The sequence below is a fragment of the Rhodococcus sp. KRD197 genome, assembly GCF_017168235.1.
Classification (GTDB): domain Bacteria; phylum Actinomycetota; class Actinomycetes; order Mycobacteriales; family Mycobacteriaceae; genus Rhodococcoides.
Genome location: NZ_JABFAO010000072.1, coordinates 1 through 108,522, shown reverse-complemented (window position 1 = coordinate 108,522; position 108,522 = coordinate 1). Strand labels below are relative to the sequence as shown.

Here is a 108,522-nt window from a genome sequence, read left to right as displayed (position 1 = left end):
GTCCGGGGGCGCCCTGGGTGGGCGAGGCTACGGGGCGCGTCACGCTACTGCCACCGCATGCTGGGAGTCGACGATTTCGGCGTACGTCGGGCAGGTGGCGATCAGGTCCTCGTGCTTACCCAGTCCGACGGGCTTGCCGTCGTCGAGGACGAGGATCTGGTCGGCGTCGACGATCGTCGAGACACGTTGAGCGACAACGATCATGCAGGCATCTTTCATCACGGGCGCGAGCGCGGCTCGCAGTCTGCGGTCGGTGGTGAGGTCGAGTGCGGAGAACGAATCGTCGAACAGGTAGATGCTGGGCCGTCGCACCAGCGCCCGAGCGATCGCCAGCCGTTGCCGCTGGCCACCGGAGACGGTGGTGCCCCCTTGAGAGACGGCAGTCTCGAGCCCGTCGGGCATCTTCCGTACGAAATCCGCACCCTGGGCTATCTCGAGCGCGTCCCACAGTTCCTCGTCGGTGGCATCGCTCTTGCCGTACCGCAGGTTGGAGGCGATGGTTCCCGAGAACAGGAAGGGCTTCTGTGGGATCAGACCGATCTCGGCGCGCAGGGCGTCGAGATCGAGATCGCGTATGTCAGTTCCGCCGACGATCACCTTGCCCGCGGTGACGTCGATCAGGCGCGGAATCAGGTTCACCAGCGTCGACTTTCCCGATCCGGTGCCGCCGATGACGGCGGTGACCTTGCCCGGTTCGGCGCGAAAATTGACGCCGGAGAGGACTGGGAATTCCGCACCCGGGTAAGAGAATTCGGCGTCGCGCAGCTCCACGATGCCCGGCGAGGTCGCGAACGGCTTCGGCTCTGTCGGCAGGACCACCGAGGATTCGGTGGCGAGTACCTCGCTGATGCGGTCGGCGCACACCGAGGCGCGCGGGACCATCATCGCGATGAACGAGGCCATCATCACCGACATGAGAATGAGCATGATGTAGCTGAGCAGCGCCGAGAGCGCACCGATCTCCATGGTGCCCTCGTTGATGGCATGGCCACCGAACCAGATGACCGCAACACTGGTGACGTTGCTGATCACCATCACGACCGGGAACATCAGGGCCATGAGGCGGCCGACATGCAGAGCAGCTGAGGTCAGCGAATCGTTCGCAACGGCGAAGCGGTCGATCTCGAAGCGCTCGCGCACGAAGGCACGGACGACGCGGATGCCGGTGATCTGTTCGCGTAGAACGCGGTTGACGGCGTCGATGCGTACCTGCATCGCCCGGAATCCCGGCACCATACGTGCCACGATGAGCCCCATCGACAGGGCAAGACCGGGGACGGCGATCAGCAGAATCCAGGACAGCCCCAGATCCTCGCGGAGCGCCATCACGACGCCTCCGATGCACATGATCGGCGCCATCACCACGATGGTGAAGCCCATGACGATCAGCAACTGCACCTGCTGAACGTCGTTGGTGTTTCGGGTGATCAGCGAAGGCGCACCGAACCGGCCGACTTCGCGCGCCGAGAAGGTTCCGACGCGGTGAAGAATCGCCTTGCGAAGATCCCGGCCTGCCCCCATTGCCGATTTGGCGCCCAACAGCACCGCCGAGACCGAGCACACGATCTGCACGAGAGAGACGACGAGCATCCACGCGCCGGTGGAGAGGATGTAACCGGTGTCGCCCCGTACTACCCCGTTGTCGATGATGTCGGCGTTGAGGCTCGGCAGGTACAGGGCGGCGCCGGTGGCCACGAACTGCAGCGCGATGAGGCCTGCGATCGCGCGTTTGTACGGTGCCAGATATGTCTTCAGCAGCGGGATCAGCATGATGGCCGAAGATTACTCGTACACATGACTCACAGTCTCCACGTTTCTCGGTACGAACTCGAGTCCTCGGCCATCACGCCAGGTCACACGGTTGCGGGTTGCGCTGGGTCGGCGTCCGGTTCTCCCTTGGGAGCGGCCTTCTGCAGCTTCGCACCTTCGATGTCGACGTCCGGCAGGATCCTGTCGATCCATTTCGGCAGCCACCAGGCCTTGTCGCCGAGCAGAGCCATCACCGACGGAATGATGACCATTCGGACGATGAAGGCGTCGAAGAACACAGCCGCGGCAAGCGCGAACCCGATCGACTTGATGAACGAGTCCGGTTCGGCCATGAACGCTGCGAAGACGGACATCATGATGACCGCAGCCGAGGTAACCACGCGGGCCCCGTACTTGAAGCCGTTGACCACGGCCTCTTTGGCCGGTGCGCCGTGCACGAACTCCTCGCGCATGCGGGAGACCAGGAACACTTGGTAGTCCATCGCCAGGCCGAACACCACACCGATGAGGAAGATCGGCATGAAGCTGACGATCGGCTGCGGGTTACTGATCAACCCGAGCCCACCTTCCTGGAAGATGAACACCGTTGCGCCGAAGGTGGCGAGCACGCTCAGCAGGAAGCCGAGCGTCGCCGTCAATGGCACGAGGATCGAGCGGAACACCAGCATCAGCAGTAGGAACGCGAGTCCGACGACGACGGCGAGGTACGGCACGAGCGCGTCCTGCAGTCGTTCCGAGACGTCGAGTTCGAGCGCTGTCTGACCGGTGACTCCGTAGGTGACGCCGTCGGTCTCGGCAAAGCCCGGTTCGGCGGCCCGAAGATTGGCGACCAAGTCCTTCGTGGTGTCACTGTTGGGCGTACTCGCTGGGGTGACGAGTATCTGAGCGGTATCGCCCGCTTCGTTCACAGCAATGATCTGCGCGTTGGTGACGTCGTCTTCCTCGTAGATCGAGTCGACGAGGCGACCGAAGCCGGCCTCGCGATCATCGTCGGCGAGGCCGGTGGCATCGGCGATGACCAGCAGCGGTCCGTTCCTACCAGGCCCGAACCCGTCTTCGATGAGGTCGTATGCCTGACGCGCCGGGGTGGACGGGTCGGCGGTGGCAGTGCTCGGCAGCGCCAACGACAGCCCGGTGACGGGACCAGCGATGACTGCCAGCAGCACGACGCCGGCGATGAGACCGACCGCGGGACGCTTGACCAGTGCGCGAGCCCACCGCAGGCCGTTCGTCGGCGGTGCGTTGGGGTCTTCTGGATCGGTGGTGTTGACGAACTTGATCTTCCCGGCGAACGCCTTGCCCTTGAACAGCCCGAGCATGGCCGGCAGGAAGGTCAGTGCGATGAGCACGGCGATCAAGACGGCAAGACCAGCCGCGTAGCCCATCTGGGACAGGAACGGAATTCCGACGACGCGCAGCGCCACCAGGGCGATGATGACGGTGGCACCGGCGAACACGACTGCGGACCCGGCGGTGCCGACCGCACGACCGACTGCTTCTTCTCGGTTGTCGGTCAACGACAGTTCGTGCCGGTAGCGCGCGAGAATGAACAGGGAGTAGTCGATGGCGACAGCGAGACCGATCATGACAGCGAGGATCGGTGTGAATGACGTCAGGCTCGCGAATCCCGATGCGGTGGTGATCGTCAGGCTGGAAATGCCGATGCCGACGATGGCAGTGATCAGCGGCAGACCAGCTGCGACCGCGGAACCGAACATGATCAGAAGTACAACGGCGGCAACAGCGAGACCGACGAGCTCGGACGTGCCGCCCGGCGGAGATCCATCCTGGGCGACGGTGCCACCGATGGCCACTGTCAGTCCTGCATCGCGGGCGGGCGCGGCGGCGTCGTCGAGCTCGGTGCGCAGTTCGTCGGTGACGTCGGCGAGGTCGCCGCTGATCGGAACGTCGATGATGCCGATGTTGCCGTTCGGGGAGAGCGGCGAGAGAGCCGCAGCGTTGGCAGCTGCGACGTCGGGGGCGGTGCCGGCCTCTGTCGCCTTTTCGTTGTACTGCTCGACGATGGACTCGTTGCCGGCCACCGGGTTGGCGAGCGGCTTTTCGCCACCGGGCTTCACCGACGGATTTACCTCGTCGATCTTGTCGATTTCGGCGATCGTTGCGTCGATCGCGGCTGTGTAGGCGGGCGTGTCGAGGCTTTCACCCTCGGGAGCGGCGAAGACGTATTGAGCCGAGACGGCATTGAGTGGATCCTCGGCGCTACCGAAACGTTCGCTCTGCAGGTCGAGGGCCGCCTGCGCTGGCGTGCCGGGGATGGAGAACGAGTTGGCGGTCGGGCCGGAGAGGGTCGCTGCTCCGACGCCTGCCAGGACCAGGATCGTCAGCCACGTGGCGAGGACGATTCCTTTTCGCCGGTAGGCGAGTTTTCCGATTCGATACAGATAGGTGGCCACGGGTCAGCTCCTGAAGTTGTTTCTCGGTGCGCGCGGGTCCGGGAGTCCGGCCTGCAGTTGATCGAATGCGTCCTCGACGAGCTCTTTGGGTGAAAGGTCTCCTTCTGGGTGGTTGGACCAGATGGTCAGAGCAGTTGTGATGGCGTTGCCCACCACTACCTGCAGGAGGTTCGGGTAGAGGTCTCGGTCGATGTCGGTGCCGGTGCGCTCGGCAATCGCCTCGCCGAGAACTCGGGTCAGTGAGTGGTGAACCTCGAGTTTGCGAGCCATGACGCCCGGGTTGGCCTCGACCAACTGGGCGACGGCGAAAGTCTCGGCCAGGTCGCGGTGGGGGTCGGTGACGATGGACAGTGCGACGTGTCGCAGTGACGCCCAGATGGGCTCGTCGGCCGGCCTTTCCCGCAGCATGTCGAACCACTCGAGGGCGGATGCCTCGATGTGGTGCAGGACTGCTTCTTCCTTGTTGGCGAAATAGTTGTGGAAGGTACGGGTGGAGACGCCTGCCGCCGCAGCGATGGCGTCGGCGGTGACCGCATCCAGTCCCCTGTCCTTGGCGAGCGTGACAGCCGCCAGGCCGAGCGCATCACGGGTGGCGGCCTTCTTCTGATCACGAAGGCCGGAGGGGGGAACGGTCACGCATCCCACGGTACTGATCTTGCAGAGTTCTGCAATATTGCGTGAATGCGCATCATTGTAGATTGCGTCACAGTGCTGGCTACGTGGTAATGCGTGTCATAGCTGGCGACGTGCCCACGCCGACGGGTCGGCTGTCAGTTCGAGCACGAACGCGGGCACATCATCGGCGACGATATCGGCCAGCGAGACCTTCTCGAGCACCTCACGCATGTTCACCCGTACTGCCAGCCACACCAGCTGCAACTGTTTCGCCGGCGCCGAGTACTCCACATCCTCCGGACGCTGCCCACGCACCGACGCCAGCGGACCTTCGACGGCTCGAATGACGTCGGCTATGGAAATGTCGGCGGCAGGACGAGCCAGCCAGTAGCCACCGTCGGGCCCGCGCCGACTGCGAACCAGCTCGGTTCTGCGCAGATCCGCCAACACCGACTCGAGGAACTTGCGCGAGACCCCCATCGCGGACGCCAGCGCCTCCGCCTTCCCCGCAGCCCCGTCGGCGGCCGCCAGCTGGAGCAGCGTCCGTACGGCGTAGTCCGCTTTGGCGCTGATGTGCACTTCGGTGTCCTTTCTGCAACGCCACGACCCGAAGCCGCGTTACAATTGCGAAGCAAGTGTCACGCAAAGGAGCGGTCGGATGTTCGATTGGGTCGATTCTGCCTGGAACTCACTTCCGGAACCGCTACGCGATCCCGTTGCCCTCGCGATCCCCGCATTCGTGGTGCTCCTCGCTATCGAGTGGTGTGCTGCGGCACGCCTGGAAGACGGCGAACCTGGGAGCTACAAGGCCTCGGACGCCCGGGCCAGCCTCGGCATGGGAGTGGTGTCGATAGCCACGACAACAGCCTGGAAGACACTGGCCCTGTTCGGTTACGCAGCGCTGTACGCCTACGTCGCGCCGTGGCAACTGCCCGCGGACGCCTGGTACACCTGGGTGATCCTCATCCTCGGCGTCGACTTTCTGTTCTACGCCTATCACCGCATCGCGCACCGAACCCGCATCATCTGGGCAACGCATCAGGCTCACCATTCGAGCGAGTACTTCAACTTCAGCACCGCCCTGCGTCAGAAGTGGAACAACAGCGGCGAGATCGTCATGTGGCTTCCCCTGCCCCTCCTCGGAGTGCCGCCGTGGATGGTGTTCGTCGGGTTCTCCATCAACCTCGTCTATCAGTTCTGGGTCCACACCGAGCGAATCGGCACACTCCCCCGACCGATCGAGTTCGTGTTCAACACTCCCTCGCACCACCGCGTCCACCACGGGCGTGATCCGCAGTACCTGGACAAGAACTACGGCGGGATGCTCATCATCTGGGACCGCATGTTCGGCACGTACGCCGACGAGGTCTCCCGTCCCCACTACGGCCTCACCAAGCCGGTGAACACGTACAACATCTGGACTCTCCAGACACACGAATACCGCTCCATCGCAAGGGATGTAGCGGCATCGCGGTCATGGAAGGATCGGCTCGGGTTCGTCCTCGGACCACCGGGGTGGACGCCGAACGAGTCGAGGACGAAGGAAGCTACTCCGAGTTCAAATTGATCAGGAAGTCGACCGATCCCGAATCCTCGACCGTGACGAATCCCAGCGACGGTGGTTCGATTCCGAAGTCGGCCCAGGTGGTGGGAATGCTGCCCGACGCGATCAGCGTGTCACCGGACTGCAGCACCTCCATCTCGACGGAGACCGGACGAGACTGATCCTTGAGCGTCAACGTCCCCTCGGCCGTCACCGTCGTCGTGGTTCCGTCGTCGGGAATCGATGACAGGTCGACGGGCGAGTCGAACGCGAACGTCGCCGTCGGATAGGTCGCGGTCTCGAAGATATTGCCCCGGAACTGGCCGTCGCGGCGGTCATTGTCGGTGGTGATCGAGTCTGTCGTGACGAGAACCTCGCCCGCGGTGACGGTGTCGTTCTCGATCGTCACCTCGCCGCTCACATCGGTGGTCGATCCGACCACCGTCACATCGGCTCCGTTGAGAACCTCGTCGACGGTGTATCCCGCCGCTGTTGTGTTGGCCTCATCGCCCGGCACGATGGTCCAGGTCCCGTCGATGTCGTCGGTCGTCGCGGCCTGCGCACCGGATGTCGACACGGTCGCCGCGGGGGCGTCGGATTCGGCGATGAACTTTCCGTAGGCCCACGGACCTACCGTTACACCAAGTGCGACAAGAACAACGACGATTGCGCCGACTATCCACCATTTCTTTGTCATGGCCGCCAATGCTAGTTGCACCTTCAACACGAGTGAAGATGCTGCGCCTGGCAACTTCCTGAGAGATTTGTCCGGGTCGGTCGGCGCGCGGGACGACTTGATTGTCGGTACAGATCGCATAGGAAGTGGAATGCTCGTGACAGTCGAACGAGGTGGTGACACGATGCCGGAAGACGCACGCCTGGTGCATCTCGCTATCGGCACGGCGGTGACGGCCGGAGCCGCGGCCCGTGGGGCTCTCCGGCTCATGACCCGACTGCCCGGAATGTCGGGCCCGATCGACACGATCGCCCGGCGAGGCGAACGCACCGTAGTTGCCGCAACCGTCGTCGCCGACGCGCTCCTCCGTGCGACCGTCGTCAAAATTGTTGCAGCCGCATTGGACGAGATCGACTTGACGCGGCTCATCCGCGAAAATGTCGACATCGACGCCATCATCGAAGGCGTCGACCTGGACCGAGCCGTCGCACAGGTGGATCTCGACAAGGCTGTGGCGCGAGTGGACTTGGATGCGGCCGTAGCCCGGGTGGACCTCGACAAAGCGGTGGCACGGGTCGACATCGAAGCGGTGGTCGACGGGGTGGATCTGGACCGACAAGTGTCCAGAGTCGACCTCGATGCGGCGATCGGACGCGTCGACCTGATTGCTCTCGCGAACTTCGTCATCGACGGCGTCGATCTGCCGGAAATCATCAGGGAGTCGACCGGATCGCTCTCCGCCGAGGCAGTGCGAGGCGTTCGCAGCCAAGGCATGCAGGCCGACGATGCAGTGACGCAGTTCGTGGGCCGACTTTTCGGGCGTGACGGCGGGCCGAGCACATGACGCATCCGCATCCTCGGATCGAGGAGTTGCGTCCGGCCGGAATCGTCACTCGAGGCGTAGCCGCGGTGATCGATCTCGCAGTCGTTGGCGCGCTGATGGGTTCGGTGTACATCGGATCGGTGTTTGTGCAGTTGCTCTTCGATCCGCAGTCGTTCAGCTTCCAGACTCCGGCGGTGTTCATGTCGGTGTCGGTGCTCGTCATCATCTCGATCGCATATTTGACGACCTGTTGGGCAACGACCGGTCGCACGGTCGGCGCAATTCTGATGGGGGTCCGCCTTGTCTCCCCGCGCCACGGGGTGCTCCGGTGGCCGCTCGCCTTGCTGCGGGCAGTGCTCTGTGTGTTGTTCGCATTCGGGCTGTTGTGGGTGGCCGTCGACCGCAGGAGAAGATCGTTGCAGGACATCGTGCTCCGGACATCAGTGGTGTATGACTGGCAACCCAACGCCGGGTTGATCGACCCACATACCGCTATTGGACACTAGTGACATGGACCCGGTCGAAGCCCTCCGCGAGATCGCCTACTGGCTCGAGCGCTCGCGTGCCGACACCCACCGCGTCAAGGCGTATCGCAGGGCAGCCGAGGTGGTCGAATCTCTTTCCGCAACAGAACGATCGGAGCGCGCACGCACTGACACATGGTCTGCGCTCCCGGGCATCGGCGCGAAAACCTCGCTCGTCATCCGCCAGGCCGTAGCCGGTGGCGTCCCCGAATACCTCGCCGAGAGGCGCGCCGAGGCGCAACCGATCGGGGACAACGATCTCCGATCGGCTCTCAAAGGCGACCTGCACACACACTCGAACTGGTCCGACGGTGGCAGCCCCATCGAAGAGATGATGCGGACCGCCGCCCGCCTCGGCCACGAGTACTGCGCGCTCACCGACCACTCCCCCCGGTTGACGGTAGCCAACGGTCTCACCGCGGAGCGGCTTCGCCGTCAACTGGACGTCGTTGCCGCACTCAACATCGAACTGGCGCCGTTCCGCATCCTCACCGGCATCGAAGTCGACATCCTCGACGACGGGAGCCTCGATCAGGACGAGGATCTGCTCGCGCAGCTCGACATCGTCGTGGCCAGTGTGCATTCGAACCTCCGAGCCGATTCCGAAACGATGACGCGGAGGATGGTCAATGCTGTGGCCAATCCGCACGTCGATGTACTCGGCCACTGCACCGGCCGACTCGTGCAAGGTGGCCGCGGTACCCGCTCGGAATCGACCTTCGATGCCGACGTCGTGTTCGAGGGCTGCGTGCAGTACGGCACCGCCGTCGAAATAAATGCCCGACCGGAGCGTCAGGACCCGCCGAAACGGCTGATCGACATCGCCCTCGAACGCGGTTGTCTGTTCGCCATCGACACCGACGCGCACGCTCCCGGTCAGCTCGACTGGCAGGGCTACGGATGTGTACGCGCGGAGGACCGCGGCGTGCCTGCCGAGCGCGTCGTCAACACCTGGGCCGTCGACGACCTTCTCGCCTGGGCTGCCGCGTGAAATTTGGCCGTACCGCAGCCCTGTTCATGACCCTGATCACCCTCGTCGGATGCAGCACGGCCGCAGGAGTTTCCACGCTCCCTGTCGAACCGCCGCTGCCACTCACCCTTGTGCCGGTACCGTCCGCCACCCCGATCCGGCTCGTCTACGGCCCCGACGTCGACAACGTCGGCGAGCTGTACCTGCCGGACAACGACGCCGATGCCGTCCCCGTGGTGGTGATGGTGCACGGCGGCGGATGGCTTTCGGAGCCCGACATGACCCACTTCCGGCCCCTCGCGGAGGCCGTCGCCGAACGCGGGATAGCCGTGTGGAACATCGAATATCGACGCGAACGCAACGACTACAAAGACACCCTCACCGACATCGACAACGCCATCGACATCCTCGCGACCACCGCCCAGGAAGCAGCGGGCGGGCGGCTCGATCTCGACCGCGTTCAGGTTGCCGGACACTCGGCCGGCGGACAGCTCGCAGCCTGGGCCGCCAGTAGACATTCGCTGCCCGCCTCGGCTCCGTGGGCGCAACCACGAGTCAAACCCCGCAACGCGACGATCATGGCCGGGGTCTTCGACATGGCCCGCGCAGCACGCAGCGAGGGCGACAGATTCGTTCCCCGCTTCCTCGGGGGCATGCCGGACGACATTCCCGAGCGCTACGCCCTCGCCTCACCCATCCGACATCTGCCTACGGATGTCGCCATCACTGCCATCCACGGCGACACCGACAAGACAGTATCCGCGGGTCAGAGTCTGGACTACGTCGAAGCTGCCCGGTTGGCCGGCGACCGGGCGGAATCGATCATCCTGCCGGGCGTCGGGCACGGTGACTTCCTCGACCCCCGCTCGATCGCTTGGTCGACCACCATCGACACCATCACCGCGCACGCCGAATCCTAGCGCCGCTGCTGACACGACCTCGCACCCTTTTTGCCGAGTGCGCACCCGCGCTCAGGTCCGAGAGCGGGTGCTAGCCCAGCAGAAACGGTGCGAGCTCAGGAGTGCAAGCGGCGACCGAGGATGTACTGCGCCGTGAGCGCAACCGACCGGTCCTCGTCGTGAGCGAGAGCGGTGAGCGCCCGAGTCGCTGCAGCTCCCGGGATGTCCGCGAGGCCCTGCGTCACGCGTAGACGTGATTGGCTTTCGACAGCTCGTTCGACCAGCCGCGAGACGATCCCATCCGCAGTCTCACCGCTCGCCAGCCCACCGAGCGCATCTGCCGCATCGACATCGTTGGTGCCCGCGATGACCATGTCGATCAAAGTCGGGATTGCATCGACGACGCCCCGCGCCCCGAGCGCCAGCGCCGCGCAGCGCCGAACAACATCGTCAGCACTCGCCAGTGCGTCGTGTAGCACCGCGGTGGCGTCCTCGTGCGGGATCTCGGCGATAGTCTCGACGGCACGGCGTCGCACCTGCGGGTCCGGCGAGTCGAGGCCCTGACGCAGCAGCGCCAACCCGTCCCCATCCGACTGAGCCAACGCCCACCGCAGCGCGCCGGCGACGTTGGGTGCGGGCTCCCGCAACACCGCCTCCGCGAGCGCATCCGGCGCCAGGCCAGTCGAGAACAACGCCGCCGACTGACGTTTGCCGGCGCTCACCGACCCCAGGTCCTGCAGCAGAGCGACGACGCTCAGCACGTCCTCCCAGTCGGCGGGGTCGGCGTCGCCCACTCGGCGCAATCTGGTCAGCAACTCAGTCTCCCTGCGCAGACGCTCTTCCGTCTGGCGGATCAACTCGTCGACGAGTCCCGAGGTCGCGAAGCCGGGGTCGTCGAGCGCGCGTCCGATATCACGCAACGACAACCCCAGCGATCGCAATGACTCGACGTGGAAGATTCGACGGATGTCTGCGTCCGAATACTCCCGGTAGCCGGTACCGCTGCGCCCCGACGGCCGAACCAGCCCGAGGGCGTCGTAATGCCGGAGCATGCGGGCACTGACACCCGATCGCCGAGCCACGTCACCGATCAACATCCCTGTATCTAACTATCTTGTCCGAGGGCGCTGACGCGCTTGGCCATCTCGATATCCAATTCGAATCCCGCGTCAGGATCTCGGAGCAACCTCTCGGTGGCGATGGCATGAGCTCGGGCACGCACATTCCGATGAGGCCCTCGCAGCACCGGCTCGATCACATCCCCCAGCGCGAGGAGTGCCCGGCTGAGGCTCAGTTGCATTTCACGCGAGCCGCGCCCCAGCTGCGTCGACAGCATCGTGGCCAATGGCAGTCGCTGAGCTTGCGGAACCAGAACAACCGCGGCCCGCCAGGCGCTCCGCGCGACCTCGTCGTCGGGATCGGACAACAGGTCGGGCGTGATCACTGGCCAGGAGTTCGGACCCTTGATCTTGGACAGCGTGTGCAGCGCCTGACTGCGGGCCTGGTTGTTGCCGGACTGGACCTGCTCGACCAGGCGCGGAACCGTCAGAGATTCGGGGTGTCGCATCAACGCCCACGTGAGCGTTTCGCGGACGTTGAAGTCCGGTTCGACGGCGCAGCGCTCGAGCAGTTCACCGATGTACGACGGATCAGGATCGGTCCCGATCGCGAGGGCAGCGCGCAGTCGGGCCGAGGGGTTGCTGTGCTGGAGTGAGGTCATGCGATCGAGCCAAGCCCTTGCCACAGTGTGAAGGTCAAGGTCGAGTTCGCACTTGTGCAGGCCGGACCGCGCCGAATGCCTGCACAAGTGCGAACTCGACAGCGAAGCAGGCACCAAAAAAAACTCCCCACCCGCATGAAGATCGAAGAGCCCCACTATCGTCGGCGGTCATTTCGCTGACGTCGTGTTCGGAAAAGTGGTCACGGTCGAAGGGAAGTACACATGGGTTCCTATTGAGACTGGCTAGAAGTTGATCTGTGCCCTCAATGCACCTGGAGCGGTACATGCCACAGATACATTGAGGGCGTATAGCCAGAACTATCGGGGTTGCACACCTTCTGATTCAGTTTCTACGGTGTCGAGCGAGCCCGCGGCGTCAGCACCGTTGACGGGCTCCGCTGGCGGTCGTTGCCGAAAATTCAATGTGACGAGAACAGTGACGGCGATCCCGATCGCGATAGCCCAGTACGCAACGGTCGTTTCGTGCATCACCGTGTTGCCGTCCCCACCGGAGTTCACGGACGTGGCGATGGCTATCAGCACTGCCAATCCCACAGCCCCGCCAATTTGCTGACCAGTTGTCGCAATTCCGGACCCGATTCCTTGATCTGCGGCTTCGACTCCTGTGGTGGCAGCGACGAACATCGTCGTGAAGACAACACCTTGTGCGACGGACAACACGACAAGCGCGGGCGCAATTGCCAAATAGCTCGATGTCGGACCGGCCACTAGAGCGAGCACAGCCGTACCAGCCGCTCCAACGGCAAGTGCTCCAACAAGAGTCGACCGCACACCAAACTTCGTGGACAACTTTCCACCCAGCACTGTACCTATCAGGACACTTGCTGACGGCAGTACGAATGCCAGGCCGGTCGTCCACGCGCTGTAGCCAAGTACTCCCTGCCAGTACCGTGTGAGGAAGTATGCCAATGCACCAAACGTGGCCATGAATGAAAAGGTAATCAGGGTGCCCGTCGAGAGGTTTCGGTTACGGAAGAGCCTCAAAGGCAGCATCGGTGCCGATGACCGAGCCTCCACCGCTATGAAGACGCCCAGGAGCAGCACTGCGACGGCAGCAGTTGTGAGTACAAACGACGAGGTCCAACCCCGGGCAGGAGCCTCGACCAACGCAAAGACCAGCAATGTGACACCAGCGGTGCCTGTTACCGCACCTGGAAGGTCGATCTTCCCACGCGCGGAAGGCGGATCGGCGGGGATGAGGACCCAGGCTGCTATCACACCGGCTCCGGCCAACAGAACGTTGACAAAGAAGACCGCAGGCCACCCGAAGGCGTCCGTGAGCACGCCTCCCAAGATCGAGCCCAGAACCATGCCTGACCCGCCCGCGGCGCCCCAGATCGACAGAGCCTGGTTGCGCTCAGCGCCCTCCTTGAACAGCGCCATGACGAGCGACAATGTCGCGGGTGCCAAGAACGCGCCGCCCAAGCCCTGGACAGCTCGTGCAACTACCAGTATCCAAGGTTCGGTAGCCAGACCACCGACGAGAGATGAGATCGCGTAGAGCGCCATTCCGACGATGAACATCCGTTTGCGACCGAACAGGTCTGTGGCACGACCGCCGAGCATGAGGAATCCACCGAATGCCACGGCGTATGCGGAGACCACCCATTGCAGGTTGTATTCGGAGAAGCCGAGACCGGACCCAATTTCTGGGAGCGAAACGAAAACAATGTTGTAGTCGATTGCGATAATCATCTGCGCAAATGCCAGCAGCGCCAGTACCGCACCGAGGCTCTTCAATTGGGTCGATTTAGCGTTGGTACTCATTTAATACTCCCTAGTCTGAAATCTAGCAGAAAAGCGGCATTAGTAGCGAAATGCGTACGATATTTGGCGTATGAGCGACTTCTTTCTCTGCGCTTCATGAAACCGTGCGTCTTCTTTCAGATCATCGAGGTCCGCTTTGACGCGTCGCTCTGCCTCCGCAATCGCATCTGGGATTGGCACCACTACCGGCAAGCCGAAAAGCTCGATGATCTTCTCTATTCGATCTGGGATCGGACCACCGACAACCCTGTACGGTATATCCATCCGATCGAGCGCTTCAATCAGCAAGTCGTCGGAAAGGCGACGAAATTCCTCCGACACAGGCCGATGTCCATCGGCTTCCATGTCAAACTCGACAGGCAGGTGGACATACGCATCATAGATTCGCTTCGCTCGATCCCTGGTTATGTCTCCGAGTGCGTCTGTATACCGCTGGTAAAAACGCTTGACCGGCAGGCCCATTATTTTCTTGACAGTTCTGAACCACCCGAGATCGCAATTTTGAGGTTCGGATTGTCGGACATGGACGGGTATCCGGGTCTTGAAACCTCGTCTAGTAGAAGCTTGTCAGATTTGATCCGAAACTCTTCATCGATCGGCCGATTGTCGTCCCGTAGTGGATATTCAATGGGGAGATGGAACAATATTTCGTAAGAGCCTTCAGCATGGACTTTTACGGCTTCTAGATGCGCGGAATTTATGTCCAGAAGACTCTCGGCATTTCCCGTGAGGGTCGACGGATCGACGAAGTTCTCGTCACTGGGATAAGATCCCCACCGCAGGCGGGTCTCAGTGTATGCCCAATCATGGAAAACTGCCCCGTCAGAAATAAATCCATGCTGATGGGATGACTCGGTCCGTAATCGGTCAGCAAACCGGAGAGTTGACGCTTGAATTAGATACGGCGGCGTCCATTCGTGGACTGACTGAAAGTTATGCGCCCCAGCTGGCCACATCTTTGCCATCGGCAAGACAGTTGAATCAATTGCATCTCCTAGTGCAGCTGCGAGCGATGTCTTGCCCGACCCGTATGCGCCGATCAATCCTATTCGAGTCACCATGTAGAGATAATCGACTGTCGCGGCGGCCTGTTCCAGTGCGCAGGTGTCATGGTGGTGGTACCAACACGAAGCTACATCCCGTCACCTCACGTTGGCATCCGTGCTGCTCGCCGATTGACTGACTCCATCCCGCGTTGAGTATTGCTATTCAGGTGAGGGGCTACCTCAGTGGCAAGCAACTCGTAGCTCCGTTTCGTTGCTTCCCATGGTGCCCAGTTCACGGCATATGCCAGGAACGTACCGAATCCGCCCGATCTGCCCTCAAGATCTTTGATGGCGTTCGATGCATCCTCGGGCGATCCAACAATGGCGCGGCCAGCGTCGACCATCGCCTCGAGCCTGTGCTCATCGTCGACCCCCTGCATACCGATGTCGCTTCCCACGCCATGCTCCCAGTAGTTGTGAAGCCAACGACCAAAGCCGTACCGAGCCTCTGCGAACGCTTGTTTTCGTGTTTCGGCAATATGAACTGGAACAGCAATTCGCCAGTTGGATCTTGACGACGGCTGCGCACTCGCGTTTGCGGAATCCTCGAGGATTTGCCACTGCCGTGCAAGGTCAACGTCTGGCCAGCCGGGTGGAGGCGCGCCAAAGGAGAGAAGCCCCAGTCCATGCCTTCCTGCCGTTTCTGGCCCATTAGGTGAAACGCTCGATATAGCCAGCTCAATCCCCAACGGGCTGTAGCGTGGCATCTGCATTTTCGCATCGTGCAGCTCGAACCATGACGTCTCGAGACTGACATAATCGTCACCATTAATCAGCTCCATGATCGCGGGGAGCGCCTCATTGAGGCGTGGCTTCAAATCAGCCATCGCGATTCCGAGCATCTCTGCATCCATGGGCGTCGCCCCAGGGCCCACACCCAAAATGTAGCGGCCGCGGGTCAAGTGATCTAAGGCGATAGCCCGGGTAGCGATGTGAAACGGGTGGTGGAATGGAACAGTTACAACACCGCTGGCCAGGCGGATCTGGCTCGTGACCGCGGCACAGGCCGCAATTAACGTCTCCGGCGCTCCAGAGAGCGGCCAGCCCAACGAGTGGTGTTCGCCGAACCAGCACTCATCGAAATTGAGTTCGTCAAGATGCTTCACCAGAGCGACATCACGACGGAGTGCGAGATGTGGGTCGGTAGTAGGGTCGTGAAGCGGCGACAGAAATACGCCCAGCCGAGAATGCACTACAAAGCCCCTTACTTGTTGAGGATGGATTAGGCTCGGTATAGAAATGAACCAACTCGGTTGCGAGCAATGGCCACGGTCTCGCGCAATTGTGGACCACCAACGTCTCGCAGCGTGCTTGGTATGAGCCAGAAGACTTGCCCTGCTAATAAATCACGAATGCGCGCGAAGTAACCAGAGTCTGAGTAACGTAGGCCTGACAGCAACAGGGAAGCCCGGCACTTGAATATGGCCATGAACGACGGCGTATTGAGAGAAACGGAGCTAGGGATACGAACAGGAAATATGCCGAATTTGGACGGAGTTCTTTAGCTTCACATGAATTCAGAAAGACGCACTTACCTCACGGCCAGAGCCCATGAGTAGTGCCGTTAGGAATCGAGACGGGCAAGCCGCCGAAGGGCATAGTCAGTATTGCTGCCGACCTGTGGATGAAAGAGCGTGATTCTAATTGCAACACGATCGGGAAAGTTGAGTGTTGCCCAGTGCAACGGCAGTTCGCCGACGGACGGATGAATTAGTAGCTCATCACCACATGCATCTTCGCGAACCTCGTGCTTGACCCACAATGTTGCAAATCGCTCACTGCTAAGGCTGAGTTGACTGATGACGTCCCGTAGCTGCTTATCATCCGGGTAGTACGCGACTTGGTTCCTGAAACGTGCCACAATTTCATGATCTTTTTGTTCCACGTTTGCGTAGAGAGCGCGATGCCGCGTATCCGTGAAATGGTGAACCAAGAAATTATGGGAACCACTGTCGAGGTTGAACAACCGCACCGCCGACACGTTTGCCACAATGACGTTCCATGTCCGATCAGTGATAAAGGCAGGGTTGTGGCCCCAGTTATCTACAAAGGGCTGAAAAACTTGTCGGTCGAAGTCGACCGACGGAGTTGAGTGCTTTGCTTCGAGGCCGGCGAGCCTTCTGACATACAGGCGTTCGTTCTCATCTAGCCGGAGGACACGAGCAATGGAGTCCAGCACTTCGCCGCTTACATTCTCAGCTCGACCTTGCTCGATCCACGTGTACCAAGAGACGCCGACGCCAGCGAGGAGCGCAACCTCTTCACGTCGCAATCCGGTTGCCCGACGCCTTCCGGACATGATGAGACCCACGTCGCGAGGAGTGAGTGAAGCGCGGCTTGCCGTCAAGAACTTACCGAGCTCCATGAGCTCAGCAGGTACTGCGGTCCGCCCTTGTTGCAGCTCTGTCATCACGGCCCCCTTGTGCGACGTGCGTGTCCGTTATGATCCCACAGACTCAGCTGCGACTGGTGGCGGATCATGTGGCTTTGGCAACACTGCCCGCCGTGGCCCGCGCTCGCATCCGCGAAGTCTGGTGCGTTCACAGAGTCGTTGTCAGCCCGTCATCAGGGATCTGGTGCCGGCCGGTACCATCCAGGCGCGGCACATTCGCATGGAACGTCATGCACTCCTACGTTTCGCGATACCCGAGCCGCTCGTAGTACTCGACGTCGCTACTCATCGCGGACATTACGTAGGCGTCCATTGCCGACCATGCCCCTAGGCGACACGGCTCTATGAGTTCGGACGTTTCCCATGCCGTCAAGTCAGGCGTGCTGACATCCACAGCGACGCCGCGCGAGCCCTCGCGAACAACGACCACCAAGTTGTCGAGAGACGGACGCCTATCTTCAGGCAACGTTTGGAGATGTTCATCGACGTAATCGAACTCGGGCACCTCTGGCGATACGAAGTCCGCTGAAATCGCCCGGAGGCGATCTGACAGCAGAATTCCGCCGAATTTGGCGCGAAATCCATCGTGCACGTGGGTGTGAAACCGACGAAAGTCCTCCGAGAGTCGGGGCCAGAACTCCGGAAATTGGCTGGTCCCGGCCGGAAGATACCCAAAGCATGCGTCGAACGGCAAAGGCGACGCGTTCCGACGAATGGCGTACACGAGAACGACACAGGTCGGGTCGTCCTGGTGCGGGAGTACACGGGCGAGAAAGACACCGAGGCCACGGTCACGAAGATTGGCAACTGTTCCGGGGAATCGCCCCGGCAACGCGTCTTCCCACATCTTGAGCGCCCGGTCAATTGCTCGAGTGCCGTCGAGTTCGGCGATCGCCAGCCACGCCGGAGGCAACGAGCGACGCTCGTCATCCGTCAGGTCACCAAGATCCACGAGGTCGAGCCGCTCGAACGGATTTCGCCTGGTGATGTATTCCTCGAAGTCGCCGCGCTGCGTCACCATGCTTCCCTTCGTCACTGGCCATCTTGCGGTACCACCTCCGACAAATCCAAGGTCGCCCACGATACGTACGCGGATCTTGTCGACACGGACCTAGACGTTGTACGCCAGGAATGGCGCGTACTCACCCGAGAATGTGGTCACGAGAGCGCGCAACGAACAAGATCGACGCACAAAAAAGCTCCCCACCCGCATGAAGCAGGTGGGGAGTTTTTGGCGGTGGCGGAGGGATTTGAACCCTCGGACGGGGGTTACCCGTCACACGCTTTCGAGGCGTGCTCCTTAGGCCGCTCGGACACGCCACCGCGAAAAACTGTACCGCAGTGGCGCCCAGACGTTAAATCGCCTGGTAAGCGTCCAAATCAGTTGCCGGTCAGCTTGTCCTTGATGTTGCCGGCGGCATCCTTGACCTTCTCGGCGCCGTCCTTGACTGCAGACGAGACCTGATCACCCTTGCCCTCGGCTTTGAGGTCCTCGTTGCCCGTTGCCGACCCGGCGGCTTCCTTCGCCTTGCCGCCCAAGTCTTCGGTCTTGTTCGAGATCTTGTCATCGAGTCCCATGGAAACCTCCCGAGAGTTCGTGTATCGGACGCAAGTGCGCCCCCGTACTTCCGAGTAGTACCCGCCTCGTTTTCGAGCAAACCTGAGAGTTTCATGAGCGATGCGAGGCGAAGAACTCTCGCAGCACGGCGCTGCACTCGTGTTCGAGGATTCCACCGCGTACCTCGGGCCGGTGCGCCAACCGCCGATCCCGGACGACATCCCACAGCGAGCCGACGGCGCCCGTCTTGGGCTCCCAGGCACCGAAGACCACCCGGGCAATCCGCGCCGAGACCAGCGCGCCCGCGCACATCGTGCACGGCTCGAGTGTCACAGCGAGGACGCACCCTTCCAGACGCCAACCATCACCGTGCACCCGCGCTGCCGCTCGTAGGGCAAGCACCTCGGCATGAGCCGTCGGATCGCCGGTGGCCTCGCGTGCGTTCGCGGCCCGAGCCAGCTCACGGCCGTCGGAATCGAAGACGACAGCGCCGACGGGTACATCGAGTTCGGACGCCTCCTCCGCGGCCGCCAGAGCGGCGCGGACGAGCTCCTCGTCCTGCACGCGTGGCCCTAGCGGGGAAGTTTGTCGAGGACCGCCGACAACTCGTCAGGAAAGCCGAGTCGCTGAGCGATCGACCCGAGTTGCTCGTCGGGGTAGAGATCTGTCTCGGCGACGATGATGCCCATCACGGCCTCGGGCAATCCGAGGTCGGCGAGCAATGCCATATCGCCCTCCGGCCACGGCTCGATGTCGTCGAGTTCATCGGCGTCGAAATCCGGCACCTCGACGTTGAGTCGGTCGAGAACATCCGCGGCGATGTCGTACTCACCTGCAAGGCTGGCGTCGGAAAGCAGGAGACGAGTGCCCGACGGCGCTGGCCGCAGCACCACGAAGAACTCGTCGTCGACATCGAGGAGGCCGAACACCGCACCAGAACTGCGCATCTCACGCAGCTCCGTCTCGGCTGCGGACAACGACGCCAACGCCTTCGTAGGTAGCGGCGTCACCGTCCACTTGCCGTCTTCACGGACAACTGCGACACCGAAGCCCTCGAGATCGTCGAAATCGTCGAGGTCGGGGCCGTCGAAATTCTTCGCCTTGGCGGAGTTGTTGCTCCCGCGCTGTGCTGCCATGCGCGCAACGGTAGTCGCCGTACGGCCCCAAAATGAAGTCCACTGCCTTCACCAACCGAAACACCTGTGCGCGGATGCTCACGGCAGTGTGCAAACCTGATCTCGTGACTACTGCTCCGGTTTGTGTACTCGGGCTCGGGCTGATCGGCGGATCGGTACTCCGAGCAGCTGTACGTGCTGGTAGAACGGCATGGGGGTACAACCGCTCGGCCGATGCCATCGCAGGATCCGCCGAGGCCGGGTTCGACACCGGTACCGATTTGGCCGCTGCACTGATCCGCGCCGCCGATACCGACGCGCTCATCGTCATCGCAGTGCCGATGCCCGCGGTCGATTCGATTCTCGACGCCATCGGTGAGTACGCCCCCGACAATCGGATCACCGACGTCGTCAGCGTCAAGGCAGAAGTGGCCGATGCGGTCGCCCGGCACGGTCTGTCGCCGCGGTACGTCGGGGGCCATCCGATGGCAGGCACGAACTTCTCCGGGTGGTCCGCCGCCGATCCTGACCTGTTCGTCGGCGCCGTCTGGGTGGTGGGCGCCGACGACGACGCCGACCCCGACGTGTGGCGTTCGGTGGCCTCACTCGCGCTCGATTGCGGATCGGTGGTGGTACCCGTCGAGAGCCGCGAACACGACAGAGCCGTGGCGCGCATCTCGCATCTACCGCACCTGCTGGCCGAAACGCTCGCGATCGTGGGCGCGTCGGGCAGCCCGCTCGCGCTGGGTCTCGCCGCCGGCTCGTTCCGGGACGGAACGCGGGTCGCGTCCTCCTCGCCCGATCTGGTGCGCGCAATGTGTGAGGGCAACGCCGAGGCTCTCACCGAGGCGCTCGACGATGCGCTGCTGCTGCTGCGCAGAGCCCGCGAGGAACTGGCCGACGAAACGTCGACGCGGACGCTCGTGACGGAGGGCCACCGGGCGCGCACCCGATACGAGGAGCACGAGCGCTTCGACATCACCGATGTGACGCCGGGTGATCCCGGCTGGCTCGCGGACCTACGTGCCGCCGGAAGAAGAGGCGGGGTAATCCGTCAGATTCGCGTGGCGAGCCCCGGGTAGTCGAGCACGAACCCTTCGGAATCCACCGTCACCGAGGAGCTGGACACCGGGGAGAGCACGTGAATGCCGTCGGGTCCGCTGCTGTAGGTCAGCGAGGATTCTTGGATGCTCAGGTCCAGCAGGTTGACGTACACGACGGGGACCTGGGTGTCGATCGAGTCGGTGTGCAATCCCAAGCGCCGGATGGGCAGGGTGTTGAAGAACGGACTGAGCACCACATCGACATCGAGCGCGCCGTTGTAGGTGGCCCGTTGGTGGTTGGACGAGTTCTCGATCATCCAGTAGCCCTCTTCGTCGCGGCTCACCGAGGCTTGCTTCTCTCCTGCTGCCATCGACGTGCGCATCGAGAGCCGACGTGTGATGCCGTTCTCGTCGGTCACGAGGTCGTAGGACGCACTGAATGCCGGGTGCTCCGCACACGCCGCACCGATGATCCGACCGGCCGCTTTGATGCGGTTGCCGTTGAGCTGGACACGGACCGATTCCATTCGGGGGGCCTCGTGCGCGCGCCAGGTCAGCACCGCTGGCCACGCGCGTACGGCCTGCGTCGACGCTGTTGGGTCAGTCGCGGGTGCGTTTTCTACGCCCGATATTGGAGTGGTCACCTGACTACGGTAAGCGACAGACGGGTACTCAGATCAAGCGGTGGTGACTTTAGTCCCACTACTGTGGGGTCCCGTGACAGCAGGTGGCTTCGACTTCGCGCACTCCGAGCAGGCGGCCAAGAGTCGACAGGACAAGGCGACGGCCCTTGCGCGCTACATCTGGGACCGCGGGATAGACGGCGGCGAACTCCTCGGGCTGTCCGACGCCGCCCGCCGCAAACTGGCGCGCGCCGCTGACATCCACCCGCCCAGCACCATGGAGACCTGGACGATCACCGCCGAACTGCTCGACACCAAGAATGCGTGGGCTGTGGCGAACCCCGATCACCCGTCTGCCACGCCGCAGCACACCGACGAGAAGATCATGTGGGTGAAGCCGCCGATCAAGCCCTGGTGATGCGGCTCCGCCGCCCGTGCGTGCATAGTTACCTTCCGCGGTCACTACGCGCGCACGGGCGCAGGGTGTCCTCGGCAATCACCCCGTCGTCCATCACGAGCACTCGGTCGGCGATCGCGATGGTGGAGAGTCGGTGCGCGATGATCACCGCGGTCCGGCCCTCCAGAATCGTCTCCAAGGCTTGCTGGACCAGTCGTTCGCCGGGGATGTCCAGGCTCGAGGTCGCCTCGTCCAGCACGATCACCGCGGGCGCGGCGAGGAACACCCGCGCGAACGCGACGAGCTGGCGTTGCCCCGAAGACAGCCGTCCACCGCGTTTGCGCACGTCGGTATCTATCCCGTCGGGCAGGGTCGCGATAAACTCCGTCATTCCGACGGCATCGGCTGCGGCCATGATCTCGGCGTCCGTCGCCGACGGCTTGCCGAGCCGAATGTTGTCGGCGATGGACCCGGAGAACAGAAACGCCTCCTGCGTGACCATGACGATGTGCTCGCGCATGTTCTCGTCACCGAGCTCGCGCAAGTCGACGCCGTCGAGCCGGACAGTCCCCTCCGTCGGGTCGTAGAACCGAGCGAGAAGCTTCGCCAGCGTCGACTTGCCCGCACCGGTTGCACCCACCATTGCCACCACCTGCCCCGCCGGGATGTGCAACGAGAATTTCGGGAGTACGACGCGATCCTCGTCGTAGGCGAAACGCACGTTCTCGAAGTCGATGTCACCGCGGGCGCTGCGCAGCACGACCGGCTCGTCGGGCGCTCGGACCGACGGCTCCTCCTCGAGTACCCCGGAGATCTTCTCGAGCGCAGCGGCAGCCGACTGGTAGGCGTTGAACACCTGCGCGAGTTCATCCAGCGGGCCGTAGAACCGTCGCAGGTACAGCACGTACGCCGCGAGGACGCCGATCTCCATGTGGCCGTTGATGACCCGATAGCTACCGAACACCAGGATGATCGCAAGTGTGAGGTTGCCGATCCACCGAACGATGCCGGTGTAGCTCGCCATTCCGCGCAGGGCGGCGGTGGTCGCATCGCGATACTCGGTGTCGTCGACCGCGAGGATGGCGTCGTTTCGCTTCTCACGCCGGAAGACCTGAACAGCGCGGATGCCGCCCATCGATTCGACGAAGTGCACCACCACCTTGGCGATCGCCACGCGGGTTCGGCGGTAGCCGGTACGTTGCCGACGTTGCGACCATCGCGTCACCAGCACCAGGGGCACGAATCCCGCGAGCACAACGAGCGCAAGGGGAGCATCGAGGTACACCAGGATCACGGCGATGGAGACGATCGACAGAATCGCCGTCAACGCGTCGTTCAACGCGCTCTCGAGAAGCGTCTGCAGCGATTCGACATCGCTGGTCAACCTCGAGATCAGGCGACCCGAGGTGTACTTCTCATGGAAGGACAAGCTCAACCGCTGCGCGTGTTCGAAAACTCGCTTGCGCAGGTCGAACAGGATCGCCTGACTGAGGCGGCCCGAGACCATCAGGAACGTGTACGTCGTGATTGCGCCGAGCAGCCCGAAAGCGATGTAGCCGAACACTGCCCACGCCAGCGGCGACCAGTTTCCGTCGATTGCCGCGGTCACACCGTGGTCGACGGCGTAGGCAATGAACAGCGGCCCGGCGACGTACGCGATGTTATCGACGAGGATGATCGCCAACGCGAGCAACGCCTGCTTTCGATGCGGGCGAACCAGTGAGGCAAGAAGTCGACGCGAGCGGCCGGCGAGCACGAGATTGCCGATTCGGTCGACGTTCGACTCCTCGTTCCCGGTTCCGCGCCAGTCGGTTTCGGTACTCTGCTCAGTCATCGATCGACCCCATCACGTAGCGGTACTTCGACGAGGTCGCCAGCAGGCGTTCGTGCGGGCCCTGTTCCACGATCGTTCCGTTCTCGAGATGAAGCACTCTGTCTGCCAGTGCCGCGGTGGACGGCCGATGCGCGACCAGCAGAGTTGTCGAGTGCGTCAGAACTCGCCGCAGATTGTCGTGAACGACGGCCTCGGTGTGCACATCGAGCGCCGAGAGCGGGTCGTCGAGCACCAGGATGCGCGGCTTGCCCAGCACGGCACGCGCGAGAGCGAGTCGCTGACGCTGCCCACCGGACAAGCTCATGCCCTGCTCACCGATCCGTGTGCTCAGTCCCCACGGCAGACGTTCGACGAACTCGCGGGCACAGGCGATATCGAGTGCTTGATCGATATCGGCGTCGGACGCACCCGGACGACCGAGCGCGATGTTCTCGCGGACACTTGCCGAAAACAGCACCGGATCCTCGAACGCCACCGACACCGTCGACCGCAGATCCGACAGAGCCACCGTTGCGATGTCGATTCCGTCGATCGTGATCGAACCGGATGTGACGTCGTAGAGCCTCGGCACCAGATTGGTCACCGCGGTCTTTCCACTACCGGTCACCCCGACCAGCGCGACGATCTCGCCTGGATCGACGCGGAAGTCGACGCCCCTCAGCAGTGGCGAGGCGTCGGGAAACGCGAATCCGACGTCGTGGAACTCGAGCACACCCCGCGGGTTTCGCGGGACCGGCACCGGCCGAACGGGATCGGTGATCGTTTCCGGGGTGTCCATGATCTCCCAGTAGCGATCGGCCGCCGTCCGCGCATTGTTCAGCTCCGCCAGTAGGAAGCCGAAAGATTCGATGGGCCAGAGCAGGAACGCGACGATGGCCATTGCCGCGACGAGCATGCCGACCGTCATGGTGCCCTCGACGATGGCGTACGCGCCGTAGGCCAGCATGGCGCCGATCCCGACGGGCGGTATCCCGACGATGAGCGTCCACAGGATCGCCAGGTAGCGGACCTTCTTCATTTCCGTCCCGCGCAGGGTCGCGGCTTCGCGGATGAATCTGTGGCCCAGATGTGCGCTACGCCCGAACGCCTTCAGCACACGTATGCCCTGGACCGATTCCTCGACGGTGGTGGTGACATCGCCGGCCTGATCCTGCGCGTCACGGGCCACGACGCGGTAGAGCGCTTCGAAGCGGGCGCAGACGATCACCAGCGGCACGGCCGTCACCGCCAGGATCGTGCCGAGCTGCCACGACTGAACGAACAGCACGCCGAGTCCGACCACCAATGTGACGGCGTTGACGAGAAGGAACGGGCCGATGAAGGCGACAAATCTCCGCAACGACGAGAGATCTGCGATGGCGCGGGAGAGCAGCTGACCGGATTCCCAGCCCTCGTGCGCCGAGACCGAAAGCCGTTGCAGCTTGTCGAAGACTGCGGCGCGGGCCGATATCTCGAACTGACTCGACGGCCCTGCCACGAGGTGGCGGCGAGCCCAGATTCCGAGCGCATCGACGGTGCCCAGGAACAACACCAGTGCGGCGGGCCACCACACGCCGGCGAAGTTGCTCGCGGCGATGGGGCCGTCGATCACCTGCTGCATCACCAGCGGGATGGCCAGACCGGTGAGCGTGGCGATCAAGGCGAGAACGATCGACGCGGTGAACTGCCACCGGTAGGGCGCGATGAAGGGGAGGAATCGGGCCAACGAACTCGGCGGGGTGGTCTGCGGGTTCGGCTCCTCGCGAGTGGTCTTGCGAAATTCGAGCACACCCGTCGACACGAGATTCTCCTTCACTGCTGGCGAGTGAATGGTTTCACTCCTCAGCTCTTGCGCCAACCGATTTTCTCGCTGACGAATTCCATGATGGAACCTCGAGCATTGTTCAGGTCAAGCGTGTCGATCGGCTCGGTGAGCGAACCTGTCGGAGTTCTCGAGTAACGTTCTGCCCGAGAGTGAAAAGTTCTTGGAAAGAAGGGTGTCCGTGGGTTCGCGATCGATGGTCGGGCTGTTCGCCGGAATCGGCGGGCTCGAGTTGGGGCTCGCGGAGCAGGGTTGGTCGACGGAACTGCTGTGCGAGATCGACCCGGGTGCCGGTGCGGTGCTCGGTGCCCGCTTCCCTGATGTGCCGTTGCACACCGATGTCACGAAGCTGCGCGCCTTGCCGTCGGGAACCGAGCTCGTCGCCGCCGGTTTTCCGTGCCAAGACCTCTCGCAGGCCGGGCGAACTGCAGGCATCACCGGTACCAGGTCGGGCTTGGTCGACGAGGTGTTCCGGCTGGTCAAACGCCGCAACGGGCCGCGTTGGCTGCTGATCGAAAATGTGCCGTTCATGCTGCAGCTCGGTCGCGGCGCGGCCATGCGGCACATCACCGACGCGCTGTCCGATCTCGGCTACATGTGGGCTTACCGCGTCGTCGATGCTCGGTCTTTCGGGCTGCCGCAGCGCCGTCAACGGGTCATCATGTTGGCCTCCCGGACCGAGGATCCACGGGAGGTGCTGTTCTCTCAGGATGAGGGCCCGGTGCCCGACGGCGACCCGTCCGAGCAGCCGTGTGGCTTCTACTGGACCGAGGGCACGCGCGGGCTCGGCTGGGCCGTCAATGCTGTACCGACACTCAAGGGCGGGTCGTCGATCGGCATTGCCAGTCCCCCGGCTGTGCGGTTGCCCTCCGGTGAGATCGTGACGCCGGGCATCGTCGGTGCGGAGCGGTTGCAGGGTTTCGATCCGGATTGGACAGCGCCCGCGCTGGCGCTGCCCGGTGTCCGGGCGGGACATCGGTGGAAACTCGTCGGCAATGCCGTGAGCGTGCGGATGGCGTCCTGGGTGGCCTCGCAGATCGAGCGCCCACAGCACTACGACGCACACGAGGATGAGGAGATTCTGCCGGGGCAAGCGTGGCCGACCGCCGCGTGGGGCGCGCGCGGCTCGGTGTTTCGGGTCCATCGCTCGACGTGGCCGGTGCACGAGCCGTACGAGAACCTGAGCGATTTCCTCGACGACTCGCGGTTGCTGTCCGCGCGCGCGACCGCCGGCTTCCTCAAGCGGGCCCGGACGGGCAACCTGCGTTTCGTGCCGGGATTCCTCGACGACATCGAGACGCATCTGGACCGCATGGGCGGGCACCCCAGCCCGAGTTCTGGAACAGCCCCGGCCGCATGACCGAGCATCTGTTTCCCGACCCGCCTGCGCTCGCGCGTCCGCTGGCGCTGGCCGGCGACAAACCTGCGCCCGACGCCGATCGCAGCGACAAGAAGAATTATGCGCAGCGACTGTCGAATCATCTGGCGCAAACTGTCGCCGACGCGCTGCGGCCGCACTACCCGAACATCACTCCCGACGCGACGGGCGCCGGGCAGGAAGCGCAGGTCGACGTCGCGAAGGGGCGCAAACGTCTCGATGTCAAAGCGCTCGACCCGACGCTGGGTCTGATTCTGTGCGTGTCGATCAAGACGTACAGTTTCCGGGATTTCAGTCCTCGGTCCGGCAAGTTCGGTCGCTGGACCAAGAACATCGTCCGCAATGATCACGAACTGCGCGGTGAAGCGATGGTGCTGCACCAGCGTCAGCCGTACAGCGTGCTGGTGGCTGTCCTGTTCACCCCGTTCGCCACCTGCGAGGACGGGGATGCCGCAAAGGCGAGCGATATCGGTAAGTCGTCGTTCGCACATCACGTCACGACTCTGTCGAAACGGTCCGGACGCGGTAAGCGGGCGGTGCTCGGCGGGAGCGGCAGGATGTGGGTGGACCTCGGCGCCGAGGACACCCGCTACGACCTGTTCGAGAAAGTGTTCATCGGGTTGTACGACACCGATGGTGCAGTGCGTTTCTTCGACGTCGACGAGTCGCCTCCCCGCAACGGCCGTCCGTCGGTTTCGCAGACGTTGTCGTTCGAGGAGTTCGTTGCCGTTGTCCACGGTGAGGTCACCCGTCGCAACAAGTTCGCTCCCACCTGGTCCGAGCCCGAGGACAGCGAGGACGGGTAGCTTCGCTGTTATGTCCAGGCCGCTTACCGATGCTGCCACCAGCGCGCGGCTGAGCAAGCAGCGCAGGCGCGATACCAAGCCGGAGGTGGCGCTGCGACGTGAGCTGCACCGCCGCGGCCTGCGATATTTCGTCGATCGGGCCCCGCTGAAGGGCATGCGGCGGCGGGCGGACGTGGTGTTCCCGCGACGCAAGGTCGCCGTCTACGTCGACGGGTGTTTCTGGCACAGCTGCCCGATTCACGCTACGCAGCCGCGCAACAACGCACAGTGGTGGGCGGACAAGCTGTCGGCCAACGTGGCACGAGACCGCAACACCGACGAACGCCTCGAAGCCGAGGGCTGGACGGTGGTGCGTGTGTGGGAACACGAGCCCGCCGCCGATGCAGCAGAAAAAGTTGCGCAGGCGCTGGGTTGAAGCGAACGACACATCCGAATCAGTCAGTGCGGTTCGGATCCGAGAACCACTGGTCACCGAGTAGTTTGCTGGGTATGTCGGGAAAAGATCGAACAGTGGGCTTTCTGAAGACGAACTGGGTACCGATCCTGCTGGTGCTCCTCGCGGCGGTGTTCATCGCGCAGAACAGGTACAGCACGACGATCGAGATGTTCTGGTTGACGGTCACATCACCACTGTGGCTGATTCTGCTGGTGCTGTTCGCGGTCGGTTTTGCGGCCGGGCGGCTCAGTGGCCGAAGGAAAGCAGCAAAGAAATAGACTCGGCCACATGTCGTTCTCTGCCGCTGCTCTCGAAGGCATCAAGACCGAGCAGTACACGCAGCTGACCCAGCAGGCGAGCGCGCTCGTCGCCGGTGAGTCGGATCGAATCGCCAACGCCGCGAACATCTCCGCCCTGGTCTACCACGCTCTTGCCGAGGTCAACTGGGTTGGTTTCTACTTTTTCGACGGCACCGAGTTGGTGGTCGGACCGTTCCAGGGTCGGCCGGCGTGTGTGCGTATCGCGTTGGACAAGGGTGTGTGTGGCGCCGCTGCGAAAACAGGTGAAACGCAGCGAGTGCCCGATGTGCACGCTTTTGCCGGGCACATCGCGTGCGACGCGGCCACCCGCTCGGAGCTGGTGGTTCCGCTCTACGACGGGCAAAGATTGATCGGGGTGTTCGACCTCGACAGCCCCGCCGTCGATCGGTTCGACGCGGACGATCAGACCGGGCTCGAAGCTGTAGCCCGCGTCTTCGTGGATTCGGTTCGCGCGTAGCGCGGGGTCAGTGCGCGTCTGAGGCGGCCTCGAAGAACCAGGCGATCACCAGCGCACCCGGATCGACGACGCCTTTCGCCGCGTCGCCGACGTAGGACGCGCGTCCTCTATTGGCGGTGAGATGCTCGGTCGAGCGGACACCCTCGTGCGCGGCGGCCGCGGCGGCCCGCAGACCCTCGCCGAGATCGGCTGCACCTTCGAGTGCCTCAACGGCCGGGGCGATGGCGTCGACCATGGTCTTGTCGCCGGTGCGCGCCCCGCCGAGTTCGGTGATCTTGTCCAGGCCGCCGCGGGCAGCAGCGGTGATGTTCTCGAGGTCGACCGTGGTGAGCGAGTTGTAGAACTGCCGGAACCATATCCCGAACAGAGCTCCCGAGGTGCCGCCTGCGTTCCCCAAGTACGAATCGGACACGGCCTCGAAGATTGTCCGCGCAGAGTAGCTGTCGCGGATCGCGGCCAAGTCGACCTGCCCCAGCGCGGCAACCATATTGGTACCGAAGTCACCGTCACCGGCACGCCGGTCCAGATCGGTCAGCGACGGCTCTTCTGCCAGCACCCGCTCGACCCAGCTCGCCATCCATGCGGAGATGAACTCGTCTCGGACACTGTCGGTTTCGGTCGGGGAGAAACTGGGGCCGAAGCCGCCCCGTTCCGGGAGGATCGAATCATTGCCGGCACTGACATTCGGCCATGCCGGCGCGTCGGTCGGGGCGTCGAAAAGTTCGAGGATCTCGTCGTCCACGCGAACGAGCGTGATCGACGCACCGCCCATGTTCAGCGCTGTGACGAGACTACCCACCAGTGGCCTGGCGATCAGAATTCCTTTGTCGGACAGGAACTCTGCCAGTTCACCGTAGAGAAGCTGCAGCTCCATCGGGTGCGTGGCACCGAGTCCGTTGACGAAAGCAATGACGGATTCGCCCCGTTCGAGTCCGAGCGAATCGATCACCGGCTGAGTCAGCGCTGCGACGAGGTCCTGAGCGGGCATCGCCGGCACCCGCTCGGTTCCGCGCTCCCCGTGAATACCGATGCCGAGTTCGATCTCACCCTCTGGGAGGTCGAACGACGGCTCGCTCGCACCGGGCAGCGTGCACGGACTGACTGCCACAGCCATACTCCGCGAATTCTCCGCCACTCTTCGGCCCACCGAGGCAACCGCACCGAGCGTGTCACCGCGTTCGGCTGCAGCACCACAGATCTTTTCGACGATGACGGTCGCTGCTGTTCCGCGCCGACCGGGTCCGTCGCCATCGGCTCGTTCGGATGCGACATCGTCGTCTACGAGGACATGATCGGATTCGATGTCGTACTCGTGCAACAGCTCTCGCGCGATGGAGAAGTTCATGACATCGCCGGTGTAGTTCTTGACGATGTGCAACACACCGCCGCCGACGCTGACGGCCCTGGAAGCCTCGTGCACCTGTAGCGCGTTCGGCGAAGTGAACACCAGTCCCGGGCAGACACCGGTGAGCATTCCTGCGCCGATGAATCCGGCATGCATCGGCTCGTGACCCGACCCACCGCCCGAGAGCAGAGCCACTCGCCCCGACGTGAGCGGCTCCTTTCGCGTCAGGAAACCGGGATCGGCGTGCCAGGCGATGTCCGTGGTGGATGCGACGAGACCGCGGAGTGCGTCCGCGACGAATGTGGTGGCGGAGTTGACGAACATCTCTCCACCCTAACCAGAGTGCGCTCGATTCAGGCGAGTGGAACTGAAGTTGCGGCCTCTACCTGCTCGCGGGTGACGCCGGGTGCGAGTTCGACCAGCGCCAGAGTTCCGTCGCCCACCACATCGATGACCGCTAGGTTCGTGATGATTCGGTTCACGACGCCTTGGCCGGTCAACGGCAGTGTGCAGGCGTCGAGGATTTTCGGATTGCCCTCGCGGTCGGTGTGTTCCATGACGACGATGACTCGGCGGGCGCCGTGCACGAGATCCATTGCGCCGCCCATGCCCTTGACCATCTTGCCCGGCACCATCCAGTTGGCCAGATCGCCGGTGCGCGAGACCTGCATGCCGCCGAGCACAGCTGTGTCGATGTGTCCGCCGCGGATCATCCCGAACGAGAGCGAGGAATCGAAGTACGACGCCCCGGATTCGACGGTGACGGTTTCCTTGCCCGCGTTGATGAGGTTGGCGTCGATGGTCGCCTCTGTCGGGTACGGCCCGGTGCCGAGAATGCCGTTCTCGGAGTGGAGAACCACTCGCACCTCGGCTGTCAGGTATCCGGGAATCATTGTGGGCAAGCCGATTCCGAGGTTGACGTACTCGCCGTCGATCATCTCGGCGGCGGCCCGCTCGGCCATGTTCTCACGGGTCCACCCTGCTACTGCCGTGCTCATGCTCGTCCTCCTGCATTGACGGTGCGCTTTTCGATTCGCGTGTTCTGCGGTCCGGTGCACACGATCCGCTGCACGAAAACCCCTGGCAAATGCACTGCTCCCGGATCGATCTCACCGGGTTCGACGAGCCGCTCCACCTGCGCGAGAGTCACTTTCCCTGCCATCGCTGCCAACGGATTGAAGTTCATTGCGGTCTTGTCGAACACCAGGTTGCCTTCGGTATCGCCGAGCGCGGCGTGCACCAGCGCGAAGTCCGCATTGATCGCCTCCTCCAACACGTACCGCCGAGCTCCGAAGACCCGGGTTTCTTTCGGCGGCGACGCGATGGCAATGGTTCCGTCTGGGTTGTAGCGCCAAGGCATACCACCGTCAGCGATGGGGCTGCCGACACCCGCGGGAGTGAAGAACGCGGGAATTCCGGTACCGCCGGCGCGCAGACGCTCGGCGAGAGTGCCCTGCGGGGTGAGTTCGACCTCGAGTTCACCGGCCAAGTACTGCCGGGCGAATTCCTTGTTCTCCCCCACGTACGAGGCCGTGACCCGTCGAATGCGACCGATCGAGAGCAGAATCCCGAGTCCGTGGTCGTCGACGCCGCAGTTGTTTGAAAACACCTCCAGATCGGTGGCCTCCGTGTCCGCGATGGCCTCGATCAAGGCGTCGGGAATCCCGCACAGGCCGAAACCGCCGACTGCCACGCTCGCGCCGTCACCGATGTCCGCCACGGCTGAAGCCGCTGACTCGTACACCTTCCCTGCCACTGAAGTCTCCTCCTCTGTCCACGCTGCCTGTCCGCACAGCGAACGCGCTGCACCATTGCACTCAGTAGACGCTGAACTCCCGATTGCAGGAAGGGGATACCGAGAATCGACCCGGAAGTGGTCGCGTGGCGAACCATCGAACTTGATGCGTTCACTGAGTGAACGCTTGCTACAGTCAGGCCGTGCCCCCACACGGACCGCCGAATGTCCCCCCGAACGTCATAGCCCGCACCGCTGCGCTTCTCCGTGCCGTCGGTGCGGCCGAGCCTGAGGGCGGATCCACCACAGAGTTGGCCCGTGCCACCATGCTGGCTCGCCCGACGGCACACCGACTCCTGTCATCTCTGGCGGACGAGGGGTTTCTCGACCGAGATGCCGCGAGCGGCAGGTGGACGCTCGGACCGGAGATGTACCTGCTCGGATCGGCCGCCGCGGGCCGCTACGACATCACCGACCAGGCGCGACGCGTCGTACACACTCTTGCCGCGGTCAGCGGTGAGAGTGCATTCTTGTCCGCACGCCGCGGCGACGAGACAGTCTGTCTGCTTCGCGAAGACGGGAGATTCCCGCTGCGCTCTCATGTCCTGTACGAGGGCATCAGATTTCCGCTCGGTGTGGCGTCGGCGGGCATGGTGATACTTGCGCATCTCCCCGACCGCGAGATCGTCGACTATCTGCAGAGAACCGACCTGCAGCCCGAATGGGGACCGGAGCATTCGCCGGAGGCGTTGACGAGACGAATCGATGCGACCCGCCAAACCGGATATGCCGTCAATCCGGCGCTGCTGGTCGAAGGCAGCTGGGGAATCGGCGCGGCGGTTTTCGATCGCACCGGCAAGCCCGCGTGGGCATTGAGCCTGACGGGCGTCGAGACGCGTTTTCGACCGGAACGCCACCACGAACTCGGCACCCTGTTGCTCGAACAAGCACACATCTTGACCGGCCTACTGCGACCCGAACGCTGAACACGCCCGAAACAGCCCCTACTGCACGGGCTTCGCGGATCGGTGCTGCTTCAGCAATTCTCGGTACACCGCAGCGTTGAGCCCGTTGTGCCCCACCTCGTCCTCGGTGAGTTCGCGACGAATCTTGGCCGGCACACCCGCAACCAGCGATCGCGGCGGAACCTGCATGCCTTCGAGGACGAGAGCGCCTGCTGCGACCAAGCTGCCTTCACCGATGACAGCGCCGTTCATGACGATCGCGCCCATGCCGACGAGGCTGCCGTCGCCGATCGTGCACCCGTGCAGGACCGCATTGTGTCCGACACTGACGTTCTTGCCGACCGTCAACGGGAACCCCGGGTCGACGTGCGCGGCCACACCGTCCTGAAGATTGCTGCCCTCGCCGATCGTGATGTCCTCGAACTCGGCTCGCAGTACAGCGCCGTACCAGATTCCTGATGACGCCTCGACGCTTACACGACCCACTACTGTCGCGGTAGGAGCAACCCATGCCTCCGGGTCGACCGTCGGGGATCCTCCTTCGAGTGCCCAGAGCGGTCCTGCGGTCGTCCGATCATCTGTCATAAGTTGCTTCCCTTCATAGGCAGAGCACTCTGCAATCGCTAGAAACTGCGCAGACGACGACACTACCGACCCGGCTACCGACCGGTCTGAGGTATCGGTTCGCTCAACCCGCCCCGCGCCTCGTCGAAGATCAGCCACGTTCGGGTCGAGCGCACCCCGTCCAGTGCCTGGAGTCCTTCGAGGACCACGTGCCGCAGCGTTTCGTTGTCCGGGGTGCGCACAAGGACGAGCACGTCGAAGTCTCCGCCGAGCAGACTGAAGTGGTCCACGAACGGCATCGACCGCAAGCGGTCCGACACCGAACGCCACGAATCCTGCCTGATGGACATGGCGATGAAGGCCGACGTACCGAGGCCGGCCACCGCGTGATCGACCTGCACCGTGAAACGTTCGATGACTCCCGAATCCTTCAGGCGGTCCACCCTCGTATACGTATGCGCGCGAGAGAGATTGAGCCGTTCGGCCAGCACTCGCATCGAGACCCGTCCATCGCCCGACAACTCGTCGAGAATTCGGCGATCCACGTCGTCGAGTTCGACTCGACTCTTCACGTCGTCCATACGTCCGCTCCCACGTGCTCATTCCGGCATTGCACCAGACGATTGTCATCAGTGCCGACCCAATCTCGACCATACGTCTGCAATGCTACGGCGTATCGACTCATCGATCTCCAACTGCGCCAGAATCGCTGTACAAAGTCGATACCAGGAGAGTGTTCTATGACGACTGTCGAGACGAACGCGGCCGCGTCGTACCAGCGGTTCATGCCTGCCGAGCACCCGGTGCAGTATCTGGCGCCCGACGGCACCGGCGTCGAGAGCGCGGCACGATACGCACGCGCGTCAGATGATCGATTGCTCGAGATGTACCGCGCTATGGTGCACGGCCGTCGATTTGATCAGCAGGCAACCGCGCTGACCAAGCAGGGAAGGCTGGCGGTCTATCCGTCTGCGCGCGGGCAGGAGGCGTGCCAGATCGCGGCTGCGCTGTGCCTGGGCGAGCAGGATTGGATGTTCCCGACGTACCGCGACTCGATGACCCTCGCGGCACGAGGTGTGAACCAGGTCGAACTGCTCGGAATGCTCGCCGGCTACTGGCACTGCGGGTACGACCCGAAGCAGTATCGAATTGCGCCTCAATGCACCCCGCTCGCAACGCAACTGCTGCACGCCACCGGATTCGCATACGCCGAAGCGAAGCAGGGGCGCGACACCATCTCACTGGCTTTCTGCGGCGACGGCGCAACGAGTGAGGGCGACTTCCACGAAGCTCTCAACTTTGCTGCCGTCTTCCGTGCTCCAGTGATATTTCTGGTGCAGAACAACGGGTTTGCGATCAGCGTTCCGCTGGCTCGGCAGAGCGCCGCGCCGTCCCTGGCACACAAGGGCGTCGGTTACGGAATCGGCAGCGAACAGGTGGACGGGAACGATCCGATCGCGATGATGTCCGTCATGGACGAGGCCGTGAACTACGTTCGCGCGGGCCGGGGTCCGGTGGTGGTCGAAGCACACACCTACCGCATGGACGCACATACCAACGCCGACGACGCCACCAGATACCGCAAGGCCGACGAGGTCGAAGGATGGCTTGCCCGCGATCCGCTCTCTCGCCTCGATTCCTACCTCGACGCCAGGGGCGTTCTCACCGACGACCTCCGCGAGCAGATGACCACCTCTGCCGATGCCGACGCGGCGGCGCTTCGTGCCGGAATGAACGTCGAGCAACAAGTCGATCCCGAGGATCTCTTCCGGTTCGTCTACTCCGCCCCCACCCCCAACTTGATCGACCAACGGACTCAGGTTGCCGCCGAAATCGCAGCAGGAGAACTGTCATGACCTCGATGACCATGGCCGGAGCGCTCAACGCCGCACTGCGCGACGCCTTGACCGAGGACGAGAAGGTCGTCGTGTTCGGCGAGGATGTCGGAACACTCGGTGGCGTCTTCCGCGTCACCGACGGGTTGACACGCGACTTCGGCGACGGCCGATGCTTCGACACCCCGCTCGCCGAGTCCGGCATCGTGGGCTTTGCGATCGGAATGGCGATGTCGGGGTACAAGCCGGTCGTCGAGATGCAGTTCGACGCCTTCGCCTACCCTGCTTTCGAGCAGATCGTCTCGCACGTAGCCAAGTTGCGGAACCGCACCCGTGGATCATTGACGGCTCCGATGGTGATCCGAATTCCGTTCGCGGGTGGCATCGGTGGCGTCGAGCATCACTGCGACTCCTCCGAGGCGTACTACGCGCACACCCCCGGACTAAAGGTCGTATCCCCGTCCACCGTCGCCGACGCCTACTCGCTGATGCGTGACGCCATCGCAGATCCCGATCCAGTGATCTTCCTCGAACCGAAGCGGTTGTACTTCTCCAAGGACGATATCGAGCTGACCAAAACCGAGCCGATCGGTACCGCTGTCGTTCGTCGCCCCGGCACCGATGTGACGATCCTCGCCTACGGGCCTACCGTCTCGGTTGCGTTGCAGGCAGCGGAGTTCGCGGCCGAGGACGGACGGGACGCCGAGGTCGTCGACCTTCGATCGCTCAGTCCGTTCGACGACGCCACCGTTGCCGCTTCGGTGCGCAAGACCGGCCGGTGCGTCGTGGTTCAGGAAGCCCAGAGTTTCGCGGGAGTAGGTGCCGAAATCGCAGCACGGGTGCAGGAGCGGTGCTTCCATCACCTGCATGCACCGGTTCTACGGGTAGGCGGGTTGGACATCCCCTATCCCGCACCGAAACTCGAACACTTCCACCTTCCGTCTGCTGATCGAGTCCTCGACGCCATCGAGCGCCTGCAGTGGAACGACACCCCTGACCTCAGCAAGGCGGTATCGGTATGACCGAGCAGGTCTTCATGCTTCCCGACCTCGGCGAGGGCCTTACCGACGCCGTCGTCGTCGAATGGAAGGTCAAGGCGGGCGATACCGTCACGATCGATCAGGTCGTCGTCGAGGTAGAGACAGCCAAGGCGTCGGTCGAGGTTCCCTGCCCGTTCGAGGGTGTCGTCGGTGGACTGCATGCCGCCGAGGGCACGTCTCTCGCTGTGGGTACGCCGCTGATCAGCATCACCGGTGCCGCGATCACCCCGGCAATGCACGAGCAGCACCGCGAAGAGGAACGCGCCGGCTCGGGAAATGTACTGATTGGCTACGGAACCGGCCACGGGCCCGCAGGAAAGCGTCGGCGCCGCGCACACGCATCCGAGGCGGGTCCGCCGCAGGTGAGCGGAAACTCGACCCAGGCTACGACTTTCCGCTCACAAGCACCGAAGGTGCTCTCCCCCATCGTCCGGAGCATGGCGCTGCAGGGCGGGCTCGATCTGGCCAACATCGAGACCGCAGGCACACACGGCATCATCACCCGAGCCGACGTCGAACGCGCCCTCGCTACCCCCGCGCACACTGATGCCGGAATCACCCGCATTCCCATCACCGGCATTCGCAAGGTCATCGCCGAGAAGCTGACTCGGAGCCGAACCGAGATCCCCGAGGCGACCGTTTGGGTCGACGTCGACGCGACGGCTCTGCTGCAGGCCCGACGCGACCTCGACGCCTCCATCGACGGGGTTAAGGTGACGCTGCTGGCGGTTCTCGCCAAACTCACCTTGATCGCGCTGGCCAAGTTCCCCGAGCTCAACAGCACGGTCGATACCGCCGCGAGCGAAATTCTTCGCTATGAGAACGTCGGACTCGGCATCGCCGCACAGACAGACCGTGGTCTGATGGTTCCCGTCATCCCCCAGGCCGACAAGGCCGATCTGCGCGAACTCGCCGAACGGCTGACGGAAGCCACGGATCTCGCAAGGACCGGCTCACTTCCACCGGCGAGACTGACCGGTGGCACCTTTACCCTCAACAACTACGGCGTGTTCGGGGTCGACGGTTCCGCCGCGATCATCAATCACCCCGAGGCCGCGATCCTGGGTATCGGACGCATCATCGACCGCCCCTGGGTCGTCGACGGCCAACTCGTGGTTCGGAAAGTCGCCCAGCTCGCGCTCGCCTTCGATCACCGCGTGTGCGACGGCGGAGTGGCGGGCGGGTTCCTTCGCACCGTCGCCGACTACATCGAAAACCCCGTTCTCGCGCTGGGCGGCGTCCGATGAGCGATGTCGACATCGTCGTTCTCGGAGGCGGCTCGGGCGGCTACTCGTGTGCGCTGCGGGCCGAACAGCTCGGCTTGTCGGTAGCACTGATCGAGGAGGACAAACTCGGCGGAACGTGCCTGCACCGCGGGTGCATACCGACCAAGGCCCTGCTGCACACCGCCGAGGTGGCCGACGCGGTGCGCGGTTCGGCGCATGTCGGCGTCACGGCATCGTTGACGGGTGTGGATATGCCTGCGGCACTGGCCTACCAGCGCAGCGTGGTCGCTGGCCTGTACGCCGGACTACAGGGCCTACTGACGCGTCCGGGCATCGAGATCGTCTCCGGCCGTGGCCAGGTGGTCGGTCCTCGCACCGTCGAAGTGGAGGGTCGACGTATCACCGGGTCCTCGCTGGTTCTCGCCACCGGGTCTTATTCGCGCACCGTGCCGGGAATCGAACTCGGGCCGCGTGTGCTCACCAGTGACAGCGCACTTTCGCTGGATCGGGTGCCGGAGTCGGTCGTCGTGCTCGGCGGCGGTGTGATCGGCATCGAATTCGCCAGCATCTGGGCATCGTTCGGCGCCAAGGTCACCGTCGTCGAGGCACTCGATCGCATCGTTCCCGGTGAAGACGAATGGGCCTCGAAGCAACTCACCAAGGCATTACGCAAGCGCAGCATCGACATTCGTACCGGCAACAAGGTCGAGACCGTCACCGAATCCCCCGACGACGTTTCGGTGGCATTGTCATCCGGAGACACCCTCACTGCCGATCTCGTCCTGGTGTCCGTTGGCCGTGGACCCCGCACCGACGGTCTGGGTCTGGTCGAGCAGGGCATCGCCACCAAACGGGGCTTCGTCACTGTGGACGAGAATCTGCTCACCACCGCGGACGGCGTCTATGCCGTCGGCGACATCGTGGCTGGATATCAGCTGGCGCATCGTGGTTTTCAGCATGGCATATTTGTCGCCGAACACATCGCGGGGCTGAAGCCAGCCAGGATCGACGGCGATGTCGTTCCGCGAGTCACGTATTCGCATCCCGAGGTCGCGTCAGTGGGACTCACAGAGAAGGCAGCGGAGGAGAAGTACGGCACCGTCACGTCCGTGGTCTACGACCTCGGCGGCAATGGCAAGAGCCGAATCCTCTCCACCGCGGGCGGAGTCAAGGTGATTCGCGCACGTGAGGACGGCCCGGTCGTCGGCGTCCATCTTGTCGGCGACCGGGTGGGTGAATTGATCGGCGAGGCGCAACTCGCGGTCGCATGGGAAGCATTGCCGTCGGAGGTCGGCAGCTTCGTGCACGCTCACCCCACGCAGAACGAGGCACTCGGTGAGGCGATGATGGCGCTGTCGGGACGGCCGTTGCATACGCACGGATAACTCGAGCTCGAGCGACTGGTCAGCTGCCTACATGCTCTCGATCTTCTCGAACGGGTACGCATCGACCATTGCGATAGGCAGAACAGAACATAGAATGCCAGGACGACCAGCTCCCGCGTACTTCGCTCTCGTCGGAGGTCCCAAGAAATCCAGACACCAGGGACGGCAGCTATTGGGCTGCAGAATGCTTCAGTGCCCACGTCGAACAGTCGAGATAGTGCTGACGCGCGCTGGGGTTGGCGGCGCCCACCCCAGGCTGCTTTCTATCCCTCTTCACTGTAGCTGCGTGATAGGGGCTTGCGGCAAGACCCCCTACGGCGTGCACACTCGTCCGGCACATCACCACACGAGGGGGCTATCGATGGCAGACATCGCAGACATACCACCGCAGTTCCAGCTACACGAATCGGGCGCGTACTTCCACGGCACCAAAGCCGACCTGCAAGTCGGGGACTTTCTCAGACCGGGGTATCGATCCAATTACCGTTCCGAGCTGATCTCGAACAACATCTACATGACGAAAGTGTTGGACAACGCGGTTCTCGCGGCAGAGATGGCGACCGGACAGGGCCGCACCCGGGTGTACATCGTCGAGCCGGACGGCGATGTCGAAGACGACCCGAACGTCACCGACAAGAAGTTCCCCGGCAACCCGACTCACTCCTTCCGGAGCCCGAACCCGGTGAAGATAGTCGGAGAGATGCTCGACTGGGTCGAACACTCCCCCGAGTATCTCCACCAGTTCCGGGCAGGCCTTGAAGAACTGAGGCGAACGGGGGCCGACATCATCTACGACTAGACACTCAGCCCGCTGCTTGCTAGGTATGGATCGGTACGCGCTGGGTATTTGTTGGCCATATGCTTCGCTGATGGTCTTTCGTCGCTCCAGGCTCGTGTCGCTCGCTTGTGGAGTCGTGGTTGTGGCCGCACTGGGTGCATGCGGAGATGGCCACACTGCAGACGAACAACCCCCAGCAGAAGCCGTTGTCGATCCGTATCTCCGCGGGAACACCTGCGCACCTGATAGTCCCGCGGACAAGAACGTCGACCCGGCTCGTCGGTTGACGGAGCTCTCCAGGACTGCGGGGGAGCTTCTGCTGGTCAACGGCATCGTGCCGGGGCCTGACCTTGCTGTCGATGGGCAGCTTACGTCCAGTCAGGCCGCAGACCGTGCAAGCACTGTCCCCGGTGACGCGTCCATCGCCGAAGCCCTATGGGTAGCGGCTCCCAGTCCGGAAAACGGCTTGGATCCCATTCGCGACACCGCGGAGTACTACGCCGCTGACGCGCGACATATCTCGACGTTCGAGGTCACTGAGCAGAGTCTGAATCAAATGCTGGGACCGAGTTGGTCATCCGTCATCGAGGTGGTCGAAGAGTTCGCCGGCGACGGGTACGAACAATACGTCGAGTCGGTTCGCGATGCACCGCCGATGCGGGTATCGGATGCAGCGGCGATACGTGCCCAACTGCGTGCCGCCGCCGTTGATGCTGGCCTGGAGAGCCAGTGGGAAACTGCACAATCGATAGTCCCCATCTACTTTCAGTCGTGCACGACGTCATCCGACGTCGCCGGTCACGATATCGAGCTGTCCTCGTCGGTCCTCGGTGAAATTCTTGCCGCAGACGCGGTCGGCGCGGCCTTCGCCGAGACCATCGGACCGTCCGAGTTGACCGAACCTTTGACGCGGGGCCTGCAGATCGTCCTTGGTGCCGAGCCGAACTCGGCCGAAACCAGCCAACTGACCAAGGAATACGATCCGAACGAGATTCTGTCGCCCGAGGACGTCGAATTGATGGAGGCGGAAGAACCCAGTCTGGATGGCCCCTGACCAGCCCTACAGCAGTCGGCTGGTCGCCTCTCGTACCTATCCATTTAGAGACGAAGGCCCCGAAACCATGATGGTTCCGGGGCTTTCGACACAAAATGCGTCAGACGTTCAAATCCTCGTCCCTACGGTTCTTGATACGCGAGGTCGCCACGAAGGAGATCGCGGCCAGGATCATCAGGTAGATCGAGATCGACATCGATGTTCCGGTTCCCTTGAACAGGGCTTCGGAGATCGTCGGGACGAACGCTCCACCGAGCACGGTGCCGATGGCGTAGCCGATGGACGCACCACTGAATCGAACTGCTGCGGGGAACATCTCGGCGTACAGAGCCGGCTGAGGTCCGTAGGACAGCCCGAGTCCGACGGCGAACAGTCCGAGGGCCAGGTAGATCCAGTGCAGCTCACCGGTGTCGACGAGCAGGAAGAACGGGATAGCGCACAACACCATTGCCGCGTTGCCGAGATTCATGATGGTGGTCCGGGCGTAGCGATCGGACAGATGCGCGCCGAGCAGAGTGAACACGCCCCAGACGATGGCCGCGAACAAGCTGGCCACCAACACGTCCACGCGAGCCAGCCCGTGTTCACGCGTCGAGTACGCCACGATGAAGCCGCCGACGATGATGTACCCGTTGCCGTTGGTGCCGATGAACGACAATGCAGCCAGCATGACCTGCTTCTTGTTGGTACGCCACAGTGCGCGGACCGGAGTGTGGTTGCGCTCCTTACGTTCTGAGAGCTCCTTGAACACCGGGGTCTCCTCGACGCGGCGCCTGATGTAGAAACCGACGAGGATCAGCACGAAGCTGATGAGGAACGGAATGCGCCAACCCCAGGCCTCGAACTGCTCTTCACTGAGCAGACCGGTGCACAGTGCCAACGTTCCCACCGCGATGAGCATGCCGAGAGGAACACCCATCTGGGTTGCGGCACCGTAGATTCCACGCTTGCCCTTCGGGGCGTGCTCGACGGCCATCAATGCCGCGCCGCCCCATTCACCGCCGGTGGAGAATCCCTGCAGGATGCGCAGCACGATCAGGATGATCGGCGCCCAGATGCCGATGGTCGCGTACGTGGGGAGCAGACCCATACCCACGGTGGCAGCACCCATCAGCGTGAGGGTGGCGATGAGGACCTTCTTGCGTCCGATCTTGTCACCGAAGTAACCGGCGACGATGGCCCCGAGGGGGCGGAAAACGAAGCTGATGCCGATGGTGACGTAGGCGACGAGCTGCCCGGACGACCCCATGGGTGCGAAGAACAACTGGGCGAAGATCAGCGACGCTGCCTGCGCGTAGATGAAGAAGTCGTACCACTCGACAGTGGTTCCGACCATGCTGGCCATCGCGGCGCGGCGATGCTCACGCGACACCCCGGTGGGCGTCTCGACCTGTGTTGACATCGACTTGTCTCGTTTCGTTCGGGTTCCGGCGCTCGGGCATGAGAGCGGCAATTCGGAGTGTCGTGGGGCGGGGCGAGGGTGAAGAACGACGAATTTCGACTACCGAAAGTCCGGCTGAAACTCACCGTCCGTTCGGTCGGTAATCACTGTGACCGGCGACACGATGATTTGTCAAGGTGGTACCGATCATGACCGGGGGTACGTGCCCAATTTCGTCGGAAACTACCGATCGGAGCCGTTCGATTCGTCCGAAACGACGCAGACAGCGGCAGTGACGGAAGGCCATACTCGAACTCATGGCTGTGCCGGCAATCCCCGAACACGAGAATGCGATCATCGACGAACTGATGCGTGCGCTCGGCACCGATGCGGTGGTGACCGACCCGGATATCCTCGAGAGCTACCGACACGACTCGGCAGCTCTCTGTGAATCTGCCCTGCCACTGGCGGCGGTACTGCCGACCACGGAATCCGATGTTCAGGCCATCATGAATATCGCATCGGCGCACCGCATTCCCGTCGTCCCACAGGGAGCGTTGACCGGCCTGGCCGGGGCAGCGAATGCCAGCGTCGGAGCCATTGCCCTCAACACCCGGCGCATGAACAAGATCATCGAACTCGACGTCGTCAATCGCGTCGCAGTCGTGCAACCCGGCGTCACCAACAAGGAGCTCAAGGAGGCTGCCCAACAGCAAGGCTTGACGTATCTGCCCGACCCGTCCAGCTGGGAGGCGTCGACCATCGGTGGCAACATCGCCACCAATGCAGGGGGCCTGTGCTGTGTGAAGTACGGCGTCACTGCGCGATTCGTCCGAGGTCTGCGTGTCGTGCTCGCCGACGGCCGGGCCACCTTCGTCGGTCGACGCACGGTCAAGGGCGTGGCCGGACTCTCCCTGGCAGACCTGTTCGTCGGATCAGAGGGCACGCTCGGCATCATCACCGAGGCCACAGTCGGCCTCGACTTCCCGGCCGCCACCCCGCTCACAATGGCCGCGACCTTTCCGTCCACCGTCGCTGCAGGAGAGGCGGTGACGCGCATCCGTGCCGCGGGTATCACGCCGAGCCTGTTCGAGCTGTTGGACCGCACCACCATCGCCGCGATCGACGCGTACGCGCGTATGGACTTCGGTACCGACGCCGCAGCCGTACTGATCGCCCAATCCGATATCGGCGCAGGCGCGGTGCAGGAACTGGAACTCATCGCCGCGCTGTGCACCGAATCCGGCGCGACGGATGTTGCTGTCGCCGAGGACGAGATCGAGTCGCAGCAACTCGTTCAGGCCCGTCGCTTGGCGTACCCCGCGCTCGAGCGTCTGGGTTCGCCATTGGTCGACGATGTATCCGTACCTATTTCGCAGCTGGCCGCGATGATCGACGAAGTAGGACACATTGCCGAGCGCATCGGAATCGTCATCGGCGTCGTCGGCCACGCGGGTGACGGCAACATCCATCCCACGGTCATCGTGAATCCGGCGGACCCGGCATCGTTGACGGCCGCACAACGGGCATTCGACGAGATCGCAGCATTCGCGCTCTCGCTCGGCGGAACCATCACCGGCGAGCACGGAGTCGGACTGCTCAAACGGGATCTCCTCGAAACCGAGCTCGATTCGGTCGCAGCGGAACTGCAGCGCGGCATCAAGGAATTACTCGACCCACACTACTTACTCAATCCAGGAAAAGTCCTCACCGCCCGGTCGTGAGCCGTAGCGACATCCACACCAACAGTCGAGTGTCCCCGTCGTCGAGATCGAGACCGAACAGCTCCTTTGTCCGCCGCAGTCGGTAGCGAAAGGTGTTGGCGTGCAGATACAACGATGCCGATGCGGCGGCAACATTCGATTCGTGCGTCAACAGCGCCAGCACCGTCGCGGCGTACTCGGTACCTTCGGCGGCGTCGCAAGCAAGCATCTTCTCGACGGCCGGTATCGCCAACGGCAGGTCCGAGAGTGCATCACCCGCTCTACGGAGAGTGACCGGCACTCGATTCTGCTCGAAGGTCGTCGTCACGCCGTCGCCGATCGCATCGAGCACCCAGAGTGCCTGCCTGCGTGCCACTGTGGGCCGGGCTTCGGGCCCGCCGATCGCGAAGGTCACCGATACACCGAACGCCGCCTCCGCCTTTCGTCGAACATCCTCGGCGGCGTCGAGGACACCGCGTTCGTCCTCCGACGCCAGCACCAACAAGACAGTGCGATCCTCGATGACACAGCCCGAATCCAGTGCATTGCCGAACGTAAGCTCCAACAGATCGGCCAGCTGCACCAGGAGGGCCTCCGGTTGCACAGAATCGATTCTCGCGGCCAGCACGGTATAACGACTGCCGGCCGGGGTGACGGTATCGGGATCGGTCAGTAGCGCACGCACCCGTTGATTGTCGGCACCGGCCGGATGACGCCGGGCCAGCAGCAGCGGCACCGCTGCGGCTGCGGCACGGGTCATTGCCGCCACTGCGCCGGAATCAGGTGGACGTAGGGAAACACCGGTAGCGATACTCCAAATGGATCCGAGATACTCGGTATCGGCCGACACGGCCACCGCCAGTCGCGGTAGCACTCCGGGAACGTCGACCACGTGCACTTTCGAGCTACGCCGAAAGTCTGGGTCGAGGTGATGCACCATGTACTCGGCCGGGACCTGCTTGCCGAGAATCCCGTCGCGGCGCACGTCGTCGATCGGCTGGCCCGGAACGGACGAGTACGCGATGACGAAGCCCTGTGGATCCATCACCGACACGGCACCGCCCACCGCGGTGGCGGTTGCGTCCGCCAACGCCGAGAGATCCGCAGTGCTCACCGATTCACAGTACTTCCACGCGTGGTGTCGCTACCGGGCTACGGTGCGACTGTCGCCTCGAAATTCTGCGATCAGCTCGCCTCGGCATGTCACCGACACGTCGTACAGGCCATTGCGGCCAAACCTCGCACGCTCGACGGCGTCGGCGACCAGCACGTCACCGGCCTTCGTCGGACGGAGATAGCGGATGTCGCACCGCGCCGCGACGGCCGAGTCGTCGTGAGAGTTGCACGCCATCGCGAACGTCGTGTCCGCCAACAGGAAAACATATCCGCCGTGCGTGATGGCATAGCCGTTGACCATGTCCTCGGTGACGACCATCGACATTCTCGCGTGACCCGGTGCCAGCTCGATCAATTCGATCCCGAGCTTGCGTGACGCGGCGTCGACCTCGAACATCTCCCGGGCAATCGTCGAATCGCTCATGGCTGCAACACCGATCGCTCGTTCTGAGTGAACATGACGGCGCCACCGGTCGCGAAGTTACGCAGGTCTTTGCCTGCGGCCTTCATCTGAGTCGACGCCAATCCGGCCTTCAGCGATACCTCGTCCGCGAAGAACAGGCTGGCAATCGCGTAGTACGGCGGTGGTGCATCGTCGAGCGAGGCCAGCGTGCCCCAGGTGAAGTCGATCAATCCGGGAACTGCACGAGCCAATGGCACGTGCACATCGGCGTAGTGACGATCGAATGCAACCGGGTCATCGGGCGCTCCGTAACAGACGGCCACTCGAATGCTCATGACACAGCCTCGGGCTTCGCGACGAGGGTCAGCACGTCGTACGTGGCAACCGGATCACCCTCTTGGTTGACGACCACGGCGTCCCAACGCACCTCGCCGTAGTCTGCGCTCTGACGGGGTGTGATCAGCTTGGCCGTCAAGGTCACCGTGAGCGAATCCTCGGCTTTGACCGGCGTCAGGAACCTCAGGTTGTCCACGCCGAAGTTCGCGAGAACCGGGCCCGGCGCTGGATCGACGAACAGACCGGCAGCAAGCGACACCACGAGGTAGCCGTGAGCAACGATGCCGCCGAACAGCGGATTGGCCGCTGCCGCTTCGGGATCGGTGTGTGCATAGAACGTGTCACCGGTGAACTCGGCGAAGTGGTCGATGTCCGCACGGGTTACCTGACGGGGTCCACCGACGATGGTGTCCCCGAGCGCAAGTTCGCCGAGGTCCTTCCGGAAGGGATGTACGTCGCCGGTGACGCGTGCCGATCCGGATACCCATTTGTTGCCCACTGCAGTGAGCACATCAGGCGTGCCTTGAATTGCTGTGCGCTGCATGTGATGCAGCACTCCGCGCATGCCGCCGAGCTCTTCACCGCCACCCGCACGGCCGGGTCCGCCGTGAACGAGCACCGGCAACGGGGACCCGTGACCGGTCGATTCCTTCGCGTCCTCGCTGTTCAGCACCAGAATTCGGCCATGGTAGGGAGCCGAACCCAGAACCACCTCGCGAGCGATCGCCGAATCCTTGGTCACCAGCGACGCGACGAGCGAACCTTTGCCGCGCGCAACGAGGTCGAGCAGATCGGACGTGCTCTCGTAGCCGATCACCGTCGACACCGGGCCGAACGCTTCGATTTCGTGCGGCTCGGGAGCCGACGCGTCTCCTGCTTTCAGCAGAACAGGGGCCATGAACGCACCGGGGCGCGGGTCGACCGTCTCCGGATCGCCGAAGACCACCGAGGCGGACTTGGTCAGTCCGCGAACGGACTTCAGGACCTCGTCGCGCTGATCGATGCTGGCGAGCGCTCCCATCGTTACGCCCTCGGTGCGGGGATCACCGACGACAACCTTCTCGAGACGAGCCGACAATGCCTCGACAACCGGGTCGACCATCGAGTGCGGGACCAGGACGCGGCGGATCGCCGTGCACTTCTGGCCCGCCTTGACGGTCATCTCGGTGAACACGCCCTTGACGAACAGGTCGAATTCCGGATCACTTCGTGCAACATCGGAACCGAGGATCGACGCATTGAGCGAGTCCGCTTCGGCGGTGAAGTGGACGCCCTCACCGACGACGTTCGGGTGAGCACGGAGAACCGCTGCGGTGTCGGCGGATCCGGTGAACGCGACGGAATCCTGGCCACCGAGGTGATCGATGATGCCCCTCGCACTTCCGCACAGCAGCTGGACGGATCCTTCGGGCAGGATTCCACTCTCGATGATGCGTCGGAACACCAGCTCGGTGAGGTAGGCGCTCTGGCTCGCCGGCTTCACGATGGACGGCACACCGGCGATGAACGCGGGCGCCAGCTTCTCCAGAAATCCCCACACTGGGAAGTTGAATGCGTTGATCTGTACCGCAACACCTTGCCGTGAGGTGTAGATGTGCTGGCCGAGGAACGTTCCCTTCTTTCCGAGCTGCTCGATGTCGCCGTCGAGGTACACGGTGTCGTTCGGCAGTTCCCGACGCGCTTTGCTGGCGTAGCTCAGCACGGTGCCGAACCCTCCGTCGATGTCGACGCCCGAGTCGCGCGTCGTCGCGCCGGTCAGCGTGGAGACCTCGTAGAACTCGTCCTTGCCCGCCATCAGCGTCAGACCAAGCTGCTTCAGCAGGGCCGCGCGTTCATGGAAGGTCAGTGCAGCGAGGGCTGGGCCGCCGACACTGCGGGCGTACTCGATCATGCCGGCGACATCGAGCCCGGTGGAGGAGATTCGGGCGACCTCCGTGCCGTCGAGCGCACTGAGCAACGGGGTTCCCTCGTCGCTCGCAGTGAACCATCGTCCTTGTGCGTAGCTTTCCAGCAGTCTGCTCACAGCATCTCCATCTCACCGTACGTTCGGTCGGTAATTACCATCGCCCGGACCGGGGTGCATTGTCAAGAAGGGATTCAGTCGATGTGGCGCGCCTGCACGGCTAGGCGATCTCGGCTCAGGCCTTGCGCAGACCGTCGAACGTCAGGGCAACGACGGCGTCGGCCAGCGCGTCCACCGACCCGCCTGTTCGAGGTTTGTACCACTCGATGAGTGAGTTGACGGTGCCGAACAGCAGCCTCGAGACCAACGCCGGATCGATGTCGGCGCGCAGGTCGCCCTCGTCGGCTGCGGCGACGACGAGGGCGGACACGAAGGCGTCGAACTCCCGCCTTCTGGCCAGTGCACGCCGTTCGACCTCGGTGTTTCCGCGTACGCGTAGCAACAGCGTGACGTAGGGCAGCTCGGCAACCAGGATCTCGACGCTGCGCCTGACCAGGTACTCGAGGCGGTCGATATAGCGCCCGTCGGTAGCCCGTTCCTCGGTGGTGACCGCGAACAGCGCGTTCAATGCACGCGACAATGCAAGTTCGAGAAGCTCTGCCTTCCCCGATACGTGGTGATAGATCGACGACTTCGTGATGCCGAGGCGACCGGCGAGAACCTCCATCGACGTGCCGTCGTACCCCTTGTCGTTGAAGACCTTCACCGCGACGGCGAGCAACGAATCCAGGTCGTACCCCGGACGCCCTGGGAGCCCGGTTCTGCGCGGGGCGCGTGCCGTTGTCATGAACATCATCTTGGCAGGCGTCGGACGATTTCACAGCACCGACACTGCCCACCCTTGCGCAACTACCGAATGTTCGGTTATTAATGGACAGTGACCCGACGAAGGAGCGAACAGTGCGCGGAGTAATCCCGGTGACAGGCGAGGCGCCGTGAACACCCTCGTCGTGGAGGAGCGCCCCGATCGCGTGGTCGTCACCCTCGCGCGAGAAAAACAGCGCAATGCCATCGATGCGGAGATGATCGGCGAGCTACACGAGGTGTGCGGACTCGTCGAGCAGCATCCTCGAGTTCTCGTGATCAGCGGGCAGGGCGAGCATTTCGCAGGCGGCGCGGACATCAACGAGCTTCGGGCACGCACGCGCGACGACGCCCTACGCGGCATCAACCGCAACCTGTTCGACCGAGTCGCCTCTCTTCCCCTGCCGACGATCGCAGCGATTCGCGGATACGCGCTCGGCGGCGGAGCCGAACTGTCCTATGCGTGCGACATCAGAATCGCCTCGTCCACAGCGATGTTCGGAAACCCCGAACCAGGTCTCGGGATCATGGCAGCGGCAGGTGCAAGCTACCGACTCCCGACACTCGTCGGCGTGTCCGTCGCCAAGCAGGTTCTACTCGGCGGCCGCATGCTCGACGCCGATGCCGCACTCCGGTCGGGCCTGGTCATGGACGTCGTCGACGACCCGCTGAGCTCGGCACACGCACTGGCGGACCGCATGGTCAGGCAATCACAGCTGGCGCTGAAACTGACCAAGACCATTCTCGACGCACCGGGTTCACATCCCTGGGCCGACGACATCGCCCAGGCAGTGCTGTTCGAGACCGAGGACAAACAACGCCGCATGACGGCATTCCTGGAGAAACCGTGACATTTCTAGAAGAATCGACAGGCATTCCGTCCAAAGTCGGTGTCGTCGGCGGAGGCCGAATGGGTGCCGGTATCGCCCAGGTGTTCGCAGCCCTCGGCTCGACCGTCGTCATCGCCGAGGCCGCCGATCAGGAAGCTGCCCTCGGCCGGGTGTCGACGGGATTGGACCGCGCGCACGAACGCGGAAAGCTGACCGAGAGCCCGGCAGACATCCTGGCTCGGGTGACAACCGTCGCCGGGCCCGCCGACCTCCCGGCCGATCTCGCCCTCGTCGTAGAGGCGGTTCCGGAGATTCCGTCGCTCAAGGTCGAGGTGCTGGCGCTGATCGACAAGGCCGTGTCCGATTCGACCGTGATCGCCTCGAACACGAGCTCCATCTCCATCGCCGAACTCGGAGCGGCACTGCAGGATCCGTCGCGCTTCATCGGGATGCACTTCTTCAACCCCGTACCGGTGTCGACTCTCGTGGAGATCGTGCGGGCAGCTGCGACCTCACCGGCCGTCGTCGAGCAGGTTCGAAACTGGGTCTCGCTGATGGGCAAGACCGAGGTCCTCGTCAACGACTCCCCCGGCTTCGCGACGAGCCGGCTCGGCGTCTGTCTCGGACTGGAAGCGATACGCATGCTGGAGGAAGGCGTCGCCGACGCCGAATCCATCGACCGGGCAATGGAACTCGGTTACAAGCATCCGATGGGACCACTTCGCTCGACCGACCTGGTCGGGCTCGACGTACGCCTGGCCATCGCCGAACACCTCGCCTCCACGCTCGGCGATCGCTTCGCCCCACCACAACTCCTCCGCGACAAGGTCGCGCGCGGCGAGATCGGACGAAAGTCCGGCATGGGATTCTACGATTGGACGAACGCATGACCGTACGACTGAACATCGCCGACGGACTGGCGACCATCACTCTCGCCCGCGCTACCGCGCACAACGCATTGGACGCAGCGACGAAGGTGGCATTCCAGGAAGCCGTCGACGGAGCCGCCCACGATGACGTACGAGCCGTTCTCATCACCGCCGAGGGCAAGAACTTCTGCGTCGGTCAGGATCTCGGCGAGCACGTCGGTGCGCTCGAGGCGGATCCTGCCACCGCGATGGACACCGTGGCAGTGCACTACAACCCGCTGATCCGGTCGATACAGGAGCTTTCGGTACCGGTCGTCGTTGCGGTGCCGGGAGCGTGCGTCGGCGCGGGCCTCGGAATCGCACTGGCCGGAGACATTCGCGTCGCGGGGACCACGTCGTCGTTCGCGACGGCATTCACCGGCATCGGGCTGGCCAGTGACTCGGGCCTGAGTTATGCGCTGGTCGAGGCGCTGGGCAGCAGCCGAGCCATTGGCCTGATGCTGCTCGGAGACAAGGTGACCGCGGAACAGGCGCTGGAATGGGGCCTGGTCCATCGGGTCGTGCCCGACGACGAGGTTCTCGCCGTCGCCGAGTCGCTCGCCAGGAAGCTGGCCGCTGGGCCTACCGAGGCGTATCGCCAGGTCAAGTCTCTGGTCCGCGCATCGGCGTCGGGGCTGCTCGACGCGCTGGATCGGGAATCGGCGGCGCAGAAGCATTTAGGGCAGACGGCCGATCACAAGGCTGCGGTCGACGCGTTCCTGGCAAAGGAAAAGCCGGTGTTCGCGGGGCGCTAGGCAGCCCTCTATCTTGTGCCCCGAGTCACTTCCGTGCATACTGGTTACCAACCGATCATTCGGTAATGAAAGTAGGACATATGACCATGTCGAACACCCTGGAACCGCTACAGGAAACTTTCGACGCGACCATCGCCTCCGAGCAACGAGTCGAGCCGAGGGACTGGATGCCGGACGGCTATCGCAAGTCCCTCATCCGTCAGATCGCCCAGCACGCGCACTCCGAGATCATCGGTATGCAGCCGGAGGGCAACTGGCTCACTCGCGCGCCGTCGCTGCGCCGCAAGGCGATCCTGATGGCCAAGGTCCAGGACGAAGCAGGTCACGGTCTGTACCTGTACTCGGCCGCCGAGACCCTGGGAGCGGATCGCGCGGACCTGACGGACAAGCTCATCGAGGGCAAGCAGAAGTACTCATCGATCTTCAACTACCCGACCCTGACCTACGCGGACGTCGGCACCATCGGTTGGCTCGTCGACGGCGCCGCGATCTGCAATCAGGTGCCCCTGTGCCGCAGCAGCTTCGGACCGTACGCACGCGCGATGATCCGCGTCTGCAAGGAGGAGTCCTTCCATCAACGCCAGGGCTACGAGCTGCTCGCGACCATGATGCGCGGCACCGACGAGCAGCGCGTGATGGTGCAGGAATCGGTGAACCGCTGGTGGTGGCCGGCATTGATGATGTTCGGCCCGCCCGACGACGAGTCCCCCAACACCGAGCAATCGATGAAGTGGGGCATCAAGCGTCACACCAACGACGAGCTGCGCCAGCGCTTCGTCGACATGTCCATCCCGCAGGCCGAAGCACTCGGTGTCACGTTCCCCGATCCGGACCTGAAGTGGAACGACGAGCGCAAGTCGTACGATTTCGGCGAGCCCGACTGGGCCGAGTTCATGCAGGTGATCAAGGGCAACGGCGCATCCAACGTCGAACGTCTTGCCAACCGGCGGGCAGCGCACGAGGACGGCGCATGGGTCCGCGAGGCCGCGACCGCTTTTGCCGAAAGGAATGCTTCATGAGTCAGTTCACTGCCGAGGGCGGCCACGGCGCGGTTCCGACCGACAACGTCCCCGTCGAGCCGAAAAGGGAGTCCGTCAAAGCAGATTGGCCACTCTACGAGGTCTTTCTTCGCGGCAAGCGCGGACTGAATCACGTGCACGTCGGATCGCTGCACGCAGCCGATGATCACATGGCGCTGCGTCACGCACGCGACGTCTACACCCGTCGCAACGAGGGCGTCAGCATCTGGGTAGTGAAGGCCAACTCGATCGTCGCGTCCTCGCCCTCGGAAAAGGACCCGTTCTTCGCCCCGAGCGGAGACAAGGTGTACCGACACCCGACGTTCTACGAGATCCCCGACAACGTTCCCCACATGTAGGGCCTGACACCCATGACTGATCACGACAACGCCTACGACGGCCTCGTCAACGAAGACACACACGGGCAGTGGGCATTCGGGACGAGCTTCGACGACCCACTTGCCGGCATCGACACCACCGTCCCCGACGACGTCGACCTTCGAGCCCTTGCCGCATACTGCCTCATGCTCGGCGACGATGCGCTGATCAGCTCACAGCGTCTTGCCCAGTGGAGCACTCGCGCACCGGAACTCGAAGAGGAAGTCGCGCTCGCGAACGTCGGACTCGACCTACTCGGGCAGGCCAGGTTGCTGCTGGCGCGCGCTGCGGCCGCAGACTCCACAGTGGTCCCGCGCATCTCCGACACCTCACCCACACCGCCGGAGGACGCCCTCGCGTTCTTCCGCGACGAGGCGAACTTCCGCAACGTACGGCTCACCGAACTCGACAACGGCGACTTCGCCAAATCGCAGGTTCGCCTGTTGGTGTTCTCGACGTGGCGCTTGGCCGTGTTCACCAGGCTCCGCGCCTCACGTGATCCGGTCCTCGCCGCCGTCGCGGACAAGGGTGTCAAAGAGCTCACTTACCACCGCGACTACGCGGCTCGCTGGGTCGTGACGCTGGGCTGCGGAACCGAGGAATCGAAGCGACGGGTTCACGACGCCATCGCACGGATCTGGCCGTACGTGTCGGAGCTGTTCGTCCCCACCGACGAGGAGATCGCGCTCGCGCAGGTGGGCGTTGCCGTCGACCCCCGCGATGTGCGTGAAGAGTTCGATTCCGTTCTCACTCAGGTTCTGCACGCGGCAGAATTGGAAGCGCCGGACGGCACGTCCGTCGGGACGATCGGCGGCCGCGGTGGTCGGCGCGGAATCCACACCGAAGCATTCGGGCCACTGATCGCGGAAATGCAGGCCGTGGCGAGGGCCCATCCGGAGGGAGTCTGGTGACCACACTGGAACGAACGGCGCGCGAGATCGCCGCCACCGTCATGGATCCCGAGATGCCGCTGCTCACGCTCGACGACCTCGGCGTCCTGCGTGACGTCGAGGTCCGCAAGGACGGCAGCGTGCTCGTCACCATCACTCCGACGTACTCGGGATGTCCGGCGATGGCCACCATGCGTGACGACATCGAACACACGCTGCACGACAACGGCTACGCCAGTGTCGAGATCGTTACCAGCCTCAGCCCCGCGTGGAGCACCGACTGGATCTCCGAGGAGGGCCTGCGCAAACTCCGCGAGACCGGATACTCCGTCCCGGGACCTGCCCCCGCCCGGGCGTCGGGCCCGGTTCCCCTGACCCTGACCGTCAAGCCGCGGCAGCTCACCTGCCCGCAGTGCGGTTCGACGAACACACGGTTGACCTCGGAATTCGGCGCCACGCTGTGCAAGGCCCAGTACCGGTGCGACAGCTGCCTCGAGCCCTTCGACCACGTGAAGGAGATCTGATGACTGTCACAGCCGACGCTGTCGTCACCGCGAACCGAAAGAAGCCGTTCCATACGCTGACCGTCGCCGACGTCGAATCGCTGTGCGACGACGCCGTCGCCGTCACGTTCGACGTACCCGGGCACCTGAACGACGAATTCGACTTCCTCCCAGGTCAATCCCTGATGCTCAGCCGCACGGTCGACGGCGTCGAACATCGTCGTTCCTACTCCATCTGCGCACCCGCAGGTACCCGTCCGCGGGTCGGTGTGCGTGAAGTCAGTGACGGACTCTTCTCCTCCTGGCTCGTCCACGAGGTCAAGGCCGGCGACCGCATCGACGTCCAGGGTCCGAGCGGCACCTTCCATGCAGACCCCGCCGCCGGCGGCAGGCACGTATTGATCGCCGCGGGATCCGGAATCACTCCGATGCTGTCCATCGCTGCGTCGGTGCTGGCCAATCCGGACGCCGAAGTCGTGCTGCTGTACGGCAATCGGCGCACGCGCTCGGTGATGTTCGCCGAGGAGATCGCAGACCTCAAAGACCAGTACGGCAGCAGGTTCGACATCATCCACGTTCTCTCTCGTGAGCCTCGCGAGGTCGAATTGTTCAGCGGCAGACTCGATGCAGCGCGCCTGCGCGAGATTCTCGACACCGTAATCCCGACGCCCGACATCGACCACTTCTGGCTGTGCGGACCGTTCGGGATGGTCACCGATGCGCAGCAGGTCCTCGGCGACCTCGGTGTCGCCAAGAGCAGCATCCACCACGAATTGTTCTATGTCGACGACATCCCTCCGCCGCAGGAGAAGCACCGCGAACCGGGCGTCATCGGCCTGAGCAGCGAGGTCACCATCGTTCTCGACGGTCGCAGCGTCACAGGCGCACTCCCGCAGGACGAGTCGATTCTCGACTCTGCCGAGATGCTTCGCTCCGACCTTCCTTTCGCGTGCAAGGGTGGTGTCTGTGGCACCTGTCGCGCGAAGGTGACCAGCGGCGATGTGGACATGCGTCGCAACTACGCGCTCGAGGACAGCGAGGTCGATGCAGGCTTCGTCCTCACCTGTCAGACATTCCCACTCAGCGACACCGTCACCGTCGACTTCGACGCCTGAGACCACAAGAGAGCAACTATGACCAGTGTGCTGTCCACCCCCACCGACACACCCGACATCGAATTCGCGTCGCGCGATCGCATTTCGGCACTCCAGCTCGAACGCCTCCAATGGTCGCTGAAGCACGCGTACGACAACGTGCCGCACTACCGAAAAGCGTTCGACGACGCCGGAGTTCATCCAACCGACCTGAAAGATCTCTCGGATCTGGCCAAGTTCCCGTTCACCGCGAAGAAGGATCTCCGCGAAAACTACCCGTTCGGGATGTTCGCGGTGCCCCAGGACAAGGTCTCCCGTATCCATGCGTCCTCGGGCACCACGGGGAGGCCGACCGTCGTCGGCTACACCGCGAACGACATCAGCAACTGGGCCGATCTGATCGCCCGCAGCCTCCGCGCGGCCGGCGTGAAGCCTTCCGACAAGGTGCATGTCGCCTACGGATACGGGTTGTTCACCGGTGGGCTCGGTGCGCACTACGGTGCAGAGCGATTGGGCTGCACGGTCATCCCGATGTCCGGTGGCATGACCGAACGCCAGATCCAGCTCATCGAGGACTTCGAGCCCGACGCGATCATGGTCACACCGTCGTACATGCTCACGATCGTCGACGCGATGATCAACAAGGGCATCGACCCGTCGAAGACGTCGCTGAGGACCGGGGTGTTCGGTGCCGAGCCGTGGACCGAGGAGATGCGCAAAGAGATCGAGAAGACCCTCGACATGGATGCCGTCGACATCTACGGCCTGTCGGAGGTCATGGGGCCCGGCGTCGCAATGGAATGCGTCGAAACCAAGGACGGACTGCACATCTGGGAGGATCATTTCTACCCGGAGGTCATCGACCCGGTGACCGGCGAAGTTCTTCCCGACGGTGAGGAGGGTGAGTTGGTCTTCACCTCGCTGTCGAAAGAAGCGATGCCCATCATCCGCTACCGAACGCGTGACCTGACGCGACTGCTTCCGGGAACCGCTCGCACGATGCGTCGTATGCAAAAGGTCACTGGCCGCACCGACGACATGATCATCCTGCGTGGGGTGAATCTGTTCCCGACGCAGATCGAAGAGCTGATTCTGACGGTTCCCGCGCTGGCTCCCCAGTTTCAGTGCGTGCTCGCCCGCGCAGGCCGGATGGATTCGTTGACGGTACTCGTCGAGGCTCGTCCCGACGCCTCACCGGAGGTCCATCCCGTTGCTGCAGCAACCTTGAAGAAGCTGGTCAAGGACCGAATCGGGGTCAGCGTGCAGGTCGACGTCGTGGCGCCTGCCGCACTCGAACGTTCCATTGGCAAAGCGCGACGCTTGATCGACAATCGACCGCACACGTGAGGTGACCTGAGGTGGCAGAGGACTTCGAGCATTGGCGCGAATCCGTTTCGACGGCGTTCGTGCCGCTCGACGCCGTCTCCACCGGGTCGTCGTTGTTCGAAGGCGGGCTGCGCTCCTCGACGCTCGGCGCGTTGCAATTGAGCGAGGTGGCCGGGTGCGAAGTAGATGTTCGACGCACGCGCGCGACGATCAAGCGCGCCGACCCTGGTCTCGTCAAGGTCGGCCTTCAGGTCACCGGACACGGAGTCGTCACCCAACGTGACCGCCAGGCAGTTCTCGCGCCGGGTGACTTCGCCGTCTACGACACCAGCGAACCGTACGACCTCCACTTCGGTGAGGCGTTCTCGATGTTCGTCGTCATGCTTCCTCGCGACACGCTGCGTATCGGCTCGCAGGAATTGTCGACTGTGACAGCCCGGCGCTTTCACGGCAGCCAGGGCGTCGGCGCGTCCGTGTCCCCGTTCCTCGCTGGGCTACGAAAGAACCTGGTCGAGAACGACCTACCCGTCACCCCGATGTTCGCCGACGCGGTTCTCGAGCTGCTGTGCGCAGCGCTGGACGAGGAAGCGCCGCGTCGAACAGCGGGGTCGACGTTGCTCATCGAGGCGGAGTCGCTCATCGAGGCTCATCTGGGTGATCCGACGCTGTCCACGGCTTCCCTCGCCGGACGCCTCCATGTCTCCACGAGGTACCTGCAGCGGCTGTTCGAATCGGACGGGCGGACCGTGGCCGGATGGATCAGATCCAGGCGCCTCGACCGATGCCACCGCGACCTCGGGGATTCGCGGTTGCTCTCGGAGAGCATCGGTGCGATCGCAGCCCGTCACGGTCTAGTGGATTCCTCGTCGTTCTCCAAACAGTTCAAGGATACGTACGGTATGTCGCCGCGCGCCTATCGCGCCGACCGACTCACCCAGCTATCGGAATCATCCCGATAGCTCGGGCCCTGGTGTGCCACCACCGCGTGTCGACAGCGGAGCGAGCGAGCTTGCCCGCCGCCGAGTCAAACATCCGAGCCTCCTCCCTCAAGGCACGAGGCGGTTGTGCACCGCTCAGGCGACCGCGGTACGTCGAGTGTGGGGTTCCGATCGAAGAATCCAACCGGCTTCAGCTTGAATCCCGTGTAGTCGACGGGCATGATCGGCCAGTCCTCGGGACGCGGAAAGTGCGTCAGGCCGAAAGTGTGCCATAACACGATGTCTTCGTTTTCGATGCTACGGTCGCCCGCTACGAACGCCGGGAGTCCGCCGCCGCCGTGATGCTGGTTTACGAAATCGCCTGCAGCGTATCGCTCGGCGGCGTCGAACTGGGTGACCCACAGATGTTTGGTCGCGAAGGCTGCACGTGCTGCGATCGACGAATTCTCGTCGGCGAGCAGTAGTGGCTGGCCTTCCGGATGCAGTGAGTAGCCGACAGGCCTGCCGAAACGGTTGAGGGAGCCAGGGTTGCTGATATGCCAGATGCGTCCCACCGAATTGTCCGCCACGCGCTGGGCTTCGGATTCGCGGACCAATGGCGTGCGCTGCAATGCAAAGGCATTGCCGTGCAGATTGTCCGGGCCCATGGGTACGCGAGTTGTCTCGATCTCCTCGATCGAGTTCGCGGCACCGTCGAGCATCATGTCGAGCCGTGCGCTGAAGAGATGCTGATGGCAAGGCGCTCCCAGCCCAGGCGCGATCTCCGTGGCATAAGGGTATTCGCCACCGGGATGACCGGAGGTGAACACGATGCCGGTCGCCTTGACCTCGAATTCGATGGTGCCGTCGAGGTAGAGGTACCAGAAGAACCCGTAGTCATAATTCCCGATGGTGGTGAAGAACGAGATCACCAGCCGCCGCTGACGCCGGGTTTCCTGCGACCCGGTCCAGATGTCGGTGTGCTTCCACAGCACACCGAAGTCTTCCTCATGCATGCAGACGGCATTCGTCAAGGTCTTGGGGTTGCCCAACTCGTCGGCGATGACGGCGTCGAAGTAGGTGATGTCGCCGACGCAGTCGCAGCCCAGTTCCAACGAATTCGCGTACCGGCCGACCAGGTACTCGCCTGTGTCGAAGTAGTTCTGCCAGGATCGCACCGGCGACGGATCACCGTATGGAACAACCATTTCCGCGATCGATGCGCGGTGGACTATCGGCCGGACGGTGCCGTTGTCCGCGAATCCGATCTGATGCAAGACCAGTCCCTCACGGGCGTCGAAGCCAACTCGGAACGACCACTTCTCCCAGTCGACCAGGTTGCCGTCGACGGTGAAGCTGGGCCCCTCCGGCTGCGTGATTTCGATGGGCTTCTGGGTGGTGCGCATCGGCCCGGTGACCGCGGGGTCGTCGAAATTGCCTGACTCCGCCGGAATCGGCACGACGCCGAGGTCGACGACCTTGTCCACGGTTTTGTTCATGACGTCCACGAAGGCCACGAGACCGTCGATGGGATGTGCCCACGCATGATCCTTCGGGTGGTCCTGGCGGAACGCGAGGCCGCGCAGTATGCGACGGCCTTCCTCGCCTGGATAGTCGAAGACACCGGCCGACAGCGGCGCGACGCGGACGTCGACCACATCGAGCCCTCGACGCTCGAGCGCGGCCAACCACTGTGGATCGGTCGACAGCACGTTCTCGACGAGCTCGAATTCCTCGTCGAGGACCGGCATCTGGCCGTCGCGTAGCGCGTCGAGCGACACCGAGGACAGCACGGTACGCGTAGCGACCGAGACTACGACATCGCGTGCATCCGGTGAGGAGACATCGTGGAGCAGCACTCGAAAGCGTCGATCGACAGTTGGTGAGTCGGCGTAGAGGTCTGCCTTCGACGGCTCCTCCAGCCCGGTGTACACGAAGCGGGTGTTCTCGTTGAGCATTCCTTCTGTGTCCAGGATTGCGCGGACTTCGACGATCTCGTCCGCCGTCGGCAGCGCGAGTGGGTGATCGATGGTGTTCGGGGTGAGAGTCGACATGAGGGTCCTCGAATGTTTGATTCTACGTTCGTTGAATAAAGGGAGTTGCGCAGCGATGTCGGCAATTTCCAACTGCGACGGAGTTACTACGGACGGAGGTGCTCGATGAAGCCGTCGACCATGTCGAACTGACGGTTCGACGATGTCTCGGACGGGGTCAACACGCCGAGAATTTGCATGCCCATCATCATGTTGAGCAGTTGCTCGACAGCCAGCGCGACGTCGATGTCGCCGATCTCGCCCATCTCTCGAGCGTCTTCGAAGAACTCGGCCATCCGGTCGCGCCACAGCCCCATTGCACGCGTGTTGGTGGCCTCCATGTGGCCGTCGTACATTGCGCGCTGCCACAGCGATACGGCAATTCGAGCCTCGAGAACCGTCTCCGGCGTGGTGGGCATGACTTCACGGCAGAAGATGCGTAGCGCGGCCAGTCCCTTCGCATCGCCGATGACCGAGGCGACGCGCGTGTTGGTTGCCTCGAACACCAGCTCGAACGACGTCTGCAGGATGGCGTCTTTGCCTGAGAAATAGTGACTGAGTGCGCCGTTCGTGTAGCCGGCCTCGGCAGCGATGTCGCGCATGTTGGCCGCATCGATGCCTTTTGCCGCGATGAGTCGCCACGTTGCGGCCGCTATGGCGCGTCTGCGTTCCTCGTGGTCGACCAGCTTGGGCATGACCCAAACCTAGCGCGCTGCCCACCGAGTCGGACAACCCGGTCAGAGGTCCGCCACGAGAGCCGCCGCCTCGTCGATCGCCTCCTTCTGGTGTGCCTGCAGTTCCTTCCCGCCGAATCCACCGACCACGGGATAGTACGGATCCTCGAGTCGGTCGACGCCGGCCAGCGCCTCTACGCAGGCGAAGGCACAGAACGGGACGTAGTGAGGGCTGTAACCTCCCTCCTGCACGAGCACGACCTTGCCGTCGCACACCTCGTCGGCCACCGACATGACACGCTCGGTCATGGCACGAAAGCCTTTGGAGGTAACCAGCATTCGGGCAAGGGGGTCCATCGCGTTTGGATCCATTCCGGAAGCGACCACGATCAGATCAGGATCGAACGCGCGCAAAGCCGGCACCACGACCTGCTCGATGGCATAGAGATAGCCATCATCACCGGTTCCAGGAGGGAGGGGCGCATTGATGTTGTATCCGAAGCCCTTACCCTCCCCTCGCTCGGTCACGAAGCCCGAGTTCGGCGGGAAGCAACGATCCTGGTGGACCGACACGGTCAGCACCGAGGGGTCATCGCCGAAGATCGCCTGTGCGCCGTTGCCGTGGTGCACATCCCAGTCGATGATGGCGACCTTCTCTACCCCGAGTACTTCACGGGCGTGCGCGACCGCGACCGCACCGTTGTTGAACATGCAGAACCCCATGCCGGTGTAGGAGGGCGCATGATGACCGCACGGGTGTACCAGCGCGTAGCCGTTGTCGACCTTGCCGACGACAACCGCTTCGACCATCTCGATGACACCACCTGCGGCCAACGTCGCGATCTCGTAGCCGCCCTTGCCGAACGGTGAGATGCCGTCCCCTGCATCGCCGCCTTTGGGAAGGGCGCTCTCGTGCCTTATTCGATCGACGTGGTCTCGGGTGTGCACCCTGAGGACCTCCTCCTCGGTGGCGTGCCGAGGCGCCAGGCGCTCCAGGTCGTCGATCAGACCCGTCACGACGATGAGTTCGTGAATTCGCCGCTTGGTATCGGGGTGCGCGACGTGATGCGAAATCGGCTGGAGTCCGACACCGGGATCGGCGGGGAACAATCCGCCGCTTCCGGTGTCGCTCCACCCGTACAACTCGTGCCATATGTATCCGGTGCTCATCGCCGTTCTCCTCGTCGCTCTTTGGTTCTACGGATGTTGAATAAAGAATGCGCACGTCTAGTTTCTGGAGATGGCGCGCCTGGTGAACTTTGTGTTACGGGCCCCAATCCCCGTGCGTGCGCAATGACGCGCCTATGGTCGCTACGCACGCACAGGGGTCTCACAACACGATCGTGACGACCTTTTCCTCGGTGTTGGCCTCGATGCCTGCCCAGCCGAGTTCGCGGCCGGTGCCGCTGGTCTTCATGCCGCCCCACGGGAGTGCGGGATCGATGGCAGCCCATCCGTTGACCCACACGGCCCCGGAGCGGACCTGCGCGGCCAGTAGGTGCGCGCGTGAGACGTCACGTGTCCAGATACTCGCTGCCAGTCCGTAATCGGTCGCGTTGGCGATGGTGATCGCCTCTTCGGGAGTGTCGAACGGGATGACAGTACCGACGGGACCGAAAATCTCCTCCTGGGCGATCTTCATGTCGTTGTGCGCGTCGGCGAAGATCGTCGGCTCGACGAAGAAGCCGTCACGATCGGGACGTCCGCCACCGGCCGCGACGCGTGCGCCACCGTCGCGCCCGGCCTGGATGTATCCGAGAACCGAATCGCGCTGCTTGGCGTTGACCAGAGCACCCATCGTCGTCGCCGGGTCGAACGGATCGCCGAGCACCTGCGCCGACGCTGCAGCCGACAGCCCGTCGACCACCTTCGAGTACAGCGAACGATGGACCAGCACACGAGTTCCCGCCGCGCACACCTGTCCCTGGTTGAAGAACAGGCCCATCGCGGTGCCGTTGATCGCCGCCTCCAGGTCGGCGTCCTCGAGGATGATCTGCGGCGACTTGCCGCCGAGCTCGAGAGTGGTGCGCTTGAACGTATCGGCTGCCTTCTTGGCGATCAATCGACCGACGCGCGGGCTTCCGGTGAAGCTGATCTTGTCCACGTCCGGATGTCCGACGAGGGCGTCGCCGGTGACCTCACCCAGTCCCGGAACGACATTGACGACGCCTGCGGGAACACCTGCCTCCTCGATCAGGCGTGCGAGGTGCAGTATCGACAGCGGCGCGTCCTCCGGCGGCTTCACCACCAGGGTGTTCCCCGCTGCCAACGCGGGAGCCAACTTCCATGCCGCGATCATCAGCGGGGTATTCCACGGGATGATGGCGCCGATGACACCGACCGGCTCGCGAACGGTGTACGAGTGCGTCGGCTGTCCGAAATACCCGGCCGTCGGAATGGTCGCGCCCTGGATCTTGTCGGCCCAACCCGCAAAGTGCCGGAAAGTTGCTGCCGCATTGGGGATATCGAGCATCGCGGGCTGACCCACGGGCTTGCCGACGTCGTGGGCCTCCAGACGGGCAAGCAGGTCACCGTCGCGTTCGATGAGGTCGGCCACGCGATTGAGAAGCTTTCCGCGGGTGACGCCGGGCGTCGATCCCCATTCGCCACCGAGCTGAGCGCGTGCCGCGCGAACCGCAGCATCGACGTCCTGCGCCGTTGCCGAGGCGATGTCGACGAGCGGCTGTCCGGTCGTAGGGTTCAGATCGGTGAACGTACCGCCGTCCGATGCGCCACGCCACTGGCCGGCGACGAAGAGCTGCGTTGCGGTGTTCTGGGGCAGAGACGTCGTAGCCTCGTGTACTGCAGTCATTTCTCGGGCTTCCTAGTACAGGATCAAGCCGCGGACGTTCTCGGCGTTGCGCATCGCCTCGTAGCCGTCGTTCACCTGATCGAGTGTGTATGTGCGTGTGATCATCTCGTCGAGCTTCAGCTGGCCCTCCATGTACAGGCGCAGCAGGTGCGGGATGTCGAAGCGGATGTTGGCGTTGCCGAACCAGGCGCCCTTGAGGGTCTTGCGCATAGCCGTGAGATCGAACAGGGACAGCGACACATCGGTCGCGGTGATGTCGCCGACGGAGACATTGACGCAGGTCCCACCCTTCGCGACCAGGCTCATTGCCGGTGCGATGATGGCGCCGCTCGCCACGTCGATCGTGATGAGCACCTTGTCGGCGAGTGCGCCCCATGTCAGATCGTTGACCAGCGGTAGCGCCTCGTCGATCGAGGCCGCGGTGTGCGTTGCCCCGAAGATCTTGGCCTGCTCGCGTTTGAACGGTGACGGATCCACCACCACGACGTGGCGGGCACCGGCGAGCGCCGCGCCCTGAACAGCGCCACATCCAACGCCGCCCATGCCGAGGATCACGACGGTTTCCCCTGCGGACACTCCCGCGGCGTACACGGCGGAGCCCCATCCGGTGGTGACACCGCAGCCGACCAACGCGGCCTTGTCAAGAGGGATGTCGTCGGTGATCTTGACGCACGAGGCCTCGTTGACGACGGTTTGCGGCGCGAATGTGCCGAGTAGGCATTGGATTCCGGCGTCCTGGCCACGCACGTGATGACGGGCGGTGCCGTCGGAAACCTGGTAGCCCTCGAGCAGGTGCGCGCCGAGATCACAAATACTGGATTGGCCGTTCGCACAGGCCCGGCAGCGTCCGCAAGCAGGAATGAACCCGAGAGCCACATGGTCACCGACTGCGACCGAGTTGACGCCTGGACCGATCTCGGTGACGACACCGGCGCCCTCGTGACCCCCGATGAACGGGAGCAGGCCGACCGGAACGCTGCCGTCGCGCACATGCTCGTCCGAGTGACACAGCCCTGACGCTGCCAACTCGACCTTCACCTCACCGTACTTCGGGGCGTCGAGAACGAGGTCCTCGATTTCCCAGGGCTGGCCGGCTTCCCACAGAACTGCTGCTTGCAATGTCACGTCTGACCTTCTTTCGAGTGTGTCCTAGGTCATAGCTTGACCCGTGACGTCCTCGAAAGACTTGTCGCTGAGCGCACAGTAGTTGTCCGTATGCGCACACGGCGATATCGACCAGAAAGCCGGCCTCCCCGTTGACGGGCAGGCCGGCTCGTGGTGAAAGGACTACTCGACTATCGCCGGCTCGTCGTCCTCGACGACTTCGGGCCGGGTCTTGGCCGACGGCAGCTGCGAGTACGCCAAGCACACCAGGCCGAAGAACAGATACCCGAGCGCGACCTGCGGATTCGCCGCCCACCCGACCTCGTGGGAGTGGATGAGGCCGATCCAGCAGAGCACCGCCCCGACACCTGCGGCCGCCGCTGCGGCAAGGAAGCGTTTGTCCAGTATGAAGGTGACGATCGTTCCGAGGACCAACCCCGCGAGCACCGCTCCGGCGCCCAACGTCTTCAACCCGTCGTAGACGACGCCTGCCTGGCCGAGGGCCTCACTCCCCACTTCCGACGCCGAAGTTCCTGCCGCACTGAGCGCGTTGTCGATCAGTCCGACGGCCCATTCCGCGAGGTTCGGCAGCAATGCGACCACCACGGCGATCGCGTGCAGTCGCGGAACCGCTTGGAATGCCTGCGCACCGATCAGCAATCCGATGTACAGCAGAATCGGCACGATCGCAGGGATCGGCAGGAGGGTGGCGAGTAGACCGAAGAGACCCAGGAAACACATGAGCCCGATCGCGACACCCGCTGCCAGCGAGTACCCCGTACGGCCACCGGCGTCCTTCCATCCTGGATGGCCGATGTACACCGCAGGCGGGAACGGCGATCCGAATGCCGAACCGATGACCGCACCCATTCCGTCGGCGAGCAGCACACTGCGGAGGTTGTAGTTGTCCCCTGCGGCAGAGGCACTTTCAACATTGCTCATCGCCTCGGTGAAGTTGTAGACGCCGAGAGGAATCGCGGTCGCCAGCAGTGGCGCCAGATTGCCGAGCCCGTCGAGCAGGAGATCCAGGCGCAGGTCCGGCAAGCCGAGTGCGATGTTGCTCGCCGCCTCGGTGACGTCGGGCACCGACATGTATCCGCCGATCCATCCGATCGCTGTACCTACCAGAAGTGCCGCGAGACCTACTGGAATGTTGCCGGGCAGCTTCACATCGGTGAAGAAGCCGATGAGAATGATTGCCAGGACCGGCAATCCGATCCACGCCGCCTCCCACATCTGCGCAGCAGGGCGCATCGCGATGAAGGTGATAGAGATTCCGGCGAGGGTGCCGAGCATCGCCGCCCGCGGGGTGATCCTGCGAATGTACGGGCCGACGAACGCACCGATCATCACGATGATGCCGATCATGAACGCCCAAGCCAAGCCTGCAGCCCAGGCCTGCACAGCATCTCCGGTAGCGAGGTACACCGGCAGCATCACCACGAACACGACGATGAACATGTGCGGCACACTCGGGCCGTAGGGCAGCGCAGTGACGTCGGTTCGTCTCTCTCGCTTGGCCAGTCGTCGCGCGAGAATCATGTAGTAGAGGTTGCCCAGAATCAGGGCAACGCCGAGCGCCGGCAACACCGTTCCCAGCACATCGTTGGAGGAAATACCGACCACGGCAATACTGAGCGTCGTCAGGGTCAGAACGTTGACGAGGATATTGAAGCCGAGGCCGAAGAAGGCGTTGGTATCGCCTCTCGTCCACCACGGTAGGACAAAGGAGCTCGGCGCGGTCGAATCTTTGACTTCGGTGCTCATGTCAAATCCTGTTCGTGTGGAGTGCAGGTGATGGAGCGAGCTCACCGATTGCAGCAATGACCTCGTCGGACGGCGATGTCCAGCCGAAGATCCCGCCCTGCGCTGCGATCATGTCGAGGCCGACGCGCTGGAACTCGGGGAAATAGGAACCCACACAATCCGATACGACGAGGCACTCGTATCCCCGGTCGTTGGCTTCGCGGACAGTGGTGTGCACACACACCTCGGTGGTGACGCCGGTGACGAGGAGCGTCGTAATGCCGGCCATCTCGAGAATCTCGGCGAGATCCGTGGCGTAGAAGGCACCCTTTCCTGGCTTGTCGATGACGGTCTCACCGTCGATCGGCGCGAGTTCGTCGACGATGTCGTGTCCGTACTCTCCTCGAACAAGGATGCGCCCGAACGCACCTGGATCTCCGATGCGCTGCGAGGGCATACCTCTGTTGAGCTTGGCGGGTGGACAGTCCGAAAGGTCGGGCAGATGCCCTTCCCTGGTGTGGATCACCGGTACCCCGTGCTCACGCGCTGCAGCAATGAGCGCTGCCAGTGGCTCGATGACGTTGCGGAGCATGTCGACATCGTTTCCGAGGCTTTCCCCGAATCCACCCGGCAGCAGGAAGTCGCGCTGCATGTCGATGACGAGTAGCGCCGTCTTCCCGGCGGGGATGGTGAACGGGGTGGGCGACGCACCCGATACATACGATTCGTTCATGAGACCTCCTGTGCTGTCGGTGTACTGATCGACTGGGAGTACGCGCGCCAGCCGCCGAACTCGCTGATGTCCTCGACGGGAGATGACGACGCCCCGGTCTGCACTGCCGCGTCGCAGACATAACCGAGAGCCGTCGATCCGTCGGCCAGATGCACCCGTCCCAGAGCGAGCACAGCCGGCGTCCTGCCCGCGAGTACTGCCAGAGCGGCGGCGGGCAGGCGCCACCGCTCCACGTCTATTGCGCGTCCACCGTCGGGGACGCGAAGCAGTCCAGGCGTCGGGTCCTGCGCTCCGATGCGCAGCAGTCGATAGCTCGGCGCAGTGGAGGTGGCCTTCACCAGAGATCCGCCCAACTCGGTGAGTTGACCGTTGGCGCGTTCGCCGGCCAGGTGATGGCCGGCGACCACGATATCGACGGTGTCCCCGTCAGATGCGGCACGCGGTTCTCCCAGCAATCGAGCTGCGACCGCCAGGACGGTGTCGTCGGTCAGCGCAGGTCCGATCACCATCAGACTGAAAGGGCGTCCGTCGGCAGTGACGCCGGCGGGGACCGCAACGGCGTTGAGGTCCAACAGATTTCCGAAGTGGGTGTAATGCCCCAGCTTGGTGTTGCACCCGATTGGGTCCTGAAGAACCTCGGGCACCGTGAAAGTGGTTCCGATCGTGGGGACGATCATCACATCCATCGAGTTCCACAACCCTGAAACCTCACTGCGCAATTGCTGCAACCGCTGTAGTGCGCGGAACGCATCGATGGCTGTGTACTTGCGGCCTCCGAGCAGGATCTCGCGAACCACGGGGACGATGGAGTCCGGGTGCTCGGTGAGGAACTCGTCGAACTCGACGAGTCGCTCCGCGACCCACGGGCCCTGGTAGAGCAGAGATCCGGCGTCGAGAAATGGTGTGAGTGTCACTGCCGTGGTGGTGAAGCCCCGATCGGCAAGCGATGTGCGGACGGCGAGATGCGCATCCGCCATGACGTCGTCACCGAAGAAGTCGAGCTCACTCTCGTCGGGCAGCCCGATACGGATGTCGCGGCCGTCGTATTTCGGCCCCCGTCCTCGGGACCAACCGTCACGTGGATCGATGCCGCTGATGATGTCGAAGATCAGATCGAGGTCTGCCACGCAGGTTGCCATCAGGGTGATGCAGTCGAGGGACTTGCACGCGGGCACAAGGCCGACGGCGCTGATGAGCCCGCGCGAGGGCTTCCACCCGATGATCCCGTTGAGTGCAGCAGGCACTCGACCGGATCCGGCGGTATCGGTGGCCACGCAGAACGGGACCTGTCCCAGCGCCACTGCCAAGGCGGATCCGGAACTCGATCCGCCGGAGATCATGTCGTTGCCGTACACGCTGCGCGGAATTGTGTGCGGCGTGCGGGTCCCGTTGAGACCGGTCGCGAACTGGTCGAGGCTCGTCTTGCCGACGAACAGCGCACCGGCGTCGATCAGAGCCTGTACCGCAGGCGCGGTCGAGTCGGCGATGTATCCGTATTCGGGGCAGGCGAGCGTGGTCGGGAAGCCGGCCACGTCGATGCTGTCCTTGACGCCGAACGGGATGCCGTAGAGCGGCAGCTCCGAGGCTCCTTCGCGCGATTCGAGTTCGGCGGCCGCGCGGCGGAGTTCGTCTCGCCCGAGCACGGTTATCCAGGTGCCGTCGTCACCGCGTAGTTCGAGGGCATCGGCGAGCTTGTCGACGGTGCTCGTCGGTGAGCTCGACCCTGTTCGATACGAGGTGAGGAGCTCGGTGACGCTCGGGCCTGCTACTGGACCATTCATACCGTCGATTGTCGACAGTTTAACGTTACTGCAGGTGGACGGCGTGTTTCTAGTCTGTTAGCAAATGCTCTCGAGGTGGAGGTACGTGAGCTCGCCGTGCTCCTTCAGTGCTGCCGACGCTGTGGCCGCGTCGTTGGACTCCACTGCCTCGAGCAGGACGGCATGACGACGGATACCGTCGACCGGCTTCGCGATACGCGCCTCTTCCCGCAGGTTGCGGGCCATCGGCAACTGCAGTTTGAGCAGGATCGGCGCGTATGCGAGGTCCAGTTGGTGGCTGCCTGCCAGCCCGACGATGGCCTCGTGGAATCGCCGATGGGCGTCGTCCTTCTCGAGCGACTCGCCGCGTGCATCGGCCTCGCGCATGTCGTCGAGGGCCGAACGGGCAGCGCTGAACGGATCCCCGTGTGTCGTATCCAGCGGAAGAGCGCGCCTGATCGCATGCTGCTCGAGGACCTGGCGGAGCTCGAACAACTGCAGAATGTCGGCCGAGGACCACACTGTCACCCGGAACCCTCGACGCGGCAGATGCTCGACCAGGCCCTGCTGCGCGAGCAGCCTCAACGCCTCCCGCACCGGCGCCCTGCTGATACCGAGCCGGGCGCACAGCGTTTCCTCCACTACGCGAGACCCCGGCTCGAGCGCACCGCTGAGCACCTCGGAGCGGACCTGGCGAGTGGCCATCTCGACGAGACTCAGCGGCAGCGCAGCCTTGTTCGTCGGTGAGGTCATGTCCGCCAGTCTACGAACTCGACCGGGAGCAGTGCAGGAATGCTCCCTTTCGGCCGCGTCGGATCGGTGACCCGCGCATCTAGTGCGAGTGCAGCGGCTTGCCCGCGAGCGCGAGGTGGGCTTCACCGAATGCCTCGGACTGGGTGGGGTGAGCGTGGATCAGATGCGCGACCTCCTCCGGGTACGCGCCCCAGTTCACCACCAGTTGGGCCTCGCCGATGAGTTCGCCCACACGGGCCCCCACCATGTGGATGCCGACAACAGCGCCGCCCGCACGTACCAGCTTGACGCCACCGGATGTCCCGAGGATCTGGCTCTTGCCGTTGCCCGCCAGGTCGTAGACGGTGGTGTCCACATCGCCGTACTGCTCGACGGCCTGCGCCTCGGTGAGACCGACGGATGCTACTTCCGGATTGCTGTACGTCACGCGGGGGACTGCGGAATCGGGTACCGATTTCGGGGCCAGCCCCGCAATCTGCTCGGCGACGAAAATGCCCTGCTGAAATCCTCTGTGCGCCAGTTGGGGTCCGCGCACAATGTCGCCGACGGCGTACACGCCGGGCTCGCTGGTCTGCAGTACCGAATCGACCTCGACGAAACCTTCATCCAGGACAACGCCTCCGAGGTTCTCGACGTTGGGACCTCGGCCCACCGCCACGAGCAGCACATCCGCGTCGAGCGTCTCACCGGATGCGAGCGTCACGCTCACCCCATCGCGTGCTTCCTTCACACCGGTGAACGGTGACGATGTCTTGGCGGTGATACCGCGCTTGCGGAAACCGCGGGTCAGCTGCCTCGAGGACCATTCGTCCTCGCCGGCCACGAGCCTCGGCAGTGCCTCGACGATCGTCACGTCGACGCCGAACGAGGCCCACACACTGGCGAATTCGACGCCGATCACACCGCCACCGAGCACGATCGCCCGCGTGGGCACAGTGTCGAGCGTCAACGCCCGGTCGCTGGTGAACACGCGCGGGCCCAGCTCGATCCCCGGCAGCACCTTCGCAGACGAACCGGTTGCGAATACCACGGATCTGCCGGTGATGCGGCGTCCATCCACCTCCACGGTCCTGTCGCCGGTGTACGTACCGGTGCCGCTGATCAATTCGATCTTGTGCGCGGCAACGAGCCCTTGCAGACCCTTGTACAACTTGGCGACGACGCCATCCTTGTAGGAGTGCACGCCGGCCATGTCGATACCGTCGAAGCTGCTTCGCACCCCCACCTCCTCGCTGTCGCGCGCGGTGTCGGCGACCTCGGCGCAATACAGCAGTGCCTTCGTCGGGATGCAACCGCGATGCAGGCAGGTGCCGCCGACCTTGTCCTTCTCGATCAGCGTCACCGACATGCCGAGTTGCGACGCACGGAAGGCGCACGCGTAGCCGCCCGATCCGCCGCCCAGGATGACGACGTCGGGTATTGCGCTCATGCCAGTGCGATCAGATTGAGCGGATCCGAGAGGATCGAGGCGATATCTGCGAGGAAGCGCGAGCCCTGTTCACCGTCGACGAGGCGATGATCGAACGACAGGCTCAGCGTCGTCAGCGATCGCAGCGCAATCTCACCCTCGAACTCCCAGGGTTGACGACGGATCGCGCCGAAGCACAGGATCGCCGCCTCCCCCGGGTTGAGAATCGGGGTCCCCGAATCCACCCCGAAGACACCGACATTGGTGATGGTGATGGTTCCGTCGACGAGATCGGCCTGTCCGGTCTTTCCTTCCTTGGCCGTCTCGGTCAGTTCGCCGAGAGCCCGCGCGAGATCCCGCAGACCGAGCGTGTGCGCATCCTTGATATTGGGCACCATCAGGCCCCGCGGCGTCGCGGCAGCGATACCGAGATTGACGTACCCCTTGGTCACGATCTCTTGATTCTCCTCGTCCCATTCCGAGTTCAGGCTCGGATTGGACCGCAGCGCAACAACGAGGGCCTTCGCGACGAGCGCCAACGGCGTCAGCTTGATATCGCGGAAGTGCTTCGTGCCGCGCAGCCTGTCGAGCAGTTCGACGGTCGGCGTCACGTCGACGGTGATGAACTCGGTGACGTGCGGGGCTGTGAACGCACTCGACACCACCGCCGCGGCTGTGTGCTTCCGGACGCCCTTGATCGGTGTGCGGGTTTCGTCTCGAGCGGTTTCGACCAGGACGGGTTCATGGCGATCGGACAGGTACGCCGCGATGTCCTCGCGGGTCACCTCGCCGCGGGGCCCCGTGGCCGGCACATCGGCCAGATCGATACCTTCCTGCCGTGCGATATACCGCACCGGCGGGGAGGCCAGTGGTTTCGAACTCTCGACACGGGTGTGCTCCGGCTCGGACACCTTCCTGTTCCCGCGCCGGCTGCGCCCCTCCCCGGCGACGCCGTAGCCGACGAGGACAGGTACCCGCTCCTCCTCCTGTGCAGGTTCCTCGGCAACCGGACCGCTGCCGTCGCCGTCGGAGATATCGATGATGGGCGTTCCGACCTCGACGGTGGTGCCCGCTTCGGCGCGCAGCGCGGTGACTGTCCCGGCGTAGGGCGAGGGCAGCTCGACGGAGGCCTTGGCTGTTTCGACCTCGGCGATCACCTGGTTGAGTTCGACGGTATCGCCGACCTCGACGAGCCACGTGACCAGTTCGGCCTCGGTGAGTCCCTCACCGAGATCGGGCAGCCGGAAGCTCTGTGTCATGTCAGGCAGGTCCAATCAGGGTGCGGTCGACTGCGTCGAGAATCCGGTCGGCGTCGGGGAGGAAGTACTCCTCGAGTTTGGCGGGCGGATAGGGAACGGTGAACCCACCGACCCGCTGAACCGGTGCCTCCAAGCTGTAGAAGCACTGATCCTGCACACGTGCAGCGATTTCCGCACCGATGCCCATGAAGGTGGCGGCCTCGTGGGTGATGACGAGCCGGCCCGTCTTGCGCACCGACGCTGCGATGGTGTCCATGTCCAGCGGCGAGAGCGAGCGCAGATCGATCACCTCGAGCGAGCGCCCCTCCCCCGCTGCGATATCCGCGGCCTGCAGCGCCGTCGCCACCAAGGGCCCGTAGGCGAGGACGGTCGCGTCGACTCCCTCGCGGAGGACGCGCGCGCGATGCAGCGGGTAGGCGTCCTCGATCGAGGCGGTGACGTCGACATCGCCCTTCTGCCAGTAGCGGCGCTTCGGCTCGAAGAACAGCACCGGGTCGTCCGAGGCGATTGCCTGACGCAACATCATGTTGGCGTCAGCGGCATTGCTGCAGCTGACCACGCGCAAACCGGCCGTCTGAGCGAAGTAGCCCTCGGGTGATTCCGAATGATGTTCGACGGCACCGATTCCGCCGCCGTAGGGCACGCGGATGGTGATGGGCATCTTCACGTTGCCGCCCGTACGGTAGTGCAGCTTGGCTACCTGCGAGACGATCTGGTCGAACGCCGGGTAGATGAAACCGTCGAACTGGATCTCTACCACGGGCCGGTAGCCGCGCATCGCGAGTCCGACTGCCGTACCGACGATTCCGGACTCGGCCAGCGGAGTGTCGATGACTCGGTTCGGGCCGAAGTCCTTCTGCAATCCGTCGGTGATGCGAAAGACTCCGCCGAGCTTGCCGATGTCCTCGCCGAGAAGCACGACCTTCGCGTCGTCCTCCATCGCGCGGCGCAGTCCGGCGTTGAGCGCCTTGCCCATAGGAAGGGCAGCGGGTGCAGCAAGCGTCGCGGTCATGACTGAACTCCTTCGAATCCGGCGCGATACGCGGCGTACGCCTCGCGCTCCTCGTCGATCAGCGGATGCGGGTCCGCGTAGACGTTGTCGAACAGCGACATCGGGGCCGGCTCTACCGTCCCGAGGCAGCCGCGGCGCAGGTCGGCGGCAGTGTCATCGGCGCGCTCGGCCACACGGCGCCGCAGGGTCTCGTCCATAACGCCCTCGCGTTCGAGCAGTCGCTCGATGCGGTCGATGGGGTCTTTCGCTCGCCACTCGTCGTCGAGTCCGGCGGGCCGGTACCGCGTCGGATCGTCCGAGGTGGTGTGTGGGCCCATTCGGTAGGTGACCGCCTCGATCAGCGTCGGTCCGCTGCCCTCCCGCGCTCGCGCCAGGGCGGTCCTGGTCGCCGCCAGCACCGCGAGCACATCATTGCCGTCCACCCGCAGCGCCGGGACGCCGAATCCGCGCCCGCGCTCGGCGATGGACGTATGCGTCTGCAGCGTGACCGGTTCGGAGATGGCCCACTGATTGTTCTGGCAGAAGAACACCACGGGGGCTTCGAAACTCGCTGCGAAGCCGAATGCTTCGGAGATATCGCCCTGGCTGGTCGCGCCATCACCGAAGTAGGTGATGACCGCACCTTCCACGCCGTCGAACTTCATCCCGAGGCCGTACCCGGTGGCGTGCAGGGCCTGGGAGCCGACGATGATCGCCGGTGTCGTCATGTTGTATCGGTACGGGTCCCAGCCGGATTGCGTCGATCCGCGCCAGAACCGAAGCATCTGCGTCGGATCCACGCCGCGGCAGTACGCGACGCCGTGTTCGCGATAGCTGCCGAAGACGAAATCGTCACTGCGCAGCGCTCGCGCGGATCCGACCTGAGCTGCCTCCTGCCCGAGCAGCGGCGCCCACAGTCCCAGTTCACCCTGCCGCTGCAGCGCGGTGGCCTCCGCGTCGATACGCCGCACGACGACGAGGTCCTCGTACAGATCGCACAGCTTGTCGGTGCTGATGTCGGCGACGGACTCGCTGAACTCGGACGGTTCGCTGCGCGCGCCGTCAGGAGCGACGATCTGAATGAGTTCGTCGCCGGTGGTGAAGTAGGCGGTGTTCATGGCGGCCTCCGTGACGGTTGCACTGTTACCTAGAACACAACCAATAATCGTCAGGAGGCGCAATAGAAGGGTTCAGAAGTGAGCAATATGCACGGTTCGCGGTTACGAAATGATGCTCGAGTTGTGCGCATTGAGTGCTCCGCATCAGCTCAGCAGCGCCAACTCGAAGGGAGCGCGTGGCATCAGCTGAGTTGATAGAACCTGGCACGTCGGTCGGATCCCGCAGGCGCGTCCGCCGCCGATACCAACCCGCGTGCCATTAGGTCACCGAGCGCCTTGGATACATGATCGGGCCTGACCTCGAACCCCTCACCTTCGACGAATTCTCTTATGGCCGATGGCGTGTTCGCGCCGCGACGAAGTAGGTGCAAGGTCAGGTCCGACACCGTTGCAAGGATCGTCTTCGACCCACGTTCGCCGGATGCATGGCCGATACCGGTCAAGTACGACGAAATAATCTCGTCCGCGCCCCACATTGCTCCGGCAAGAAAGATCCGCCCGTGTTGTCCGCGCAGTATCTCGGCAGGCTTAAGTTCATCGACGTCTTTGCACGTCTCCAACTGTTCTCGAAGCGATGCAACTTCCGCTTGCAGTGTCCGCAATTCAGCGGACGACGAAGCAGCCAACGACCTACCCACATCGTTGACCACACCGGTCGCCGGACGGAGATCAGGTTTTTCTCCTGCGATCTTCCTACCGAGAGAGCGCAGAACACCCACCGTTGCCTTGGTCGCCATCCGGACAGCCTTCCAGATCCTGAGCTGTGACGCAACTATTGGCAATATTATTCAGAGCGGACTTCCAACCATTCTGTAGTGCGCGAGACTGCGTCGAAGACCCACAGTCCCCGACCCGAAGTCCTGTTGAATCCCTCTGGCGGGAGAGAGACGACGGACGGAGGCACTTCGTACGGCCCACTGAATGCAGCTTCCACTCGTGTCGGGTCCTGCGGCCTGTCCTCAACAGCGTCGTTGGTCCACACAGCCGGTCCGACCGCAACGGCGACAAACGCCTGGCTGCGAATACTCAACGAAGTGGCTTGGCCGATGATAGTCGCCGTTCTTTCCGAAAATGCCGGCACGAGGAGCAGGTTGACACCGCAGCGGCTGAGCAGATCAACCAAGTCCGGGGACATAGCGTCCCTACAGATCAGGACCGCAATCGTCCACTCCTCTGACCGGATGATTCGAACCGAACCGACAGGCTCGATTCCTTCCATGTGTCCGGACATCTCTGCAGCGAACACTTTGCCCTGACTGGACCCGTAACCACCTGCCACCATCAGCCACGCATGGTTCTCGATGCGGTCGCTCCCGTGTCCATCATGGACTTCGCTTGTACCGGCGACGATCAAGCTCGGCGGCGCGACAGCCAAGTCGTCAACTGATCGCTGTAACTCATTGCGGTGTTTGCTGTGCAAGGAGTACTCGGGCAACACCAGCACATCGACTCCCGAGTCGGCCGAGTGGCGAACGATCTCCACCAACCGCCGGTGTTGCCGATCCGGATCAGAAGGGCCGCAGTTCCGAACTTTCCCATTCGGACCTTCCTGGATGTCGTACTCGGACAAGCTCATGTTCGGCTGAGCCGCTGCGATTTTAAGCTGCTCAGTCTCACTCAGGGGAGCGAGATGGTGCCAGTGTTCGTAGTCGATGACTAGCCCGTAGGCCGTTGTCCGCCTGTCCCCCAGCCCAAGATGTTCGGTGCAATCCAGTGCTCGCGATGGCAATTTGGACGGTTTGGTGTTGGCCGAATGCCCGCCGATGAATCGCTTGGGGTTGTACCGCGCAACGGGGTATACGCGGTCACGTGCAACGTCTACATGGATTTCGGCACGAAACCATTCCTCGAACGTGTTCGAAAACTCTGCGTCGACCGTGCACGCGATCGCGTGAGCGGCGATTGCCTCGACTGCATTCTCGTACGAGCTATTCGACCAAACATCGAGGTGTCGCGGTAGCCCAGCACTCAGCCGAACAATAGTTGCAGCATCGATAAAAGTACTGTTCCGGTCACAGTCAGGACCGGACAACAACGCATAGACATCGGCCTGTACGGCCAGTCGAAAGTCCTCGAACTGCGGCTCCGCCGCCAATAGTTTCCATACTTCTGCGCTGGGACTGTGTCCGACAGCCCAGCGGAGAAGACTCTGAACCAACGCCAACCACGTGCGCTCATCGACGTCGGTGTCTCGGAAGTATTCGAGGAGATCGACGAGACTACGGAAACCAACTGGATCGTCAGGCGCATTCACGAACCCACCGTAGTCATCGGCACCGTCAAAAACCGTCGTTTCAGATGCACGTCGAGCTTTGCCTCGGCGTCCCCGCGGCGCCGACAGCGTCTCCCCAGTTTGACCCCGTCAGCAGTGTTCGCCGTTAGGTACGTCCCGCAAGCCGCATGAATGGGCCACCACAACGGCTAGACGGCTTGAATGCGCCATTCATGCCAACGCGACCGGGCCAACGCGACCGGGCCAACGCGACCGGGCCAACGGGACCGGGCCTACGCTCCCAGCCCGGCTCCCGCCCGATTCACCACGATGCGCGGGACCACAGCACGCGAGGACAGCGCAAGGATGCTCGACGCGAGCTCGACGATGTCGGCGACCCGGATCATCGTTTCGGCCGGGATCGTGTCCTTCGTCCAGTCGCTCATATCGGTGTCCACGTAGCCGGGAGCGATGGACGTGCCGCAGATACCGTTGCCGCTCTCCTCTGCATTGAGGGTGTCGATCAGCGACAGCATCGCAGCCTTCGTTGCTCCATAGACGGCGAGTCCGGCCTCGGAATAGACCCCGGCCATCGACGCGAGCGCGATAACCTTGGCCCCGCCCTCCGGATTGTTCTCCACCGCTGTGCGCAACAGCGGTATCGAGCCCTGTAGCAGCGCAAACGGGGCGCGGAAGTTGACGTCCAGCGTCTTGTCGAAGCGGCGCATCGGATAGTCGGCGATCGAACCTGCGGTCCCGACGCCGGCGTTGAGCACCAGTGCGTCCATCGACCCGTATCTCGACTTGTGCGCATCGATGATGCGGTCGGCCGCGGCTCGGTCCGCAAGATCGGCAGCGACGGTGACCACCTCGGGTGCTCCGGCGGCTTTCAGCGTCGGAGCAACGGCATCCAATGTCGCCGCATCGCGCGCGGTGACGGTCAACGCATAGCCCAATTCCGCTAGGCGGGTGGCGATTCCGAGACCGATGCCGCGGGAGCCGCCGGTCACCAGTGCAGACTTCGAGGTTGTCATTGCTTGCCTTCCAGTGCGCGCAGACCAGCTGCCATGAACTCGTGTGTGGCCTCGGCAGCGGTCGAGGCTCCCGAGCCGGTATCGGACCCGGCGAGGGCGCGGTAGGTGATGCCCTCGCCGATGACTCCGAGTTTGAAGTTCGCCAACGCGATGTAGAAGTTCCAGTCCGACAACGCAGTTCCGGATCGACGACTGTACTGCTCGGCCAGATCGTCGGCCGAGGGGTATCGACTGCTCGTCCATGCCGCACTGACGCCCAACACGTCGTCGAAGATCGGTTGCCGGTACACGCACATGAGCGCCACGTCCGTGAGCGGATCGCCGAGGGTGGACATCTCCCAGTCAACTACGGCCGCAATCGAACCGGGATCGTCGGCCCTCAGGATCACGTTGTCGACGCGATAATCACCGTGCACGATCGAGGACGCGGACCGCGACGGGATGTTCGCGGCGAGCTTCTCGCGCAACTTCTCCACATCTGGCAACTCACGCGTCTTCACCCGTTCCCATTGCCGCGACCAGGTCTTGACCTGACGGCCGACGAATCCGTCGGGCTTGCCGAATGATCCGAGCCCGACGGCCTCGTAGTCGACATCGTGCAGTGCCGCGAGGACTCGGATGAGCTCAGCGGTGTTGGCGGTGATCTGCTCGTCGGACAGGCTTTCGAGGTCGGTTCTGGTCCGAATCACTCGGCCGGGATCGAATCCGACAACCGTCATCGGTGCGCCCAGCACAGTCCCCTCGGCATCGAAGGCGACGGTCTCGGCAACCGGGACCGCCGTCGACTGCAGTGCACTCGTCACCGCCCACTCGCGGGCCATGTCGTGCGCCGACGGCGTCAGCCCGCTGGTCGGGGGCCGTCGAACGACCCACGCGGACTTGTCGTCGTAGGCCTTGAACGTCAGATTGGAACGACCGCCGCTGATGAGTTCGACGCGCAGGTCTCCGACGAGTTCGATGCCGCTCTCGCGCAGGAACTGCGCCAGCGCCGGGGTGTTCATTCCCGGTAGATTCTTCACTGTGCCGCCTTCTTCGCCGCGCCGACAACACGTTTGGCGATGGCCCACCGGTGCACCTCGGAGGGGCCGTCGTACACCCGGAACGGACGCACTTCGCGGGACAGGCGCGCCAGCGGGAGGTCGTCGGAGACGCCGAGACCACCGCACATCTGGATGCTGCGATCTACGATGCGGAACACGGCCTCGGCCGCGTAGGTCTTGGCGATGGAGGTCTCATTGCTCGCGTGCGAGCCCTGATCGAGTGCGAAGCACGCTTGAATCAGCAGGGCGCGGGTTGCCGCGATGTCGATCTCGTTGTCGGCGACCATCTTCTGGACCATTCCGAGATCGCCGAGCTTGGAGCCGAAACCCTCACGCTGCGCGACCTGTGCGACGGCGATGTCGTGCCCGCGCCGCGCAGCCCCGAGCCACCGCATGACGTGGGTCATCCTGGCGGGGCCGAGGCGAACCTGCGCGTAGGCGAAGCCCTCGTCGACGGCTCCGAGCACGTTCTCGTCCGGAACGAAGACGTTGTCGAAAAACACTTCGCAGTGTCCACCGATCATCGCTTTGTCGAGTGTGCCGATGTGTCGGCCGACCTTGATGCCCTTGGTGTCGGCCGGGGCGAGGAACATCGTCGCCCCGCCGCGCATTCCCGGCTTGCCGGAGGTGCGGGCCATGATGATGAAGAAGCCTGCACCGTCGGCGCCGGTGATGAACCATTTGTGCCCGTCGATCTTCCAGCCACCGTCGACCTTGACCGCCGCGGTGGTCAGTGCGGACGGATCGGACCCGGCACCCGGCGCGGGCTCGGTCATCGCGAACGCGGATCGAACATCGCCCGCGGCGAGCGGGGCGAGAAACTGCTGCTTCTGCGCATCGGAGGCGATGTGGGCGAGCATGTGCACATTGCCCTCGTCGGGGGCGCCGATGTTGAGCGCCGGCGGACCGAACAGCGAGTAGCCGCCCTCCTCGAAGAGCGGGGCACGGTCGCACATGTTCAGGCCCGCGCCGCCGTATTCGATTGGTGCGTGCGGGGCGAATACGCCCGCATCCTTGGCGGCCCGCTGCATCCGAACGCGCAGCTCGTCGCCGCCGGCGTCCTCGACGTTGCCGTGGAACTCGTCCTCGATCGGGAGAATCTCGGTGCGCACGAACGTCCGCGTCTTCTCGATCAGCGCCTCGACTTCGGGCGAATAGGTCAGATCAATCGGCACAGGAGCGCTCCTTGGACTTCTCGGGACCGAGCGATCGATCGGTCGGTGGTGAGAAGACTGACACGTTCGTGCTCGCTCAGTCAAGAGTCAACTACTCGGCGGCAGCGCGTCGAGCAGTGCAGCCTGCGCCGCCAACAGCTTGATGCGCGCACGCTCCACGCTGCACCACTCGATCCGATCGAGCTCCGGGAACGATTGCTTCTTCCCAGACCGCGGTGGCCACTCCATCTCGAAGGTATTGCTCACTGCGCCGTCGACCTCGATATCTGCCTCGACCGCGAACACCGTCACCACTTTGCCGCCGCGCTGGCGAATCACGGGCAGGGCCACGGCCTCGCCGTCGGGTAGCTCGAGTCCGGTTTCCTCCCGGAACTCTCGCCGCGCCGCGACCAGGGGATCCTCGTCGGTGTACTCGCCTTTGATCACCGACCACACCCCGTCGTCCTTGCGCGCCCAGAACGGCCCGCCGGGGTGCCCGATCAACACCTCCACCACCCCGTCGCGAAATCGGTACGGCAGCAGGCCGGCGCTGTGTTTCGGCATTGTTCGATTGCACCACTGCCGGGCCGGGTCGCACCCGACGCCGCGCAGGCGAATCGGCGACCTATGTACGGTGTAAGACGACCTGACCTGAAAAAATCGATGGAAAGGACCTGTATGCCGCAGCCCGCACGCCTGGAGAAGAATCCGGAAAAGGGCTACGTAGCACTGTTGGGCTGGAGCCTGGCAGCGGTGGAAGCTTTGGACAAGTTCGACCGTCGGTACCTGGTCGTCGCTCCGGAGTGGGCCGAGCAGTACTGCACCGAAAACAACATCCCGTTCCTGCCATGGAACTTCGAACGACTCAACGACCGGTCCCTCGAGATCGCCGAGACGCTGCAGGACAAGGGCGTCGACGTCGCGATCCCGCTGTACGAGGAGACGGTGGAGTGGGCCGGCGCAATCAACTCGGTGCTGCTCGGTAACCCGCGGTTGTTCGGTCAAGCCATGCTCCTGCGCGACAAGGCGCTGATGAAGCGACGCGCGCAGCTCGGCGGTATCCGTGTCGGCATCTTCGAAGAAGCCCACGACCGCGAGGACGTCATCCGGTTCCTGCGGCGCGTCAATCAAACGCTGCTCAAGCTCGACGGCGACCCCAACGACCCCATCCACCTCAAGGCCTTCGACAAGGCCGGATGCCTCGGGCACCGCGTCATTCGCACGCCGGACGAGGTCGACTCCATCCCCGACGACGAGTTCCCGGTGCTGATGGAATCGCACCTCGACGGTTGGGAATTCGCTGTCGAGGCGTGGATTCACAAGGGCAAGATCAAGTTCCTCAACATCTCGGAGTACGTCACGCTCGGATACTCGGTGTTCGTGCCCGCGACACCGGAACTCGAGAAATACCGTCCGGCGATCACCGCGCAGATCGAGAAGCTCATCAAGGCCTTCGACATCGAGTTCGGGTTCATCCACCCGGAGTACTTCGTCACGAGCGACGGCGAAATGTACTTCGGCGAGGTGGCGTACCGGCCACCGGGCTTCAAGGTCTTCGAGCTGCTCGAGCGCGCCTACGGCTTCAACGCCTACCAGGGGCTCGTGCTGGCGTTCGACCCGAAGACCACCGAGGAAGAGATCGACGCGTTCTTCCCCCGCGAGGTCGTCGACGCCCACGGCACCGCCGGATGCTTCGGCGTCTACCCCCGCCGACGCGTGGTGAGCAACCTCGAGATCCCCGAGGAAACCGCCGACCACGACTACTACGAGACCAACGACCTCGCAGCGCCGTTGGAGGAGACCGTCACCAAGCGCACCGCATTCGGTACGCACTGGGGTCTGCTGTACTTCTTCGGCGAGGACCCTTACGTCATGCGTGACCTGCTCAAGCGTCAGGAAGAACTGGACTTCTACGTGTGAGGCAAAACCTCGGGAACGGACTCAGTGAGGTGTCGCAGACGATGAACTCCGACGAACCCGCCGAGCGCGGGCAAGAGATCGACCCTGCGCTGCAGACACGACTGGCCCAGCTCGACAATGCAGCCGAGTCGATGGCGGCTGCGCCGGACTTCTCCAAGAACACGAAGTTGCGACGCGTCATCGACTCGCTGCAGCGAGTGCTGATGCAGCCAGGAGGGTTCGCTGCGGTGCGCAAACGCGCCGCAGCACTGGAGGCCGCCGGGTTGTTCCTGGGTTCGGACTGGGCGCATCCGGACATTCTCGTCCCCTCGTTCGTCGGGACGAGTCTGCGCAGCGGCAACGTCGACACCGTTGTTCTCGAGGCAACCAGCGAGCTCAGGATGCTCGCGATCATCGCCGGTGAGTACGAGCATCCGGCCCTGAGCGCCGAGGACGCGAGGCGATTCCTGTCGCAGGTACTGGCGATGAACCTCGAGGTTCTGTTCTCGCCGCCGTCCGAGGCCGAACGCGTTCGGCTCGGTCGAATGGCACATCTCGTTCGCGATCTCTTCAGCTATATCGCCGAGGAGATCGGGTACGACAGCGTGCTCGACGAGCTCGGCGAAGAGATCTGGCGCGTACTGCGTCAGCGTCCCATCCAGGTCGACCACGTCAAGGCCATCGTCACTCGGATCGCCGTGTACCGCGGTGATCCGAATGTCGACCTCGGCGCATCCGGGCAGGGCCTCGATCGACTGATCTCCGCCCTGTTCGGCCCCACCGAGGCCTGCCGGGAGGACCCCGGCGTCGAGGTCTACCGCTCCAGACTCGAGGTCATGGATGCCGAGGACCTCGAGTTCGAGGCCCGCGGATTCGCCCGCGCGATGCACGACACCGGCCTGGTCTCGCCGTACCACGCGACGTTGGCGCGCTTCCTCATCGACAACAATCCGTACCTGCTCGGCGAAGCGCTCGGCGTATCGGAAACCGGTCGGACCTGCCTACAGCGCTATCCGGAGCTGGTGCACAGTCTCGTCACCGCGGCCGTGCACCCGGAAGCAGCGCAGTGCCTGTACGGCATCGCACTTCTGCTCGATCGCGGAGTTCTGCATCAGCCGCCCATCGTCCCGTCGCTGTGGCGTCAGATGCACCTGAAACTCGAACCCGGAGTGCGGCAGCGGCTCATCGATCTGTTCGGGCCGACGCCCCAGCCGGAAGCTCGGCTGCTCGGCGGGTTGATCTCGATGCTGGGCCAGCCGCTCGGCGTCGGACAGGGCGACAATCCCACCTGCCAGTCGGCGCGAGCGCTGTCCATGTGGTCGTACAACGACCCGGACTACCTGCTGCAGATGGTCGTCTGGGCGGCCCGAGACGACGAGATCGTGATGCACTTCGAAGGTCAGCCGATCTCATCCAAGGACAGTGCAAGCGGCGTCGCGACAGCCTCGCCGATCGACCTCGACCCCGTCTCGCAGCTGCTCGTTCCCCACCTCGACCGGATCTATGCCGAGATGGGTCGCCGTTGCGCGGATCGTCCCGGGGATCCGCACCGCTGGGTCAATCCCGAGTTTCACGGGTGGTGGTCGGCGCGCGGATTCCACATCAACGTCGATGTAGCGACCGGAAACCTGATCGACCTCGACGACTTCATCCGGCAATTCCACTCGTCGTACCACCCCGCGTACAACGGTGGCCAGCCACTGATCCACCCGCAGCCGGCCGGCATCGCCGTCACCGACAGCGCAGCCCGCTACATCGGTTGGCATGCCATCACCATCCTGCGTGTCGCCCCGGACCCGGACGGCGTCATGCGAGTGTTCTTCTTCAACCCCAACAACGACAGCGGTCAGGACTGGGGCGACGGAGTCGTCGTCGGAACCGCAGGAAACGGCGAAAAGGCCGGCGAAGGTTCACTGCCGTTCGAACAGTTTGCTTCTCGTCTCTACATTTTCCACACCGATCCGCTCGAGAACGGCGAACCGGAGAAGGTGCCGACCGCCGCGGTCGACAGCGTCATCGGGTACATCGAACGCAGCTGGGGCACTGGGCGCTTGCCCGACGGGACCGCCCAAACCAGCAACTGACGCAGGCCGACGCGGCCGGGTGTGGCGAACGGGCACCCGGCCGCGCTACTGCGGGTGCCGGAGACGACGCACGGCGCCAACGCTGATCGCGAACGCAGCGCACCCCGTCACTGCCGGCACCACCGGTCCCAGTGCGGGCGCGACCAGAATCGCGAGAGCACCGACGAACGCCCCGATCACCAGGGCCACGATCGCACCCATCCGCAGCACCAGGTAGCGGTGATCACCGCGAGCGAGATCGTCGACGATGTTGACGAGCGTTCCCGTCACGAAGGTCGTCGACAACCCACCACCCACCGTCGAGGTGCGCGCAACCACCGTCTGCAGCGCCATCGCAGCGGCGGACAGCGAAATGAGCCCCCCGACCAGGACAGTGTCGGTCGGGCCGCCCAGAGTCCACCACCCTGCCACCGCCGCGCACTGCATCGACGCAGCCACCCCGAGCATCCACATGGTCGTGCGCGCCGCAGAAGCACCGTCGCGGTACGCACTCCGGAATCCGGCGAACAGCACCGCGAAGAACACTGCGATCGCCACCGACGCCCCGATGAGCGTATGAACATAATCCTCGCGACCCACAAGCCCGACGAGCACAAGATTGCCCGTCATGTTGGCGGTGAAAATGCCACCCAACGCCAGGAACGCGAACGCATCGGTTGCACCCGCGCCGAACGACAGAAACAGCAACATCGATCGAGACCGTAAGTGCGCTGCCATTGCACGAATGCTAGTAGGACATGCCTGAAGTCAGAGACGGCGGCCGAACACCGCAGTAGCCGTCGACCAAGCCAAAGAAAGAAGGTCTCGCACCGCTCCGAGCGAAGCAGCCGTCGACCACACCGTCGTGATTCCCGACGCCGGGAGCGCATGTCCGTCGAACCGGTCCTGGAGCCAGTCCAGGGTGAGCGGCATCGCCAGTGGATGCAACGTCAGGTGTTCACTGAGCCGGTCCCGCAGGTAGGTCACGTGCACACCGTGGTCGAGGTACCGATCGACCTGACCGTCGACGTCGTCCACCGCGATGATCTGATCGTGCACGGCTTGCACGACGAGCATCGGCACCGACGGCGAGGTGCGGCCCGGCTGGATGGCCTCGAACACTTCCAGGATTTCGGGCTTGGCCAGCAAGTCGGCCAAGGGAAGGTCGATGTACTTGTCCAGGTCGTGATAGGCGAGCTTCTTCACCGCAGCGACCGTGGTGAGATCGTCCACCGAGTCGAGCAATGCCAGACCCTCGGCATTGACGTGCTCCCGCACGATTCGGTCGAGTTCGGGATATGCGCGGCGCAGCCCCCCGACGACGAGCGTGGGGAGCCCGGCATGCAGCGTGGCGTTTAGTCGTATGAACGCCGATGCCGGATCCCCGACGGGCGATCCCAGGGCCGCTCCGACGATGCGGAGTTCGGGCGCGTACTCGGGCGCCATCTCGGCCGCCCACGAGGTAGCCAGCCCACCACCGGAGTACCCCCACAGTCCGACGGACGTGTCGATTCTCAAGTCGAGGGGTGCGAAGTCCAGCGCGGCCCTGACCGCGTCCAGTGTGAAGAAGCCCGGCTCGCGCGGGGCGCCCCAGCGGCCGTCGGGGCCCTCGTGGTCGGGCAGGGACACCACCCATCCACGACGCAGGGCGTGCAGAACGATCGCGAACTCGAACTGAGGCACCGCGCCCCAGGCTTTCGCGCCTCGCTGCAGCGCATACGAGGGGAAACAGCGCTCCGATACCGCGTCGATCGCGCACTGATAGGACAGCAGTGGCTGATCGGGGTCGACTGCCCCCTGCTGCCGCAGGATCGTGGTGACGGTCACCTGCGGCTGGTCGTCGAGATCGGTGGTTCGGTAGAGCAACTGCCAGGCATCGACCTGCTGGGCGATGGTGCCGAACAGTGCAACCTCGACCTCGCGGTGACGGAGCACGGTGCCGGGCTCGGCCGACTCGAAGCCTTCGGGTGCCGCGAAGAACGGGTCCTGAGCTGGGAGGACTGCGCGATCTGGCCTGGGCCACAGTTCGGCTCGCCACGCTGCACTGCCCGTGTCTCTGTCGACGCTCATGTACCCACGCACCCCCTGTTGACAGACTCGAGTACACGAGTCTTCAAGTCACAGTAACGCGAAGTCGACCGAAAACCAGCACGCTGACCGGAAATCAGCGCTGTCCACCCTCCGGTGGTTGGCCGCCGCCTGGTCCGCCCGACGGTGGGGCGGCGGCAGTGTTCGCCGACTTCTCGGCCACGCCGATCGTGATGGAGAGCGCCATCGCGGTGTCTGGGGTCCCGCTCACCGTGGCCAGTTCGGCGTCCCAGCCGTCCCCGAACACGTTGTCCGATTCGAGGGACACCTGGGCCAGGTTCGAGATGCTGCGGGAATACCCGGAGTCGTAGTCGAATACCGTCGTGCACGCGTCCTGCGGAATGGCTATCTGCGAGGTCAAACGAGCGTTCTCACCTGCGACTGCTGCTTCGAGCGAGTCGAAGACCTCGAAGTGAATGTGCGGCCAGCGGCCCGCGTAGCAAGCCGGAAAGATCGAGGTGAAGGACACCGTGCCCGTTGCGTCCGCGACCTGGACTCCGCGTAGATAGTTCTGATCAGCAACCGACTCGCTGTAGAGCGAGTATTCGCCGTCCCGGTCGCAATGCCACAGATAGACCGCCATGCCCACGCCGGGCGAGCATTCGGCGGCGAGATCCTGCAGAGTCAGCTCGATCGTGGTCGGCACACCCTCCGCTGTTCCGGTGTACGACCCGAAACTGCTCGTGATGTCCTGACGGACGATGCCCGATTCGATCAGCACGTTCGGACCGTTGCTGCCGTCGCCGGGGTACGGCCCCGCTGTCTCCTGCGGCGCAGCCGCCACACACGAGGCCGCGTCCGTCGTGGCCTCGGCGGCGGACGCCGTCGTCTCCGCTGCAGAAGTGCTCGTCGATGTGCCGGTGGCACATGCTGCCAGCGCAGAGGTCCCCGCGGCCGCACCGAAGAACATCAGTGCTTTGCGCCGCGAAACCAGCGTCTTCAAGTCGTATCCGAGCCCGCGATCGTGCTCGTGAACTTCATGGTCGGTGTTGCGCGTCATCTTGACCTCCAGGGCGTCTGTTGCTGATGACACCATCTGAACAACCCAAACTTCCGCCAGCCTGGACGGTGGCTGTGTGTTCGCTGTCAGCGAGTGACGGGGTGCAACGACCCGCTGCGCGAACTCCGCGGCGTCAGGGCAGGCATTATTGCGGTATGCCGCACGAGCATGAAGACGAAAGGACCCTCGTGACAGAGAACGCCTCCACCCGTCGCGGCCGCGACACCTTGTTCGGAGCAGGTGGTCTCTGGATCGCCAAATGGTCGACCGTGATCCTCGTTGCAGCCGGAGCCCTGTGGGTCATCGGATGGATCGTCGGCGAACTGTGGGTCATCATCCTCCCCGTTCTGCTCGCGCTCATCGTGTGCACGGTGCTGTGGCCATTCACTCGACTGTTGCGCCGCATCGGATTTCCACCCGCACTGGCCGCAGCGACGAGCTTGTTGGGCTTCCTCGGCGTACTCGCCGGCGTCATCGCCTTCATCGTGCCGTCGGTGATGAACCAGGCGCCTGAGCTGGCGGACAGCGCCTCCGAAGGCATCACGCAGGTGCAGGAGTGGTTCGAAGGCCCCCCGGTCAACCTCGATGACGCACAGATCGACAATGCGGTGCAGGCGCTCGCCGATCAACTTCAGGACAGCGGCGCGGTGATCGCGACCGGAGTGTTCTCGGGTGTCGCTACCGCGGGATCGTTGCTGGTCACTCTCGGCCTGGTGCTGGTACTGACGTTCTTCTTCGTCAAGGACGGCCCCCGCTTCCTGCCATGGATGCGCGGCCTCGCCGGCGGCAAAGCGGGCGGACACATCGCCGAAGTATTCAGTCGGATGTGGGACACACTCGGCGGGTTCATTCGCACCCAAGCCATCGTCAGCGCCATAGATGCCATCTTCATCGGCATCGGCCTGGTGATTCTGGGTGTGCCGCTGGCCCCGGTGTTGATGACCCTGACATTCCTCGGTGGCTTCATCCCGATCGTCGGTGCATTCGTCGCCGGAGCACTCGCAGTTCTCGTCGCGCTGGTGGCAAACGGCTTCACCACCGCCCTGATCGTGCTCGCCATCATCATCGTCGTACAGCAGATCGAAGGAAACGTGTTGCAGCCGGTGCTGCAGAGCAAATCCATGAACCTGCACGCGGCCGTGGTGTTGCTGTCCGTCACCGCCGGCGCCTCGATCTTCGGCATCATCGGAGCGTTTCTCGCCGTTCCGGCCGCAGCAGTGGCCGCCGTACTATTCCGCTACCTGAACGAGCAAATGGCACTGCGATCGGACGAGGACTCCGGTATCGACGACGACATCGCCGAGAAGCTGCGCGAGGATCTCGGGGCCGAGGAGCCCGCGAAGACCGACAACTCGTAAGTCACCCCTCGCCACAAGACTGCCGACGGTCACAGGGCTGCCGATCCGGCCGCAATGACCGAAACTCATGCGTGGACGGGGTGGTCGGTCCACCTCGGGAGGGGGTCGGGGTAGGTGATCCAGGCCGATGGTCCGGCCAGCAGTTCGTCATTGGTGAGCAGTGCTGGGTCCAGCAGGGTGCGTGCGGCGTCCTCGCTGAGGCGGACTCCGATGAACACGATCTCCTGCCCCGGAGTGATGTCGGTATCGGCCCAGTTCTGAGCACCCTCGATCATCAGAGTCGGGCCGGCCTGCGACCAGACTGCAGCTTGGATGGGCCTGCTGGCGATCCAGCAGAATCCCTTGCTGCGCAACACTCCGCGCAGTCTCCCCAGCGCTTCGGACAACCGCAGCGGATGGAACGGTCGGTCGGACCGATAGACCATGCTGCGGATCCCGTACTCCTCGGTTTCGGGCGTATGGGTGCTCGTCAGCTCCTCTTCCCATCCCGACACACGCGCCGCGGCATCGGGGTCGTAGAGGCCGGTGTCGAGTATGCGCTTGATGTCGACCGATCCGCGATCGACGCGAACGATCTCGGCCCTGGGGTTGAGGCGGCGCAACGTCGCCTCGGTGGCCCCGGCTGCAGTGGAGCTGACCAGGTCGGTCTTGCTCAGCAGGATGACGTCCGCGAACTCGACCTGGTCGACCAACAGATCCGAGATCGACCGCGAATCACCCTCTCCTGCTTCGAGCTCGCGGTCGGCCAACGATTCCCCCTTGGCGATTTCGCCGAGAAATGTGGAGGCGTCGACGACAGTGACCATCGTGTCGATCGACGCGACGCTACCCAGCGTGAAGCCGTCCTCGAATTCCCACTCGAACGTCGCCGCCACGGGCATCGGCTCGGAAATCCCGGTCGATTCGATGACGAGGTAGTCGAATCGTTTCTCAGCGGCGAGTCTGCCGACCGTCTCGATGAGGTCCTCGCGCAGGGTGCAGCAGATACACCCGTTGGTCAGTTCGACGAGCTTCTCTTCGGTTCGACTCAGCTGGGCGTCCCCGGCAATCGATCCGTCGATGAGCCGGGCATCGATGTTGATCTCGCTCATGTCGTTGACGATGACAGCAACTCGCAAGCCGTCGCGGTTGGACAGGATGTGATTGAGCACCGTGGTTTTTCCCGCTCCGAGGAAACCGGACAGCACAGTGACCGGTAGCGGGCGGGTTTCAGCAATGGACATACCTTAATGATAATCGTTTTCAATACGGCGTGTCCGCCCGGGCTCGCCGAAGGATCCACGGCCCATCGTTTGCTACCGTCTGTCATGAGCTTCACCAGGGACAACGTGCCCGCGCGACGCGTTGCCCAAGCGGTCGGGCTCGGCGGTATCGCGGTCGGGATCGTTGCCGTCGTCTCCATGTTTCAATCGCGCCCGATCAATCTCTTGATTGCAGCTGCATCGTTCGTCCCGCTGCTCATTGCCGTGACCGCGGCCGGGTTGGTGGTCTCCCTGGTGTTCCGACGGTGGATGCTCGTCACCGCCTCAGCCGTGCTCCTCGCCGTCGTCTCGGCGGTCGTCGGACCGCTCTATGTGGCAGACGGACATGTGGCCGACGATGAGATCCCTCGCGGACAGACGCTGCGGATCATGCAGGCAAATCTGCTGTTCGGGCAAGCCGACCCCGGCAGTGTGGTGGCCACCGTGCGCGAAAATGACGTCGATGCCCTGACGGTTCAGGAGCTGACCCACCCGCTCGCACAGGCGATGAACGATCTCGGCCTCGACGATCTGCTGCCGTACCAATACCTCGTTCCCGATGACGCAGGCGGCGCCGGAGCGGGAATCTACAGCCGCTATCCACTGGCCGAGATGCGCGAGCTGAACGGATTCGGGCCCACCAATCTCGCAGCACGCGTCGACTTTCCGACATCGTTCGACCTCGTCGCCGTCCATCCGGGGCCCGCCTACATCACTCCTCCCGACGTGTGGACTGCCGAGTTGGACACACTGCGAGTCGCCCTCGAAGATCTGGCCGCAACCGGAAGCCCGGTCGTGGTGAGCGGCGACTTCAACACCACCTACCTGCACCGACAGTTCAGGGATCTACTCGACGCCGGGTACTCCGACGCCGCAGACCAACTGGGCACCGGCATCATCCCGACCTACCCGACCGACAAGGGTTTTCCTGCGGTCATCGGTATCGATCACGTGCTGACGCGGGGTGCGCACGCGCAGTCGCTGCAGCGGATCACCGTCGAAGGCTCCGATCATCACGGGTTGATCGTCGACGTGTCGTTTCCATCCTGACGAAGCCTTCTCGTCCTGGCTGCTTGTTTGATCAGATGGTTCCGTTCGTCGAGGTTCGTGGCGGATCGCGCCGCCTCCGCGTACAGGCGTGCCGCAACATCGAGGTCGCCCGCCTTCTTATGCAGGTAGGCCGATACCGCAGCGCGACGTGGTATGTCTGCGTCGACGAAGGCCAGAGCAGCCAGTCCCGCTGCGGGCCCGTCGGCTTCGCCGACCGCAACCGCCCGGTTGAGTTCCACCACCGGGCTCGAGGTGAGTGCGAGCAACTCGTCGTACCAACCGACGATCTGCACCCAATCGGTGTCCTCGACGCGTTGGGCGTCCGCATGCAGCGCAGCGATGGCAGCCTGTGCTTGGAACTCCCCGAGCCGATCACGGGCGAGCGCCCGCTGCAGGATATCGACGCCCTCGGTGATGAGCGAGGTATCCCACAGCGAGCGGTCCTGGAGCGCCAACGGAACGAGGCTGCCGTCGGAGCCGATTCGCGCGGGCCGACGAGCATGGTGCAGCAGCATCAATGCCAGCAACCCGTCCGATTCAGTGTCATGTGTGCGCGGCTCAGTGTCATGTGTGCGCTGCGACGCGACCCGAACCATCTGGCGGCAGAGGCGTATCGCCTCTGCCGCCAGATCGACGTCGCCGGTGTAGCCCTCGTTGAAGATCAGGTACAGCACTCGCCGCACAGTAGGCAGATCGCCTGGTTCCTCGAAACGCACACCGCTGACAGTGCGTTTGGCGCGGCTGATGCGCTGCGCCATCGTTGCTTCCGGCACGAGGTATGCCTGGGCGATCTGCCGGGTTGTCAATCCGCCTACTGCCCGGAGTGTCAGAGCGACAGCGGAGGTCGGAGTCAATGAGGGGTGGGCGCACAGAAACAACAACTGCAGAGTGTCGTCGGCCGTCTCGGTGGGCCCGGGCGGTGGCTCGGCGTGCACTCGTTCCTCACGATCGCGACGCGAGGATTCCGCGCGGTGCGCGTCGAGAAACTTGCGCCATGCCACCGTGACCATCCAGCTCTTCGGATCGTCGGGCATACCGACCGACCAGGTGAGGGAGGCCTGTATCAGTGCTTCCTGCACGGCATCCTCGGCGCTCACGAAGTCGACCCCCCGGCGGACAAGGACGCCGATCACCGCCGGAGTCAGCTCCCTCAGTCGCAGCGCGTCCATGAACGGCGCCCTCCCCGCCTACTCCGTGACCGTCGCCGGTGCGCTCAGAAACGGGCGGATCTCGAGCCATTCATGGATCGGCTCTCCGCCTGCCCCCGGTGCCGAAGACAGCTCGGCCGCCAGTTCGAGTGCGCGGTCGTAGCTGTCCACGTCGATGACCATCCAGCCCGCGATCAGATCCTTGGTCTCCGCGAACGGGCCGTCGGTGACGGGCGGTCGACCTGGGCCGTCGTACCGCACGAACGTCCCCTCCGGCGAAAGTGCCTGGCCGTCGACGAACTCGCCCGACCCCACCAGCTCGGTGGCGAAATCGCTCATGAACTTCATGTGAGCGTCGACTTCCTGAGGGGTCCACTGATCCATGGGGATGTTGTTCACCGCTGCCGGAGCGCCGCGGTAGTGCTTGAGAAGTAGGTACTTCGCCATGGTGATTCTCCTTCGCTTCGTGCAGCCGGTATGGCCGCATCCAGCCCTGGGACGAAGCCCTACTCGCGTTCTCGACATTCCTGGATCATTGTTTCCGAGTCGATTCCGCAACACAATGCGACACAATGCGACACAACGCCCAAAGCGCAGCCCGACGCGCCTGGCACGGGTCCTCAGCCGAGGGCGCGTGCCAGACGCGGTAGCTGTTCGAGGGCGTTGAGTCGTTCGATCCGATAACGCTGCTCGGTATCGAATACCTCGCCGAGGCCGGGCGCCGGGTCGTCTGTCGTAGCCGCTCGATAAACCAGCGAACTGAACGGCCAGTCCGTGCCGAACAGCATTTTCTCCACGGGCGCCACCTCGACCACGCTTCGCATCGCGGCGGGGCTGTCGGAAAGTGATGTGTCGTAGTGGAACGACGCCAGAGCGGTGTCGGAGGCGAAGACGGATACGTCCGGGGCCGCGGGGATCGCCGCTCGCGGCGCCCGCAGCCGCCCGGAGAGGAACGGCAGGCAGCCACCAGCATGGGCCAGCGAGAATCGGATGTTCGGGTACCGGTCCAGGGTGCCCGAGGCCATGAGAACCGTAGCTGCCCTCGTCGTCTCGAACGGATACTCCTGGTAGAACGCCGGGAATGGCAGCTCCGGCCGATTGTCCGGAGCGACCTCGGCAGGATGAACGAACACGAACGCCGAGCGCTCATTCAACTCGGCCATCACCGGTTCGAATCTCGGATCACCCAGGTAGATGCCGGCGTAACTACTGAGAAGAACAATTCCGTCCATCGCCCGATCGTCCAGGGCGTACCGCAGCTCCGCTATCGAGGCGACGACATCGGGCAGCGGGAGCACCCCGAAGGCGCCGAAGCGAGTCGGCTCCGATTCGACGAGATCGGCCGCAAAATCGTTGCAATGCCTGGCCATGGCTGCAGCGTCTGCTCCGGAGAGAAAGGTGACTCCCGGATCCGAGATCGAGATAACCTGCGCTGCAATCGCATGAGCGTCCATGAACTCGATCGCCTCACCGACCGACCAGGACGGCAGTGGTACGAACGATTTTGCCGTATACCCGGTCGCGTTCAGTGCGTCGCGATACTGCGGAGGCAAGTAGTGCGCATGAAGGTCTACCCGAAATCTACTGTTCGGCAACGCAGCAGCTGCGGGCGGCGATGACAGACTGTGCGCCACCGCACCGGCCACCACACCACCTGCCACCAACGCCCTCAGCGCTGATCTCCGAGACACCTCGTTCGACACCGATCACCCCAATGCAGTTTTGTGAAGAATGTAGTTCCGCCTGATCATGATTGCCTATGAAACCCTTGCGGCACAGTGTGAGCGTTCACAAATCCGCACACCCGGAGATGCGCGCCGCATTGACGACGGCGTCGAAGGCATCAGCGGCCAACACGACCACGCTGTCGAGATCGAGCTCAGGATCATCGATGTACTCGTCGGCAAGTCGGTCCAGAAAGCCTATCCAGCCACTGACAGCGACTCTGACGCGAGCAGATCCGGGCTTGGCCAAGCCGGTGAGTTCAGTGACCTGATCCGCGGCGTTCGAACGGGCCTGCTGTACAGCGCGATTGATCTCGGGGGTGGCGAACACACCCTCGCGAATCACCCTGAGGTACGCGATTCGGTAGCGGTCCAGGAACTCGACGTGGCGCCGCACGAACCCTTCGAGCCGTTCACGCTCTGTCTTCTCCTCAGGCCGCGGACTCTGGTATGCGGCCAGCTCGTCCAGCATGTCCACCAACGCCGCCGCCACGAGGCCCTTCTTGTCGGTGAAGTAGTAGAACAGCAGGCCGTGGGCCACATCGGCCCGTCGAGCAATCGCCGCTGCGCTGATATCGGCGGAACCATCTTCGGTGAACATCTCGATGGCGGCGTCGATGAGCGCTTGCCTGCGATCGCTACGGGGGCCCGCGTCTCGACGTGGGCGCGAGGCACGGCGCGACCGAATGCCGGGCGGCCTCGACGGCCCGGACACAGGTTCCTCGTTCGTCGGCATCGCAGACACGATAGACCACCCCGCCTTGGCATTTCGGTCTTTCATCGACTGGTTCGCTACTTGGCGCCGATACCGTAGGCCTTGGCCATGACGGATTCGATCACGTTGCGCGGCAGCAGCCGTCGAGCGAGGAACACGACCGGCGCGTTGCTGCCGACAGCGTAGAGCGAACGGGTCTTCTTGGACTCGACAGCCTCGACCACCGTCTCGGCAACCTTGGCCGCCGAAATCCCCTGGGACTCCTTGGTGTCGAGAGCGGCTATCGCAGAGGTGAACTCCTGCTGGTACGGCGAGTTGTCATTGATGTACTTGGTACGACGGCCGGACAGCCCGGTGGCGATCGAACCCGGTTCGACGGTGGTGATGTCGACGCCGAACTGGGCCAGTTCGTATCGCGCGGCGGTGGAGAAGCCTTTGATGGCGGCCTTGGTCGCCACGTACGAAGACCGGTAGGCGAGCGGGAAGCTCGCGAGCATGGACCCGACATTGACGATCTTGCCGCTACGCTGCTCGCGCATACCCGGCAGCACCAGCTGGGTCAGTTCGATTGCGCCGAAGACATGGAGTTGAAACAACCGCTGCACAGCGTCGATGGGCAGCTCTTCGAGTGGTCCACACTGCGATTCACCCGCGTTGTTGATCAGCACGTCCACGTCCTTGCCACCGAGGCCGTCCACGAAGCGCTTGATCGAGTCCCGATCTGTCAGATCCAGATCACGGTAGTCGACGCCCTTCACCGGGTCGGTCACCGTGGAACTGTTTCGGCTGGTTCCGATCACCCGGTAGCCGCGCTTGACCAAAGCTGCTGCCACAGCATGGCCGATGCCCGATGACGCTCCGGTGACGATTGCTGTCTTCATATCTCTTGTCTCCTAGTCTTGCCGAAAACTTCGGTCCAGCTTCGTACTCTGCACACGTCAATGAACATGGACGCTGCGGAGAATCGGTGGAGCCGGCCTCGGTAGCTTCGGGCCGGACAAGGCCTCGCAGCTGGGCACTTTCGTGTGCAGTGCCGGCACCGAGCGACTCGTCGCCATCACGGTGCGATCCGGCCGGACAATTGCGGCGCAGACGCGGCCGCGGTGCAGCCATTGCCCGAGATCCGAGGACGCCGGCACTTCCAATACCACAGCGCCGCGTCGATGAACCTCGGTACGCTGTTCGGGCGTGAGCGGAGTGTTCGAGACGAACAGGAAACGGCCAGGGGCGAGTTCGTCGAGACGCTGGGCGCCGCCGATCACGCAATTCGGACACTGTTGACCCGCGAGATCGTGGCGCGAGAGGTAATTGCGTTGCACGAACGCGGAGCGCGACAGACGTGGCGTGGCACTGTTGGTGACTCGCGCCCCCAGGACGGGCACGTATCCGAGCAGCGGTGCAACCTGCTTGCGAATCACATCACTGATCGCGCCGCCGCCGGTCATGGCCCAACCGATCGCTATTGCCAGTTGGATCATGGTCGTGACGTGCGGCTTTCGCTCCGACTCGTAGGTATCGAGGGCCTCGTCGGACGCTGCACCGCCGAGAGTGACCGCTAGCTTCCAGACGAGGTTCCTTGCATCGCGCAGTCCGGCGCCCAAGCCCTGGCCGATGAACGGTGGGGTGAGGTGCGCGGCATCGCCGAGCAAGAAGATTCGTCGGTCCCGCCACCGATCCACAACCTGGGCGCGGAAGGTGTACTCAGCATTTCGGATCAGCTTCAGATCCGGGTCGGGCACCTCGCGCAACCATGGTGCGACGAGCGGCTTGATCGCTTCGAGCTCGGTGAACATTTCCGCGGTTTCGTCCTCGCGCAAACGAAATTCCCACCGATAGCGAGAGGGCCCGATCCGCATGTACGTGGCGGCTCGGTCGATATCGCAGACCTGATGAACGCCTTCCCACTGCCCCAGTTCGGCGTCGGTGGCGACGTCCACCACCAGCCACCGCTGCTCGAACCCCAGATCCTTCATTTTCGAACCGATGGACGAACGGACGACGCTGTTTGCCCCGTCGCACCCGAGCACGTAGTCCGCTGTAACGGCGCGGCGCTCGCCGCTGTCGACATCGATGTACGTAACGACAGCCTGATCGCGCATGTTCGCGACATCGACGACCTCGCAACCACCGCGCTCGTGCACGGTCGCGGACGTCGACAATCTGGTTCTCATCAGACGTTCGAGGTCGGGTTGGTCGAACATGTTGGCCTGTGGAAACCCATGCGGCATCTGGTCGGGGTCACGCTCGAACTCGGCGATGACACCGATGTTGCGGTCCACCAGCCGCAAGCCTCGGGTAGGCCTCGACTGCTGCGCGAATTCCTCGGCGAGCCCTAGGTCTCCGAGGATGCGATAGACCTCGTCATCGAGATGCACCGCTCGCGGCTGCGGGTAGACATCGTCCCAGCGATCGAGGACGAGACACTCGATTCCGTACTGTGCCAACAGTAATGCGGAGGTCATTCCCGCCGGGCCGGAGCCGACGACAACCACCGGGTAGTGCTCGACAGTCACCTCGTCCTCCCAGATCGTCGGTCATCGCTGCACATCAGGCATACCGCACTGTCGTCCGCTGAATCCCGAGATCGAGTGCGCCATCGGGCGTGGACACCGAAAGCTCCACCACGTCGCCGTCCTTCAGATACAAGGGATTCGATGCCTGCTTCTTGAAGAAGACCTTCCACTTGACTGCCGGTGGCACCAGAGCGCCGATCATTTCGACCGGCTTCGCCGGGGCCTTGAGCGCGGTTCCGCCCGGCGTGCCGGTGAGCAGCAGGTCGCCCGCATCCATGCGCTGGAATCCGACGAGAGTTCGCAACGTTTCCAGCGGCCGGTAGATCATGTCCGCGACAGTGCTGTCCTGGCGCACCTCCCCGTTGACGCGCAGAGTCAGGCCCAGATCGCTGAACCGGGCGAATTCCCCGGCCTCGAGCAGCAGCAGCACCGGTCCGACCGGGGTGAAGGTGGGGTACGACTTCCCCTCGTAGAACTGAGTCTTGGGGAGCTGCACGTCGCGAGCCGAGACATCGTTGGTGATGACGAGCCCGGCAATGTAGTCCGCGATATCGGAGCTGTTGATCTCCGTGCCCACCGCGAGCGTCTTGCCGAAGACGAGCCCGATCTCGATCTCGTAGTCCAGCAGCTTCACATGCGCAGGCTTGACGATGTCGTCGGTGGGGCCGCTGATCGATCCGGAGGACTTGCGAAAGAACGTCAACGGGACGGTCTCCGGGTTCATCCCCGAGTCCTTGACGTGCGATACGAAGTTCGTCATCTGCGCGACGACCCGGCAGGGCGCGGTGACAGGGGAGATCATTTGCAGAGTCTCCACCGGCACGGTGTCCGTGCCCTCCCGTGCCGCCTCGACCGAGGACCGGTCGGCGAGAAGTTCGGCGGTGGTGACCGCGTCGGTATCGACCTTGACGGCACCTTCGGGGGTCTGGACCCACCACGCGTCATCGGTACGGAGAACGGAAATGCTCATGAGGACGCTACTTTCAACAGGCCACGGAGGCGTTCGGTATCGAATTCGTTGTCTTGGCGGAGCGAGGAAAGGATCGACCGGAATTCCTGCAGACCCTGACGGTTCGGCGTGATGCCCAGAAAGTCCTTGGTAGCCGGCGGGCCCCACTGAGCGAGGCCGGAGGCCGTCATCGGCGCCCACCCGGGCTCGAGCGAGGTGTCGAACATGTCACCGTCGCTGAAGTGCTCGACGAGGAAGCCATCCGGGTCGCGCCAGTAGTCGAAGATCTGGCTGCCCTGAATGTGGCGCCCGATCCCCCACGAGTGCCGATACCCGCGTTCGGTCAGGTACTCGCCACCGGCGGCGAGGGCGTCGAGATCACAGACCTGATACGCCGAGTGCACGTAGCGGTCGGACGGACCGAGCGTCATCGCGAGCGTGTGGTGATCCGTCGGCGTTTCGCCGCGATCGCAGCGGATGAAGCTCATCACCGGGCCACGTTCACGCTGGCCGTCGTAGTAGAGGAAGTCACTGACGATGAGTCCGAGGTGTTCGAGGTACCAATTGAGGTTCTCGAGGTAACGCGTACGCGAGATGACCACGTGGCCCAGGCGTTGCACCCGCGCAGGCTCGCGCGGCGGACGTTGCGTCGCGTTCACGCGCGTCAGCGGTTCGTCGAAGTTGAAGGTGTGCGCGCGCTGCCCCGGGAGGGAAGGCAGTTGATTCATGCCCGCCACCACCCGAACGGGCTGACCACCCGGATCGTGCAGGGTGACCCCGATGCCGCCGATGCTCTCGGGTAGGCGCGAAACTCGGTTGCCGGTGAGCTTTCCCAACACCAACACATCGGACTCGTCGGCGGCGAGGAACGCCGCGCCCACGAACCGGGTTCGATTCCCTTTGCGGATGATGACGCACGGGGCGCCGGTCTCCGTACCCCGGAGATGAACTTCCTCCGGCGTGCGGTGCGGAACCGTGAATCCGAATGCCGTCGCAAATGCCTCGGCCTTCACCAGATCGGGTTTTTCGAACTCCAGCCATGCGATGTCGTGGACCTTGATGATCGGGTTCGATGCTCGACCTGGATGTTCGCCGGGTAGCGCACCTTGGTCGACGTGCATGCCGCTGTGTGCATCGACGCCGGTGTGTACTTCCACCATCTCGACTCCTCACTGTCTGACGATATCGTCACCTATGACCAGACTCTCAGTCAAGGCTTTTGAAGAATTCGTCAATATTGACGATAGGCTAGGATCGATCGGTCGATACCCGATGGCGAAGGTGCACCCCATATGACCGCAGGAGCGAGCCGGCTCGAACGCCGCAAAGCACGTACACGCGCGGCCTTGATCGCTGCTGGACAGCGGTTCATCGCCGACGGCAAGCTCACCGCGCCCATTCTGGAGATCACCCAGGCCGCCGACGTGGGGATGGGATCGTTCTACAACCACTTCGAGAGCAAGGAAGAACTCTTCGCCGCCGCCGTGGAGAGTGCGCTCGATTCCCTCGGCGATTTTCTCGACGCCCTCGGCGATGACGTCGGCGATCCCGCAGAGGTCTTCGCTCAGTCCTTCCGCATAGCCGGCCGCCTGTTTCGGCTGCAGCCCGAACTCAGTCGCGTGCTCGTCAACTCCGGTTCCTCACTGATCGGCTCGGGGAAGGGCTTGGCGCCCCGCGCCGCACGAGACATCGCCGCCGCCTCGAAGGCCGGCAGATTCCGCGTCGAGGATCCCGACCTCGCGCTCGCCCTCGTCGCCGGATCCCTCCTCGGACTCGGCCAACTGCTACTCCAACAACCGGACCGCGACGACGCGGCCGCCGCGGACGCCATGACCACCGGCATCCTCATCGCGCTCGGATTGCCCACGGACGAGGCACACGCACTGTGCAGTAGACCGCTTCCGTCGATAGCCGAGGTTCTGGCCGACATCGAGGACACCGCGAACCAACCACGGGCAACATAGAATCAGCGCACTCCACGAACCCGAGTCACCGAATAGGCGCCGAGCAAGGCGAAGAGTGCGGCGAGCGGAAAGATCAACACGTACTCGGAGGTCAAGACGACGACGGAGCCCGCCAGCGCGGGCGCCAGAATCTGGGGCGCCACGGCCGCAACGTTCACCACGCCCAAGTCCTGCGCGTACGCACTCTCTCGCGGCAGCACCTGAGTGACGAGCGCATTGTCTGTCGATTCGAAACAGCCGAAGGACAGCGCCATCACGACGATCATCGCGAGATAGCCGGCAACAGTCGGAAAGATCAGCGGGATGATGAAACCGGCGGCCATCGTGCCGGATGCAGCCACTACGAACGGCTTTCGTCGACCCACACGGTCGGACAGGATGCCCGACGGCACGGCGGCGAGAACGATGCACAGTGCGGCGATTCCGGATGACACGGCAACAAGGTCAACTGCATCGTCCCCGAGCCCGATGTAGTCCTGCAACAGGTACAGCGCATAACCCTGGACGGTGAAGAATCCGGCGTAGGTCAGCGAACGACTACCGATAGCCCACCAGAAATCTGGATGTTCCGAGGGCGATACGACAAAGGACCTCCATCCTCGATCGACCTTGTCCAGCACGACAGGTGCGCTCCGGTTGTCAGCGTCTCCAGCAACCAACAGACGCGCGAGCGCCATGATCACCGGAATGCTGCCGATCACGAGGTAGGCCACCACGGTGTTGTCCGACAGAACCGAGGCAAGGACGGTGCCGACGACCGATCCGAGCATGATGCCCATACCGAGACCGGCACTGTACGTGCCACGCCGACCGACAGGAACTCGATCGGGCAACACTGCCGCGAGAGGCCCCTGGGCGGCACTGAGAACGAACTCCGATCCCACGTACAGCACTGCAAGTACGAGTAGCGACTGGCTGAAACCCATGGCCCACAACATCGGTGCCGCGATCACGGATGCGCCGACCACCCATGGTGTACGACTTCCGACTCTCGTTCTGGTCCGATCGGACAACCGTCCGGCAAGCGGCTGTGCCACCAGTGCTGCAATGGCACCGAAGATGGTGAACAGACTCAGGACTCCGGCCTTGTTCTGGTCTCCGGCCATGTCTGCGATCTGCAGCGCGAGGAGCACCCCCGGCACCGCGCCATAGACCACCGAGATCCCGAACTGAGAACTCGCGACGGAGATCAGCAGTCCGCGCGCCTGCGCGACGCCTGCTGGGCTGTGCGCACTCTCGCGCGGTGCAGTCTCGCGCGGAGGGCCCGATTCGGACGTTGTCAATGCCTTCTCCAACAGTCGGCCAGTATTTTGGCTACACCGTATCCATATCTATTCGGGCGGTCAAGGATGCGGCACGAGACGACGCGACCGACATCGGATTGATCACCTGAACCAGTTCGGGCCCGGCCACTGAGCCAGAACCGTGCATCGTGCGCTCCTTCGAACAAGGCAATTGCGCAGCTCGCCGATATCTGGTCGACTCGTGTGCGTTGCTGACACCTCGCAACTTCACCAAGCGCTTCGCAACCCGGACGCCGTCGCTCGACCACATGCCGTCGACTCCAGGAGCTTTCCGACATGAACAGCATTGTTCCGGCCGATCGCGACTCGTCCCGGGTCGTTCCCGACCACCTCCAAGAGATCGCGGAGAAGGTGCTCTGGCTGTCGACCTCGATCATCCACCACGCGAACCGAGTACGCCCCAATCCCAGCGGACTCAAGGTCGGAGGCCACCAGGCCTCCTGCGCCTCGATGGTCACGATCATGACGTCATTGTGGTTCGAACAACTCGAATCGGCGGACCGCGTGTCGGTGAAACCGCACGCGTCCCCGGTTCTCCACGCCATCAACTACCTGCTCGGTGAACTCGACGAGCATTCCCTGACCACGCTCCGCTCCTTCGGTGGACTGCAGTCCTACCCTTCACGATCCAAGGACCCCGACCCCGTCGACTACTCGACCGGCTCGGTCGGAATCGGTGCCACCGCACCGATCTGGGGTGCGATGTCACGCCGCTACGTCGAGGCGAGTTTCGGTGCCACCGAGAGCAGTTCGGCTCGGGAGCGGGGCGGCGGCTTCAGCGGACGGCAGTATTCGCTCGTCGGCGATGCCGAACTCGATGAGGGCGCCGTGTGGGAAGCCGTCATCGATCCTGGAATCACCGAGCTGGGTGAGATCGTGTGGATCGTCGACCTCAATCGCCAATCGCTCGATCGCGTCGTCCCCAACATCGCTGCCCGCCGCCTCGAGAAGATGTTCGACGCAGCAGGCTGGCAGGTCATCACCGTCAGATTCGGTCGCCTGCTCGAAGACCTGTTCGCTCGTCCCGGCGGGGACGCGTTGCGCCGCCGAATTCTCGACATGCCCAACCCCGAGTACCAGCGGCTGTTGCGGTGCACGGCTGCTCAGGTGCGCGACAGACTGCCAGGAGAGGGGCCAGAAGCCGCAGCGATTGCCGAGCTCATCGTCGACCTGGACGACACCGTGTTGACCGAATCGATCCGCAACCTCGGTGGACACGATCTGTCCGCACTCCGGCAGGCCTACGCCCAGATCGACGACACCCGACCGACCGTCATCATCGCCTACACGGTCAAGGGATTCGGACTCCCCACCCAGGGGCATCCACAGAACCATTCATCGCTGTTGACCGTCGAGGAATACAACACACTCGCGCAGTCGCTCGGCACCGATCCCAACAATCCTTGGACGCATTTCTCCGCCGAGAGCGGCCCCGGTCGACAGTGCATCGAGACCGCGGATCGGTTGCGCAGAGCGAGAGTTCCGGATTCGAACCCGCCACCGGTTCCCGCGGACATCGGGCGCACACCGAAGGGAACCGCGACGACGCAGGCCGCGCTGGGCCGGGTTCTGCTCGATCTCACCCGCGAGGCACCGGACGCCGCCGCACGCGTGGTCACCGTCAGCCCCGACGTCAGTTCCACCACCAACCTCGGCGGCTGGGTGAACAAGGTGGGCGTGTGGTCCGCCACCGAGCGCAGGGACTGGTTCGAGGACGACGCCGAAACCATCATGCATTGGCGCGAGGATCCGACGGGCCAGCACATGGAACTCGGCATCGCCGAGACCAACCTCGTCGGTCTCATGGGTGAACTCGGTGCCACCTGGAGTCGCTGGGGTCAACCGCTGTTTCCGATCGGCGTCATGTACGACCCATTCGTCGAGCGCGCGCTCGAGCCCTGGTCCTACGGCATCTACGCCGGCGGGCAATCCATCCTCGTCGGCACGCCGTCCGGGGTGACGTTGGCAGCGGAGGGCGGTGCACATCAGTCGATCAAAACCCCCTCGATCGGGCTGGAACAGCCTGGGTGCATCACCTACGAGCCGGCATTCGCAATCGACGTCGAATGGACTTTGCTCGCCAGCATCGGGCGACTCGGTCGACCCGACGGCACCTCGGCGTACCTGCGCCTGTCGACAAGACCGGTGGATCAGTCGCTCGCCGACGTCCCCACCGATCGGGCCGCGCGAGAACGTCGACGACGCCAGGTGGTGGCCGGTGGATATCCCCTCGTTCGACGCGAAAGCGCGGTCGTCACCATCGTCGCGATGGGTGCCCTCGTCACCGAGGCGCTCGCTGCCGCCGAACGGCTCGAACACATCGGTGTCGCGGCCGACGTCCTGTGCATCACCAGCCCCGGACAGCTCTACCGTGCCCTGCGTGCGCGCCAAGGTCACGCCAGCGACGACACCTGGATCCTCGACCAGCTCCTGCCTGCCGACCGAGCTACTCCGATGGTGACCGTGCTCGATGGCCACCCGCACACCCTCGCCTTCCTCGCCACGGTGAACCGCGTTGCCTCGACGTCGTTGGGCGTGAGCAACTTCGGGCAGGTCGGCTCGCTCGACGAGGTGTACAAGTACCACCGCATCGACGCCGATTCCATAGTCGGCGCCGCACTCGACGTCACCGGGAAGTAGCTACTCCTCGCGCACCCACCCCTGTTCGGGGGTAGTGGGGTGTGCTGCGGGTCACATACGTTCTGTTTCTGAGAAGAGCACGTACTGTGACCCGCCCCTGGAGAGACATGACCTCACTGACACCCGACGATGCGGTTACCCGCCACTCGTCACCACCACCTACCGCGCCGCCGAAGACCAGCGTGCGAAAAGTTGCCATCGCAAGCGGCATCGGAACCACTATCGAGTTCTACGACTTCTTCATCTACGGAACCGCTGCTGCCCTTGTCTTTCCGACGGTCTTCTTCCCTGCCCTCGGGGCGACCGCGGGCACAGTCGCGTCGTTCGCCACCTTCGCGGTCGCATTCATCGCCAGGCCGGTCGGAGCGGTGCTGTTCGGTCACTTCGGCGACCGTATCGGGCGCAAGAAGACACTGATCTCGACGCTGCTGCTGATGGGGATTTCCACCTTCGCCATCGGACTACTGCCGGGGGCCGCGACGATCGGCGTCGCCGCGCCGATCATCCTCGTGCTGTTGCGATTCGGGCAAGGTTTCGCGGTGGGAGGAGAATGGGCCGGCGCGACGCTGTTGACCGCCGAGTACGCGCCCGCAAAGAAGCGCGGGTTCTACGCGATGTTCCCGCAACTCGGCCCGTCTGCGGCATTCATTCTCTCCAGCGGCACCTTCCTCATCACCGGAGCTGTTTTCGGGGACACCAACGAGGTCTTCCTGAACTACGGTTGGCGAATCCCGTTCCTGCTCAGCGCCGTACTGGTTCTGATCGGCCTGTACATGCGCTTGGCGATCGAGGAGACACCGGTCTTCCGTGCCAATCAGGCAGCCGAGAAGGAAGCCGAGAAGACCACCGAAAAGCCAGTACGACTCCCGATTCTCGAAGCATGGCACGTACAGCGGAAGGAGATCCTGCTCTCGGCAGGAGCGCTGGCCTCACTGTTTTCGCTCTTCTACATGGGGACCGCGTATCTGACGAGCTACGGCACCAAAACCCTCGGTTACGACCGTCCGTTCGTGCTGTGGACAGGACTTGTCGGAGCAGTCGTGTTCGGTCTTGCCATCGCCCTCTCGGCGATGTACTCCGACCGAGTGGGACGTCGCCGCGTCATCATGACATCGTGCGCCCTTGCCATTCCCTGGGCGATCGCACTGTTCCCGCTACTCGACACCGGCAATCAAGCGGTGTACATCCTGGCAATGTGCGTCACCCTCGCCATCTTCGGAATCGCCTACGGACCGACCGGCGCACTCCTGCCGGAGCTGTTCCAGACCAGGTTCCGGTACACCGGCGCCGGGTTGGGCTACAACCTCGCAGGAGTGCTGGGCGGGGCGATCCCGCCCCTGCTCGCCGCTCCGCTGACCGCCCAATTCGGCAGTATCGCAGTGGGAGTCATGCTCGCCGCCCTGTCCGTCCTGAGCCTGGTGTGCACCAAGGCACTCGTCGAAACCCGGCATGTCGACATGTCCGCCGACACCGCCGGGCGCTGAGCGTCATCCTTTGGCTGCGACCAGATCCAAGGCGATGTCGGTGATGAGGTCCTCCTGGCCACCGACGAGGCCCCGTTCGCCGACCGCGAGCAGGATTGCGCGGGTGTCGAGTCCGTACTGGCGTGCGGCGGTCTCGGCATGGCGAAGGAAGCTGGAATAGACACCCGCGTATCCCAGAGTCAGGGTTTCGCGGTCCACCTGAACCGGCCGATCCTGTAGCGGCCGCACGATGTCGTCGGCTGCGTCCTGCAACCCGAACAGGTCGCAGTTGTGCTTCCACCCGTGCAGGTCGGCGACGGCGACGAACGGCTCGATCGGGCAGTTGCCTGCTCCCGCACCGTGGCCGGCGAGGGAGGCGTCGACTCGCATGACGCCTTCCTCCACCGCCACGACGGAGTTGGCCACGGACAGCGACAGATTCTGATGGGCGTGAATGCCGATCTGAGTCTCCGCGTCCAACACGTCCCGGTAGGCCCGCACCCGATCTCGCACTCCGTTCATCGTCAGCCTGCCACCCGAGTCGGTCACGTACACGCAGTGTGCGCCATACGATTCCATCAGCTTCGCCTGTTCGGCGAGCTGGGCAGGCTCGGCGAGGTGCGACATCATCAAAAAGCCCGAGACGTCCATTCCCAGTTCGCGAGCGAATCCGATGTGCTGCGCCGACACATCGGCTTCGGTGCAGTGCGTTGCCACTCGAACCGAGGTGACACCCAGGTCGAACGCGCGCTGGAGTTCCTTGACGGTACCGACACCGGGTAGGAGCAACGTCGTCAACTTCGCCCGATGCACCACCGCTGCGGCGGCCTCGATCCACTCCCAGTCGGTGTTGCTACCGGGACCGTAGGTGAGGCTGTGGCCCGCGAGGCCGTCGCCGTGAGTGACCTCGATGGCATCGACTCCGGCGCTGTCGAGGGCACTCGCGACGCGGGCGACGTTCTCTGGTGTGATGCGGTGCCGCATCGCGTGCATACCGTCGCGCAGCGTCACATCCTGGATGTACAGGGCAGCGCCGTCAGCGGCATTGGGGCGTGTCGCACCATCGGCGGCAGCGCGGCGTGTCGCACCGGTCGGTGCAGTATGGGTCGTGTCGTTCATCGTGCTGCCTCCAGCATCGTGTTCTCGGCGATCTTCTCGGCGACCTGCAGCGCTGCGGAGGTCATGATGTCGAGGTTGCCCGCGTATGCGGGCAGGTAATGCGCGGCGCCTTCGATTTCGAGGAACACCGACACCTTCCACAGCCCCGGCCCCTTCTCGACGCCGCCCGTCAGGGTGGCGACGGATTCGGCGTCGTCGAGCTGGGTGAACTGCACCTCCTGCTTGAGCCGGTATCCCGGCACGTACGCCGATACTTTCTCGATCATGTCGAGGATGGATCGACGGACCGCGTCCTGGTCCGGGGTACTCACCAGCGCGAGGACGGTGTCACGCATGATCAGCGGTGGTTCTGCCGGGTTGAGCACGATGATGGCCTTGCCGTGTGCTGCTCCCCCGACCTTCTCGATGGCCTCGGAAGTGGTTTCGGTGAACTCGTCGATGTTCGCTCGCGTGCCCGGTCCGGCCGACTTCGATGCGATCGAGGCCACGATCTCCGCGTAGTGAACGGGGGTGATCGCCGAGATCGCGGCAACGATCGGGATGGTGGCCTGACCACCACAGGTCACCATGTTGACGTCCGGCGCCTCGAGGTGTTCCTCGAGGTTGACAGCGGGTACGACGAAGGGGCCGATCGCCGCGGGCGTCAGATCGATGAGCTGCTTTCCGTACGGCAGCAGCGCTTCTGCGTTGGCAACATGCGCTTTGGCGGAGGTGGAGTCGAAGACGATCGAGATATCGGCGAAATCGGGATGCTCGATCAGACCCTGCACACCGGTATCGACGGTGCTGATCCCCATCCGGCGCGCGCGGGCAAGTCCGTCGGAATCGGGGTCGATGCCGACGAGAACAGCGATCTCGACGTTCTTGGCAACTCTCTTCAGCTTGATGACGAGATCGGTACCGATATTGCCGGACCCGATCACCGCAACTTTGGTGATGCTCATGATTTCTCGCTTTCGTTTCGAGGAAGGTTCAGGCGGTGAACGTCGCGCTGACGCCACCGATACCGGTGATGGACGCGGTGTAGGTCGCGCCAGGCTTCACCGGCACCATCGGACCCAACGCCCCGGACAGGATCACCTCGCCGGCACGCAGCGGCGATCCGTAGGAGAGGCTGGTATTCGCCAGCCACACAAGCGCTTTCCACGGGCTACCGAGGCAGTCGGAACCCGTGCCTGCGGAAACGTGATCGCCGTCGGCCGTCATGGTCATCTCGATGCCGGCCAGATCCGGTGCGTCGTCCTTCGCAACGGAATCTCCGAGCACGAACAGACCGGAGGAGGCATTGTCGGCGACCGTATCGGCCAGACTGATGTCCCATCCGGCGATGCGACTGTCGACGATCTCGAAGGAGGCGAAAACGCGATCGACGTAGTTCGGCGCCTGATCGGCGGTAATCAGTTCGTCGATGTCGGCCGAGAGGGTGAAGGCGATCTCGGCCTCGATCTTCGGTTGTAGCAACCGCGACGAGTCCACGGCGGGATCGTCCGAGACATCGAAATCGTCGAGAAGTACGCCGAAATCCGGTTGGTCTACTCCGACCTGCTGCTGCACCGACGCCGATGTCAGGCCGATCTTGCGTCCGATCACGCGCCGCCCGCCCGCGATGAGCGAGTCGATGTTGCGCGTCTGGATTCGATACGCGGCATCGATGTCCGCTCGGTCGATCAGGTCGCGCACCGGAGCGCACGGGGTGCTCGTGTGGGAGGCAGCGGCCAGGCGCTGCGCTGCTTCGTCGATCGCGTGTTCGTCCACCTTGGTCATGAAAAGCACGCTATGCCCGACCCGGCGCAGTGGATAGGATGTGTCCCATGAAACGGGACACGATGTCGCTGCTCGAGCGATACGCCCTAATCCTGGGCGTATTTCCCGGCGGCACGGCGTTGAGTCTCGCCGAGGTCACCACGCGGACCGCGCTCCCCCGATCGACCACTCATCGATTGCTGGTCGAACTGGCCGATGTGGGGTGGTTGGCGCGCAGCGGGACCAAATTCGAGCTGGGCATGGCTCTGTTCGAGCTCGGCGAACGGGTCGGCCTCAAGCACCGACTGCGCACCGCGGCGCTACCGTTCATGCAGGATCTGTTCTCGGTAACCGAACAGACAGTCCACCTCGCCGTACGCGATGGTCACGACGCGGTCTACGTCGAGAAGATCCACGGCCATCTCTCGTTCCCGCTACCCTCGCAGATCGGCGGACGGCTTCCCCTCACCTGCACGGCCGTCGGCAAGGCACTGCTCGCGCCCGAGAGCAAGTCCGTTCAGCAGGACATCCTGGCTCGGCCGCTGCGGCGCTTCACACCACACTCCATCACCGATCCGAAAGTTCTGAGTCTCGAACTCGACTCCATTCGCCGAACCGGAGTCGCTCTCGAGCGCGAAGAAGCTGCACTCGGTGGCTGTTGCCTGGCATCTCCCGTCATGGTGAACAAGAAACCCATTGCTGCTCTTTCGGTTTCGGTACCCAAGGCTCAGTTCAAACCCGAACTGCTCGCGCCCGCCGTGCGCACGGCTGCGCTCGCGCTCGGCCGAGTGCTCACCCGTACCTCGCCCGATACCCCGGCCTAGTACCGCAGTAGCAATTGGAACTGCGGGCACTCTGAGCTGTGGTTATGGCGTCGTTGGGTGTTTCCTGGCATCGACGGCGACGATCGGAACAGGCTCGACCGTTCTTGTCGGTGGGCGGTTGTACCTTCCCTGGCATGCAGAAGAAGTTGGGGGACTTCACCACAGCACACACGCTGTCCGACCAGGACATCGTGACCGGACTCGCGCACATCCACACCACCGAGACACAGCTCGCCGCAGCACGACTGGCAATGCTCACCGAAGCAGACCGACGAGGACTCGCACTGCAACTCGGCCACTCCTCCATCAAACGCTGGTACGCCAAAGCCGTACGCCTCCCCGAAGGAAACATCGCCCACCAGATAACCCTCGGAAAATGGCTCACACACAACCCCACCGTCGCCGAAGCCCTCACCGACGGCACCATCCACTACCTCCACGTCAAAGCCATCGCCGACGCCACCGCCACCGTCCTCACCGCCGACCCCACCCTCACCGAGCCAAAACAGACCGACATCACCGCGGTACTACTCGACGTCGCCACCCGCTCCCTCCCCAAAGACGTCCACGACCGCGGCCAAGAACTCGCCCACCACGCCGCCAAAGCCCGCCACGAAACCGAACGACAACGCCACGAAGAACAACAACGCCGCAAAGCCGCTGACAGCCGCGAGAACCCCCGCCC

103 protein-coding genes, 1 tRNA gene and 1 pseudogene are annotated in these 108,522 nt (G+C 63.7%); 39 read left to right on the top strand and 66 right to left on the bottom strand.

What is annotated here, in order from left to right:
- Window positions 1-39 precede the first annotated feature (39 nt).
- From J1M86_RS24935 to J1M86_RS24920, 4 genes are all read right to left on the bottom strand, one after another.
- Entirely contained in the window at window positions 40-1,770 is a 1,731-nt protein-coding gene (locus J1M86_RS24935) for an ABC transporter ATP-binding protein (protein ID WP_206511777.1), read from the bottom strand.
- Between the two features lie 83 nt (window positions 1,771-1,853).
- Window positions 1,854-4,184 (bottom strand): MMPL family transporter, encoded by a 2,331-nt coding sequence (locus tag J1M86_RS24930; protein WP_206511776.1) that lies wholly within the window; start codon window positions 4,182-4,184, stop codon window positions 1,854-1,856.
- Window positions 4,185-4,187: 3 nt separating this feature from the next.
- A complete protein-coding gene (locus tag J1M86_RS24925; RefSeq protein ID WP_083667529.1) occupies window positions 4,188-4,829 on the bottom strand; it encodes a TetR family transcriptional regulator in 642 nt (213 codons plus the stop codon).
- 87 nt (window positions 4,830-4,916) lie between these two features.
- Window positions 4,917-5,378 carry an Rrf2 family transcriptional regulator gene (locus J1M86_RS24920; protein WP_206511775.1) on the bottom strand — a complete coding sequence of 154 codons (462 nt, stop codon included), beginning with the start codon at window positions 5,376-5,378 and terminating at the stop codon, window positions 4,917-4,919.
- Between the two features lie 79 nt (window positions 5,379-5,457).
- Here J1M86_RS24920 and J1M86_RS24915 point away from each other — a divergent pair, with 79 nt between their 5' ends.
- Entirely contained in the window at window positions 5,458-6,366 is a 909-nt protein-coding gene (locus J1M86_RS24915; RefSeq protein ID WP_206511774.1) for a sterol desaturase family protein, read from the top strand.
- On the opposite strand, the gene J1M86_RS24910 is transcribed toward J1M86_RS24915, so the two are convergent.
- Window positions 6,347-7,039, bottom strand: coding sequence for a YceI family protein (locus J1M86_RS24910; RefSeq protein WP_075838602.1), 693 nt, complete (start codon window positions 7,037-7,039; stop codon window positions 6,347-6,349). The two genes, J1M86_RS24915 and J1M86_RS24910, sit on opposite strands and share 20 nt — an antisense overlap.
- A gap of 136 nt (window positions 7,040-7,175) precedes the next feature.
- On the opposite strand from J1M86_RS24910, the gene J1M86_RS24905 reads away from it, so the two are divergent.
- Genes J1M86_RS24905 through J1M86_RS24890 form a run of 4 tightly spaced genes read left to right on the top strand, consistent with a single transcriptional unit; the run spans window position 7,176 to window position 10,255 of the window.
- Complete coding sequence (locus J1M86_RS24905) at window positions 7,176-7,862, top strand: hypothetical protein (protein WP_269418808.1); 687 nt, start codon at window positions 7,176-7,178, stop codon at window positions 7,860-7,862.
- Complete coding sequence (locus J1M86_RS24900) at window positions 7,859-8,347, top strand: RDD family protein (RefSeq protein ID WP_206511773.1); 489 nt, start codon at window positions 7,859-7,861, stop codon at window positions 8,345-8,347. The genes J1M86_RS24905 and J1M86_RS24900 overlap by 4 nt, the downstream gene beginning before the upstream one ends.
- Window positions 8,348-8,351: 4 nt before the next feature.
- Complete coding sequence (locus J1M86_RS24895) at window positions 8,352-9,356, top strand: PHP domain-containing protein (protein ID WP_206511772.1); 1,005 nt, start codon at window positions 8,352-8,354, stop codon at window positions 9,354-9,356.
- The gene (locus J1M86_RS24890) at window positions 9,353-10,255 is read left to right on the top strand and encodes an alpha/beta fold hydrolase (RefSeq protein WP_307786742.1); all 903 of its coding nucleotides are present in this window, start codon (window positions 9,353-9,355) and stop codon (window positions 10,253-10,255) included. Before J1M86_RS24895 ends, J1M86_RS24890 begins: the two co-directional genes overlap by 4 nt.
- A 95-nt stretch (window positions 10,256-10,350) precedes the next feature.
- Here the strand turns inward: J1M86_RS24890 and J1M86_RS24885 are convergent, their stop codons facing one another.
- The 12 genes from J1M86_RS24885 to J1M86_RS24830 form a co-directional block, all read right to left on the bottom strand.
- A complete protein-coding gene (locus J1M86_RS24885) occupies window positions 10,351-11,331 on the bottom strand; it encodes a HEAT repeat domain-containing protein (protein WP_206511771.1) in 981 nt (326 codons plus the stop codon).
- 8 nt (window positions 11,332-11,339) lie between these two features.
- A complete protein-coding gene (locus tag J1M86_RS24880) occupies window positions 11,340-11,954 on the bottom strand; it encodes a HEAT repeat domain-containing protein (protein ID WP_206511770.1) in 615 nt (204 codons plus the stop codon).
- Between the two features lie 318 nt (window positions 11,955-12,272).
- Complete coding sequence (locus J1M86_RS24875) at window positions 12,273-13,742, bottom strand: MFS transporter (RefSeq protein ID WP_206511769.1); 1,470 nt, start codon at window positions 13,740-13,742, stop codon at window positions 12,273-12,275.
- 39 nt (window positions 13,743-13,781) lie between these two features.
- Window positions 13,782-14,204 carry an AAA family ATPase gene (locus J1M86_RS24870; protein ID WP_206511768.1) on the bottom strand — a complete coding sequence of 141 codons (423 nt, stop codon included), beginning with the start codon at window positions 14,202-14,204 and terminating at the stop codon, window positions 13,782-13,784.
- Complete coding sequence (locus J1M86_RS27060; RefSeq protein ID WP_206511767.1) at window positions 14,204-14,803, bottom strand: AAA family ATPase; 600 nt, start codon at window positions 14,801-14,803, stop codon at window positions 14,204-14,206. The genes J1M86_RS24870 and J1M86_RS27060 overlap by 1 nt, the downstream gene beginning before the upstream one ends.
- Before the next feature lie 86 nt (window positions 14,804-14,889).
- On the bottom strand, window positions 14,890-15,981 hold the full coding sequence (locus J1M86_RS24860) for an LLM class flavin-dependent oxidoreductase (protein ID WP_206511766.1): 1,092 nt from the start codon (window positions 15,979-15,981) through the stop codon (window positions 14,890-14,892).
- Between the two features lie 371 nt (window positions 15,982-16,352).
- Window positions 16,353-17,198, bottom strand: a complete 846-nt coding sequence (locus tag J1M86_RS24855) for a helix-turn-helix transcriptional regulator (RefSeq protein ID WP_206511765.1) — start codon at window positions 17,196-17,198, stop codon at window positions 16,353-16,355.
- Window positions 17,199-17,418: 220 nt separating this feature from the next.
- Window positions 17,419-18,216 carry a hypothetical protein gene (locus tag J1M86_RS24850; protein ID WP_206511764.1) on the bottom strand — a complete coding sequence of 266 codons (798 nt, stop codon included), beginning with the start codon at window positions 18,214-18,216 and terminating at the stop codon, window positions 17,419-17,421.
- A gap of 196 nt (window positions 18,217-18,412) precedes the next feature.
- Window positions 18,413-18,503: transfer RNA gene (locus J1M86_RS24845), tRNA-Ser, on the bottom strand.
- Between the two features lie 57 nt (window positions 18,504-18,560).
- Complete coding sequence (locus J1M86_RS24840) at window positions 18,561-18,758, bottom strand: CsbD family protein (protein ID WP_075838593.1); 198 nt, start codon at window positions 18,756-18,758, stop codon at window positions 18,561-18,563.
- 91 nt (window positions 18,759-18,849) lie between these two features.
- A complete protein-coding gene (locus J1M86_RS24835) occupies window positions 18,850-19,302 on the bottom strand; it encodes a nucleoside deaminase (protein WP_075838592.1) in 453 nt (150 codons plus the stop codon).
- Between the two features lie 8 nt (window positions 19,303-19,310).
- Window positions 19,311-19,874 (bottom strand): tRNA adenosine deaminase-associated protein, encoded by a 564-nt coding sequence (locus tag J1M86_RS24830; protein WP_075838591.1) that lies wholly within the window; start codon window positions 19,872-19,874, stop codon window positions 19,311-19,313.
- A 74-nt stretch (window positions 19,875-19,948) separates the two neighbouring features.
- Here J1M86_RS24830 and J1M86_RS24825 point away from each other — a divergent pair, with 74 nt between their 5' ends.
- Entirely contained in the window at window positions 19,949-20,935 is a 987-nt protein-coding gene (locus tag J1M86_RS24825) for a prephenate dehydrogenase (protein ID WP_206511783.1), read from the top strand.
- Here J1M86_RS24825 and J1M86_RS24820 read toward each other — a convergent pair.
- Window positions 20,908-21,423 (bottom strand): putative glycolipid-binding domain-containing protein, encoded by a 516-nt coding sequence (locus tag J1M86_RS24820; RefSeq protein WP_139318032.1) that lies wholly within the window; start codon window positions 21,421-21,423, stop codon window positions 20,908-20,910. The genes J1M86_RS24825 and J1M86_RS24820 overlap by 28 nt on opposite strands.
- Window positions 21,424-21,613: 190 nt before the next feature.
- Here J1M86_RS24820 and J1M86_RS24815 point away from each other — a divergent pair, with 190 nt between their 5' ends.
- Window positions 21,614-21,937: a hypothetical protein gene (locus tag J1M86_RS24815; RefSeq protein WP_075838590.1), complete on the top strand. Its 324-nt coding sequence runs from the start codon at window positions 21,614-21,616 to the stop codon at window positions 21,935-21,937.
- A gap of 28 nt (window positions 21,938-21,965) precedes the next feature.
- Here J1M86_RS24815 and J1M86_RS24810 read toward each other — a convergent pair whose 3' ends face one another.
- Window positions 21,966-23,750, bottom strand: coding sequence for an ABC transporter ATP-binding protein (locus tag J1M86_RS24810; RefSeq protein ID WP_206511763.1), 1,785 nt, complete (start codon window positions 23,748-23,750; stop codon window positions 21,966-21,968).
- Window positions 23,743-25,530 (bottom strand): ABC transporter ATP-binding protein, encoded by a 1,788-nt coding sequence (locus J1M86_RS24805; protein WP_206511762.1) that lies wholly within the window; start codon window positions 25,528-25,530, stop codon window positions 23,743-23,745. Before J1M86_RS24805 ends, J1M86_RS24810 begins: the two co-directional genes overlap by 8 nt.
- Window positions 25,531-25,747: 217 nt before the next feature.
- Here J1M86_RS24805 and J1M86_RS24800 point away from each other — a divergent pair, with 217 nt between their 5' ends.
- The 5 genes from J1M86_RS24800 (at window position 25,748) to J1M86_RS24780 (ending at window position 28,948) form a co-directional block, all read left to right on the top strand.
- Window positions 25,748-26,911, top strand: coding sequence for a DNA cytosine methyltransferase (locus J1M86_RS24800; protein WP_206511782.1), 1,164 nt, complete (start codon window positions 25,748-25,750; stop codon window positions 26,909-26,911).
- Window positions 26,908-27,735 (top strand): hypothetical protein, encoded by an 828-nt coding sequence (locus J1M86_RS24795; RefSeq protein ID WP_206511761.1) that lies wholly within the window; start codon window positions 26,908-26,910, stop codon window positions 27,733-27,735. Before J1M86_RS24800 ends, J1M86_RS24795 begins: the two co-directional genes overlap by 4 nt.
- Before the next feature lie 10 nt (window positions 27,736-27,745).
- Window positions 27,746-28,150, top strand: a complete 405-nt coding sequence (locus J1M86_RS24790; protein ID WP_075838587.1) for a very short patch repair endonuclease — start codon at window positions 27,746-27,748, stop codon at window positions 28,148-28,150.
- A 74-nt stretch (window positions 28,151-28,224) separates the two neighbouring features.
- Window positions 28,225-28,449, top strand: coding sequence for a hypothetical protein (locus J1M86_RS24785; protein WP_075838620.1), 225 nt, complete (start codon window positions 28,225-28,227; stop codon window positions 28,447-28,449).
- A 10-nt stretch (window positions 28,450-28,459) separates the two neighbouring features.
- Window positions 28,460-28,948: a GAF domain-containing protein gene (locus J1M86_RS24780; RefSeq protein WP_206511760.1), complete on the top strand. Its 489-nt coding sequence runs from the start codon at window positions 28,460-28,462 to the stop codon at window positions 28,946-28,948.
- A 7-nt stretch (window positions 28,949-28,955) separates the two neighbouring features.
- Here J1M86_RS24780 and J1M86_RS24775 read toward each other — a convergent pair whose 3' ends face one another.
- Genes J1M86_RS24775 through J1M86_RS24765 form a run of 3 tightly spaced genes read right to left on the bottom strand, consistent with a single transcriptional unit; the run spans window position 28,956 to window position 32,049 of the window.
- The gene (locus tag J1M86_RS24775; protein ID WP_206511759.1) at window positions 28,956-30,617 is read right to left on the bottom strand and encodes a dihydroxyacetone kinase family protein; all 1,662 of its coding nucleotides are present in this window, start codon (window positions 30,615-30,617) and stop codon (window positions 28,956-28,958) included.
- A 29-nt stretch (window positions 30,618-30,646) separates the two neighbouring features.
- Window positions 30,647-31,291, bottom strand: coding sequence for a 3-oxoacid CoA-transferase subunit B (locus J1M86_RS24770; RefSeq protein WP_206511758.1), 645 nt, complete (start codon window positions 31,289-31,291; stop codon window positions 30,647-30,649).
- Window positions 31,288-32,049 carry a CoA transferase subunit A gene (locus tag J1M86_RS24765; RefSeq protein ID WP_206511757.1) on the bottom strand — a complete coding sequence of 254 codons (762 nt, stop codon included), beginning with the start codon at window positions 32,047-32,049 and terminating at the stop codon, window positions 31,288-31,290. Before J1M86_RS24765 ends, J1M86_RS24770 begins: the two co-directional genes overlap by 4 nt.
- 182 nt (window positions 32,050-32,231) lie before the next feature.
- Between J1M86_RS24765 and J1M86_RS24760 the strand changes: the two genes are divergently transcribed.
- Window positions 32,232-33,014, top strand: coding sequence for an IclR family transcriptional regulator (locus J1M86_RS24760; protein ID WP_206511756.1), 783 nt, complete (start codon window positions 32,232-32,234; stop codon window positions 33,012-33,014).
- 18 nt (window positions 33,015-33,032) lie between these two features.
- Here the strand turns inward: J1M86_RS24760 and J1M86_RS24755 are convergent, their stop codons facing one another.
- Together J1M86_RS24755 and J1M86_RS24750 are read right to left on the bottom strand one after the other, a co-directional pair.
- Window positions 33,033-33,578, bottom strand: a complete 546-nt coding sequence (locus J1M86_RS24755) for a gamma carbonic anhydrase family protein (protein WP_075838618.1) — start codon at window positions 33,576-33,578, stop codon at window positions 33,033-33,035.
- A 74-nt stretch (window positions 33,579-33,652) separates the two neighbouring features.
- Window positions 33,653-34,138, bottom strand: a complete 486-nt coding sequence (locus J1M86_RS24750) for an Lrp/AsnC family transcriptional regulator (protein WP_075838582.1) — start codon at window positions 34,136-34,138, stop codon at window positions 33,653-33,655.
- A 159-nt stretch (window positions 34,139-34,297) separates the two neighbouring features.
- Between J1M86_RS24750 and J1M86_RS24745 the strand changes: the two genes are divergently transcribed.
- The 6 genes from J1M86_RS24745 (at window position 34,298) to J1M86_RS24720 (ending at window position 40,875) form a co-directional block, all read left to right on the top strand.
- The gene (locus J1M86_RS24745; RefSeq protein WP_206511755.1) at window positions 34,298-35,413 is read left to right on the top strand and encodes a thiamine pyrophosphate-dependent enzyme; all 1,116 of its coding nucleotides are present in this window, start codon (window positions 34,298-34,300) and stop codon (window positions 35,411-35,413) included.
- Window positions 35,410-36,414, top strand: a complete 1,005-nt coding sequence (locus tag J1M86_RS24740) for an alpha-ketoacid dehydrogenase subunit beta (protein ID WP_206511754.1) — start codon at window positions 35,410-35,412, stop codon at window positions 36,412-36,414. Before J1M86_RS24745 ends, J1M86_RS24740 begins: the two co-directional genes overlap by 4 nt.
- Window positions 36,411-37,679: a dihydrolipoamide acetyltransferase family protein gene (locus tag J1M86_RS24735; RefSeq protein ID WP_206511753.1), complete on the top strand. Its 1,269-nt coding sequence runs from the start codon at window positions 36,411-36,413 to the stop codon at window positions 37,677-37,679. Before J1M86_RS24740 ends, J1M86_RS24735 begins: the two co-directional genes overlap by 4 nt.
- Window positions 37,676-39,043 (top strand): dihydrolipoyl dehydrogenase, encoded by a 1,368-nt coding sequence (gene lpdA, locus J1M86_RS24730; RefSeq protein WP_206511752.1) that lies wholly within the window; start codon window positions 37,676-37,678, stop codon window positions 39,041-39,043. The genes J1M86_RS24735 and lpdA (J1M86_RS24730) overlap by 4 nt, the downstream gene beginning before the upstream one ends.
- Window positions 39,044-39,404: 361 nt before the next feature.
- Window positions 39,405-39,842: an NAD(+)--rifampin ADP-ribosyltransferase gene (gene arr / locus J1M86_RS24725; protein WP_206511751.1), complete on the top strand. Its 438-nt coding sequence runs from the start codon at window positions 39,405-39,407 to the stop codon at window positions 39,840-39,842.
- Window positions 39,843-39,912: 70 nt separating this feature from the next.
- Entirely contained in the window at window positions 39,913-40,875 is a 963-nt protein-coding gene (locus J1M86_RS24720; RefSeq protein ID WP_206511750.1) for a hypothetical protein, read from the top strand.
- A 100-nt stretch (window positions 40,876-40,975) separates the two neighbouring features.
- Here J1M86_RS24720 and J1M86_RS24715 read toward each other — a convergent pair whose 3' ends face one another.
- Complete coding sequence (locus J1M86_RS24715; RefSeq protein ID WP_206511749.1) at window positions 40,976-42,277, bottom strand: MFS transporter; 1,302 nt, start codon at window positions 42,275-42,277, stop codon at window positions 40,976-40,978.
- A gap of 296 nt (window positions 42,278-42,573) precedes the next feature.
- On the opposite strand from J1M86_RS24715, the gene J1M86_RS24710 reads away from it, so the two are divergent.
- Window positions 42,574-43,980, top strand: coding sequence for an FAD-binding oxidoreductase (locus J1M86_RS24710; protein WP_241260638.1), 1,407 nt, complete (start codon window positions 42,574-42,576; stop codon window positions 43,978-43,980).
- Here the strand turns inward: J1M86_RS24710 and J1M86_RS26935 are convergent.
- From J1M86_RS26935 to J1M86_RS24685, 5 genes are all read right to left on the bottom strand, one after another.
- Window positions 43,964-45,073, bottom strand: coding sequence for a CdaR family transcriptional regulator (locus J1M86_RS26935; protein ID WP_206511748.1), 1,110 nt, complete (start codon window positions 45,071-45,073; stop codon window positions 43,964-43,966). The two genes, J1M86_RS24710 and J1M86_RS26935, sit on opposite strands and share 17 nt — an antisense overlap.
- A gap of 30 nt (window positions 45,074-45,103) precedes the next feature.
- The gene (gene paaI, locus J1M86_RS24700; RefSeq protein WP_206511747.1) at window positions 45,104-45,499 is read right to left on the bottom strand and encodes a hydroxyphenylacetyl-CoA thioesterase PaaI; all 396 of its coding nucleotides are present in this window, start codon (window positions 45,497-45,499) and stop codon (window positions 45,104-45,106) included.
- Window positions 45,496-45,813: an EthD family reductase gene (locus J1M86_RS24695; RefSeq protein WP_206511746.1), complete on the bottom strand. Its 318-nt coding sequence runs from the start codon at window positions 45,811-45,813 to the stop codon at window positions 45,496-45,498. The genes paaI and J1M86_RS24695 overlap by 4 nt, the downstream gene beginning before the upstream one ends.
- Window positions 45,810-47,837, bottom strand: a complete 2,028-nt coding sequence (gene paaZ, locus J1M86_RS24690; RefSeq protein WP_206511745.1) for a phenylacetic acid degradation bifunctional protein PaaZ — start codon at window positions 47,835-47,837, stop codon at window positions 45,810-45,812. The genes J1M86_RS24695 and paaZ overlap by 4 nt, the downstream gene beginning before the upstream one ends.
- A gap of 115 nt (window positions 47,838-47,952) precedes the next feature.
- A complete protein-coding gene (locus J1M86_RS24685; RefSeq protein WP_206511744.1) occupies window positions 47,953-48,564 on the bottom strand; it encodes a TetR/AcrR family transcriptional regulator in 612 nt (203 codons plus the stop codon).
- Between the two features lie 148 nt (window positions 48,565-48,712).
- Between J1M86_RS24685 and J1M86_RS24680 the strand changes: the two genes are divergently transcribed.
- The 10 genes from J1M86_RS24680 (at window position 48,713) to J1M86_RS24635 (ending at window position 57,243) form a co-directional block, all read left to right on the top strand.
- Window positions 48,713-49,432 carry an enoyl-CoA hydratase/isomerase family protein gene (locus J1M86_RS24680; RefSeq protein WP_206511743.1) on the top strand — a complete coding sequence of 240 codons (720 nt, stop codon included), beginning with the start codon at window positions 48,713-48,715 and terminating at the stop codon, window positions 49,430-49,432.
- Window positions 49,429-50,301, top strand: a complete 873-nt coding sequence (locus J1M86_RS24675; protein WP_075838570.1) for a 3-hydroxyacyl-CoA dehydrogenase family protein — start codon at window positions 49,429-49,431, stop codon at window positions 50,299-50,301. Before J1M86_RS24680 ends, J1M86_RS24675 begins: the two co-directional genes overlap by 4 nt.
- Window positions 50,298-51,074, top strand: a complete 777-nt coding sequence (locus tag J1M86_RS24670; RefSeq protein WP_206511742.1) for an enoyl-CoA hydratase-related protein — start codon at window positions 50,298-50,300, stop codon at window positions 51,072-51,074. The genes J1M86_RS24675 and J1M86_RS24670 overlap by 4 nt, the downstream gene beginning before the upstream one ends.
- 80 nt (window positions 51,075-51,154) lie before the next feature.
- Window positions 51,155-52,093: a 1,2-phenylacetyl-CoA epoxidase subunit PaaA gene (gene paaA / locus J1M86_RS24665; protein ID WP_206511741.1), complete on the top strand. Its 939-nt coding sequence runs from the start codon at window positions 51,155-51,157 to the stop codon at window positions 52,091-52,093.
- Window positions 52,090-52,452, top strand: coding sequence for a 1,2-phenylacetyl-CoA epoxidase subunit PaaB (gene paaB / locus J1M86_RS24660; RefSeq protein ID WP_206511740.1), 363 nt, complete (start codon window positions 52,090-52,092; stop codon window positions 52,450-52,452). The genes paaA and paaB overlap by 4 nt, the downstream gene beginning before the upstream one ends.
- Window positions 52,453-52,464: 12 nt before the next feature.
- The gene (paaC, locus tag J1M86_RS24655) at window positions 52,465-53,382 is read left to right on the top strand and encodes a 1,2-phenylacetyl-CoA epoxidase subunit PaaC (RefSeq protein ID WP_206511739.1); all 918 of its coding nucleotides are present in this window, start codon (window positions 52,465-52,467) and stop codon (window positions 53,380-53,382) included.
- A 41-nt stretch (window positions 53,383-53,423) separates the two neighbouring features.
- Window positions 53,424-53,885: a 1,2-phenylacetyl-CoA epoxidase subunit PaaD gene (gene paaD, locus J1M86_RS24650; RefSeq protein ID WP_206511780.1), complete on the top strand. Its 462-nt coding sequence runs from the start codon at window positions 53,424-53,426 to the stop codon at window positions 53,883-53,885.
- Window positions 53,885-54,979 carry a 1,2-phenylacetyl-CoA epoxidase subunit PaaE gene (gene paaE, locus J1M86_RS24645; RefSeq protein WP_206511738.1) on the top strand — a complete coding sequence of 365 codons (1,095 nt, stop codon included), beginning with the start codon at window positions 53,885-53,887 and terminating at the stop codon, window positions 54,977-54,979. The genes paaD and paaE overlap by 1 nt, the downstream gene beginning before the upstream one ends.
- Before the next feature lie 18 nt (window positions 54,980-54,997).
- Window positions 54,998-56,305: a phenylacetate--CoA ligase PaaK gene (gene paaK, locus J1M86_RS24640; protein WP_075838565.1), complete on the top strand. Its 1,308-nt coding sequence runs from the start codon at window positions 54,998-55,000 to the stop codon at window positions 56,303-56,305.
- 11 nt (window positions 56,306-56,316) lie between these two features.
- Window positions 56,317-57,243, top strand: a complete 927-nt coding sequence (locus tag J1M86_RS24635) for a helix-turn-helix domain-containing protein (RefSeq protein ID WP_206511737.1) — start codon at window positions 56,317-56,319, stop codon at window positions 57,241-57,243.
- A 65-nt stretch (window positions 57,244-57,308) separates the two neighbouring features.
- On the opposite strand, the gene J1M86_RS24630 is transcribed toward J1M86_RS24635, so the two are convergent.
- The 19 genes from J1M86_RS24630 to J1M86_RS24540 all read right to left on the bottom strand — a co-directional run bounded on the left by J1M86_RS24630 (window position 57,309) and on the right by J1M86_RS24540 (window position 79,596).
- Complete coding sequence (locus tag J1M86_RS24630; RefSeq protein ID WP_206511736.1) at window positions 57,309-59,255, bottom strand: primary-amine oxidase; 1,947 nt, start codon at window positions 59,253-59,255, stop codon at window positions 57,309-57,311.
- Between the two features lie 86 nt (window positions 59,256-59,341).
- Window positions 59,342-59,929: a TetR/AcrR family transcriptional regulator gene (locus J1M86_RS24625; RefSeq protein ID WP_075838563.1), complete on the bottom strand. Its 588-nt coding sequence runs from the start codon at window positions 59,927-59,929 to the stop codon at window positions 59,342-59,344.
- 42 nt (window positions 59,930-59,971) lie between these two features.
- The gene (locus J1M86_RS24620) at window positions 59,972-61,078 is read right to left on the bottom strand and encodes a class II histone deacetylase (protein ID WP_206511735.1); all 1,107 of its coding nucleotides are present in this window, start codon (window positions 61,076-61,078) and stop codon (window positions 59,972-59,974) included.
- Window positions 61,079-61,238: 160 nt separating this feature from the next.
- Entirely contained in the window at window positions 61,239-62,720 is a 1,482-nt protein-coding gene (gene styD, locus J1M86_RS24615; RefSeq protein WP_206511734.1) for a phenylacetaldehyde dehydrogenase StyD, read from the bottom strand.
- A gap of 12 nt (window positions 62,721-62,732) precedes the next feature.
- On the bottom strand, window positions 62,733-63,845 hold the full coding sequence (locus J1M86_RS24610) for an NDMA-dependent alcohol dehydrogenase (RefSeq protein WP_206511733.1): 1,113 nt from the start codon (window positions 63,843-63,845) through the stop codon (window positions 62,733-62,735).
- A gap of 162 nt (window positions 63,846-64,007) precedes the next feature.
- On the bottom strand, window positions 64,008-65,591 hold the full coding sequence (locus J1M86_RS24605; protein ID WP_075838559.1) for a regulator: 1,584 nt from the start codon (window positions 65,589-65,591) through the stop codon (window positions 64,008-64,010).
- A gap of 1 nt (window position 65,592) precedes the next feature.
- Window positions 65,593-66,303 carry a cysteine hydrolase family protein gene (locus tag J1M86_RS24600; protein ID WP_075838558.1) on the bottom strand — a complete coding sequence of 237 codons (711 nt, stop codon included), beginning with the start codon at window positions 66,301-66,303 and terminating at the stop codon, window positions 65,593-65,595.
- The gene (gene atzF / locus J1M86_RS24595; RefSeq protein WP_075838557.1) at window positions 66,300-68,084 is read right to left on the bottom strand and encodes an allophanate hydrolase; all 1,785 of its coding nucleotides are present in this window, start codon (window positions 68,082-68,084) and stop codon (window positions 66,300-66,302) included. Before atzF ends, J1M86_RS24600 begins: the two co-directional genes overlap by 4 nt.
- Before the next feature lie 57 nt (window positions 68,085-68,141).
- Window positions 68,142-68,816: a GntR family transcriptional regulator gene (locus tag J1M86_RS24590; RefSeq protein WP_206511732.1), complete on the bottom strand. Its 675-nt coding sequence runs from the start codon at window positions 68,814-68,816 to the stop codon at window positions 68,142-68,144.
- A gap of 79 nt (window positions 68,817-68,895) precedes the next feature.
- Window positions 68,896-70,245: a dihydrolipoyl dehydrogenase gene (gene lpdA / locus J1M86_RS24585; protein ID WP_206511731.1), complete on the bottom strand. Its 1,350-nt coding sequence runs from the start codon at window positions 70,243-70,245 to the stop codon at window positions 68,896-68,898.
- Window positions 70,242-71,483 (bottom strand): dihydrolipoamide acetyltransferase family protein, encoded by a 1,242-nt coding sequence (locus J1M86_RS24580; RefSeq protein WP_206511730.1) that lies wholly within the window; start codon window positions 71,481-71,483, stop codon window positions 70,242-70,244. Before J1M86_RS24580 ends, lpdA (J1M86_RS24585) begins: the two co-directional genes overlap by 4 nt.
- Window position 71,484: 1 nt before the next feature.
- Complete coding sequence (locus J1M86_RS24575) at window positions 71,485-72,495, bottom strand: alpha-ketoacid dehydrogenase subunit beta (protein WP_206511729.1); 1,011 nt, start codon at window positions 72,493-72,495, stop codon at window positions 71,485-71,487.
- Window positions 72,492-73,592, bottom strand: coding sequence for a pyruvate dehydrogenase (acetyl-transferring) E1 component subunit alpha (gene pdhA, locus J1M86_RS24570; protein WP_206511728.1), 1,101 nt, complete (start codon window positions 73,590-73,592; stop codon window positions 72,492-72,494). The genes J1M86_RS24575 and pdhA overlap by 4 nt, the downstream gene beginning before the upstream one ends.
- A 182-nt stretch (window positions 73,593-73,774) precedes the next feature.
- Complete coding sequence (locus J1M86_RS24565; RefSeq protein WP_075838553.1) at window positions 73,775-74,329, bottom strand: hypothetical protein; 555 nt, start codon at window positions 74,327-74,329, stop codon at window positions 73,775-73,777.
- A 47-nt stretch (window positions 74,330-74,376) separates the two neighbouring features.
- Window positions 74,377-75,687, bottom strand: a complete 1,311-nt coding sequence (locus J1M86_RS24560; RefSeq protein ID WP_206511727.1) for a hypothetical protein — start codon at window positions 75,685-75,687, stop codon at window positions 74,377-74,379.
- Between the two features lie 410 nt (window positions 75,688-76,097).
- Entirely contained in the window at window positions 76,098-76,838 is a 741-nt protein-coding gene (locus J1M86_RS24555; protein ID WP_206511726.1) for an SDR family oxidoreductase, read from the bottom strand.
- Window positions 76,835-77,857, bottom strand: coding sequence for a phosphotransferase family protein (locus tag J1M86_RS24550; RefSeq protein ID WP_307786740.1), 1,023 nt, complete (start codon window positions 77,855-77,857; stop codon window positions 76,835-76,837). The genes J1M86_RS24555 and J1M86_RS24550 overlap by 4 nt, the downstream gene beginning before the upstream one ends.
- Window positions 77,854-79,053, bottom strand: a complete 1,200-nt coding sequence (locus J1M86_RS24545; RefSeq protein ID WP_206511725.1) for an acyl-CoA dehydrogenase family protein — start codon at window positions 79,051-79,053, stop codon at window positions 77,854-77,856. Before J1M86_RS24545 ends, J1M86_RS24550 begins: the two co-directional genes overlap by 4 nt.
- 87 nt (window positions 79,054-79,140) lie before the next feature.
- Window positions 79,141-79,596 (bottom strand): NUDIX domain-containing protein, encoded by a 456-nt coding sequence (locus J1M86_RS24540; protein ID WP_075838549.1) that lies wholly within the window; start codon window positions 79,594-79,596, stop codon window positions 79,141-79,143.
- Between the two features lie 114 nt (window positions 79,597-79,710).
- Between J1M86_RS24540 and J1M86_RS24535 the strand changes: the two genes are divergently transcribed.
- Both J1M86_RS24535 and J1M86_RS24530 read left to right on the top strand, forming a co-directional pair.
- On the top strand, window positions 79,711-80,952 hold the full coding sequence (locus tag J1M86_RS24535; protein WP_206511724.1) for an acetyl-CoA carboxylase biotin carboxylase subunit family protein: 1,242 nt from the start codon (window positions 79,711-79,713) through the stop codon (window positions 80,950-80,952).
- Window positions 80,953-80,993: 41 nt separating this feature from the next.
- The gene (locus J1M86_RS24530) at window positions 80,994-83,015 is read left to right on the top strand and encodes a hypothetical protein (RefSeq protein ID WP_206511723.1); all 2,022 of its coding nucleotides are present in this window, start codon (window positions 80,994-80,996) and stop codon (window positions 83,013-83,015) included.
- A gap of 45 nt (window positions 83,016-83,060) precedes the next feature.
- Here the strand turns inward: J1M86_RS24530 and J1M86_RS24525 are convergent, their stop codons facing one another.
- The 3 genes from J1M86_RS24525 to J1M86_RS24515 all read right to left on the bottom strand — a co-directional run bounded on the left by J1M86_RS24525 (window position 83,061) and on the right by J1M86_RS24515 (window position 86,082).
- Window positions 83,061-83,705, bottom strand: coding sequence for a YoaK family protein (locus tag J1M86_RS24525; protein ID WP_206511722.1), 645 nt, complete (start codon window positions 83,703-83,705; stop codon window positions 83,061-83,063).
- 57 nt (window positions 83,706-83,762) lie between these two features.
- Window positions 83,763-85,064 carry a lipase family protein gene (locus J1M86_RS24520; protein ID WP_075838547.1) on the bottom strand — a complete coding sequence of 434 codons (1,302 nt, stop codon included), beginning with the start codon at window positions 85,062-85,064 and terminating at the stop codon, window positions 83,763-83,765.
- A gap of 94 nt (window positions 85,065-85,158) precedes the next feature.
- Entirely contained in the window at window positions 85,159-86,082 is a 924-nt protein-coding gene (locus tag J1M86_RS24515; RefSeq protein ID WP_206511721.1) for a dioxygenase, read from the bottom strand.
- A 188-nt stretch (window positions 86,083-86,270) separates the two neighbouring features.
- Between J1M86_RS24515 and J1M86_RS24510 the strand changes: the two genes are divergently transcribed.
- Window positions 86,271-87,440, top strand: a complete 1,170-nt coding sequence (locus J1M86_RS24510) for an AI-2E family transporter (RefSeq protein ID WP_307786739.1) — start codon at window positions 86,271-86,273, stop codon at window positions 87,438-87,440.
- 65 nt (window positions 87,441-87,505) lie between these two features.
- On the opposite strand, the gene J1M86_RS24505 is transcribed toward J1M86_RS24510, so the two are convergent.
- Window positions 87,506-88,657, bottom strand: coding sequence for a GTP-binding protein (locus tag J1M86_RS24505; protein WP_139318035.1), 1,152 nt, complete (start codon window positions 88,655-88,657; stop codon window positions 87,506-87,508).
- 90 nt (window positions 88,658-88,747) lie between these two features.
- On the opposite strand from J1M86_RS24505, the gene J1M86_RS24500 reads away from it, so the two are divergent.
- Window positions 88,748-89,731 carry an endonuclease/exonuclease/phosphatase family protein gene (locus tag J1M86_RS24500; protein ID WP_075838537.1) on the top strand — a complete coding sequence of 328 codons (984 nt, stop codon included), beginning with the start codon at window positions 88,748-88,750 and terminating at the stop codon, window positions 89,729-89,731.
- Here the strand turns inward: J1M86_RS24500 and J1M86_RS24495 are convergent.
- From J1M86_RS24495 to J1M86_RS24460, 8 genes are all read right to left on the bottom strand, one after another.
- Complete coding sequence (locus J1M86_RS24495; RefSeq protein ID WP_075838536.1) at window positions 89,695-90,900, bottom strand: RNA polymerase sigma factor; 1,206 nt, start codon at window positions 90,898-90,900, stop codon at window positions 89,695-89,697. The genes J1M86_RS24500 and J1M86_RS24495 overlap by 37 nt on opposite strands.
- An 18-nt stretch (window positions 90,901-90,918) precedes the next feature.
- Window positions 90,919-91,326 (bottom strand): YciI family protein, encoded by a 408-nt coding sequence (locus J1M86_RS24490; protein ID WP_075838535.1) that lies wholly within the window; start codon window positions 91,324-91,326, stop codon window positions 90,919-90,921.
- A gap of 173 nt (window positions 91,327-91,499) precedes the next feature.
- A complete protein-coding gene (locus tag J1M86_RS24485) occupies window positions 91,500-92,582 on the bottom strand; it encodes an amidohydrolase family protein (protein WP_307786738.1) in 1,083 nt (360 codons plus the stop codon).
- A gap of 85 nt (window positions 92,583-92,667) precedes the next feature.
- On the bottom strand, window positions 92,668-93,339 hold the full coding sequence (locus J1M86_RS24480; RefSeq protein ID WP_206511719.1) for a TetR/AcrR family transcriptional regulator: 672 nt from the start codon (window positions 93,337-93,339) through the stop codon (window positions 92,668-92,670).
- Between the two features lie 56 nt (window positions 93,340-93,395).
- The gene (locus J1M86_RS24475) at window positions 93,396-94,199 is read right to left on the bottom strand and encodes an SDR family oxidoreductase (RefSeq protein WP_075838532.1); all 804 of its coding nucleotides are present in this window, start codon (window positions 94,197-94,199) and stop codon (window positions 93,396-93,398) included.
- Window positions 94,200-94,256: 57 nt separating this feature from the next.
- Window positions 94,257-95,831 carry a bifunctional 3-(3-hydroxy-phenyl)propionate/3-hydroxycinnamic acid hydroxylase gene (locus tag J1M86_RS24470; RefSeq protein ID WP_206511718.1) on the bottom strand — a complete coding sequence of 525 codons (1,575 nt, stop codon included), beginning with the start codon at window positions 95,829-95,831 and terminating at the stop codon, window positions 94,257-94,259.
- A gap of 34 nt (window positions 95,832-95,865) precedes the next feature.
- Window positions 95,866-96,801: a fumarylacetoacetate hydrolase family protein gene (locus J1M86_RS24465; protein ID WP_206511717.1), complete on the bottom strand. Its 936-nt coding sequence runs from the start codon at window positions 96,799-96,801 to the stop codon at window positions 95,866-95,868.
- Window positions 96,798-97,940 carry a VOC family protein gene (locus J1M86_RS24460; RefSeq protein WP_075838529.1) on the bottom strand — a complete coding sequence of 381 codons (1,143 nt, stop codon included), beginning with the start codon at window positions 97,938-97,940 and terminating at the stop codon, window positions 96,798-96,800. The genes J1M86_RS24465 and J1M86_RS24460 overlap by 4 nt, the downstream gene beginning before the upstream one ends.
- Window positions 97,941-98,072: 132 nt before the next feature.
- Between J1M86_RS24460 and J1M86_RS24455 the strand changes: the two genes are divergently transcribed.
- Window positions 98,073-98,744, top strand: coding sequence for a TetR/AcrR family transcriptional regulator (locus J1M86_RS24455; protein ID WP_206511716.1), 672 nt, complete (start codon window positions 98,073-98,075; stop codon window positions 98,742-98,744).
- A gap of 2 nt (window positions 98,745-98,746) precedes the next feature.
- On the opposite strand, the gene J1M86_RS24450 is transcribed toward J1M86_RS24455, so the two are convergent.
- Window positions 98,747-100,027 (bottom strand): MFS transporter, encoded by a 1,281-nt coding sequence (locus tag J1M86_RS24450; protein WP_206511715.1) that lies wholly within the window; start codon window positions 100,025-100,027, stop codon window positions 98,747-98,749.
- A gap of 297 nt (window positions 100,028-100,324) precedes the next feature.
- Between J1M86_RS24450 and J1M86_RS24445 the strand changes: the two genes are divergently transcribed.
- Both J1M86_RS24445 and J1M86_RS24440 read left to right on the top strand, forming a co-directional pair.
- Complete coding sequence (locus tag J1M86_RS24445) at window positions 100,325-102,688, top strand: pyruvate dehydrogenase (protein WP_206511714.1); 2,364 nt, start codon at window positions 100,325-100,327, stop codon at window positions 102,686-102,688.
- Window positions 102,689-102,795: 107 nt separating this feature from the next.
- Window positions 102,796-104,172 carry an MFS transporter gene (locus tag J1M86_RS24440; RefSeq protein ID WP_206511713.1) on the top strand — a complete coding sequence of 459 codons (1,377 nt, stop codon included), beginning with the start codon at window positions 102,796-102,798 and terminating at the stop codon, window positions 104,170-104,172.
- Window positions 104,173-104,175: 3 nt separating this feature from the next.
- Here the strand turns inward: J1M86_RS24440 and dmpG are convergent, their stop codons facing one another.
- From dmpG to J1M86_RS24425, 3 genes are read right to left on the bottom strand one after another with little or no spacing between them, the layout of a single operon-like run.
- Complete coding sequence (gene dmpG / locus J1M86_RS24435) at window positions 104,176-105,270, bottom strand: 4-hydroxy-2-oxovalerate aldolase (RefSeq protein WP_274611740.1); 1,095 nt, start codon at window positions 105,268-105,270, stop codon at window positions 104,176-104,178.
- Window positions 105,267-106,214 carry an acetaldehyde dehydrogenase (acetylating) gene (locus J1M86_RS24430; RefSeq protein WP_206511712.1) on the bottom strand — a complete coding sequence of 316 codons (948 nt, stop codon included), beginning with the start codon at window positions 106,212-106,214 and terminating at the stop codon, window positions 105,267-105,269. Before J1M86_RS24430 ends, dmpG begins: the two co-directional genes overlap by 4 nt.
- Window positions 106,215-106,242: 28 nt before the next feature.
- Window positions 106,243-107,034, bottom strand: a complete 792-nt coding sequence (locus tag J1M86_RS24425) for a 2-keto-4-pentenoate hydratase (protein WP_206511711.1) — start codon at window positions 107,032-107,034, stop codon at window positions 106,243-106,245.
- A gap of 47 nt (window positions 107,035-107,081) precedes the next feature.
- Here J1M86_RS24425 and J1M86_RS24420 point away from each other — a divergent pair, with 47 nt between their 5' ends.
- Both J1M86_RS24420 and J1M86_RS24415 read left to right on the top strand, forming a co-directional pair.
- Entirely contained in the window at window positions 107,082-107,837 is a 756-nt protein-coding gene (locus J1M86_RS24420) for an IclR family transcriptional regulator (RefSeq protein ID WP_083667522.1), read from the top strand.
- Window positions 107,838-107,971: 134 nt separating this feature from the next.
- Window positions 107,972-108,522: pseudogene (locus tag J1M86_RS24415) on the top strand (DUF222 domain-containing protein); the annotation flags it as partial.

Bases quoted from the DNA above. Each gene is read 5' to 3' on its own strand.
- J1M86_RS24935 (WP_206511777.1), bottom strand. From the start codon at position 1,770: ATGCTGATCCCGCTGCTGAAGACATATCTGGCACCGTACAAACGCGCG.
- J1M86_RS24915 (WP_206511774.1), top strand. From the start codon at position 5,458: ATGTTCGATTGGGTCGATTCTGCCTGGAACTCACTTCCGGAACCGCTA.
- J1M86_RS24910 (WP_075838602.1), bottom strand. From the start codon at position 7,039: ATGACAAAGAAATGGTGGATAGTCGGCGCAATCGTCGTTGTTCTTGTC.
- J1M86_RS24900 (WP_206511773.1), top strand. From the start codon at position 7,859: ATGACGCATCCGCATCCTCGGATCGAGGAGTTGCGTCCGGCCGGAATC.
- J1M86_RS24895 (WP_206511772.1), top strand. From the start codon at position 8,352: ATGGACCCGGTCGAAGCCCTCCGCGAGATCGCCTACTGGCTCGAGCGC.
- J1M86_RS24885 (WP_206511771.1), bottom strand. From the start codon at position 11,331: ATGTTGATCGGTGACGTGGCTCGGCGATCGGGTGTCAGTGCCCGCATG.
- J1M86_RS24880 (WP_206511770.1), bottom strand. From the start codon at position 11,954: ATGACCTCACTCCAGCACAGCAACCCCTCGGCCCGACTGCGCGCTGCC.
- J1M86_RS24875 (WP_206511769.1), bottom strand. From the start codon at position 13,742: ATGAGTACCAACGCTAAATCGACCCAATTGAAGAGCCTCGGTGCGGTA.
- J1M86_RS24870 (WP_206511768.1), bottom strand. From the start codon at position 14,204: ATGGGCCTGCCGGTCAAGCGTTTTTACCAGCGGTATACAGACGCACTC.
- J1M86_RS27060 (WP_206511767.1), bottom strand. From the start codon at position 14,803: ATGGTGACTCGAATAGGATTGATCGGCGCATACGGGTCGGGCAAGACA.
- J1M86_RS24855 (WP_206511765.1), bottom strand. From the start codon at position 17,198: ATGACAGAGCTGCAACAAGGGCGGACCGCAGTACCTGCTGAGCTCATG.
- J1M86_RS24840 (WP_075838593.1), bottom strand. From the start codon at position 18,758: ATGGGACTCGATGACAAGATCTCGAACAAGACCGAAGACTTGGGCGGC.
- J1M86_RS24830 (WP_075838591.1), bottom strand. From the start codon at position 19,874: ATGGCAGCACAGCGCGGGAGCAACAACTCCGCCAAGGCGAAGAATTTC.
- J1M86_RS24825 (WP_206511783.1), top strand. From the start codon at position 19,949: ATGCTCACGGCAGTGTGCAAACCTGATCTCGTGACTACTGCTCCGGTT.
- J1M86_RS24820 (WP_139318032.1), bottom strand. From the start codon at position 21,423: ATGGAATCGGTCCGTGTCCAGCTCAACGGCAACCGCATCAAAGCGGCC.
- J1M86_RS24810 (WP_206511763.1), bottom strand. From the start codon at position 23,750: ATGACTGAGCAGAGTACCGAAACCGACTGGCGCGGAACCGGGAACGAG.
- J1M86_RS24800 (WP_206511782.1), top strand. From the start codon at position 25,748: ATGGTCGGGCTGTTCGCCGGAATCGGCGGGCTCGAGTTGGGGCTCGCG.
- J1M86_RS24795 (WP_206511761.1), top strand. From the start codon at position 26,908: ATGACCGAGCATCTGTTTCCCGACCCGCCTGCGCTCGCGCGTCCGCTG.
- J1M86_RS24790 (WP_075838587.1), top strand. From the start codon at position 27,746: ATGTCCAGGCCGCTTACCGATGCTGCCACCAGCGCGCGGCTGAGCAAG.
- J1M86_RS24785 (WP_075838620.1), top strand. From the start codon at position 28,225: ATGTCGGGAAAAGATCGAACAGTGGGCTTTCTGAAGACGAACTGGGTA.
- J1M86_RS24780 (WP_206511760.1), top strand. From the start codon at position 28,460: ATGTCGTTCTCTGCCGCTGCTCTCGAAGGCATCAAGACCGAGCAGTAC.
- J1M86_RS24775 (WP_206511759.1), bottom strand. From the start codon at position 30,617: ATGTTCGTCAACTCCGCCACCACATTCGTCGCGGACGCACTCCGCGGT.
- J1M86_RS24770 (WP_206511758.1), bottom strand. From the start codon at position 31,291: ATGAGCACGGCAGTAGCAGGGTGGACCCGTGAGAACATGGCCGAGCGG.
- J1M86_RS24755 (WP_075838618.1), bottom strand. From the start codon at position 33,578: ATGACAGATGATCGGACGACCGCAGGACCGCTCTGGGCACTCGAAGGA.
- J1M86_RS24750 (WP_075838582.1), bottom strand. From the start codon at position 34,138: ATGGACGACGTGAAGAGTCGAGTCGAACTCGACGACGTGGATCGCCGA.
- J1M86_RS24745 (WP_206511755.1), top strand. From the start codon at position 34,298: ATGACGACTGTCGAGACGAACGCGGCCGCGTCGTACCAGCGGTTCATG.
- J1M86_RS24740 (WP_206511754.1), top strand. From the start codon at position 35,410: ATGACCTCGATGACCATGGCCGGAGCGCTCAACGCCGCACTGCGCGAC.
- J1M86_RS24735 (WP_206511753.1), top strand. From the start codon at position 36,411: ATGACCGAGCAGGTCTTCATGCTTCCCGACCTCGGCGAGGGCCTTACC.
- lpdA (WP_206511752.1), top strand. From the start codon at position 37,676: ATGAGCGATGTCGACATCGTCGTTCTCGGAGGCGGCTCGGGCGGCTAC.
- arr (WP_206511751.1), top strand. From the start codon at position 39,405: ATGGCAGACATCGCAGACATACCACCGCAGTTCCAGCTACACGAATCG.
- J1M86_RS24720 (WP_206511750.1), top strand. From the start codon at position 39,913: ATGGTCTTTCGTCGCTCCAGGCTCGTGTCGCTCGCTTGTGGAGTCGTG.
- J1M86_RS24715 (WP_206511749.1), bottom strand. From the start codon at position 42,277: ATGTCAACACAGGTCGAGACGCCCACCGGGGTGTCGCGTGAGCATCGC.
- J1M86_RS24710 (WP_241260638.1), top strand. From the start codon at position 42,574: ATGGCTGTGCCGGCAATCCCCGAACACGAGAATGCGATCATCGACGAA.
- paaI (WP_206511747.1), bottom strand. From the start codon at position 45,499: ATGAGCGATTCGACGATTGCCCGGGAGATGTTCGAGGTCGACGCCGCG.
- J1M86_RS24695 (WP_206511746.1), bottom strand. From the start codon at position 45,813: ATGAGCATTCGAGTGGCCGTCTGTTACGGAGCGCCCGATGACCCGGTT.
- J1M86_RS24685 (WP_206511744.1), bottom strand. From the start codon at position 48,564: ATGACAACGGCACGCGCCCCGCGCAGAACCGGGCTCCCAGGGCGTCCG.
- J1M86_RS24670 (WP_206511742.1), top strand. From the start codon at position 50,298: ATGACCGTACGACTGAACATCGCCGACGGACTGGCGACCATCACTCTC.
- paaA (WP_206511741.1), top strand. From the start codon at position 51,155: ATGACCATGTCGAACACCCTGGAACCGCTACAGGAAACTTTCGACGCG.
- paaB (WP_206511740.1), top strand. From the start codon at position 52,090: ATGAGTCAGTTCACTGCCGAGGGCGGCCACGGCGCGGTTCCGACCGAC.
- paaC (WP_206511739.1), top strand. From the start codon at position 52,465: ATGACTGATCACGACAACGCCTACGACGGCCTCGTCAACGAAGACACA.
- paaD (WP_206511780.1), top strand. From the start codon at position 53,424: ATGGATCCCGAGATGCCGCTGCTCACGCTCGACGACCTCGGCGTCCTG.
- paaE (WP_206511738.1), top strand. From the start codon at position 53,885: ATGACTGTCACAGCCGACGCTGTCGTCACCGCGAACCGAAAGAAGCCG.
- paaK (WP_075838565.1), top strand. From the start codon at position 54,998: ATGACCAGTGTGCTGTCCACCCCCACCGACACACCCGACATCGAATTC.
- J1M86_RS24630 (WP_206511736.1), bottom strand. From the start codon at position 59,255: ATGTCGACTCTCACCCCGAACACCATCGATCACCCACTCGCGCTGCCG.
- J1M86_RS24625 (WP_075838563.1), bottom strand. From the start codon at position 59,929: ATGCCCAAGCTGGTCGACCACGAGGAACGCAGACGCGCCATAGCGGCC.
- J1M86_RS24620 (WP_206511735.1), bottom strand. From the start codon at position 61,078: ATGAGCACCGGATACATATGGCACGAGTTGTACGGGTGGAGCGACACC.
- styD (WP_206511734.1), bottom strand. From the start codon at position 62,720: ATGACTGCAGTACACGAGGCTACGACGTCTCTGCCCCAGAACACCGCA.
- J1M86_RS24605 (WP_075838559.1), bottom strand. From the start codon at position 65,591: ATGAGCACCGAAGTCAAAGATTCGACCGCGCCGAGCTCCTTTGTCCTA.
- J1M86_RS24600 (WP_075838558.1), bottom strand. From the start codon at position 66,303: ATGAACGAATCGTATGTATCGGGTGCGTCGCCCACCCCGTTCACCATC.
- atzF (WP_075838557.1), bottom strand. From the start codon at position 68,084: ATGAATGGTCCAGTAGCAGGCCCGAGCGTCACCGAGCTCCTCACCTCG.
- J1M86_RS24590 (WP_206511732.1), bottom strand. From the start codon at position 68,816: ATGACCTCACCGACGAACAAGGCTGCGCTGCCGCTGAGTCTCGTCGAG.
- lpdA (WP_206511731.1), bottom strand. From the start codon at position 70,245: ATGAGCGCAATACCCGACGTCGTCATCCTGGGCGGCGGATCGGGCGGC.
- J1M86_RS24580 (WP_206511730.1), bottom strand. From the start codon at position 71,483: ATGACACAGAGCTTCCGGCTGCCCGATCTCGGTGAGGGACTCACCGAG.
- J1M86_RS24575 (WP_206511729.1), bottom strand. From the start codon at position 72,495: ATGACCGCGACGCTTGCTGCACCCGCTGCCCTTCCTATGGGCAAGGCG.
- pdhA (WP_206511728.1), bottom strand. From the start codon at position 73,592: ATGAACACCGCCTACTTCACCACCGGCGACGAACTCATTCAGATCGTC.
- J1M86_RS24565 (WP_075838553.1), bottom strand. From the start codon at position 74,329: ATGGCGACCAAGGCAACGGTGGGTGTTCTGCGCTCTCTCGGTAGGAAG.
- J1M86_RS24555 (WP_206511726.1), bottom strand. From the start codon at position 76,838: ATGACAACCTCGAAGTCTGCACTGGTGACCGGCGGCTCCCGCGGCATC.
- J1M86_RS24540 (WP_075838549.1), bottom strand. From the start codon at position 79,596: ATGCCGAAACACAGCGCCGGCCTGCTGCCGTACCGATTTCGCGACGGG.
- J1M86_RS24535 (WP_206511724.1), top strand. From the start codon at position 79,711: ATGCCGCAGCCCGCACGCCTGGAGAAGAATCCGGAAAAGGGCTACGTA.
- J1M86_RS24530 (WP_206511723.1), top strand. From the start codon at position 80,994: ATGAACTCCGACGAACCCGCCGAGCGCGGGCAAGAGATCGACCCTGCG.
- J1M86_RS24525 (WP_206511722.1), bottom strand. From the start codon at position 83,705: ATGTTGCTGTTTCTGTCGTTCGGCGCGGGTGCAACCGATGCGTTCGCG.
- J1M86_RS24520 (WP_075838547.1), bottom strand. From the start codon at position 85,064: ATGAGCGTCGACAGAGACACGGGCAGTGCAGCGTGGCGAGCCGAACTG.
- J1M86_RS24515 (WP_206511721.1), bottom strand. From the start codon at position 86,082: ATGACGCGCAACACCGACCATGAAGTTCACGAGCACGATCGCGGGCTC.
- J1M86_RS24500 (WP_075838537.1), top strand. From the start codon at position 88,748: ATGAGCTTCACCAGGGACAACGTGCCCGCGCGACGCGTTGCCCAAGCG.
- J1M86_RS24495 (WP_075838536.1), bottom strand. From the start codon at position 90,900: ATGGACGCGCTGCGACTGAGGGAGCTGACTCCGGCGGTGATCGGCGTC.
- J1M86_RS24490 (WP_075838535.1), bottom strand. From the start codon at position 91,326: ATGGCGAAGTACCTACTTCTCAAGCACTACCGCGGCGCTCCGGCAGCG.
- J1M86_RS24480 (WP_206511719.1), bottom strand. From the start codon at position 93,339: ATGCCGACGAACGAGGAACCTGTGTCCGGGCCGTCGAGGCCGCCCGGC.
- J1M86_RS24475 (WP_075838532.1), bottom strand. From the start codon at position 94,199: ATGAAGACAGCAATCGTCACCGGAGCGTCATCGGGCATCGGCCATGCT.
- J1M86_RS24465 (WP_206511717.1), bottom strand. From the start codon at position 96,801: ATGAGCATTTCCGTTCTCCGTACCGATGACGCGTGGTGGGTCCAGACC.
- J1M86_RS24460 (WP_075838529.1), bottom strand. From the start codon at position 97,940: ATGGTGGAAGTACACACCGGCGTCGATGCACACAGCGGCATGCACGTC.
- J1M86_RS24455 (WP_206511716.1), top strand. From the start codon at position 98,073: ATGACCGCAGGAGCGAGCCGGCTCGAACGCCGCAAAGCACGTACACGC.
- J1M86_RS24445 (WP_206511714.1), top strand. From the start codon at position 100,325: ATGAACAGCATTGTTCCGGCCGATCGCGACTCGTCCCGGGTCGTTCCC.
- J1M86_RS24440 (WP_206511713.1), top strand. From the start codon at position 102,796: ATGACCTCACTGACACCCGACGATGCGGTTACCCGCCACTCGTCACCA.
- dmpG (WP_274611740.1), bottom strand. From the start codon at position 105,270: ATGAACGACACGACCCATACTGCACCGACCGGTGCGACACGCCGCGCT.
- J1M86_RS24430 (WP_206511712.1), bottom strand. From the start codon at position 106,214: ATGAGCATCACCAAAGTTGCGGTGATCGGGTCCGGCAATATCGGTACC.
- J1M86_RS24425 (WP_206511711.1), bottom strand. From the start codon at position 107,034: ATGACCAAGGTGGACGAACACGCGATCGACGAAGCAGCGCAGCGCCTG.
- J1M86_RS24420 (WP_083667522.1), top strand. From the start codon at position 107,082: ATGAAACGGGACACGATGTCGCTGCTCGAGCGATACGCCCTAATCCTG.